The organism is Candidatus Latescibacter sp. IFSED24 (assembly GCF_058273205.1).
Genome location: NZ_CM177850.1, coordinates 3,913,795 through 4,029,137, shown reverse-complemented (window position 1 = coordinate 4,029,137; position 115,343 = coordinate 3,913,795). Strand labels below are relative to the sequence as shown.

Annotated in this window: 86 protein-coding genes and 1 pseudogene (1 of these 87 running past the window's edge); 54 read left to right on the top strand and 33 right to left on the bottom strand. The window is 69.0% G+C overall.

Going from position 1 to position 115,343, the window contains the following annotated elements; translation table 11 throughout:
* From IFSED24_RS16230 to IFSED24_RS16205, 6 genes are all read left to right on the top strand, one after another.
* Positions 1-1,050: the 3' portion of a FlgD immunoglobulin-like domain containing protein gene (locus tag IFSED24_RS16230; protein ID WP_491332527.1), read on the top strand. Its footprint begins 615 nt before the window's first position; only the last 1,050 of its 1,665 coding nucleotides appear in the window; its start codon lies off the left edge, out of view; the stop codon is at positions 1,048-1,050.
* A gap of 218 nt (positions 1,051-1,268) precedes the next feature.
* Complete coding sequence (locus IFSED24_RS16225) at positions 1,269-2,945, top strand: cohesin domain-containing protein (protein WP_491332526.1); 1,677 nt, start codon at positions 1,269-1,271, stop codon at positions 2,943-2,945.
* Between the two features lie 15 nt (positions 2,946-2,960).
* Entirely contained in the window at positions 2,961-3,632 is a 672-nt protein-coding gene (locus tag IFSED24_RS16220; RefSeq protein ID WP_491332525.1) for a tetratricopeptide repeat protein, read from the top strand.
* Positions 3,629-4,291, top strand: coding sequence for a hypothetical protein (locus IFSED24_RS16215; protein WP_491332524.1), 663 nt, complete (start codon positions 3,629-3,631; stop codon positions 4,289-4,291). The genes IFSED24_RS16220 and IFSED24_RS16215 overlap by 4 nt, the downstream gene beginning before the upstream one ends.
* A 2-nt stretch (positions 4,292-4,293) precedes the next feature.
* A complete protein-coding gene (locus IFSED24_RS16210) occupies positions 4,294-7,044 on the top strand; it encodes a S8 family serine peptidase (RefSeq protein ID WP_491332523.1) in 2,751 nt (916 codons plus the stop codon).
* 104 nt (positions 7,045-7,148) lie between these two features.
* On the top strand, positions 7,149-8,144 hold the full coding sequence (locus IFSED24_RS16205; protein ID WP_491332522.1) for a hypothetical protein: 996 nt from the start codon (positions 7,149-7,151) through the stop codon (positions 8,142-8,144).
* Positions 8,145-8,154: 10 nt separating this feature from the next.
* Here the strand turns inward: IFSED24_RS16205 and IFSED24_RS16200 are convergent, their stop codons facing one another.
* Together IFSED24_RS16200 and IFSED24_RS16195 are read right to left on the bottom strand one after the other, a co-directional pair.
* On the bottom strand, positions 8,155-8,808 hold the full coding sequence (locus IFSED24_RS16200) for an adenylate kinase family protein (RefSeq protein WP_491332521.1): 654 nt from the start codon (positions 8,806-8,808) through the stop codon (positions 8,155-8,157).
* A gap of 99 nt (positions 8,809-8,907) precedes the next feature.
* Positions 8,908-9,318, bottom strand: a complete 411-nt coding sequence (locus IFSED24_RS16195; protein ID WP_491332520.1) for a type IV pilin protein — start codon at positions 9,316-9,318, stop codon at positions 8,908-8,910.
* Between the two features lie 358 nt (positions 9,319-9,676).
* Between IFSED24_RS16195 and IFSED24_RS16190 the strand changes: the two genes are divergently transcribed.
* Together IFSED24_RS16190 and accC are read left to right on the top strand one after the other, a co-directional pair.
* A complete protein-coding gene (locus tag IFSED24_RS16190) occupies positions 9,677-11,209 on the top strand; it encodes an acyl-CoA carboxylase subunit beta (RefSeq protein WP_491332519.1) in 1,533 nt (510 codons plus the stop codon).
* A 34-nt stretch (positions 11,210-11,243) separates the two neighbouring features.
* The gene (gene accC / locus IFSED24_RS16185; RefSeq protein ID WP_491332518.1) at positions 11,244-13,226 is read left to right on the top strand and encodes an acetyl-CoA carboxylase biotin carboxylase subunit; all 1,983 of its coding nucleotides are present in this window, start codon (positions 11,244-11,246) and stop codon (positions 13,224-13,226) included.
* A gap of 62 nt (positions 13,227-13,288) precedes the next feature.
* On the opposite strand, the gene IFSED24_RS16180 is transcribed toward accC, so the two are convergent.
* The 4 genes from IFSED24_RS16180 to IFSED24_RS16165 form a co-directional block, all read right to left on the bottom strand.
* Positions 13,289-14,422 (bottom strand): hypothetical protein, encoded by a 1,134-nt coding sequence (locus IFSED24_RS16180; protein ID WP_491332517.1) that lies wholly within the window; start codon positions 14,420-14,422, stop codon positions 13,289-13,291.
* A 4-nt stretch (positions 14,423-14,426) separates the two neighbouring features.
* Positions 14,427-15,149: an SIMPL domain-containing protein gene (locus IFSED24_RS16175; protein WP_491332516.1), complete on the bottom strand. Its 723-nt coding sequence runs from the start codon at positions 15,147-15,149 to the stop codon at positions 14,427-14,429.
* 106 nt (positions 15,150-15,255) lie between these two features.
* Positions 15,256-15,807: a tetratricopeptide repeat protein gene (locus tag IFSED24_RS16170; protein WP_491332515.1), complete on the bottom strand. Its 552-nt coding sequence runs from the start codon at positions 15,805-15,807 to the stop codon at positions 15,256-15,258.
* 210 nt (positions 15,808-16,017) lie between these two features.
* A complete protein-coding gene (locus IFSED24_RS16165) occupies positions 16,018-18,537 on the bottom strand; it encodes a prolyl oligopeptidase family serine peptidase (protein WP_491332514.1) in 2,520 nt (839 codons plus the stop codon).
* Positions 18,538-18,719: 182 nt separating this feature from the next.
* On the opposite strand from IFSED24_RS16165, the gene IFSED24_RS16160 reads away from it, so the two are divergent.
* On the top strand, positions 18,720-19,547 hold the full coding sequence (locus tag IFSED24_RS16160; protein ID WP_491332513.1) for a patatin-like phospholipase family protein: 828 nt from the start codon (positions 18,720-18,722) through the stop codon (positions 19,545-19,547).
* 255 nt (positions 19,548-19,802) lie between these two features.
* Here IFSED24_RS16160 and IFSED24_RS16155 read toward each other — a convergent pair whose 3' ends face one another.
* Positions 19,803-21,173 carry an MBL fold metallo-hydrolase RNA specificity domain-containing protein gene (locus tag IFSED24_RS16155; protein WP_491332512.1) on the bottom strand — a complete coding sequence of 457 codons (1,371 nt, stop codon included), beginning with the start codon at positions 21,171-21,173 and terminating at the stop codon, positions 19,803-19,805.
* An 8-nt stretch (positions 21,174-21,181) separates the two neighbouring features.
* Positions 21,182-21,790: a hypothetical protein gene (locus IFSED24_RS16150; RefSeq protein ID WP_491332511.1), complete on the bottom strand. Its 609-nt coding sequence runs from the start codon at positions 21,788-21,790 to the stop codon at positions 21,182-21,184.
* A gap of 140 nt (positions 21,791-21,930) precedes the next feature.
* Between IFSED24_RS16150 and IFSED24_RS16145 the strand changes: the two genes are divergently transcribed.
* Together IFSED24_RS16145 and IFSED24_RS16140 are read left to right on the top strand one after the other, a co-directional pair.
* Positions 21,931-22,344 (top strand): hypothetical protein, encoded by a 414-nt coding sequence (locus tag IFSED24_RS16145; RefSeq protein ID WP_491332510.1) that lies wholly within the window; start codon positions 21,931-21,933, stop codon positions 22,342-22,344.
* A 28-nt stretch (positions 22,345-22,372) separates the two neighbouring features.
* Positions 22,373-25,009, top strand: a complete 2,637-nt coding sequence (locus IFSED24_RS16140; protein WP_491332509.1) for a CotH kinase family protein — start codon at positions 22,373-22,375, stop codon at positions 25,007-25,009.
* A gap of 9 nt (positions 25,010-25,018) precedes the next feature.
* Here IFSED24_RS16140 and IFSED24_RS16135 read toward each other — a convergent pair whose 3' ends face one another.
* The gene (locus IFSED24_RS16135; RefSeq protein ID WP_491332508.1) at positions 25,019-25,963 is read right to left on the bottom strand and encodes a hypothetical protein; all 945 of its coding nucleotides are present in this window, start codon (positions 25,961-25,963) and stop codon (positions 25,019-25,021) included.
* 66 nt (positions 25,964-26,029) lie between these two features.
* On the bottom strand, positions 26,030-26,191 hold the full coding sequence (locus tag IFSED24_RS16130; RefSeq protein WP_491332507.1) for a hypothetical protein: 162 nt from the start codon (positions 26,189-26,191) through the stop codon (positions 26,030-26,032).
* Between the two features lie 317 nt (positions 26,192-26,508).
* Between IFSED24_RS16130 and IFSED24_RS16125 the strand changes: the two genes are divergently transcribed.
* From IFSED24_RS16125 to IFSED24_RS16105, 5 genes are all read left to right on the top strand, one after another.
* Entirely contained in the window at positions 26,509-27,894 is a 1,386-nt protein-coding gene (locus IFSED24_RS16125) for a c-type cytochrome (RefSeq protein WP_491332506.1), read from the top strand.
* Between the two features lie 18 nt (positions 27,895-27,912).
* A complete protein-coding gene (locus IFSED24_RS16120; RefSeq protein WP_491332505.1) occupies positions 27,913-29,247 on the top strand; it encodes a c-type cytochrome in 1,335 nt (444 codons plus the stop codon).
* Between the two features lie 132 nt (positions 29,248-29,379).
* Positions 29,380-29,688: an isoamylase early set domain-containing protein gene (locus tag IFSED24_RS16115; protein ID WP_491332504.1), complete on the top strand. Its 309-nt coding sequence runs from the start codon at positions 29,380-29,382 to the stop codon at positions 29,686-29,688.
* Between the two features lie 172 nt (positions 29,689-29,860).
* Complete coding sequence (locus tag IFSED24_RS16110) at positions 29,861-30,514, top strand: GntR family transcriptional regulator (RefSeq protein ID WP_491332503.1); 654 nt, start codon at positions 29,861-29,863, stop codon at positions 30,512-30,514.
* A gap of 34 nt (positions 30,515-30,548) precedes the next feature.
* Positions 30,549-31,034, top strand: a complete 486-nt coding sequence (locus tag IFSED24_RS16105) for a hypothetical protein (RefSeq protein ID WP_491332502.1) — start codon at positions 30,549-30,551, stop codon at positions 31,032-31,034.
* Positions 31,035-31,044: 10 nt separating this feature from the next.
* Here IFSED24_RS16105 and IFSED24_RS16100 read toward each other — a convergent pair whose 3' ends face one another.
* On the bottom strand, positions 31,045-32,433 hold the full coding sequence (locus IFSED24_RS16100) for a CCA tRNA nucleotidyltransferase (protein WP_491332501.1): 1,389 nt from the start codon (positions 32,431-32,433) through the stop codon (positions 31,045-31,047).
* An 81-nt stretch (positions 32,434-32,514) separates the two neighbouring features.
* On the opposite strand from IFSED24_RS16100, the gene IFSED24_RS16095 reads away from it, so the two are divergent.
* The 6 genes from IFSED24_RS16095 to IFSED24_RS16070 all read left to right on the top strand — a co-directional run bounded on the left by IFSED24_RS16095 (position 32,515) and on the right by IFSED24_RS16070 (position 38,202).
* Complete coding sequence (locus IFSED24_RS16095) at positions 32,515-33,414, top strand: DMT family transporter (RefSeq protein ID WP_491332500.1); 900 nt, start codon at positions 32,515-32,517, stop codon at positions 33,412-33,414.
* Positions 33,415-33,417: 3 nt separating this feature from the next.
* The gene (locus IFSED24_RS16090) at positions 33,418-34,230 is read left to right on the top strand and encodes a sulfite exporter TauE/SafE family protein (RefSeq protein ID WP_491332499.1); all 813 of its coding nucleotides are present in this window, start codon (positions 33,418-33,420) and stop codon (positions 34,228-34,230) included.
* Positions 34,231-34,428: 198 nt separating this feature from the next.
* Entirely contained in the window at positions 34,429-34,974 is a 546-nt protein-coding gene (locus IFSED24_RS16085; RefSeq protein WP_491332498.1) for a C-type lectin-like domain-containing protein, read from the top strand.
* 13 nt (positions 34,975-34,987) lie between these two features.
* Positions 34,988-35,626: a hypothetical protein gene (locus tag IFSED24_RS16080; RefSeq protein ID WP_491332497.1), complete on the top strand. Its 639-nt coding sequence runs from the start codon at positions 34,988-34,990 to the stop codon at positions 35,624-35,626.
* Positions 35,627-35,770: 144 nt separating this feature from the next.
* A complete protein-coding gene (locus tag IFSED24_RS16075; RefSeq protein ID WP_491332496.1) occupies positions 35,771-36,544 on the top strand; it encodes a protein-L-isoaspartate(D-aspartate) O-methyltransferase in 774 nt (257 codons plus the stop codon).
* Positions 36,545-36,732: 188 nt separating this feature from the next.
* A complete protein-coding gene (locus IFSED24_RS16070) occupies positions 36,733-38,202 on the top strand; it encodes an HDOD domain-containing protein (RefSeq protein ID WP_491332495.1) in 1,470 nt (489 codons plus the stop codon).
* 27 nt (positions 38,203-38,229) lie between these two features.
* Here IFSED24_RS16070 and IFSED24_RS16065 read toward each other — a convergent pair whose 3' ends face one another.
* Positions 38,230-39,201 (bottom strand): radical SAM/SPASM domain-containing protein, encoded by a 972-nt coding sequence (locus IFSED24_RS16065; protein ID WP_491332494.1) that lies wholly within the window; start codon positions 39,199-39,201, stop codon positions 38,230-38,232.
* 169 nt (positions 39,202-39,370) lie between these two features.
* On the opposite strand from IFSED24_RS16065, the gene IFSED24_RS16060 reads away from it, so the two are divergent.
* Positions 39,371-40,309: a right-handed parallel beta-helix repeat-containing protein gene (locus IFSED24_RS16060; RefSeq protein ID WP_491332493.1), complete on the top strand. Its 939-nt coding sequence runs from the start codon at positions 39,371-39,373 to the stop codon at positions 40,307-40,309.
* Between the two features lie 169 nt (positions 40,310-40,478).
* Entirely contained in the window at positions 40,479-46,574 is a 6,096-nt protein-coding gene (locus IFSED24_RS16055; protein ID WP_491332492.1) for a PEP/pyruvate-binding domain-containing protein, read from the top strand.
* A 172-nt stretch (positions 46,575-46,746) separates the two neighbouring features.
* Here the strand turns inward: IFSED24_RS16055 and IFSED24_RS16050 are convergent, their stop codons facing one another.
* Positions 46,747-46,893, bottom strand: a complete 147-nt coding sequence (locus IFSED24_RS16050; protein ID WP_491332491.1) for a hypothetical protein — start codon at positions 46,891-46,893, stop codon at positions 46,747-46,749.
* A gap of 410 nt (positions 46,894-47,303) precedes the next feature.
* Between IFSED24_RS16050 and IFSED24_RS16045 the strand changes: the two genes are divergently transcribed.
* The 5 genes and pseudogenes from IFSED24_RS16045 (at position 47,304) to IFSED24_RS16025 (ending at position 54,876) form a co-directional block, all read left to right on the top strand.
* A complete protein-coding gene (locus IFSED24_RS16045) occupies positions 47,304-51,101 on the top strand; it encodes a carboxypeptidase regulatory-like domain-containing protein (protein ID WP_491332490.1) in 3,798 nt (1,265 codons plus the stop codon).
* Between the two features lie 271 nt (positions 51,102-51,372).
* Positions 51,373-52,314 carry a FlgD immunoglobulin-like domain containing protein gene (locus tag IFSED24_RS16040; protein ID WP_491332489.1) on the top strand — a complete coding sequence of 314 codons (942 nt, stop codon included), beginning with the start codon at positions 51,373-51,375 and terminating at the stop codon, positions 52,312-52,314.
* Between the two features lie 323 nt (positions 52,315-52,637).
* Positions 52,638-53,735, top strand: a pseudogene (locus IFSED24_RS16035) (serine hydrolase domain-containing protein); the annotation flags it as partial.
* A complete protein-coding gene (locus IFSED24_RS16030; RefSeq protein WP_491335069.1) occupies positions 53,721-54,107 on the top strand; it encodes a FlgD immunoglobulin-like domain containing protein in 387 nt (128 codons plus the stop codon). The pseudogene IFSED24_RS16035 and the gene IFSED24_RS16030, both read left to right, overlap by 15 nt.
* Before the next feature lie 58 nt (positions 54,108-54,165).
* A complete protein-coding gene (locus IFSED24_RS16025; protein ID WP_491332488.1) occupies positions 54,166-54,876 on the top strand; it encodes a hypothetical protein in 711 nt (236 codons plus the stop codon).
* 181 nt (positions 54,877-55,057) lie between these two features.
* Here IFSED24_RS16025 and IFSED24_RS16020 read toward each other — a convergent pair whose 3' ends face one another.
* On the bottom strand, positions 55,058-56,830 hold the full coding sequence (locus IFSED24_RS16020) for a M1 family metallopeptidase (protein WP_491332487.1): 1,773 nt from the start codon (positions 56,828-56,830) through the stop codon (positions 55,058-55,060).
* A 145-nt stretch (positions 56,831-56,975) separates the two neighbouring features.
* On the opposite strand from IFSED24_RS16020, the gene IFSED24_RS16015 reads away from it, so the two are divergent.
* Positions 56,976-57,995 (top strand): ATP-grasp domain-containing protein, encoded by a 1,020-nt coding sequence (locus IFSED24_RS16015; RefSeq protein WP_491332486.1) that lies wholly within the window; start codon positions 56,976-56,978, stop codon positions 57,993-57,995.
* Between the two features lie 156 nt (positions 57,996-58,151).
* Positions 58,152-61,514, top strand: a complete 3,363-nt coding sequence (locus tag IFSED24_RS16010) for a S8 family serine peptidase (protein ID WP_491332485.1) — start codon at positions 58,152-58,154, stop codon at positions 61,512-61,514.
* Between the two features lie 66 nt (positions 61,515-61,580).
* On the opposite strand, the gene IFSED24_RS16005 is transcribed toward IFSED24_RS16010, so the two are convergent.
* Both IFSED24_RS16005 and IFSED24_RS16000 read right to left on the bottom strand, forming a co-directional pair.
* Entirely contained in the window at positions 61,581-62,216 is a 636-nt protein-coding gene (locus IFSED24_RS16005) for a hypothetical protein (protein WP_491332484.1), read from the bottom strand.
* Between the two features lie 130 nt (positions 62,217-62,346).
* On the bottom strand, positions 62,347-63,774 hold the full coding sequence (locus IFSED24_RS16000) for a sulfatase family protein (protein ID WP_491332483.1): 1,428 nt from the start codon (positions 63,772-63,774) through the stop codon (positions 62,347-62,349).
* 207 nt (positions 63,775-63,981) lie between these two features.
* Here IFSED24_RS16000 and IFSED24_RS15995 point away from each other — a divergent pair, with 207 nt between their 5' ends.
* Positions 63,982-66,183, top strand: a complete 2,202-nt coding sequence (locus tag IFSED24_RS15995; RefSeq protein WP_491332482.1) for a methyl-accepting chemotaxis protein — start codon at positions 63,982-63,984, stop codon at positions 66,181-66,183.
* A 221-nt stretch (positions 66,184-66,404) separates the two neighbouring features.
* Here the strand turns inward: IFSED24_RS15995 and ccsA are convergent, their stop codons facing one another.
* Positions 66,405-69,884 (bottom strand): cytochrome c biogenesis protein CcsA, encoded by a 3,480-nt coding sequence (ccsA, locus tag IFSED24_RS15990; protein WP_491332481.1) that lies wholly within the window; start codon positions 69,882-69,884, stop codon positions 66,405-66,407.
* A gap of 114 nt (positions 69,885-69,998) precedes the next feature.
* Positions 69,999-70,601 carry a nitroreductase family protein gene (locus IFSED24_RS15985; protein WP_491332480.1) on the bottom strand — a complete coding sequence of 201 codons (603 nt, stop codon included), beginning with the start codon at positions 70,599-70,601 and terminating at the stop codon, positions 69,999-70,001.
* A gap of 184 nt (positions 70,602-70,785) precedes the next feature.
* Here IFSED24_RS15985 and IFSED24_RS15980 point away from each other — a divergent pair, with 184 nt between their 5' ends.
* Positions 70,786-71,376, top strand: a complete 591-nt coding sequence (locus IFSED24_RS15980) for a hypothetical protein (RefSeq protein WP_491332479.1) — start codon at positions 70,786-70,788, stop codon at positions 71,374-71,376.
* Positions 71,377-71,468: 92 nt separating this feature from the next.
* Here IFSED24_RS15980 and IFSED24_RS15975 read toward each other — a convergent pair whose 3' ends face one another.
* Positions 71,469-71,984, bottom strand: coding sequence for a hypothetical protein (locus IFSED24_RS15975; RefSeq protein ID WP_491332478.1), 516 nt, complete (start codon positions 71,982-71,984; stop codon positions 71,469-71,471).
* A gap of 161 nt (positions 71,985-72,145) precedes the next feature.
* On the opposite strand from IFSED24_RS15975, the gene IFSED24_RS15970 reads away from it, so the two are divergent.
* Positions 72,146-72,544 (top strand): hypothetical protein, encoded by a 399-nt coding sequence (locus IFSED24_RS15970; protein ID WP_491332477.1) that lies wholly within the window; start codon positions 72,146-72,148, stop codon positions 72,542-72,544.
* Between the two features lie 158 nt (positions 72,545-72,702).
* Here IFSED24_RS15970 and IFSED24_RS15965 read toward each other — a convergent pair whose 3' ends face one another.
* The gene (locus IFSED24_RS15965; protein ID WP_491332476.1) at positions 72,703-74,262 is read right to left on the bottom strand and encodes a right-handed parallel beta-helix repeat-containing protein; all 1,560 of its coding nucleotides are present in this window, start codon (positions 74,260-74,262) and stop codon (positions 72,703-72,705) included.
* A gap of 313 nt (positions 74,263-74,575) precedes the next feature.
* Between IFSED24_RS15965 and IFSED24_RS15960 the strand changes: the two genes are divergently transcribed.
* Positions 74,576-76,105 (top strand): T6SS phospholipase effector Tle1-like catalytic domain-containing protein, encoded by a 1,530-nt coding sequence (locus IFSED24_RS15960; RefSeq protein ID WP_491332475.1) that lies wholly within the window; start codon positions 74,576-74,578, stop codon positions 76,103-76,105.
* On the opposite strand, the gene IFSED24_RS15955 is transcribed toward IFSED24_RS15960, so the two are convergent.
* On the bottom strand, positions 76,102-78,792 hold the full coding sequence (locus IFSED24_RS15955; protein ID WP_491332474.1) for a hypothetical protein: 2,691 nt from the start codon (positions 78,790-78,792) through the stop codon (positions 76,102-76,104). The two genes, IFSED24_RS15960 and IFSED24_RS15955, sit on opposite strands and share 4 nt — an antisense overlap.
* Before the next feature lie 125 nt (positions 78,793-78,917).
* Positions 78,918-79,793: an NAD(P)H-binding protein gene (locus IFSED24_RS15950; RefSeq protein WP_491332473.1), complete on the bottom strand. Its 876-nt coding sequence runs from the start codon at positions 79,791-79,793 to the stop codon at positions 78,918-78,920.
* A gap of 70 nt (positions 79,794-79,863) precedes the next feature.
* Here IFSED24_RS15950 and IFSED24_RS15945 point away from each other — a divergent pair, with 70 nt between their 5' ends.
* Positions 79,864-80,652: a phosphodiester glycosidase family protein gene (locus IFSED24_RS15945; RefSeq protein ID WP_491332472.1), complete on the top strand. Its 789-nt coding sequence runs from the start codon at positions 79,864-79,866 to the stop codon at positions 80,650-80,652.
* Here IFSED24_RS15945 and IFSED24_RS15940 read toward each other — a convergent pair.
* Both IFSED24_RS15940 and IFSED24_RS15935 read right to left on the bottom strand, forming a co-directional pair.
* Positions 80,649-81,269, bottom strand: a complete 621-nt coding sequence (locus tag IFSED24_RS15940; protein WP_491332471.1) for a hypothetical protein — start codon at positions 81,267-81,269, stop codon at positions 80,649-80,651. The two genes, IFSED24_RS15945 and IFSED24_RS15940, sit on opposite strands and share 4 nt — an antisense overlap.
* A 70-nt stretch (positions 81,270-81,339) precedes the next feature.
* On the bottom strand, positions 81,340-81,741 hold the full coding sequence (locus IFSED24_RS15935; RefSeq protein WP_491332470.1) for a hypothetical protein: 402 nt from the start codon (positions 81,739-81,741) through the stop codon (positions 81,340-81,342).
* A gap of 55 nt (positions 81,742-81,796) precedes the next feature.
* On the opposite strand from IFSED24_RS15935, the gene IFSED24_RS15930 reads away from it, so the two are divergent.
* Positions 81,797-82,567, top strand: a complete 771-nt coding sequence (locus tag IFSED24_RS15930; RefSeq protein ID WP_491332469.1) for a TSUP family transporter — start codon at positions 81,797-81,799, stop codon at positions 82,565-82,567.
* Between the two features lie 168 nt (positions 82,568-82,735).
* Here the strand turns inward: IFSED24_RS15930 and IFSED24_RS15925 are convergent, their stop codons facing one another.
* Together IFSED24_RS15925 and IFSED24_RS15920 are read right to left on the bottom strand one after the other, a co-directional pair.
* A complete protein-coding gene (locus tag IFSED24_RS15925) occupies positions 82,736-83,629 on the bottom strand; it encodes a DMT family transporter (RefSeq protein ID WP_491332468.1) in 894 nt (297 codons plus the stop codon).
* Between the two features lie 90 nt (positions 83,630-83,719).
* Positions 83,720-83,941, bottom strand: coding sequence for a helix-turn-helix transcriptional regulator (locus tag IFSED24_RS15920; protein ID WP_491332467.1), 222 nt, complete (start codon positions 83,939-83,941; stop codon positions 83,720-83,722).
* 146 nt (positions 83,942-84,087) lie between these two features.
* On the opposite strand from IFSED24_RS15920, the gene IFSED24_RS15915 reads away from it, so the two are divergent.
* From IFSED24_RS15915 to IFSED24_RS15890, 6 genes are all read left to right on the top strand, one after another.
* Positions 84,088-84,657, top strand: coding sequence for a MarR family winged helix-turn-helix transcriptional regulator (locus IFSED24_RS15915; protein WP_491332466.1), 570 nt, complete (start codon positions 84,088-84,090; stop codon positions 84,655-84,657).
* 25 nt (positions 84,658-84,682) lie between these two features.
* Positions 84,683-85,597 (top strand): 4Fe-4S dicluster domain-containing protein, encoded by a 915-nt coding sequence (locus tag IFSED24_RS15910; RefSeq protein ID WP_491332465.1) that lies wholly within the window; start codon positions 84,683-84,685, stop codon positions 85,595-85,597.
* Entirely contained in the window at positions 85,590-86,792 is a 1,203-nt protein-coding gene (nrfD, locus tag IFSED24_RS15905; protein WP_491332464.1) for an NrfD/PsrC family molybdoenzyme membrane anchor subunit, read from the top strand. Before IFSED24_RS15910 ends, nrfD begins: the two co-directional genes overlap by 8 nt.
* On the top strand, positions 86,785-87,930 hold the full coding sequence (locus IFSED24_RS15900) for a cytochrome c3 family protein (RefSeq protein WP_491332463.1): 1,146 nt from the start codon (positions 86,785-86,787) through the stop codon (positions 87,928-87,930). The genes nrfD and IFSED24_RS15900 overlap by 8 nt, the downstream gene beginning before the upstream one ends.
* A gap of 20 nt (positions 87,931-87,950) precedes the next feature.
* Positions 87,951-88,412, top strand: a complete 462-nt coding sequence (locus IFSED24_RS15895) for a YaiI/YqxD family protein (RefSeq protein ID WP_491332462.1) — start codon at positions 87,951-87,953, stop codon at positions 88,410-88,412.
* Between the two features lie 80 nt (positions 88,413-88,492).
* Positions 88,493-89,545, top strand: a complete 1,053-nt coding sequence (locus tag IFSED24_RS15890; protein WP_491332461.1) for a hypothetical protein — start codon at positions 88,493-88,495, stop codon at positions 89,543-89,545.
* Between the two features lie 130 nt (positions 89,546-89,675).
* Here IFSED24_RS15890 and IFSED24_RS15885 read toward each other — a convergent pair whose 3' ends face one another.
* Entirely contained in the window at positions 89,676-90,908 is a 1,233-nt protein-coding gene (locus IFSED24_RS15885) for an NHL repeat-containing protein (protein ID WP_491332460.1), read from the bottom strand.
* A gap of 160 nt (positions 90,909-91,068) precedes the next feature.
* Here IFSED24_RS15885 and IFSED24_RS15880 point away from each other — a divergent pair, with 160 nt between their 5' ends.
* From IFSED24_RS15880 to IFSED24_RS15865, 4 genes are all read left to right on the top strand, one after another.
* A complete protein-coding gene (locus IFSED24_RS15880; RefSeq protein WP_491332459.1) occupies positions 91,069-92,547 on the top strand; it encodes a sensor histidine kinase in 1,479 nt (492 codons plus the stop codon).
* Complete coding sequence (locus IFSED24_RS15875) at positions 92,544-93,233, top strand: response regulator transcription factor (RefSeq protein WP_491332458.1); 690 nt, start codon at positions 92,544-92,546, stop codon at positions 93,231-93,233. The genes IFSED24_RS15880 and IFSED24_RS15875 overlap by 4 nt, the downstream gene beginning before the upstream one ends.
* Before the next feature lie 92 nt (positions 93,234-93,325).
* Positions 93,326-95,263, top strand: a complete 1,938-nt coding sequence (locus IFSED24_RS15870) for a hypothetical protein (protein ID WP_491332457.1) — start codon at positions 93,326-93,328, stop codon at positions 95,261-95,263.
* 61 nt (positions 95,264-95,324) lie between these two features.
* Positions 95,325-98,006 carry a FlgD immunoglobulin-like domain containing protein gene (locus IFSED24_RS15865; RefSeq protein WP_491332456.1) on the top strand — a complete coding sequence of 894 codons (2,682 nt, stop codon included), beginning with the start codon at positions 95,325-95,327 and terminating at the stop codon, positions 98,004-98,006.
* Positions 98,007-98,051: 45 nt separating this feature from the next.
* Here IFSED24_RS15865 and IFSED24_RS15860 read toward each other — a convergent pair whose 3' ends face one another.
* Together IFSED24_RS15860 and IFSED24_RS15855 are read right to left on the bottom strand one after the other, a co-directional pair.
* Positions 98,052-98,795, bottom strand: coding sequence for a hypothetical protein (locus IFSED24_RS15860; RefSeq protein WP_491332455.1), 744 nt, complete (start codon positions 98,793-98,795; stop codon positions 98,052-98,054).
* Positions 98,788-99,429 carry an RNA polymerase sigma factor gene (locus tag IFSED24_RS15855; RefSeq protein ID WP_491332454.1) on the bottom strand — a complete coding sequence of 214 codons (642 nt, stop codon included), beginning with the start codon at positions 99,427-99,429 and terminating at the stop codon, positions 98,788-98,790. The genes IFSED24_RS15860 and IFSED24_RS15855 overlap by 8 nt, the downstream gene beginning before the upstream one ends.
* Positions 99,430-99,512: 83 nt before the next feature.
* On the opposite strand from IFSED24_RS15855, the gene IFSED24_RS15850 reads away from it, so the two are divergent.
* On the top strand, positions 99,513-102,665 hold the full coding sequence (locus tag IFSED24_RS15850) for a CHAT domain-containing protein (protein ID WP_491332453.1): 3,153 nt from the start codon (positions 99,513-99,515) through the stop codon (positions 102,663-102,665).
* Here the strand turns inward: IFSED24_RS15850 and IFSED24_RS15845 are convergent.
* Entirely contained in the window at positions 102,662-103,312 is a 651-nt protein-coding gene (locus IFSED24_RS15845) for a hypothetical protein (RefSeq protein WP_491332452.1), read from the bottom strand. The two genes, IFSED24_RS15850 and IFSED24_RS15845, sit on opposite strands and share 4 nt — an antisense overlap.
* A 183-nt stretch (positions 103,313-103,495) precedes the next feature.
* Complete coding sequence (locus IFSED24_RS15840; protein ID WP_491332451.1) at positions 103,496-106,813, bottom strand: S41 family peptidase; 3,318 nt, start codon at positions 106,811-106,813, stop codon at positions 103,496-103,498.
* A 168-nt stretch (positions 106,814-106,981) separates the two neighbouring features.
* Between IFSED24_RS15840 and IFSED24_RS15835 the strand changes: the two genes are divergently transcribed.
* The 6 genes from IFSED24_RS15835 (at position 106,982) to IFSED24_RS15810 (ending at position 113,607) form a co-directional block, all read left to right on the top strand.
* Positions 106,982-107,464: a DinB family protein gene (locus tag IFSED24_RS15835; RefSeq protein ID WP_491332450.1), complete on the top strand. Its 483-nt coding sequence runs from the start codon at positions 106,982-106,984 to the stop codon at positions 107,462-107,464.
* Positions 107,465-107,484: 20 nt separating this feature from the next.
* Entirely contained in the window at positions 107,485-108,933 is a 1,449-nt protein-coding gene (locus IFSED24_RS15830; RefSeq protein WP_491332449.1) for a YfcC family protein, read from the top strand.
* Between the two features lie 93 nt (positions 108,934-109,026).
* Positions 109,027-110,241: a hypothetical protein gene (locus IFSED24_RS15825; RefSeq protein ID WP_491332448.1), complete on the top strand. Its 1,215-nt coding sequence runs from the start codon at positions 109,027-109,029 to the stop codon at positions 110,239-110,241.
* A gap of 77 nt (positions 110,242-110,318) precedes the next feature.
* Positions 110,319-111,512, top strand: a complete 1,194-nt coding sequence (locus IFSED24_RS15820; protein WP_491332447.1) for a TonB-dependent receptor — start codon at positions 110,319-110,321, stop codon at positions 111,510-111,512.
* Positions 111,509-112,285: a class I SAM-dependent methyltransferase gene (locus tag IFSED24_RS15815; protein WP_491332446.1), complete on the top strand. Its 777-nt coding sequence runs from the start codon at positions 111,509-111,511 to the stop codon at positions 112,283-112,285. Before IFSED24_RS15820 ends, IFSED24_RS15815 begins: the two co-directional genes overlap by 4 nt.
* 452 nt (positions 112,286-112,737) lie before the next feature.
* A complete protein-coding gene (locus IFSED24_RS15810) occupies positions 112,738-113,607 on the top strand; it encodes a hypothetical protein (RefSeq protein WP_491332445.1) in 870 nt (289 codons plus the stop codon).
* Positions 113,608-113,732: 125 nt separating this feature from the next.
* On the opposite strand, the gene IFSED24_RS15805 is transcribed toward IFSED24_RS15810, so the two are convergent.
* Entirely contained in the window at positions 113,733-114,830 is a 1,098-nt protein-coding gene (locus IFSED24_RS15805; protein ID WP_491332444.1) for a DUF4097 family beta strand repeat-containing protein, read from the bottom strand.
* 144 nt (positions 114,831-114,974) lie between these two features.
* Positions 114,975-115,169: a hypothetical protein gene (locus tag IFSED24_RS15800; protein WP_491332443.1), complete on the bottom strand. Its 195-nt coding sequence runs from the start codon at positions 115,167-115,169 to the stop codon at positions 114,975-114,977.
* Positions 115,170-115,343 lie beyond the last annotated feature (174 nt).

The following is a 115,343-nucleotide window of genomic DNA, read 5'->3' as shown; positions in this document are numbered from 1 at the left end:
CTCGCCGTTGCGGCCCACGAGTTCGAGCACCTCATCCACTACGCTCGCGACAACAACGAGAGCTCCTGGGTGGACGAGGGCCTGGGCGAGCTGGCCATGTGGCTCTTCGGCCGCCCCGACACCATCTCGTCGTTCAACAGCAACCCCGACAACAGCCTGGTCAACTGGGGCAGCCAGTGGGCCGACTACATCCAGTGCTACCTGTGGACGCTCTACTGCTACGAGCAGTTCGGCGGCCAGCCCATGATCTGGAACCTGGTCCACAACCCCAGCAACAGCATGACCGGCTACCAGCAGACCCTCGACGGCCTCGGCTACACCATCGCCACCCAGGACGTCTTCAACAACTGGTCGGCGGCCAACTACCTCGACGATCCCACCGTGCCCGACGGCCAGTACGGCTACCAGACCGAGACGCTGCCGCCGTTCAGCGCCTGGCGCTCCCACGACACCTACCCGGTCAACAGCGCGGGCACCGCCCAGCCCCACGGCACCGATTACGTCCGGCTCACCGACCTCGGCGGCGCTCCGCGAGTGATCTTCGACGGCTCCGACGGCGCCGACTGGCGCGTCACCCTGCTGGCCACCGACCCCGCGCTGCCCTCCCTGGCGGTCGACCTGCCGCTGGATGCCGCCCACGAGGGCACGCTCGACTTCACCGCCGCCACGGGCTACCAGGAGGTGATCCTCTCGGTGGCCAACGTCAGCCTGGGCAGCACGGGGGCGTACTACTACACCGTCGAACTCGCCACCACGGCGGCGCCCGACCTGGCGCAGCCTGTCAGCGTGTCGGGACACCCCAATCCGTTCAATCCCCAGACCCAGCTGACCTTCGCGCTGCCCGCCGCCGGGCGGGCGCGCGTGGGCATCTACACCGCCTCGGGCCGCCTCGTGCGGACGCTGGTCGATGCCGACCTCGCCGCCGGCACCCACACCCGGACCTGGCTCGGTCGGGACGAGGCCGGGCGGGAAGTGGCGTCGGGAACCTACCTGGTGCGCCTGGAGACCGCGGCGGGGGCCGCTGCCTCGAAGCTCATGCTCGTGCGGTGATCCGATCCGGCGAGCCGGTGTCCGCACCGGCTCGCCACAACATTTCCCTAGACCCCTCTACAGTTTCCCTGTCTTGCACGCCAGGCCGATTCGAGGTATGCACATCCCGACAGTGTCAGCGTCCGCTTGTCAACGGCATCGCCCTTCCCCTGGACGTGATCATGAACAGAGAATCGAGAACCACAGGATCACCCCGCCACCGGCGCCCGGTCGCCGCCTTGGCCCTGGGGTTGATCGGCCTCGTCATGCTCGTCGGTGCCGGCCAGGTCGGCGCGGCAGCCAAGCCGCCCGCGACCACCACCGGCCTGCGGGTCGAGCCCGTGACCATGCAGGCCCCGGCCATGCTCACGCGCCAGATCACCCGCGCGGCGCCGACACCTCCCGTGGACAAGGATCTGTCCGTCGTCTTCGCCGACGATTTCGAGTCCGGCTTCCCAGGCAGCGACTGGACGCTCTACCACGTCGACCCGAATCCGCACTGGGCCGCCTGGGATTGCTGGTCCGTCTCGGGCAGCACCAGCGTGGGCTGCGCGGCGGGCGGCACCAACGGGATCGACTGTGGACAGCCGTACACCAACGGCATGGCGACCTGGATGGCCCACGGGCCGCTCTCGCTGGCCACGCCCGGAATCACCGCCGCCGCTTTCCAGTGCGAACTCAACCTCAACGCCGAGGAGGGTTACGACTACTTCTACATGATGGCCTCCATCGACGGCGAGGAATTCAGCGGCAGCGCCTACACCGGCATCTCCAGCGGCACCGTCGGCCTGGACCTGTCCGAAGTCCCGATCCTGGGCAACCTCATCGGCCAGTCCCAGGTCTGGGTAGCCTGTGTGTTCGTGTCCGACGAGTCGGAGACCCTCGCCAACGGGGCGCAGGTCGACGACGTGGCGGTGATCGTGGACCTGCCCGTCACCAACCAGCCGCCCACCGTGACGGTGACCTCGCCCAACGGCGGCGAGAGCCTCGGTGCCGGCACCCAGCACACCATCACCTACACCGCCAGCGACCCCGACAGCGGCCCCTCGGCGCTGACGGTGGCCCTGGACTACTCCACCGACAGCGGCGCCACCTGGACCGCCATCGCCACCGGCCAGACCAACACCGGCTCCTACGCGTGGACCGTGCCCGACATGGCCACCACCACTGCGCGGGTCCGGGTCCGCGCCAGCGACGGCGCCGACGAGACCCCCGACACTTCCGACGGGGACTTCGCCATCGTCCAGGGCAGCAACACCCTCGCGCTGGGATCGGTGACCGGAACCAGCGGCACCACGGTGACCGTGCCGCTGAGCCTGACCAACGAGAACGCGGTGAAGGGCATCCAGTTCGATGTGACCTACGACGCCGGCGTGGCCTCGTTCGCCGGCGTCACCGGCAGCGGGCGCGGCGCCGGCCTGCGGGCCGAGGGCGAGATCATCACGGCGGGTCAGGCCCGGGTGCTCCTGTTCTTCGAGGCCGCCGGCGAGATCGCCGCGGGCGACGGCGAGGTGGGGCAGCTCAGCTTCGCGCTCTCGGGCGCCGGCGCTGGCCAGACCGCCCTCGCCATGACCGACGCCATCCTCTCGGGTCCCGAGGGCCAGTCGCTGGCGGTGAGCACCGAGGCGGGCCAGCTGACCGTCGAGGCCGCGGCCGAGGCGCCCAGGCTCCAGATCGCCGCGCTGCAGAATCCCGGCCGGGTGCAGACCTTCCAGATCATGGTGGTGGTGACCAACGGCTCGGGGACCGCCCCCACGGTGGCCGCCGCGGGCAGCGCGGTGACGCTGACCCCGCTGGGCGGCGGCATCTACCTCGGCCAGTTCGCGGCGGCGCAGGGCGCCACCGAGGCGCTGGTGACGGCATCCGACACCAACGTGTACGGCACCGGGACCGCCCAGGTCACGGTGAGCTTCTAGCGGGAGAGGTCGACCATGAGGACAGGCTGGCAACGACTCCTGGCGGTGATGCTGCTCACGGTGGTCATGGGCTGCGGCGGTGACGATGACGGCGACGGCGGCATCACCATTCCCGACAACCCCACCACCGCCCCCCAGTACACCGAACGCGGCTGGGATCGCTTCGAATCCGGCAACTTCACCGGCGCGCAGTCCGATTTCACCGAGGCCATCGGTCTCGACGCCGACCACGGCCCGGCCCACGCCGGACTGGGCTGGACGCGCCTGGTCCAAGCGGCCAGCGCCACGGCCATGCAGACCGCCACCAGCAGCTTCGACGCCGCGGTGGCCGCCGGCACCAGCAGCCCCGACGTGTTCGCGGGCCGCGCCGCGGCCAAGCTCGGCACCGGTGGCGCCAGCCTCGGCGGCGCCGTCACCGATGCCGAGTCGGCCCTGGCCGCGGCCAACGACTTCGTCTTCGCCCACCGGACGAGCTTCGACGCCAAGGATCTGCGGCTGATCGTGGCCTTCGCCCGCGCCGCTCAGGGCAACTACAGCGCGGCCCTCGTGGCCGCCGACGCCATCGAGGCCAGCGGCATCACCGCTGGCAATCCGGCCACCTGGACCGTGGACGGCGTGACTTACGGCGGCTTCAACGCCGCGGTCCTGGCACGCCTGCACCAGCTCTCGGAGGAGCACGCGGGATGACGACAGCCCCTGGCAAGACGCTCTTGATCGCGCTGGGCACGCTGCTGCTGGTCTCGTGCGGCGGCGGTTCGGCCGACGTGCGGACCGACGCGGTACCGGGCCTGGACGAGGTGACCGACACCGGCTCGCTGAGCCGGCTGGCCCAGGTCCCGGACGACCGCCCCATCCTGCTCTCGCTGCGCACCGACATCGCCGACGCGCCACCCCCGAAGCTCAGCGCCGGCAGCCGCGATCTCGGCCACCACGAGACCGTTCGCCTGCTCGAGGTCGTGCCCGGCGACCTGTCCGCTGCCGTGGCGCAGCCCGACCTGGCCGAACTGGTGGTCTGGGGCGGCGGCGAGGCCTCGCTGCGCCTCGAACCCCGACTGCGCGATTTCGTCCTGCGCACCCTGGCCAGCGCCGAGTGGCGCGAGGCCACGCTGAGCGTCATCGCCGACTTCGACCCCGAGCGCGCGCCGGCGTCGGCCAAGCTTGAAGCCGAGTTGCAGGCGCTGGGAGCGCAGCCACGGAGCGTCGTGGGCGGGGTCGTCACCCTGGACACGAACCTCGAGTCGCTCTTCGCCATCCTCGCCCGCAGCGACCTGACCAATCTCTCGCTGCCCAGCATGCAGCAGCCCATGCAGCAGCCCTCGCCGGGCACGCTGACACCGGGGAGTTAGCCATGGCCAACCCGATCCGTATCCGCCTGTCCCTCGTCGCCATCCTGGTGGTCGCGCTGATCGCGGGGACCGCCTGGGCCGCCACCGTCGACCCCTTGCTGCGCGGGTTGCAGGCGCAGCGCACCGGCAAGGCCGACCAGCCGCTCAGCGGCCTCGACTATGCGCGGCTGATCGCGCTGGAAGAAGGCGACGGTCCCCTGCGGATCGGCGCCATCCTCGAACTGGCCGACGAGCAGGTCGATCTGGGCGGCGTGCCCGGCCTGGTGGTGGGTTCGCGGCAGGGGACCATCGCCACCGCCCGCCTGCCCCTGAGCAGCCTCGACGCCCTGGCGGCGCTGGACGGCGTGGCCCACGTGGCCGCCTCGCACCTGCTGCAGCCCATGCTCGACATCGCCGTCCCGCTGGCCAACGTCGACGACGTCTGGGCCGGCACTCCGGCCTACACCGGCGCCGGCGTGCTGGTGGGCGTGATCGACTCGGGGATCGACTGGCGGCACCAGGACTTCGACCTGGCCAGCGGACAGACCCGGATCAAGGCGATCTGGGACCTCTTCGCCACCGGCGGCACGCCCCCGGCGGGCTTCGCCTACGGCGTGGAATACACCGAGGCGCAGATCAATGCCGGCACCGTGGCGGAGAACGACATCAGCGGCCACGGCACCCACGTCAGCGGCATCGCCGCGGGCAACGGTCGCGCCAGCAGCGGCCAGTACCGCGGGGTGGCCTACGAGGCCGACATCCTCTTCGCCAAGCCCTGGGACGATCAGAACGGCGGTTTCCCCGAGGACAAGACCATCGACGCCATGCGCTACATGGCCCAGAAGGCCGCGAGCCTTGGCCAGCCCATCGCCATCAACATGTCGCTGGGCGGCCACTACGGCGCGCACGACGGCACCAGTGCCCAGGAGCGCGTGGTCGACGAGCTGGCCGGCGAGGGCGTGGTCTTCTGCATCGCGGCGGGCAACGAGGGCGAGTCGTTCATCCACGACCAGGCCTCGGCCGGCGGCGGCTCCATCACCTACCGGATCGTCGAGTACGAGGCCAACCCCGGCAGCAACAACGATTTCGCGCTGATGATCATCTGGGTCGACGGCGCCGCCAGCCCCGGCGTCAGCCTCCAGGGCCCAGGCATCGACGAGGGCCCCATCGCCAGCGGCCAGGTCGTCGGTGGACAGACCGCCGCCGGCTACATCGTCATCGACAACGCCAGCCAGGGCGCCGATCCCCAGAACGGCGACAAGCTCATCGTGATCCAGTTCGACGACCGCGAGGGCACCCCGCCCGCCGCGTACGACTGGACCATCACCCTTTCCGGCGGCGTTAACCAAGCCCATGCCTGGCACATCAACGGGACCATGACCGCGGGCTTCCCCGACAGCGACCACAGCCACTCGGTGGCCATGCCCGCCGGCGCCGCCAAGGCCATCACCGTGGCCGCCTACAAGTCGCGCAACACCTGGCCCGCCCAGGCGGGCACCGTGGGCTACAGCGGCCCGTGGGGAGAGACGCTCGTGGGCGACCGCGCCCCGTTCTCGTCCATGGGCCCCACCCGCGACGGTCGTCAGAAGCCCGACATCGCGGCCCCCGGCATGGCCATCGTCTCGTGCTACTCGCAGAACACCGACCCGCCGCAGAGCAACCAGCTCCTCACGCCCGACGGCCAGTACTACGCCACCCAGGGCACGAGCATGGCCAGCCCCTTCACCTGCGGCGTGGTGGCGCTCATGCTCGAGAAGAACGGCGCGCTCACCGCCGACCAGGTCAAGGCCCTCCTCCAGCAGACAGCCGTCACCGACGACTTCACCGGCCCGGTCTGGAACGCCCGCTTCGGCGCCGGCAAGATCGACGCCCTCGCCGCGGTGGCCGCGGTCTCCGGCGGCCCCGACGGCGCCGACGGCGACATCGACGGCGACGGCCGCGCCACCGTGCTCGACCTGATCCTGCTGGTGAACCACATCCTCGACCCCGTGGGCAGCCCGCTCACCGGCGATGCCCGCACCGCCGCCGACGTCTACCCCGCCCCCAACGGCGACGGCAACCTCGACGCCCAGGACCTCGCCCGCATCGTGGCCTTCATCCTGGGCACCGACACGCCGGGCCTCGCCCGTCCCGCCACGCCGGCGGTCTTCACCCTCGGCGAACCCGAACGCGACGGCCCGCGCTGGCTGGTCCCGGTCCACATCGGCGGCGAGGCCATCGCCGCCGGCCAGTTCGCCCTGACCATCGACGGCGCCGTCTGGAACGCCGACGAGCTGGGCGGTGACTGGCCCGCCTCCCTGGGCGCCACCGCCCACGCCGCCGGCGACCAGCTCCGGGTCCTGTTCTACGATCTCGGCGGCGAACTGCCCGCCGGCGGCATCAGCTTCCAGATCCCCGTGTCGGTGGCCGGCACCGCCACCTGCGAACCCCGGCTCAGCGGCCTGCTGCTCGCCGCGGCCGGCGGCGAGGCCCGCGAGGTCCAGATCCAGCACGATCTGCCGGGCACCTCGTCCTTCCTCGCCATCGCTCCCAACCCGGCGCCCGGCGCCACCACCATCAGCTTCCGGACCGGCCGCGCCGCCACCGGCACCCTCGAGGTCTACGACCTGCGCGGCCGGCGCGTGCGCCTGCTGCAACAGGACGCCGGCAGCGGCGGCGCCATCGGCTGGGATGGCCGCGACGACGGGGGCCGCGAGCTGCCGGCCGGGGTCTACATGGTGCGGCTGGTGACGCCGCGCGAGTCGGTGTCTCAGAAGGTGGTGCTGCGGCGGTGATCGCTGATCCCGCCCGGCCTTGACAGGTCCGCTCCGGCGTGTGCTAGACTCGTGGCAAGGGATGATCGACCTGCCCAGCCTGCACTCACCCGGAGGACCACCTCATGCCTACTCGCCTGCTAGCCGGCGCCCTGGCGCTCTGCCTCATCGTGTTCATGATCGGCTGCGACGACGACGAGGACGGCTGCACCAACTGCCCGTCCACGGGTGGCCAGGAACCGACCTTCCAGACCATGTGGCCCAGCGCCGACGGCAACGCCTGGATCCACGACTTGACCCTCCATGCCTTTGAAGGCGATCCCGACGACCTGGTCGAACCCGAAGACCCCGATCCCGAGCTTCCCGACCTGGCGACCCTGCACACGCGCCTCGGCCAACCGGTGACCTGGCCGCCGCTCGGCCAGAGCGAGGGCCTCTACCGCCTGCGTATCGACGGCGACGTGACGACCCAGTCCGGCGTCACGGCCCAGCGTCTGCGCGAGGAACTCTTCACCCCCGGGTCCGGCAAGCAGCAGATCCAACCCCAGCCACGGCGGCTCCTGGCTCACCTCCTCTCCCAACGTCCCGAACTCGGCGCCGGCCTGACCGGACTCCCACCGGCCGGCACCGTCAAGGCGTTCGGCGACGAATTGCAGGCACCACTCTTCCTGGGCGGTTACGCCTTCGCCGCCACCGACACCGGCCTCTTCGGCTATGGCGACCTGAACAGCGATTACAGCTGGGTCTATCTCGAGGGCGACCTCACCGTCGGTCATCAGTTCAGCCTGCAACTCGTTTCCGACCTCGCCAACGACGTCTGGCTCCACGGCCGCATCTGGAGCCAGACCGACCTGACCCTCGACGACCGCACCTACACCAACTGCCTGGAATGCTTCTACGTCGTCGATCTGGGCGTGACCGTCCTCACCGACGAGCAAGGCGAGCCCCTGGGCAAGACCCGCGGCTATATCTATGGCTCGGTGTTCTACGCGCCCGATCTGGGCCCGGTACTCTGCCACGAGCGCAGCCAGGCCGCATACAGCACGGCCTACGATCCGGCTGCCCAGATGGTCATCCTGGAGATCGAGGCCTCGATCTCGGGTATGGAGGTTTCGCCCTAGTGGCTGGCGCCTAGTCCAGCTCGCCCAGCGGCGGCAGACCCAGCCGCGTGCGGATCTCGCCCTGGACCTCCTCGATGGTCCGGGTGCCGTCGACGTTCACGATGAGCTCCTTGCGCGCGAAGAGGTCGAGCACCGGCTTGGTCTGGGTGTGGAAGTCGGTGAGCCGCTTGCGGACCGCCTCGGCGTTGTCGTCGGCGCGGGTGACGAGCTCGCCGCCGCAGACGTCGCAGCGGTCGGCCACCGCGGGACGGTGGTGGATCAGGTTGTAGTCGAGGCCGCATCCCGAGCAGAGCCGGCGCGAGAGGACGCGCTTGAGGACCACCTCGTCGGGGACATCGATGTCGATGACCGCGTCGATGTCGTAGCTCTCGAGGAAGAACTCGGCCTGGGGCCGGTTGCGCGGGAAGCCGTCGAGGATGAAGCCGAAGTTCCAGTCGTGCTCGGCGAGACGCGCGTGGATGATGTCGGCCACGATGTCGTCGGGGACGAGGTGGCCGTCGTCGACGATGCGGCGGATGCGCGCCGCCAGCTTGGTGTGGTGCTGGATGTTCCAGCGGAAGATGTCGCCCACCGAGATATGGACCAGGTCGAAGTCGTCGGCCAGGAGCTTGGCCTGCGTGCCCTTGCCACAACCCTGCACACCCATGATCACGTACTTGTGCATGTCAACGGTCCTCGCTGGGTCCGGGAATGTCCTCGCCACTCGTGCCGATCTTCGGACGATCGGCGGTGGGATTGAAAGCCTTTTCTGACACCTGTCCGCTCAATACCCGCCGGTGTATCTGATGAGCAACTCGGTCTTGCCGAAGCCCGTGATGGTGTACCCGGCCTGGACGCCCTCGTGCAGGTAGACCACGATGCCCACCTGGCCGGGGATGGCCGCCGGCATGCCGAACTTCGGCTCGGTGTCCTGGCCCGTGAAGGGATTCCTCTGGAGCACCCCGCCGGGCAGGCACGGCAGGAGGTCCGCGCCCTGGTCCGAGTAGATCCCGTCGTTGCGCGCGGCGTGGTCCTCGGCCGAGATCTGGACGACGTGGGCCAGCGCCATGACATCGGCCTCCTTGGCGCGGGCCTGCATGGCGATGTAGTTGGGCATGGCCACGCTGAACAGGACCCCGATGATGACCACTACCAGGGTCAATTCGATGAGTGTGAAGCCTTCGCGCGCGATCATCAAGGACTCCTCCGGCCGGGGCGAACGAGGGATCAGTATCCGCTATCGACATCCGGAAGTGTCGATTTAGCAATATTCGATGAGCCGCCGCGGCGGCAGCGGCAGATCCGGGAGAGCCCGGCCCGGGATTCCGGCGTCTCCGGGAACCGCGGCAGCCTCGTGGTGCGATCGCCGACGGCCGCGTCGGAGGCTGTCGCCAGACGCTCCGCAGATGAGAGATCTAAAAGGGACAGTTTCGCCTCCAACCAGTCCGGTGTATCCTGCCCAGGACGTTCCGGGTGCCTGTCGGCGTCCATCGCCCACGTCTGACCCAACGGACCGACCTGCCGCGCAACAGCCGGCGATCGAGGAGCAGTCCATGCAGGATATCATCCGCGAACTGGAAAAGAAGCGCGATGCCGCGCGCATCGGCGGTGGACAGGACCGCGTCGACAAGCAGCACGCCAAGGGCAAGCTCACCGCCCGCGAGCGTATCGAGCTGTTCCTCGACCCCGGCACGTTCGAGGAATGGGACATGTTCGTGGAGCACCGTTGCACCGACTTCGGCATGGAGAAGCAGAAGATCCCCGGCGACGGCGTGGTCATCGGCTACGGCACGGTGAACGGCCGCCTCGTCTTCGTGTTCAGCCAGGACTTCACGGTGTTCGGCGGTTCGCTGTCGGCGGCCCACGCGCGCAAGATCTGCAAGATCATGGAGCATGCCATGAAGGCGGGCGCGCCGGTGATCGGCCTCAACGATTCCGGCGGTGCGCGCATCCAGGAAGGCGTGGAGTCGCTGGGTGGCTACGCCGACGTGTTCCAGCTCAACGTGCTGGCCTCGGGCGTGGTGCCGCAGATCTCCATGATCATGGGCCCCTGCGCCGGCGGTGCGGTGTATTCGCCGGCCATGACCGACTTCATCTTCATGGTCAAGGACAGCTCCTACATGTTCGTCACCGGGCCGGACGTGGTGAAGACGGTGACCCACGAGACGGTGACCGCGGAGGAACTGGGCGGCGCCATCACCCACACCAGCAAGTCGGGCGTGGCCGACCTGGCCTTCGAGAACGACGTGGAAGCGCTGCTGATGCTGCGCCGCTTTGTCAACTACCTGCCGGCCAACAACCGCGAGAAGCCCCCGATCTGGCCCACCGACGACCCCGCCGACCGGTCCATCCCGTCGCTGGACACCCTGGTGCCCGCCGACCCCAACAAGCCCTACGACATGAAGGAACTGGTGGCCAAGATCGTCGACGACGACCAGTTCTTCGAGTTGCAGCCCACGCACGCCGCCAACATCATCACCGGATTCGGGCGCATGCAGGGGTCGACCGTGGGCATCGTGGCCAACCAGCCCCTGGTGCTGGCCGGCTGCCTGGACATCGACTCCGCCAAGAAGGCCGCGCGATTCGTCCGCTTCTGCGACGCCTTCAACATCCCCATCATCACCCTGGTGGACGTGCCCGGCTTCCTGCCGGGCACCGCGCAGGAGTTCGGCGGCATCATCAAGCACGGCGCCAAGCTCCTGTACGCCTACGCCGAGGCCACCGTGCCCAAGGTCACGCTGATCACCCGCAAGGCCTACGGCGGCGCCTACGACGTCATGGCCAGCAAGCACCTGCGCGGCGACGTGAATTTCGCCTGGCCGTCGGCGGAGATCGCCGTCATGGGCCCGAAGGGCGCCGTGGAGATCATCTTCCGCGCCGACAGCGGCGACCAGGAGAAGATCGCCCGGCGCACCGAGGAGTACCGCACCAAGTTCGCCAACCCCTTCGTGGCCGGCGCCATGGGCTTCATCGACGACGTGATCATGCCCCACAGCACGCGCAAGCGCATCTGCCGCTCGCTGGCCATGCTCAAGGACAAGGACCTCAAGAACCCCTGGCGCAAGCACGGCAACATCCCGCTGTAGCGAGCCCGACAGCCAACCACTGGGAGCGACCCGGATGTTCGACAAGATCCTCATCGCCAATCGAGGCGAGATCGCCTGCCGCGTGATCAGGACCGCCCAACGCCTGGGCATCGCCACGGTGGCGGTGTACTCGGACGCCGACCGCGACGCCCTGCATGTGCGGATGGCTGACGAGGCCGTGCACATCGGCGGCGCCCCGTCGACCGAGAGCTACCTGGTGATCGACCGCATCGTCCAGGCCTGCCGGGACACCGGCGCCCAGGCGGTGCATCCCGGCTACGGCTTCCTCGCGGAGAACGCCGGATTCTGCGAAGCGCTGGAGAAGGAAGGCATCGTCTTCATCGGCCCCGCCCCCTACGCCATCACCAGCATGGGCGACAAGATCACCTCCAAGAAGCTGGCGGCCGAGGCCGGGGTCAACACCATCCCCGGCCACAACGACGTGGTTCGCGACGCCGACCACGCCGTCCGGATCGCTGAGGAGATCGGCTATCCGGTGATGCTCAAGGCGTCGGCCGGCGGCGGCGGCAAGGGCATGCGCGTGGCCTGGAACCGCGAGGAATGCCGCGACGGCTTCGAGCGCGCCACCAACGAGGCCCGTTCCAGCTTCGGCGACGAGCGCGTGTTCATCGAGAAGTTCATCGAGGAGCCGCGCCACATCGAGATCCAGGTGCTTGCCGACACCCACGGCAACACCATCTACCTGGGCGAGCGCGAGTGCTCCATCCAGCGACGGCACCAGAAGGTCATCGAGGAGGCGCCGTCGCCCTTCCTGGACGCGACCACCCGCCGGGCCATGGGCGAGCAGGCCGTGGCCCTGGCCAGGGCCGTCCAGTACCGCAGCGCCGGCACCGTGGAGTTCATCGTCGATTCGCAGCGAAACTTCTATTTCCTGGAGATGAACACCCGCCTGCAGGTGGAGCACCCGGTGACCGAGCTGGTCACCGGCCTGGACCTGGTGGAATTGATGATCCGCGTGGCCGACGGCCAGGAGCTGCCGCTGGGCCAGGACGATGTCGCGCTGGACGGCTGGGCGCTGGAGGCCCGGATCTATGCTGAGGATCCGTTCCGCAACTTCCTGCCGTCCATCGGTCGCCTGGTGGACTACCGGCCGCCCGCGGGCGAGCACGTACGGGTGGACACCGGCGTGTTCGAGGGCGGCGAGGTGTCCATGTACTACGACCCCATGATCGCCAAGCTGATCACCTGGGGCGAGGACCGCGAGCAGGCCATCGGGCGCATGCAGCGAGCACTCGACCAGTACTACATCCGCGGCGTGCGGCACAACATCAGCTTCCTCAACGCGATCATGGCGCACCCGCGCTTCGTGGCAGGACACCTGACCACCAACTTCATCGCCGAGGAGTACGCCGACGGCTTCAACGCCGAGATGGTGCCCCAGGAGGACCCGGCCCGGGCGGTGGCGGTGGCGACCATGGTGCACCGTCGCCACCTGGACCGCGCCGCCCTCCTGTCGGGCCAGCTTCCCGGCCACGAACGGCGCGTCCACGACGACTGGGCGGTGATCACCGGCCAGGTCACCCATCAGGTGACCATGGCTCCTGGCGACGGCGGCTTCGTCCTGACCATCGGCGACGGCGAGTACCGCGTGGCCTCGGCGTGGCGGATCGGGCAACCGCTGTTCGAGGGGACCATCAACGGCGAACAGGTCTGCTACCAGGTGGAGCGGCGCGGCCCCTGGTACAGCCTCTTCCACTGCGGTGCCCGCACCGACGCCATGGTCCTGACTCCGGCGGCTGCGGCCCTGCACGCTCACATGCCCGAGAAGGAGGCGCCCGACCTCTCGCGCTTCCTCCTGTCGCCCATGCCCGGCCTGCTGCTCAGGGTCTCGGTGAGCGAGGGCCAGGAGGTGAAGGCCGGCGAGGAACTGGCCGTGGTGGAGGCCATGAAGATGGAGAACGTGCTGCGCGCGGAGCAGGACGCCGTGGTGGCGAAGCTGTGCGCGGAACCGGGCGACAGCTTGACGGTGGATCAGACGATCATCGAGTTCGAGTGAGGGCGTTGGTCGAGAGGTGAGACGGGCGGCCTGGCGAGTTGGGCCAGGCCGCCAACCACGTCCTAGAAGAGCTCGCCGATCCCCACCGTCACCCGCCAGGTCCGATTCCCGACCCCCACATCCCCCCGGATCGGCACCAGCTTCCCATCCCGCTCCACGAAGAACCGCGCCCCGATCCCCACGTATGGCCGCAGGTATTTCGACTGGAGCCTGCCAGGCGACGAGGCCACCGTGGCCATCCCCGACGACACCGAGAAGCCCCAGCGCAGGAACGGTCGCCAGCGCCACTGGGCCTGGCCGGCCAGCAGCAGCTTGTCGAGGTATCGGTCTCGGTCGTAGACCCAGCTATGCTCGCGGTATCCTAGCGAGGGCAGCCGCCAGAACGGCGCGTCCCCCGCGATGGCGTTGCAGTAGAACTGGCCAGCCAGCACATGATCCTTGCTCAGGCTTCGGTAGTGCCGGACATCGAGTTCCAGCCACCCGAAACGGAACGCATCGCCGTCGAGGTGATCGAATTCCATGATCCCGAGTTGCGAGAAGATCCCGCTTTTCGAGTAGTAACGATTCTCCCGCGTGTCGCGGACCAGGACCATGCCCAGACCGATCAGAAGGTCGGATTCCGTTCCCCTGAACTCTCCCGACTGGAGCAGACCGCCATCCTGGGTGTGCTGGATCGCCTGGTGGTGCAGCTCGAACACCGGCCCCAACGCCAGAATCCTGCCTAGCATGTAGGAAGCTTCCAAGTGGGTCACCGTGGCGTAAGGCTCGTAGTACTCCTTATCCCGCTCGTTGCTCGCCGGGCCCAGGCCGTAGAACGGCCTGGCCAGGCTGTCGTGATCGAAGACGCCCTGGGCATAGCTGCGGCCCTGGTTCCAGTAGAGGTCGGTGTTCAGGTTGAAGCGCCACTGGCCCCGAGTGGTCGCGATGAACTTGAGTCCCGCCGATGAGGTGAGCGATCGGTCGTCGGGGTCGAGGCGGAACAGCTTCACCGTCTCGGCGCCCAGCCCCGTCCCCTGCTGCGTGGTGTAATGGGCATTGGGCACCCAGACCATGCCGTACGTGCGGATCGCCGGCGGCCAGACCTTGATCGACACCTCCTCGGTGAACGTGACCGAGTCGGGGAGGCTGAACTGGGCGAACGCCGAGCCGGCTGTGGCCACCAGGAGCACGATCAGGATCGGGCGGATCGGCACCATGGTCCTACTCGATGGCGAACTTGGCGTGGACCACCGCGGTGATCTGCTTCTCGATGGACGAGTTGTCGTTCACGCCGTAGTCGCTGACCACGGTGCTGTGGCGCGGCGTGACCTGCAGCACGCCCATGCGCGCGTCGCGGATGGGCCCGAGGCTGGCGCCCGCCGCGGCGGCCACCTTCCGGGCGCGGCGCATGGCGTCCTCGGCGGCCAGCGCCTGCACCGCCTCCTTCACCGTGGCGAGGTCGACATAGAGATACTCGGGCATGCTGGTGCGCACGTTCACCCCCTGGGTGACCAGGCCGGCCAGCTCGAGCGAGAGCGTCTTGACGAGCTGCACGTCGGCCAGCTCCACCAGGTAGCCCTGCTCGCTCTGGTACGAGAGGATGCGGCCGGTGCGGTTGCCGTGCTGGTCGAACTCGTCGTTGGACCAGGCGTTGATCGGGAAGAACTCCACGGCGTCCTCGGGAACGCCTTGACTGGTGAGGAACGTCGTCACCAGGGGGCGCTGTCGCTGCAGGTCCTGCCAGGCGGCCTCGGCGGTGGCGCCGCGGCCCTGGAGCCAGAACCGCAGGCGGCCCAGGTCCGAGACCAGGTCCATCTTGGCCGAGCCGGTCACCTTGAGGGTCTGGGCGGTCTTGACGTTGCCGCGCCAGGTGCCGGCCAGGATCGCCAGGCCGGCGACGAAGCAGATGCCGAGGATCAGGGCGGCCAGGGTATTGTTGCGCATGATCGACTTCCTGGGCTGGTGGTACCACGGATCGGGATACCCCAGACATTCGGACAGGATGCACGCGCTGGCAAGGGCCCAGTGTCCACCGGGAGGCCGGCCGCGGTCAGCCGAGGCAGAAGTACAGGCAGACCGCCCGGTAGCAGGCGTAGACCGCCCCGGCCATCATCACCCGGCGGTCGGTGACCACGCGCTGGCTCGCGAGCAGGAATCTGTTCAGCGGGTTGCGGCGGTCCAGGTCGCAGATCAGCGCCGGGCGGCGCTGATCGTAGGCGTCGAGACCCCAGCGCAGGCGGGGGTCGCGCGGGTCGCGGCGACGGCCCTCCTCGAGGTAGCGGTAGCCCTTCTCGATGCGCGAGCCCAGGAGGTTCACGTAGCCCAGCGCGAACCAGCCGCAGCCGCGCTTGGGAGCGAGCTTGCGGGCCCGGTCGGCGAGCTTCTCGGCGGTGGCGTACTGGCCGCGGCCGGCGGCCACGCAGATGGCGAGGCTGGCCAGGGCCTCCGGATCGCGGGGATCCTCCTTCACCAGGCGGGTGAGGATGACCTCGGCGCGGTCGAATTCATCCTGCTCCAGGAGCCGGTTGGCCTCCTGGAGCGCGCCGTTGATGGCGGCGGGGTTGTCCGGCCCCACCTGCAGGAGCGCGCCCGGTGCGCGCATCCGACCTTGGCGGTCTGCAACGCGGGCTGGCATGGTGCAACTCCTTTCCTCGACCCCCGAGTGTCTGGGTTATCCTTATCGTTCCCTGCCATTCCTCGCCGGTCATGCCGGGAAGCCTCGCTGATCACGACCTTGCAACCGGCAGGCCCATGAAGCGCCGGCCGACCCCGGAGACGAGGTCGGCCGGCGCTCCTCGGTGCAGGAAGGCCCTCAATCCGCCCAGCGGTGCTCCCAGGCCTGCGGCTGGCCCTTGAGCCAGCGGTCGAACCACTCGAGCATCATGGTGCGGTGACCGACATAGTTCGCCCACGTGCCGGCGATGCCGTGGTCCTCGCCCTGGAAGGTGACCATCTCCACTGGCTTGCCCTGGACCTGGAGCGCGGTGAACATGCCGGCGGACTCGCCCGGGGTCACGTTGCTGTCGCTGGCGCCGTGGAGCAGGAGCAGCGGCGTGTTGACGTCGGCGGCGGCGAAGAGCGGCGAATGGTCGGTGAAGTACCGGGGGTCCTGCCAGGGGCGGCGGCCGCCGGCGGCCATGTCGCCGTAGGTCCAGCCCCAGGTGCCCTGGCCCCAGTAGGTGGCCAGGTCGGCGATGCCGTACATGGAGACCGCGGCGGCGAAGAGGTCGCTGTGGGTGACCAGATACATGGTCATGAAGCCGCCGTAGCTGCCGCCGTAACAGCCCACGCGGGTGCGGTCGAGCTGGGGATAGCGGGCCAGGAGGGCCTCGGCGCCGGCCAGGATGTCGCTGCCCGCGGCCGGGCCCCAGTCGCCGGCGTGCCAGTCGGCGAAGCGGTCGCCGTAGCCGGTGGCGCCGCGGGGATTGATCACCAGGACCGCGTAGCCGTTGGCCGCCCAGAACTGGTGGGTGGTGTTGAACGAGCGCTCGGTGGGCGAGCTGCCGGCGTAGTAGTAGACGATCAGGGGCACCGTGGCCGGGTGGCGGTCGGCGGGCTGGTCGAAGACCGAGCCGGCGGGGCCGGCCGGGCGGTACCACCACGCCTCGATGGTCTCGCCGCCGGGGCCGGTGAAGCTGGCGTCCTCCACGTCGGCGACGGCGAAGCGCCCGGGCAGCTCGCGATCGGGAGTCTCGACCTCGCGGGCCTGGCCGCCCAGCGGCTGCAGCCAGAGCGCGCGCGGCGAGGCCGGGCCGCCGGCGGTGTAGGCCACCGCCTCGCCGTCAGGGCCGAGCGCCCAGTCGCCGCGGGTCTCCCCGGCGGTGGGCAGCTCCTCGGCGCGCCACTGGTCGCGGTCGGCCTGAAGCGCCACCAGCACGCTGTGGCTGCCGGCGCTCGCGGGCAGCACCAGGCGATCGCCGCCGTCGGTCCAGGCGGGCAGGCCGCGGCCTGACTCGAAGGCGTAGCGCAGGTCGGTGGTGATGCGGGCGAGGTCGCCGCTCTCGAGGTCGAGGAGCCAGACCTGCTTGTTGTAGACGTTGTGCGCGGGGAGGTCGTCGCCCACGGCCTCGGGCGGGCCGAGGAAGGCGACGCGGCGGCCGTCGGGGTGCGGGGCCAGCGCCTGGGGCCGGACTTCCCAGCCGGCGGCGAGGGTGGCCGCCAGGCGATCCTCGCCGCTGGTGAGGTCCAGCACGCGGAGCTCGGTCCGGAACCAGGGCGGCGGCGCCATGGGCACGGTGCGGGCGTAGACCACGCGGCGGCCGTCGGGCAACCACGCCGCGTCGTCGAGGGTCCAGTCGCCGGGGCGGGTGAGCACGCGGCGCAGGCCGCTCTCGAGGTCGACCACCTGCAGGTGGGGCCGCGGATCCCAGTCGGCGACCCGTTCGCGCAGGGCGTCCCAGCGGCGCTGGGCCGGGTCGGGTTCCTGGGCCTCGAGGCCGCGGGTGCTCGCGAGCAGGAGGCGCCGGCCGGTGGGGTCGAGCGCCATGAGGACCAGGTCCGGCTCGTCGGTGACCACCGTACGCACCGGGCCGCGGGGAGCGCTCCACAGGACGAGGTCGGTGCCGTCGACGCCGGGACGGCGCAGGAGCAGGGCGCGGCCGTCGGGCGTGAAGGACACGGGGCGGGCGTCGGGGCCGCCAAGATCGGCGGCCACGAGCTGGCCGCGACCGTCGAAGACGGTGGTCTCGCCACGCCGCTTGTCGCCGGTGGGGTTGCGGCGCGAGAGGTGGCGCGCCAGGAGCTGGCCGCGGGGCGCCACGGCCAGGCTCGAGAGGGTCGCCACGCTGCGGGCGCGGTCGAAGCGGCTGAAATCGAGCTGCGGCTCGAGATCCCAGGCGAGGTCGGCCGTGCCCTCGGCGGCGAGGCGGACCGCGCTGCTGGGCTCGTCCACAACCACGCGCACCCATACGAAGCAGGCGCCGGCGGGCAACGGCACCGCGCCGTCCGCCGGTTCGCCGTCCAGCCAGACCTCGGCCGATTCGCCGGCGGTCACGGTGACCTCGCACCAGCGGTCGCACCGCAGACGCGCCGCCAGCCACCAGACACCGGCCTCGCCCAGGCTGACCGTGCCCTGGTCGGTGTTGACGCGGCGCCAGGCCAGGTCCTCGCCGTCGATCATGCGGAGCTGCTGGCCGGCCTCCGGGAGCCAGCCGCGGGGATCAAGCTCGGGCACGGTCTCGGCGGTGGCGTGGACGCGCGGGTCGAGATCGCCGGCAGGCATCGCGGGCAGCGGTCCCAGGCGCAGGACCTGATCGGCGGGAACGGAGTCGGCGGCGGCCAGGGAGGCGGCGAGCACGACAGAGAGGAGGATGGCGGCGGCGGTGGGGCGCATGGCGGGCTCCGGGGCAGGAGGAGCCGGCGGGACGCCCGGCCAGGCAATCCCGTCGGCGCGGCGGACAATCAACGCCAATCTAGCCGCTGCCGTGCCGGGATTCCAGCAGCCATCAGTCTTGTCCTGCGACGCAGGATGGGGCATCCTGTCCGGAAAGACCCCCTGAGTTCGAGGAGACGACCATGCCTGACGTGGGATTGGTACTCGGCGGCGGCGGCGCCCGAGGTTACGCACACATCGGCGCGCTGAAGGCCCTGGAAGAACGCGGCGTCACGCCCGTGGCCATCGCCGCCTGCTCCATGGGCGGCATCGTGGGCGCCATGGCCGGCAGCGGCCAGAACGCCGACCAGATGCTGCAGCACGCCCAGGACTTCAAGTTCACCGAACTGCTGGACATCGGCGACAGCGAGGCCTTGAACCGCGGGCACAAGCTCGAGCGGGCCCTCGAGCGCTACCTGCCGGCCTCGTTCGCGGACCTGCGGATCCCGCTCAAGATCACCGCCTGCGACATCCAGGACGGCGTGCAGGTGGTCTTCGACAGTGGCGACCTGCGCCAGGCCATCCGCGCCACCATCTCGCTGCCCGGCGTGTTCCCGCCGGCGCGGGTGGACGACCGCATCCTGCTGGACGGCGGCCTGGTCAACAACCTGCCCGTGGACATCATCCGCGCCATGACTCACGAGCCGGTCATCGCCGTCGATGTATCGGCGCCCCCCGATCGTAAGCTCGACTTCGAGAACCACGGCTCTTGGTGGGAGACCTTCACCACCCGCGCCTTCCGGCGGCCCCTGATCCTGGAGATCGCCATGAAGGCCTACGACATCCCCCAGCGCATGCTCACCGACGCCCGCATCGCGCTGAATCCGCCCGACATCTTCGTGCGCCCGGCCATCAATCCCGACATCAAGGTGGAGGATTTCGACGAGTGGCAGCAGCCCTACGAGGCGGGCTACGAGGCCATGGGCGTGGCGCTGGAGGAGTACGGCGAGGAGATCGGGCTGCGCGACTGAAGGACGTCGCTCAGCGTGGCGACCAGGAACATGAAGGCCAGGACCAGGACGAGGGTCCGGCAGACTCGCACCAGGTGGCGCAAGGGATACCTCCTGTAAAAGCCGGGCCGCTGGATCCTTCCAGCGGCGGGGGGCCGGCGGGGAGCCGACCGGGGCATCCTAGGCGCGGATGAGAACTGCTGTCAACAGCGAATGGATCCCCGGCGGGACCTGGCCGACCATCGGCAGCATCACGAGCAAGGACGTCCGCCGCGTCTACAGCTCGAACCCCTTCCCCAGCCCCGGCACGTGCACCTCCACCTGCAGCCGCTGCCGCAGGTTCGCCGCGAAGGCGTCCGCCGACTCCGGCTCCCCGTGCACCACGAACACCTTCTTGGGCGGCTGCTCCGCCGAGTCGATCCAGCGCAGCAGCTCCTCGCGGTCCGCGTGGCTCGACAGCCCGTGGATCGTCTCGTGCCGGCACTCCACCGGCCAGTTCTCGCCGTGGATCTTCAGCGTCTTGGCGCCGTCCTGCAGCGCGCGGCCGCGGGTGCCGCGGGCCTGGTACCCGGCCAGCAGAATCAGGTTCTCGGGCCGGCCGAGGCGGCGGGTCAGGTGATGCAGGATGCGCCCGCCGGTCATCATGCCGCTGCTCGAGATGATCACCATGGGGCCCTCGCGCGTGTTGAGCTGCTTGGACTCGTGGACCGTGCGGCAGAGGTGCACCTCGCGGGGGAAGAGGCGGCTGCGGCCGTCCTCGATGAGGTCGTCCTCCAGGTTCATGTCGTAGAGGTGGCGGCCGTAGATGAGCGTGGCGTCCACGGCCATGGGGCTGTCCACGTAGATGGGGACCTCGGGCAGCTCGCCGTTCTTCATCAGGTCGCGCAGGATCAGGGTCACCAGCTGCACGCGGCCCACCGCGAACGCCGGGATCAGCACCACGCCCTTGCGACGGATGGTCTCGACGAAGACGCGCCTGATCTGGTCGGCCACCGGTTCGTGGTCGTGGCTGCGGTCGCCGTAGGTCGACTCGATCACCAGGATGTCGCACGGCGGCAAGGGGTCGGGGTCGCGGTGCAGGGGGACGTCGTAACGGCCCACGTCGCCCGAGAAGACGATGGTCTTGCCGCCGACCTCGAACTGGATGGAACCGGCGCCCAGGATGTGGCCGCCGTTGACGAAGCGCGCGCGGGCGCCACCGGGCAGGTCGACCCAGTGGCCGAATTCATGGGCGCGGAAGAGATCGAGCGCGCGCAGGGCGTCGAGGCTGGTGTAGAGCGGTTCGGCCGGCTTGTGCTTGGAGTAGCCGCGCTTGTTGGCCCACGCCGCGTCCTCCTCCTGGAGGTGGGCCGCGTCCATGAGCAGCAGTTCGCACAGCTCGGCGGTGCCGGCCGAGGCGTGGATGTGGGCGTCGAGGCCCAGGCGCGCGGCGCGGGGCAGCCAGCCGGAGTGGTCGATGTGGGCGTGGGTCAGCAGCACCGCGTCGAGGGTGCGCATCTCGAAGGGGAGCGGATCCCAGTTGCGCTGGCGCAGCTCCTTGAGGCCCTGGAACAGGCCGCAGTCGATGAGGAAGCTGTGCTCGCCGGTCTCCAGCAGATGCTTGGAGCCGGTCACGCAGCCGGCGGCGCCGTGGAAGGAAAGTCTCATGGTCACTCCTAGAGGGCCACGCCCAGGACGGCCTGGACCTGGAGGCCGGACATGTAGACCGACCAGTAATCGCGATAGAAGTCGGTGTACGAGTAGCGCACGTGCAGACCCAGGCGGAAACGGTCGCTCAGGGCCACCGAGCCGCCGGCGCCCAGCCGCAGGCCGATGGTGTTGGTGATGGGGAAGTTCGCCACCGACTCTCCTTCCCACTCGGCGTCCGCGGCGTCCAGATGGTACCAGCCGAGGCCGCCGGCGAACCAGAGCTGGCGTGGGCCGTCCAGGCCCCAGCCGACGCGGGCGTCCACGCTCAGGTTGAAGAGGTCCCAGCTGCCGGGCACCCCGTATTTCGGCGGACGGTAGGGTGTGCCCTCGCGCACCAGGATCTCCCCTTCGGTCTTGAGGTGCGCATAGCCGCCGGAAAGGCCGACCTGCAGCCAGGGTTCGGCCGGCGCGAACAGCCCCACGCCCACCTCGTAACCGTCGAGCAGGACATCGTTCTTGTCGACCATGGGCAGGCACCAGCCGCCGGCCAGTTCCACGGTGGGACCGGCGCCGGCGAGCGCCGGCGTCATGATCGGCAGCGCCAGCACGAGCCAGTGCCAGCGAATCTTGAGCATGTTGCATCCCCCGGATTTGATGAGCCGTACAACATGTCCATTCTAGCACCGCGCCCCGGCGCCACCAAGCATGGTCATTGCCGGGCGCCGGCGGATGAGGCAGAATGAGGGGCACCGACCATGATCGAAGGGAGCCACTCATGGACCGCCGCCACGAACACCTCCGCCTGCTGGCCATCTTCCACTTCGTCTACGCCGGCTTGATCGTCCTGGGGTCCCTGGTCCCTATCTTCTGGCTAACGGTGGCCTCGATCTGGTGGCCCGAGCTGGCCACCGAGGCCCGCGTCGACCGCGACCTGGCCCCCACCGTGGCCTCGGGCGCGCTGGTCGCCGGCCTCGTGGGCTTCGCCGTGGTCCTGGCCTGGATCTGGGCCGCCTTCGTGTTCTTCGCCGGCCGCAGCCTCCTCTCCCTCCAGCGCCACACCTACTGCCTGGTCATCGCCGGCCTGCTGTGCCTCGCCTTCCCCCTGGGCACCGTGCTGGGAGTGTCGTCCCTGGTGATCCTCAACCGCGAGGAGACGCGGCAGCTCTTCCCCGAGCCGGACGCCACCTGATCGCATCCAGAGGCCGATCCGTGGTAGAATGATGATTCGCACCGAACGGACCATCGCCAGGGGATCGACCATGCCGCCGCGCCTCGCCACCATCGCCCTCGCCCTGCTGCTGCCCGCCGCTGCCGCCGCCCTCGAGGTGACGGTGACCTGGAGTCCGCCACGGCTCTACTCCTATCCGCCCCCGCCCGACCTCACCTACGAGGCCAGCGTCCAGGCCACCTTCCACGGCGACGTGGCCATGACGCCCGTGGACGCCGCCTGGCTCACTCGCCTCAACGACCAGACCTGGCGCGGCACCTGGCTCTGGGACGACACTGCCCCGCGCGCGGTCGCCTTCGCCGGCGCCGACCAGGACACGGTCGACCTGATCGCCGCACGCCAACCGGCCTACCCCCTCGACCTCGCCGCTCACTCCGTCCCCGTGGTCACCCTCGACACCGCGCCGGCGAACCTCTGGTCGCCCGAGACCGGCATCTACGTCTGGGGCCTGTACGAGAACTGCCTGCAGCGCGGGTCGGAGTGGGAACGCCCTGCCGACATGACCTGGTACGACCCCGCCGGCGCCGCGCTCTGGAGCGAGCCGGTGGGCCTGCGCATCAATGGCCAGAGCACGCGCTACCACACGCGCAAGGGCCTGCGCCAGTACTTCGACGACTACGGCGCCCAGGACTGGCTTCTGGCCGACCCCTTCGCCGACGGCCCCGGCCGCTTCGGCCGCCTCGTGACCAAGTCCAACCTGACCGCGGGCCACCTCCTCAGCTCCAGCCTCTTCGAGCCGCTCCACCAGGAACTGGGCCACCTCGGCAGCCGCCACCGCCTGGTCGCGCTCCACCTGGGCGGCGAGTACTGGGGCGCCTACTCGCTACGCGAGCGCCTGGACGACCACTTCGTCGAGGTCACCCACGAGCTGGCCACCAGCGGCGGCTACACCCTCATCAAGGACGACGAGGCCGAGGAGGGCGACGTCCAGGACTGGTACGACTTCCTCGCCGCCTACGCCGTGCCGCCCCAGCCCTACGGCGCCCACGCCTGGTACCAGGACGTGGCCCAGCGCCTCGACCTGGGCGCCTACATCGACTGGATGTTCCTGAACATCTTCGGCGCCTCCGCCGACAACGGCTGGGTCAACAACATGGCGCTCCTGCGCGTGGGCCAGGGCCCGTGGCAGTACATCATGTGGGACGAGGAGGGCCTGCTCGCCGCGGAAAACCTCCAGAGCGACCACTTCCGCTTCTACGCCGCCGCCGACGCCGCCGAGTTCAACGAATTCCGCCCGCCGGTCTGGTCCATGGGCGACTGGTGGGAGCCGCACCAGCCGTGGCGCGACCTCTTCCGCGGACTCATGCAGAACAGCGAGTTCAAGGCCAGGTTCTCCGCGCGCATCGATGCGCTGCTCGCCGGCGCGCTCGCGGTCGGTGCGCTCGAGGCCCGCCTCGATTCGCTCGCCGCCGACCACGGTCCCGAGCTGCTCGCGCACGCCGCGCGCTGGAACCTCTCCTCGGCCAGCTACGCCCAGGCTGTGGCCGCCGCCCGTGGCTGGGTCGCCGCCCGCCACCCCATCGTCGCCGCGCAGAAGACCGCGTTCCTCGAACACTTCGCCGTGCCCGTGGAGCTGAGCGCCTTCACCGCCCAGGCCACCGACGCCGGCGCCCGGCTCGACTGGCGCACCGAGCGCGAGCGCGACAACCTGGGCTTCCAGGTCTGGCGCTCGCTCACGGGCCACGACCAGCTCGCCCTGCTGGCCGACTGGCGCGACCACCCCGAGCTGGCCGGCGCCCCCGACAGCGACACGCCCCGCGCCTACGCCTTCACCGACGCGAGCCTCCCCGCCGGTGCCAGCGCTTGGTACCAGCTCCGCCACGAGGCCACCGACGGCACCGTCACGGTGCACGACTGGGTCGAACGGGCGGGTCCGCCGCCCCTGCCCGCGATCCGCCTCAACGAGCTGATGGCCGACAACGACAACGTGATCGCCGACGAGGCCGGCGAGTTCGACGACTGGCTCGAGCTGTACAACCCCGGCCCCGACCAGCTCTCCCTCGCCGGTCTGGCGCTCAGCGACGACACCCAGGACCCCGCGCCCTGGCCGCTGCCCGACGTGGTCCTGCCCGCCGGCGGATTCCTGCTGGTCTGGTGCGACGAGGATCCCGAACAGGGCCCGCTCCACGCCGACTTCAAGCTCGCGGCCGACGGCGAGGCGCTGGCGCTCTTCCTCCTGGACGCGGACGACGTCTGGCTGGTGGATGCCGTGACCTTCGGTCCCCAGGCCACCGACACGGCCTACGGCCGGCTGCCCGACGGCGACGGCCCCTGGCAGACCCTGCCCGCCCCGTCCCCCGGCGTGAGCAACATGAGCGTCCTCGCCGCCCCCCTCACGGCCACCGGCCTCGGCGCCCTCGACGCCTGGCCCAATCCCGCCGGCGAGCGCACCACCGTGCGGTTCGCCCTGGGCGCCCAGGCCGCCGGCCCGGTCACCGTGGGCGTGTACGACCTGCGCGGCCGGCTCGTGCGCCGCCTCACCCGGGCCGACCTCGCCGCCGGGACCCACACCCTCGTCTGGGACCGTCGCGACGCCGGGGGCAAACGCGCCGCCGCCGGCGTCTACCTCGTGCGGGTCGACGCCGGCGGCGTGTGCAGGAGCCGGAAGCTCTCTCTGGTCCGCTAGTGCCTGGTCCTAGCCCTGGGCGGCGCCCTGGAACCTCTCCAGGGTCTGCTTGAAGCCGTCGCGGTCGGGCGCCAGCTTCACGGCCTCGGTCTCCAGCTCGATGGCCTTGTCCACCTTGCCCAGCTTGAAGGCGATCTCGGCGGCGGTGTCCAGGATGTTGGCGCGGGTGCCGTCGTCACCGGCGAGGTCGGCGCCCTTCATGGCGAGCTGGAAGGCCTCGTCCAGGTTCACGTCGTTCTCGAAGCACCACCAGGCGAACTGGTTCAGCGCGGCGGGGTCGTCCTGCCAGCCGTCGGGCATGGACGCCTTGCGCAGCTCCAGCGCCTTGTCCTTGTCCTTCTCCACGAGTAGCGCCTTGTCCACCAGCAGCTCCTGGCGGAACTCCTGCATCTCCTCGCTCTCGGCGTGCTCGGTGATGGCGAGCGCCTGGTCGAGGAACGGCAGGTAGTCCTCGGTGGGCGCCACGCGCCGGGCCACGCTGGCCACCATGAGGACATCGTCGTCCGAGGCGTCCTTGCTGTCCAGGATGGCCTCGCCCTCGGCGAGCAGCTGGTCGACGGTGAAGGCCTGCTGACGCAGTCCGTAGAACATGGACATGAAGATCTTGCCGCGCGTGGCGGTGGTGCTCGCCGGGTCGAGGACCATGATCTTGCGGTAGTAGTCCACCGCCTCCACGTTGGCGAACACCGCCTCGCTGTACTGGGCCAGCGAGCGGGCCAGCGCGAGGGTGGGCTCGCTCTGGAAGCGCTCCTTCTTCTCGGCGATGGTCGACATGTCGGCCTTGGCGGCGTCCACCAGCGTCATGAATTCCTCGGGACCGGGATAGCCGGCCCAGCGGTCGGTGACCTCGCCCTGTTCGTTGACCATGGCGAACGTGGGGTACACGCGGACCTCGTACGTCTTGGCGAGGTCGACGCCGGCTCCCTTCTCGCAGTCGTTCTTGAGCAGGATCACGGACTCGAGGTACGACTTGAGCTGCGCGTTCTCCTCCGCCTCACGGGCGAAGACCTTGCAGCCGCCTCACCATTCGGTGAAGAAGTCGATGAGGATGGGTTTATCGTGCTGACGGGAGAGGGCCAGGGCCTCCTCCCAGGTAGTGGCGCTGGTGGTGCCGGCGAGGGCGGCGGCGGCCGTGCCGATCACCGTCAGGGCCAGCACGGCGGCGAGGATGCGCTTGGTCATGGACAACCTCCAGTTGGGGAAACGACGCCGCCCATCATCGTCAACCTCCCGGCCGGCGGCAACATCCGATTGGAACGCTGGGCATACGTCCCGGATTCCCGCCGGGATGCACCGCGGACGGGATTCAGCGAGTTGTTGGCGGATCGCCGCCCTTGCGAGTACTCTTTCAAGCCGTGTAACCTGTTCTCGGCATTAAGCCTAGAGAATTCATAGGAGATTCTTGAACTCCTGTTTTCCGTGCCTCGGCACGGAACCCGCGCGGACCGTCGCGCTTCCGCAGCGCGCTCGGCCCCCAGCCCAGACGAGGTCGCCGGCTCATGGATTTCCCCATCTTCCACCTCGACTTCTTCGGCAATCGCCTGCTCATCGCGGTGATCGCCACGGTGCACGTGCTGATCAACCACATGCTCGCCGTGGGCGCCATCCCGCTGGTGGCATTCCTCGAGTGGCGCGGTATCCAGACCGGCGACCAGCGCTGGGACCGGCTGGCCTACCGGCTGCTCTTCGTGTGCTTCATCGTCACCACCAGCCTGGGCGCCCTGACCGGCGTGGGCATCTGGCTCTCGACGAGCCTGGTCAACCCCCACGCCATCGGCTCGCTGATCCGGGTCTTCTTCTGGGCCTGGTTCTTCGAGTGGATCGTGTTCGTCACCGAGGTGGTGCTGATCCTGATCTACACCCTGAGCTGGCACACCGCCTGGGCGCAGCGCAACAAGCGCGCGCATCTGGGTGTGGGCGTGGTGCTGGCGATCGCCTCCTGGTTGACCATGGCGGTGATCGTGGCGGTGCTCGGCTTCCAGATGGACACCGGCGTCTGGACCGTCCAGCCGGGTTTCTGGACCGCGGTGCTCAACCCCATCTACTTGCCGCAGCTGTTCTTCCGCACGCCGTTCGCCCTGGTCACCGCCGCGCTCTTCGCGCTCATGCTCACCGGCTTCTTCACCCGCCGCGACCCCGAGTTCCGCGGCCAGGCGGTGCGCCTTGTCAGCGGCTGGGCGCTGGTGTTCTGCCTGCCCTGGATCCTGGGTGCCTACGCCTACTGGCAGGCCATCCCCGAGCGCATGCTCGCCAACGTGCCCACGGCGCTGACCACCCTGGCGTTCCAGAACTTCCTCGACCCCTTGCAGATCTTGATCGCCGGTTCGGTGGTGGTGGTCGCGCTGGTCTGCCTCTGGGGCGTGGCCCGACCGCGACAGCTCCCGGCGTTGGTCCTGGTGCTCCCGGTGCTGCTGGCGGTCTGGCAGCTCAGCTACTTCGAGCGCGTGCGCGAGTTCATCCGCAAGCCCGACATCATCGAGGCCTACATGTATTCCAATGCGCTGCGCCCGGCCGACTACCCGCTCTACGCCGAGGACGGCCTGCTGCCCCACGCGACCTACTCCTCCATCGGCGAGGTCACCGACCTGAACCGGCTCGAGGCCGGACGCGAGATGTTCCGCCTGGCCTGCAGCCGCTGCCACACCACCCATGGGGTCAACAGCGTGGTCGAGAAGCTGGGCACCATGTACGGCTGGCAGGACTGGGACCCCGAGGTCCTGCGCACCTACCTCGCCGGCATGCACAACGCCCGACCGTTCATGCCGCCCATGCCCGGCACCCGGGCCGAGCACGAGGCCCTGGCCGCCTACCTGATCGAGCTGCGCCAGGACCCCGCCGGCCTCCACGGGGCCCAGACCCACGGCGCCGCCAACCGCATCCGCTGACCGGAGGAACGAGGACTCATGGATAGCATCGCCAACTGGCCCCTGCCCCTGGACATCCCCCTGCCCCTGCCCGCCGACTCGGTGCTGCTGCAGGCCCTGCTGGTCTTCCTCTTCCTGTGGCACATCCTGTTCGTGAACCTCATGGTGGGCGGGTCGCTGCTGACCGTGGCGTTCGAGCTGATCGGCCGCCGCCGCCCCGACTTCGACGTCCTGGCCAAGGCCGTCGCCGGCACCGTCACGGTGAACAAGAGCCTGGCCGTGGTCATGGGCGTGGGCCCGCTGCTCGGCATCAACGTCCTCTACACCATGTACTGGTACACCGCCAACAGCCTGACCGGCGCGCCCTGGCTGGGCCTGATCCCGCTGGTCACCCTGGCGTTCCTGATCACCTACGCCCACAAGTACACCTGGGACAGTCTGGCCCACGCCAAGGGCCTGCACATCGCGCTGGGCATGGCGGGCGCAGGCCTGTTCCTGGTGATCCCGCTGATCTTCCTGACCAACGTGAACCTCATGCTCTTCCCCGGCCGCTGGCTCGAGGTCGACGGCTTCCTCTCGGCGCTCCAGCTGCCCAACGTCTGGCCCCGCTACTTCCATTTCCTGGCCGCCAGCGTCGCCATCAGCGGCCTCTTCCTGCTCTTCTTCTTCCTGCGCGCCGGCTGCCCCATCGAGAGCAAGTTCCAGGATCTCGACCGCGCCGCGCTGCGCCGCCTCTTCTACGGCATCGCCCTGGGCGCCACGGCGCTGCAGCTCCTCTTCGGCCCGCTGGTGCTGCTGACCCTGCCCGGCCAGGGCATGAGCTGGTACCTGATCGGAGTGATCAGCCTCGGGGTGACCCTGGCCATCGTGGCCATGGTGCTGATGTGGCGCGAGATCGTGGGCCCCCAGGTGCGGCCCATGCCGCGGGCCACGCTGGTCTTCACCCTCATCACCCTGACCGCCTTCGCCATGGGCTACGGCCGCCACGTCTACCGCGAGAACGCCGTCGCCGAGCACCGCGCGCTCATGGCCACACACACCAAGGACGTGGGCTGGCTCGCCGCCGCGGCCCAGTGGCGCGAGGCCACCGGCCAGCAGAAGGTGCAGATGCCGCTGGGCCAGCGCATCTTCGAGGGCACCTGCGCCGCATGCCACGCCGTGGACCGCGTGCTGGTGGGCCCGCCGCTCACCGAGATCGTCCAGCTCTACGGCGACAACCCCGCCGGCATCGTCACCTGGACCGAGAACCCCGGACGCAAGCGCGAGGGCTTCACCCAGATGCCGGCGTTCAAGCTGGGCGAGGAGAAGCTGCAGGCGGTGGCTGGCTATATGCTTCAACTGGGCCGAGGGGAGACTCAGCCGGAAGAGGGTTGACCTCGGCCGGCGAAGAATTACCATGGCGGAGAACAACTGGGGTTTCTCACGCCAAAGCGTGGAGTCGGCGGCGGCCTCTATCCGACCGTGCCGCTGCTGGGCTCCCTGATTCGCGATATGGGGGTTAGAACCATGAGCACGAGCAAGAAGTACCTGAAGACCAGGCCGGTGAGCAAGGTCACTTTCAAGGTTCCTCGCGAGATCGCCGCCGGAGCGAGCAAGGTCTCGCTGGTGGGCGAGTTCAACGACTGGGATCCCAAGGCGACCCGGATGCAGAAGCTCAAGACGGGTGAATTCAAGGTCACAGTGGACCTGGAGGTGGGTCGAGAGTATCAGTTCCGCTACCTGCTGGATGACCGGACCTGGCGGAACGACGATAGCGCCGATCGCTATGTCCCGGCCGGCATTCCCGACGCCGAGAACAGCGTGATCGTCGTCTAGGCCTCGCTGACCGTGGCCCTCGCGGGCCCGAGCCCCCTCCCGGAAACGGACGAGGGGGCTTTTTTCAGCAATCATCGCCCGGGGCCACCATCCTGCTTGGCACCGGCCTGCCGATGCCCTAAGCTAGCCAGGGGCCGCCAACCAGTTACCGCAACCGGAGGACGAGACAGGGATGTTCGAACGCAAGCCCTTGAGGGCCGACGTCGGCGCCGAGATCCTGAGCCGGATCATCGACGGCCGGCTGGCCTCTGGCACGCGCATCAACGAGTCGCATCTGGCCGTGGAGCTGGGCATCAGCCGCACGCCGCTGCGCGAGGCCATGCTCTGCCTTACCACCGAGGGCGCGCTGATCTCGGACATGGGCCGCGGCTTCCAGGTGCCACACCTCGCCGGGCACGAGGCCGCCGATCTGCTCGGTGCCCTGGCCGTCATCATGGCCGCCACGGTGCGCCAGACCACGGAGAACGACCTCAAGAGCCACCTCGAGGCCGGCAACGTCCTCGGCCGCGCCCGGATGCAGGCCGACCAGCCCGCCATGCTCTGCGAGCATTTCTACCGCTTCCTGACGATCCTCGGCCGCGATTGCCCCAACCGGGTCCTGCGCGCCGAGGCCGACCGCCTGACCCGGCTGTCGCTGCGCTATCTCTACGAGGCTCTCGGGCGCGGCTGGAGCCCCGCGACGACCCTCTCCGCGGCCGACATCACCCTGCAGGAGATCCAGCGCGGCGACCGTCTCGCCGCGGCCGACACCCTGGCCCGCGCGCTCCGCAGCCTCGGATCCGACCTGGCCGCCCGCTTCCCGACCGAGGTGGCCGGCCAGGCTTGATATAGGTTATCTTGGGGGGCAGGAGGGTCATACGGTGGACCTGCAGCTGGACATCAACGGCGTCCGCCTCCGTCCCGGCGAAGCGCCAACCCGTGACACGCTCCGCCAGGCCGGTCTGGGCAAGCTACCACCATGGCGGCGCTGGATGCGGCGGCTTCCCGGCGGCAGCCGCTACTGGACCGCCGACGACCCCCTCGTCACCTGCTTCGACGGCTCGCTCGAGATCTACCCCTGCCGCGACAGCTACCTCGACCCCGACCGGCGCTGGGGCACGCGCTGCCTCGTGCGCATGGACGGCGAGACGATCCAGGAGGTGGCCATCGAGGTGGTCGAGGGGGTCTACGCCGCCGGCAACCTCTTCGAACGCTTCCTCGAGAACGCCCGCAAGGTCCTGGGCGAGCCGGCCGCCAGCCGCCGCCGCGCCACCTGGCAGGCCTGCGATCATCGCGTCGCCGCCAGCCTGGACCGCGAGGGCGTGAACGCCATCTTCCGCTGGGAATACCTGAACGGCGACCACTGACCGCGCCGCCTCAGGGCTCATCCTCCCGCGCCAGCCACGCGTCCAGATACGCCTGGGCCCCCTCCTCGTCACCGAACGCTCCCTCGAGCTGAGCCTCGAAGCAGGCATCCAGCACCTGGCGGTACCGCGGCCCCGGGCGCAGCCCGCGGGCCTGCAGATGCCGGCCGAGGATCAGCGGTTCCGGGCGCGCATCCGCCAGCCCGAGGGCGGCCGCACGCGCGGCGAGCCAGCGAACGGCGGGCGGGTCGGCGACGCTGGCCGTGCCCCGGCCCTGCCAGTCGGCCCGCACCACGCGCAGCAGGCGATCCAGCCGCCCCACGTCGCGCGCGAGGCGCCGCACCGCGGCATCCCCGGACTGCTGCTCGAAGAGCTGCACCGGCCGCACGTGCGCGCGCACCAGCGGCAGCACTTGCCGCACCAGCGCCGGCTGCCCCGTCAATTGCTCCAGGAACGGCTCCACCTCCTCCGCGGCCCGCTCGGCGTGCCCCGGCGTCCGGATGCGGCCCTGATCGTCCACGGTCTGGACCAGCGGCTTGCCCAGATCGTGGCAGAGCACCGCCAGCCCCACCACCACGTCCTCCACCTCGTCGCCGAGCCGCGTGGCCGCGAACGCATCGAGGCAGAGCCCGGTGTGGGTGTAGACGTCGCCCTCGGGGTGGTGGTCCGGATTCTGCGCGGCCCCGTCGGCCGCGGCCAGCGCCGGGAAATGACGCAGCCAGCCCGTGTCGCGCAGGAAGGCCAGCCCGCGTGAGGGCGAACGCCCCAGCAGCAGCAGCTTGCGCCACTCGTGCCAGATGCGCTCCCAGGCCAGCCCCTCGGGGTCGATGGAGCGGCAGAGCGCCACCGTGGCCGGGTCGGGCGTCAGATCGAAGCGCGCCACGAACTGCATGCCCCGCAAGACGCGCAACGGGTCCTCGACGAAGGCGTCCGAGCAGTGACGCAGCCGGCGCGCCTGGAGGTCGGCCTGGCCGCCGAGCGGGTCGGCCAGGTCGCCGGTCAAAGGATCGAAGGCCATGGCGTTGATGGTGAAATCGCGGCGGCGCGCGGCCTCGGGCAGGCCGAGCGCGGGGTCGCTCCGCACCAGAAAACCCTTGTGGCCCAGACCCGACTTGGATTCGGTGCGCGGCAGTGAAACGTCCAGCGCCACGCCGCGCAGCTTGAGCACGCCGAAGGCACGGCCCACGGCGTCGAGGTCGAAGCGCGTGGCGAGGAGATCCTCGAGTGCGCTCGCCTCGATGCCGTGCACCTCCACGTCGAGGTCGGCCAGCGGCAGCGCCAGCAGCGCGTCTCGCACGCCGCCGCCCACCACCCAGGCACGGCCGCCGGCGTCGCGCACGAGGCGGCAGACCGCGTCGAGCGTGGCGGCGAGGCGCGGGTCGATGATGGGCAACTGGACCATGGCGGCCTCCTTCCTGGCCTCGCTGTCGCCGGCGGCTTACCTTGGCGCGGACGCATTCCCCCAGCCGACCAGGCGGCCAGCATGCCCGACCCCACCGCGCAGCATCCCTCGCTCCTGCCCGAAGGCTACGGCCTGGGGGCCCAGGACAGCATGCCCCGCGCCGTCCTCTACATGCTGCTGTCCGGAGCCAGTTTCGCCGTGATGACCGCCATGGTCAAGGCCGCTGGCGACCTGCCCGTCCACGAGAAGGTCTTCTTCCGCAACCTGGTGACCCTGCTGGTGACCCTGACCATGTTCCTGCGCCAGGGCGAGAATCCCTTCGGACCCACCCGCCACCTGACGCTGCTGTTGACCCGGTCGTGCGCCGGCCTCTGCGGCGTCCTGCTCTACTTCTACGCCATCGACCACCTCACCCTGGCAGACGCCTCGCTCCTGAACAAGGTCTCCCCTTTCTTCGTCACCGTGTTCGCCGCCATCTGGCTGGGTGAGCGGCTCACCCGCTCGGTGGCCGGCGGCCTGGCCCTGGCGTTCCTGGGCGCCGCCCTGGTGATCAAGCCCGGCTTCGACTGGCAACCGCTGCCCGCCCTGGCCGGCCTGGGCTCGGCCTTCTTCGCGGGGTTGGCCTACACCGTGGTCCGCCGCCTCAAGGGTCGCGAGGGGCCGCAGCGCATCGTGTTCTACTTCTCCCTCGTCTCCACGGCGGCCATGCTGCCGCTGCTGGTCTGGCACCACGTCATGCCCGTGGGTTGGCAATGGCTGTGGCTCGTGGGCACCGGCCTGGGCGCCGCCGGCGGCCAGGTCTTCCTGACCCTGGCCTACCACCACGCCCCCGCGGGCAAGATCAGCATCTGGGGCTATTCCCACGTGCTCTTCGCGCTTATCATCGGCCTCGCCTTCTGGGGCGAGCGTCCCGACCTGGCGAGCATCCTGGGCGGCGCGCTCATCGTCGGCGCCGCCCTGCTGAACCGACGCACGAGGTAGATCTTGGAGTTCACCCTCACCAACGCCCTCATCCTCCTCGGCGCCGGCCTCGGCGCCGGCCTGGCCGCCGGATTCGCCGGCGTGGGCGGCGGCATCATCATGGTGCCGGTGATGCTCGAGCTGCTGCGCGCCTGGGGCGTCCCCCGCGAGGCCGTGGTGCAGTCGGCCATGGCCACCAGCCTGACGGTGGCGGTGTTCAACACCGGGTCCTCCGCCTGGCGCCATCATCGGCAACGCCGCGTGCTCTGGCGGCTGGTGGTGCCGGTGGTGCCCTCCAGCATGCTGGGTGCCTATCTCGGCTCGGCCATCGCGGCCGGGCTCGACGGCCGCATCCTGCAGGTCTGGCTCGCGGTGGTGCTGCTCTACGGCTCGTGGCGGCTGGCGTCCCAGCGCGAACCCGGCGACGGGGTCGGCCTGCCCCAGCGGTCGTTCTGGATCTGGGGCGCCATCGGCCTGGGCGTGGGACTCTTCTCGGGCCTCAGCGGACTCGCCGGCGGCGTGGTGCTGATCCCCGCCCTGGCGCTGGTGGGTCGCCTGCCCTCGCGCTACCTCGCGGCCACCTCGGCCGGGGTGATCATGTTCACCGCCACGGCCGGCGCGCTGGGCTACATGCGCCACGGCCCGGCGGCCGGGGTGCTCGGCGACGGGTTCGTGGGCTATGCGTGCCTGCCGGCGGCGGCGTGCCTGGCGGTGACGGCGGTGCCCATGGCGCAGGTGGGGGCGTGGTTGAACAAGCGGGTGAGCGGGGTTTGGTTTCGGCGGGTGTTTGCGGGTTTGATGGTCTTCGTCGTCCTCCGCCTCCTGACCACCCTCTAGGTTGTGCCACGGAGAGTGTGTCCAGGCTATTTTGGGCTGGAACAACAGGACCATACATGCTATAATTATAATAAATCATCAATAAAAGGCGTCTCCAAGATCCCGAATCCTGGCAGACACACTTTCCGTGGCACAAGGTAGGGATTAAAGTTGGGGGCGATCCTCGCCCGTGGATCACCACCCCCCGGAGGACGAACCATGACCCGTTGCCAATGCCTGGTCGCCGCCCTGCTCCTGCTCCTCGCGGTCACCGCCACCGCCGACCCCGTCCAGTGGGACGGCAACGGCCATTACTACGAGCTGGTCACCGACATCGCCACCTGGCAGGATGCCGAACGGCTCGCCGAGAATCGTTCCTGGCTGGGCCACGAGGGCTACCTCGCCACCATGACGTCGATCGAGGAGAACGAATGGGTCTTCTGGAACGTCGTGGGTGGCAACCAGGACACGCCGCTGGGCGACCCCTGGCTGGGCGGCTACCAGAATCCCGACCACAGCGAACCCGCCGAGAACTGGCACTGGGTCACCACCGAGCCCTGGGAGTGGACCCACTGGGCCGAGGGCGAGCCCAACGACTACGACGAGAACTACGCCGAGATGTACCTGAACTTCGCGCTCTGGGGCGACGGCTTCTGGAACGACCACCACAGCCTCCTGCAGAAGGCCTTCGTGGTGGAGTATTCCAGCGATGCGGTCCAGACCGAGGGCCGGTCGTGGAGCGAGGTCAAGTCGATGTTCCGCTAGCGAGGAGCGACTCATGACGGTTCCGAGGACGTTGCTCTTGTGCGCTCTCCTGCTGGCCGGCGCGGTCGGGGCCCAGACCACGGGGGTCCCCGCGCCGCCCACGGACCAGGGCGAGATCAACGCCCTCGAGCGCGAGATCGCCGCCAAGGAGCGGCGTTTCGACCGGTTCCAGTCGGCATTGCGCAAGCTCGAGGCCGCGGGCCGCAAGTCGAGCAACGCCGACCGCCGCGGGGCCATCGAGCGGATCGAGGACGCCATGGGCGAGGTGGTGCGCTTCGAGGAGGAGAAGCTGGGCGAGGAGCACCTCATCACCGTCCATGGCCAGGATGTCGAGGCGGTCCACACCTCGGAGCTGGGTTCCACCAGCGGCAGCGGCGTGCGGACCGGGATCAAGAACCGCAAGCGTCCACCCGACGGCATGTCGCCGGTCTACTTGCGGCTGCTCGAGATGCAGCAGATCGTGGTGGGCTGCCGGACCATTCGCGAGATGGCCATCGCCGACGACGGTGGACAATTCGCTCAGTATTTGGGCCGGAGCCGGGATTTCGCCGGGATCATGGCCGACGATCTGGTCGAGCTGAAGGGGCTGCTGCCCGACGAAGACGCGGACCCGGAAGCGGGCGCTGCGCTACCTGATAGCACCGAGTATTGAGCACAGCCCGTGGGTCTGCCCCCCACGGTGCGCCGACCACGCCCTCCATGCGCCCTCGATTCCGGGAGTATCCCGCCAGTCCGTAAGATGGTGCCAAGGACCACGACCCGCGCTAGAATGAGCAGTAGAGGAGGTCCCGAGCCCATGCGACGCCGCCTGCTCCTGCTCGTCATCCCGGTCGCCGTGATCGTCGCCGTGTTCGCCCTCCAGGACCAGCTCGATCGGGGCGCCGCCATGGACCGTCCAGCACCACCCGCCGACGACCAGCAGTACGTCCGTCTCCGCGAGGCCATGGTCCGCGAGCAGATCGAGGCGCGCGGCGTGCGCAGCCCGTCGGTCCTGGCCGCCATGCGCAAGGTCCCGCGCCACCACTTCGTGCCGCCGGCGCTGGTGCGCCAGGCCTACGAGGACCACCCGCTGCCCATCGGCGAGGGCCAGACCATCAGCCAGCCCTACATCGTGGCCCTGATGACCGAGCTGCTGCGGCTCGAACCCACCGACCGCGTCCTCGAGGTGGGCACCGGCTCGGGCTACCAGGCGGCGGTGCTCGCCGAGCTGTGCGCCGAGGTCTACTCCATCGAGATCATCCCCGAGCTGACCCGGCACACGCGCTCGCTGCTGGCCGAGCTGGGCTACGCCAACGTCCACGTCAAGCTGGGCGACGGCTACCGCGGCTGGCCCGGCAAGACGCCGTTCGACGGGATCATCGTGACCGCCGCTCCGGACCACGTCCCGCAGCCGCTGCTCGACCAGCTCGCTCCGGGCGGGCGGCTGGTGATCCCCGTCGGGGGCTGGTCGCAGTCGCTGGAGGTCTACACGCGGCGCCCGCAGGACGGGCCCGACGGGCCGGTCTACGACCGCGAGACGGTTCTCGCCGTGCGGTTCGTGCCCATGACCGGCGAGGCCGAGCACCGCTGAGCGCGGTCAGCCATCCCCCTCGACCGCGGTTGCGGACGACGACGATCCGGGCGGATGGTCGCGATCGTTTGCCTCGATGGGCGCACCCCGCTCCGGTTCCTCGGAGGAGTCGACCGCCGTCAAGCCGCTCAAGCCGCCGGCGCCGGCGGTCGAAACGAGGGAGGACACGCCCCGACCAGGAGTCCGCCATGACCTCTGCCGACGTCTTCGCCCAGATCGAGAAGATGGGCGAGCTGCCCAGCCTGCCGCGCACGCTACTGCGCATCCAGAACGTGGCCAGCGACGAGCGCTCGAGCGCCGACGACCTGGCGCGCTGCATCCTCAAGGACCAGGCGCTGACCATGCGGGTCCTCAAGGTGGTCAACAGCGCGCTCTACCAGCGCCGCGGCCAGGAGAAGATCCGCACCGTGCACCGCGCGGTCATCGTCATGGGCTTCGAGACCGTGCGCAAGCTGGCGCTGGGGCTATCGGTCTTCGACATGATGAGCAAGCTGTCGCGGTCGCCCCTGCTGGTGGAGATCGCCCGCCACTCGCTGATCACCGCGGGGCTGGCCCAGATCCTCGCCGAGGCGTCGGGCCGCGTGCCGCCCGAGGAGGCGTTCGTCACCGCGCTGGTCCACGACATCGGCAAGGTCGTGCTCATCGAGTGCTCGCCCGTCGCCATGGACGCCGTGGCCCGCGACATGCAGCGCGGGGTCCCCACCCTCGAGGCCGAGCGCCGGCATTTCGGCATCAGCCACGACCGCGCCGGCCGCCGCCTCGCCGACCGCTGGCAACTGCCCCACGAGCTGCGCGAGATCATCGGCGACCACCACGACATCGACCCCGTGAACCCCCCGCGCCACCTCGACCCCGCCCTCGGTATCATCGTCTACGCCAACGCCATGAGCCGGCTCGGTCGCGAGGGGAACGAAGGCCTGGACGAGCAACGACTCGTCTACCAGGCCACCCGCGCGCTGAGGATCCGGGCCTCCGATCTCGACTCGATCCACCGCCGCGCGCGCGAGGAGGTCCTCGACCTCGCCGTGCGCGTCGGCGTGGAGATCGACGACTTCGCCGATTACGGCAGCCTCGTCAACGCCGAGGGCAGCGCCACCGTGGCGCCGCGCCGCCTCACCCCCCGGGAGATCTCCCAGCGCACCGCGCGCCAGCTCGAGATCTATCAGCAGATCGGCCAGGGGATCGCGGCCGGCATGGATCCCTCGCTGCTGACCCAGCAGATCCTCGACGCTGCCGTGGAGGTGTTGGGCTTCGAGCGCGTGGTCCTGCTGCGCGCCGATCGCGAGCAGCGCCTGCTACGACCCTGGGCCTGGTCGGGCCTGGGCGGGGCCGACCTCGCGGCATGCCTCGAACTGCCCCTGAGCCGGACCAGCGGCGCGGTGGCCATGGCCATCCTCGAACGCCGCCTCTTCCACGTCCCCATGGCCAAGAGCCCGGCCTACTGCGGCCTGGTGGGCGACGAGGTCCTGGCGGCGGCCCGCTGCACCGGCTTCGCCGCCACCCCGGTGATCACGCCGGCCGGCGTGGTGGGCGTGGTCTACGCCGATTGCGGACCCGACGGTCCGGACGTGGTGGCGGAACAGGCGCAGGAGCTGAACGGGCTGACCGTGCAGCTGGGGCTGGTCTGCAGCATGGGGACGCCCCTGGCGCTGGGCTGAGGCGCCTCATTGGCGGCGATGGGGAATTCAGGCACGGCCATCGAACCAGCGGCACCGTTGGCAGAAGACCGGATCCTTGGCCGGACCGGACTCATGAACCGCCCGGAGCTTCCGGAACCGGGCCGAGTTCCAGGCCTCGTGGATCGACTCCTGGTTGAGATCACCGACATAGAGCGAGTCGTGGTCGTTGATGAGGCAAGCACTGACCATCCCATCGCATTCCACCGCCAACGTCGACCAAAGCAACAGGCACCTTTTGCATCGCTGGTGCTGCGTCATGTCGTTCCACGACCGCCCATCCGGCTTCAGGATGAACCGGTCGACACCGAGGTCCCTGGCCATGACCGCGGCCGGAGCCTGCTCGTGCCTGTTGAACTCGAAATCGATCATCTGCCACTCGACATAGGGCGTCGATGACCTCAACTGCTGCTTCAGCTGGATCAACCGGGTGAGGTTCGCCAGAGCCAGGTCCAGCTGCCCACCGACCCGATACTGCTCATAGGTCGCCTGGGTCACGCCATCGATGGCGACCTGGAGATAGTCCAGCCCCGACCGGATCAGTTCCACCAGCATCTCGTCCGCCAGCTTCAACGAGAAATGGGTGGAGATGACCGTGCCGATGTTCCTCTCGTTCGCATACCGCACGTATTGGATGATGGCGGGGTCCAGGAGCGGTTCGCCCTGGTCGAAGAGCGAGACCTCGAGCAGCGAATCCTTCAGGCTGTCGATCACGTCGGTATAGATCCCGAAGTCCAGGAAGCGGTTCTTCCGCTCGACCGAGCCGTCATGGCAACTCGGGCAGCGAAGATTGCAGCAATCGGTGGTCTCGACCTTGATGTAGATCGGTTGCGATCCGACCACCTCGTGTTTCCCGGCATAGTGGTGGAGGCATCGGCCGATGTTCAGGAGCTTCTGGAAGGTGACATGCCGCTTGATGATGTGACGGTGCCGGTTCGTCAGCAGGGAATTCAGATTCTCATGGTAATCCAGCTTCAGCATGGCGACCGCTCCCCCGGCTGACCATCAGTCTTTGGTATCCTCATCGATATATCGATCGGGCGCTTTCTTCGACAGCCTACCACGGCCGGGCGCCGAGAACAATCCAGCGCCCCACGATCTGCCGGCGTGTTATCATCATCCGAGCGCGGAATGGTCCGGCGACACCATCATGCTGCTGCCGGGCACCTTCACCGGCTTCGGCAACATCGATGTGGTGAGCCTGGGCAAGAGCTTCACCATCCGCTCCCAGGACGGCGACTCCGCCTCGGTGACCATCGACTGCCAGGGCTCGGCCGGCGAGCCGCACCGCTTCCTGCACATCCAGGGCAACTATGGGTTGGTGCTGCTGGAGGGCCTGACCGTCACCGGCGGCTACGCCGACGCCACCCGCATCCCCGCCGGCGGCGGCGGAGTCTACATCGACAACGGCAGCGACCCCTCCTTCACGGACTGCGCGTTCCGCGCGAACAGCGGCTACTTCGGCGGCGCCGTGGGCGTGAACCACTTCTCCCACGCCACCTTCACGCGTTGCTCGTTCCTGGACAACACGGGCGGCCGCGGCGGCGCCGTGTGGGGCAACTCCACCACCAAGATCGCGTGCCTGATCGTGGGGAACACGGCCGAGCAGGGCGGCGCCATCTGGGGCAACGGCTCGCTGCCGGAGGTGTCGATCTCCTGCACCTACGTGGGCAACGGGGCGCCCCTGGTCGGCGCCATCTACGCCGAGGCCAACTACGGCGCGCCGGTGCAGGTGGAGAACACCATCGTGGCCTTCGGCAGCGAGGGCGTCGGCATCTTCGTGGGCGACGAGGTGCCGTTCCAGATCACCTGCACCGACCTCTACGGCAATCCCGGCGGCGACTGGGTGGGCAACCTGGCCGGCCACGAGAACCTGGACGGCAATTTCGGCGCCGACCCCTGCTTCTGCGACCTCGCGACCCTGGACCTCCACCTCTGCGCCGACAGCTTCTGCCTGCCGGGCCAGCACCCCTGGGGCTGCGACGGTCTGGTGGGCGCGCTGGGTCCGGGCTGCGACGCCTGCGGGTGCAGCGACGTGGTGGCGGTGCGCGGCAGGAGCTGGACCTCGGTCAAGGGCCTGTTCCGCTGATCCGCAGCGCGGGGACGAGCCGCCGCCACCCGACCGCCCGTCCCCGCGTTGACGCTGCCACCGGTCGCTGATACCATCGCGCGACCCGCTCGCCCGGGATCTTGCGCGCACCTCCGATCTCATCCTCCCGGCGCGAATCGCTCGACATCCCAGCCGACAGGTGTCGACCATGAAGCGTCCGGCGTTCCTCCCCTCCCCCTCCGACACCACCCGCCCGGCGCGCCTGCAGGAAGGCTGGGTGATCGCCAACCACATCCTGGTCTCGTTCCACGTCGCGTTCATCTCGTCGGTGCTCGCGCTGCCCGCCGAGGCCATCCTCAAGACCGAGGTCCTGCGCTTCATCTTCACCAGCGGCGAGACCCTGGTCTCGGCGTTCTTCCTCTACGCTTGCTTCCACACCGGCATTGCGGTCCACGAGCTGGGCCACTACCGGGCCGCCGCGCGCCTGAACGCGCTCAACGACCGCAGCCAGCAGGAGGCCGACCGCGCCCGCACGCTCGCGCCGCGGGACCACGCGCGCTGGCTCGTGCGGCAGTTCCTGCTCGCCCCCTTCGGCAAGGCGTCGGGCATCAAGCGCGAGGGTCTCAACTATTACCCCGACGCGCCCTACAACCTCGCGGTGGCCGCCGCCGGCCCGCGGGCCAGCCGCAACCTGGCGCTGATCACCCTGCCGCCGGCGGTGCTCCTGCTCGCGCTGGGCCTGTCCGCGAATCAGCTCTGGGCCGTCTACCTCGGCCGGCTGGGGCTCGGCCTCGGCATCGTCGGCCTGCTCGACTTCCTCCTCGCAGACCCCGGCAAGTACGCCGAGTTCCGGCAGCGTGAGCGCCGCGCCCGCGAGCGCGCCGAAACGGTCGAGAAGAGCGGCCAGTGGTGGGACGCGGTGAGCGCGGCCAAGGCGCGGCTCCTCGAGGGCCGGATCCAGGAGCTGCCCCACCCGCGGCTGGGCACCGTCACTGCGCCCTGGCAGTTCCGCAACTGCGGCATGGGCGGCCGGCACACCGAGAAGGAATACCCCGAGTCCAACATCAGCATGCAGGAGGCCATGTTCCTGATCCTGGGCGCCCGCGACTACCAGGAAGCCCAGGAGATGACCGTCCGCCTGCAGAACCGGCTCAAGGAGATCATCGAGAAGGCCGAGGGCTGCCGCGTCATGGGCATCGGCCTGGAGGGCGGTCTGGCGCCGTACATCGAGCGCGGACCGTACCCCATGCCCGAGGTGCGGCTGTGGGCCATGATGAAGCAGACCATCGAGGAGTGCGGCTACCGCCCCGGCCAGGACGTGGCCATCGCGCTGGATCCCGCCATGACCGAGCTGGAGATCGCCTACCGCGAGCAGTTCAAGGTGCCCGACTCGGTGGGCATGTACCTCTTCTGGCGCGACCGCGCCCAGGCGGTGATGGACCGCGACCAGGTCCTCGCGCTCTACGTCCAGGCCATCCGCGAGCACGACATCCCGCTGCTGTCCATCGAGGACGGCTTCTCGGAGGACGACCACCTCGGCTGGCAGCAGCTCCTGGCCGCGCTCGGCGACCGCGTGCTCGTGATCGGCGACGACCTGGTCACGACCTGCGACAAGACCATCGAGCAGGCCGCCGACCAGGGCCTCATCAACACCGTGCTGATCAAGGCCAACCAGATCGGCACGCTCTACGAGACGATCCTGGCCATGCTGGTGGCGCTGGGCAAGGGCCAGCAGCTCGTGGTGTCGCACCGCTCCAAGAGCCCCAACGACGACATGGAGGCGCAGATCGCGCTGGCCGTGAACGCGCTCGGCCTCAAGTGCGGCGGCGGCGCCAACACCGAGCGGCTGGTGAAGTACCACGCGGTGACCGAGCTGATGCAGGAAGGCGTCGCCCACGACCAGGAGGCCGTGGCCAGCGCGCTGGTGAGCCGCGTCTTCGCCTACGAGGAACCCACCAACGCCGGCATCCCCTCGGTGGGCGCCACGGTGGAGCTGACCGTGCCGCCGTCGGGCCTGCGGCTCAAGTTCAAGGGCGCCACGCCGCTGGGCACCTCGGCCGGCTCGGGCGAGGCCATCCACCTGGTGGACGCCATGATCGAGAGCGCCGAGCATCGCGAGGTGGTGGCCCGCCATCCCGACCTCTTCCGCGAGCTCGAGCCCGGCGTCCAGGCCTTCGCCAAGAGCGTGCGTGCGGCGCGGATCAAGAGCCTGGGCGACGAGAACCTCACCGCGCTGTTCGAGCGCGCGCAACGCTACGACGGCAAGGGCTGCCTGAACGCGGTGGAGAACGTGGCCGCCGTCATCGCCCCGGTGCTCGTGGGCCAGGACATCGCCACCCTGACGCTCAAGGACATCGACCGCACCCTGCTCTCGCTCGAGCTGGAGCTGGCGCGCCGCCGCGGTAAGCTCGACCCCGCGGCGACGGCCGACCGCGCCATCGAGGTGATGCAGCGCAAGCAGAACCTGGGCATGAACGCGGTGCTGTCGGTGTCGCTGGCCATGGCGCGCGGGCTGGCCCACCTGCGGGGCCAGGACCTGTACGAGCTGCTCCGCGAGGAGACCACCGGCATCATCGACCCGCTGGCCGCGGCCCACGGGGTCGAGGTGGCCGGCGGCCAGTTCGCCGACTACGTCGCGGCGCTGCGCGCGGTGGCCGCGCGTCTCGCCGAGCGCGGCACGCCGCTCCATGCGGCGCTGCGCGAGTTCACCGGCATCTACGACCACACCCGCGCCGAGGTGGGCGGCCGGCCCATCATCGCCGAACCGGCCGCGCCCGCCCGGGCCGCCGCACCGACCGAACCCGTCGGCCCGCCGGTGGCGGTCGGCGAGCTCCTCGACGAGCACGCCCTCGCCGGCATCGCCGACCTCAACCGCCGCCTCTTCGCCGCCTACGCCGACGGCAGCGACGGCGCCGCCCAGCGCCGCGCCCTCGCCCACTACCTCACGCTCAAGCAGGCCCTGGAGTCGCCCACCCAGCGGTTCGGCATCGTCAACAACCGGATCTATGTCGAGGCGGGAACCATGCTCGTGCCCTACCTCGTGGGCCGCACGCTGCTCATGTTCCGCGTCCCCGACGCCACCGACGAGCCGGTCTACGCGCGCCCCTGCGCCCTGGGCCAGATCCTCACCGACCTTTACCTGCAGCGCCTGGTGGACTTCGCCGGCACCGCCGTCGACCTCGAGAGCGCGCTGGTGGCCTTCGACGCGAGCCAGGCGGCCGCCATCCGCATCGGCCGTCTGCGCGACGTCGCCGAGCAGATCAAGACCATCAGCCAGACCACCAACCGCCACGAGGCGGTCTACATCCTGCGCTTCCTGGTGGCCAAGCTGAGCCTCTTCTCGTTCCGCCAGTTCCTCGGCGCCAAGAACATCCAGTCCGAGGTGCGCCGCCTGCTGGCCGAGCTGCAGGGCCTGCTCGACACCCCGCTCTCGCACCACTTGCCGCTGCTGGTCCGCATCCTCGTGCGCAACATCGCCGGCGGCGTGACCAAGCCCCGGCTCATCGACCACCTCTGGCACGACTCCATCGACCTGGCCGAGGTCCACGTGCGCGGCAGCAAGATCGTCAACGAGATCCGCCGCAGCACCCACCACGCCATCGGCCGCCGCACCCAGGAGCTGGCCGCGGCCTACCTCGCCTACCTCGAGACCGGCGACAACACCGACCTCGCCCGCCTCGGCTACCCCGACCTGAGCCCCGCCGACGAGGAGGCGCGCCAGCAGGGCGTGCCCCGCGAGATCGTGGCACGGCTGGTGGAGAACCTGGCGCGGCTGTTCGGCAGCTCGGAGATCGTCGGCCGCCTCCACGAGTGGCAGGAGACCTACGCCACCGCGCTCATCCGCTGCGAGCTGGGCCAGGATCTCCTCGACGAGGCCGAGAAGGTGGTCACCACCGGGATCCAGCCGCGGAACCGCTGGCAGTACCTGCACCACCTGCGGATCATCCGCGTCCGCGTGGGCGAGTTCCGCCAGCTCCACCGCGCCGACGACCAGCTCCAGGCGCTGCTCGAGCTGAAGCCCGACGAGCCGGGCTTCGACGCCGAGGCCGCCGAGAGCGAGGTCCGCCGGACGGTGGAGTCGTTCGTGGCCACCGTGCGCGCCGAGTACCAGGACGGCCTGTTCGCCGGCCTCGCCGGCTGCGTCGCCGCGTACGAGGCCGCCGACCACCTGGCCACCTACGAGCAGCTCTTCACGCTGCGCCGCTCGCTGCGCGCCGGCCTCGAGGGCCGCGGCTTCCCCGAGCAGCGCCTGCTCCTGCTGGAACTGGACTGCCTGCTCGAGGAGATGGGCTACCTCGCGCTGCGCCACGTCTCCACGCGCTACGACGACGAGGGGGTCGACCTGCGCGAGTGCCTGCGCATCATCCGCATGTGCGCCATGAACCTCACCCACGACGGCCTGCACTCGCGACAGCTCCGCGACCTGGTGGACATGCTCACCGACGAGCGGCAGACCTACCGCGAGCTGGGCAACGTGCTGACCCAGGTCCAGCGCAACTACCACCACATCCTGCGCCGGCTGATCTCGCCGTTCGAGAAGATGCGCGAGAAGTTCGAGCTCGGCGAGGAGGACCTGCGCATCGGCCTGGCCAACATGCAGCGCTTCCTGCACGACCTCAACAGCATGGTGGCTTTCACCGACGCGGCGCTGGCGTACATCGACCACCGGGTGACCGACAAGGACACGCCCCTGGCCGGCGTGGAGGCCGGCGAACGGGCGCCCGTCGCCCCCGCGGCCATCGTCCACCTCTCGCACATCGACGACGTCCGCGCCCTCGTCGCGGCCACCGACCCGGCCCACAACGTGCGCCGCCGCTACGGCGGCAAGGGCTCGGGCCTGATCTACATCAGCTACCTCGGCATCCCCACCCGCGACGGCTTCGTGCTGCCCACGCTGGACCATGCCGCCGGCGGTGAGCGCCCGACCTGGCCCGGCGAGACCATCGACGCCCACCTGGCCACGCTGGAGAACGACGTCTCGGCCCGCGACGGCTGCCGGCGCAGCTTCGGCGGCGGCGAGCACCCGCTGCTGCTGGCGGTGCGCGGCGGCTCGGTCTTCTCCATGCCGGGCATCCTGTCCACCGTGCTGTTCGTCGGCATGAGCGACCGCGTGGTGGAGACGCTCGCGGCCAGCGACCCCTGGCACGCCTACGACTCGCTCCGCCGCTTCCTCGCCTCGTACGCCGCCGGCGTCTGGAACGTCGACGTGGAGAAGCACGACATCGTCGAGCGCATCAAGCGGCGCCACGACGTGCGCTACAAGCAGGACCTGCCGTGGGAGGGCATGCGCGAGATCGCCGACGCCACCGTGGAGGCGCTCCGCGGCGAGGGCCTGGGCGACGCGGTGGCCGAGATCCTCGCCGACCCGCGCCGGCAGCTCCTGGCCGCCATCCAGGGCGTGCAGGCGTCGTGGGACAGCGACCGCGCCCGGCGCTATCGCGAGATCAAGGGCATCTGCGACTCGTGGCAGACCGCGGTCATCGTCCAGGAGATGGCCTCGGGCAACCGCCACAACGAGGAGGTCACGGCGGGCATGGACGAGACCCGCGCCTCGCTCACCGGCGTCGTCCCACGCACCGTGGTCACCGACCAGGGCCTGCGCCGGTGCATCGGCGAGTTCAAGTTCTCGGCCGCCGGCGAGGACCTGGTGGGCGGCCTCTCCACCGCCATCTCGCTCATGCCGCTGGACGACCTCGGCACGTACATGCCCATGCTCGACCGCCGCGTCCGCCACACCGTGACCAAGCTGCGCCGCTTCATGGGCACCGACCAGGAGATCGAGTTCACCGTGGACCGGGGCAAGCTCAGCGTGCTGCAGTCGCGGGCCGCGGAGATCGGCGCCAACCGCGACAAGTTCGCCTTCCGCGACCCCGGCGAACCCGCCGCCCACGGCACCGGCGTCCGCGGCAGCGCGTTCCGCGGCCTGGCCGCCTTCGACGAGGACGACCTCGAGGCCCAGCGCGCGCGCCTGGCCGCCCGGGAGGTCGAGGCCGACGGGGTCGTCCTCGTGCTCGAGAACCCCACCCCCGACGACATCGCGCTCATCCTCTGCGCCGACGCGCTCCTGGCGGCCAAGGGCGGTTCCACGTCCCACGCCGCGGTGGCGATCAACGGCATCGGCGAGAAGGACTACCACGCGGTGGTGGGAGCCGGCGCGCTGCGGGTGCACGGGGATGAGCGACGGGCGGAGGTGCTGGACGGCGAGGGTGGCGAGGCCGGGAGGATCGGGAGTGGGGACGTGGTGTCGATCGACGGGGTGACGGGGGCGGTGTATCTGGGGGGGCGGGAGGTGGAGAGGTTGTAGGGGGTGGGTGATTTGCTGTGGGAGAAGGGGGGCATGTTAACCCCCGGGGGACGATGATCTAGGAAGTAAAATAATTGCAAGGCATTAGGGAAATCGATGTTCCGGCCATGATTTCGTCCACAGTATACTGAACCATCCAGGCCATGCTCCGGCAATCCCCCGTCTCGTTATATCATACCAGTTCCCGCACGCCGTGGATGAGAAGGAAAACCGCGAAGACGATCACCGCAACTTGGTGCGCTACCACCCCCAGGATCATCACCCGGGCCAGCCGTCGGTTCGCGAGAGCCTTGCGCCCGGTGGTGTAGAACTGCTTCAAATCGGCGAATACGGGTGCTCGGGATGGCAGCCTCGGCGCAACCAGACCTACCCCGATTCCTCCAATTTGATGACATCTGTATTTCATTTCCTGCTAGGATTCCCTCGCAGCCCACACCCTGCTCTTCTCCGTGGGCCCACACCTGCCTGACATCCCTCCGGCTGCGCCAAAATCCCGCTATAGTCAGCACTAGATGGATGAACACCATCATTAGCCTTCGATGTATTTGAAATGTCGACAAGGCCTGATACGTGGGCATCTCTCATCGGAGGAAGCCATCCTAGATCGAACCTTGTCACCATTGCAAACGGAAGTTGAGAGGTTAGATACAAACAAGAAGAAATGTGTATTCCACGGAAAGAGTATCGGCTCCAGGTTTCGGATTTTACATCAAAGCCGGGAGGTACGACGTGCGTAGAATATGGGGTTCAACACAATCGAAGCGATTCCTTCATTCAAGGTTTGTGCCCATTGCGCAAACCATACTTGAGACAAAGGTTTTCAAGGTTCAGCCCATAGTGCTGGCAATTATTACTCTGATTCTCGTGGGCACACAGGTTATACAGGCCCAGGATGTTCAGGAATTGGTCAAGAACCGAACGGCGATATCGCTCACCACAAACTATACCCCCGACATGGAACCCGGCGATCAACTCGTCATCCACGGGACCACGATTCCCGGCGGGAGCATACTGGACTTCCCTCAAGGTATGCCGGTCTATCTGGAGGTTTCACACCCTGATGGTTCGTATGCATTCCAGGATTTTATTCTCGACCAGCCGGACCTTTTCGAGATTACCGTCCCTGTCATAGAGACCGGCTATATGAGGATAGCGGCCTCGTTTGCCGGCAACGACAAATACCGGGCTGCGAGTTCTGAGGTCGTTTTGCCCATACGTAGCGAGACAGGATTGGTCATTGTGGTTGCGGGCGAGACGCAATACTTCAATGAAGAAATAATCGGAACGCTGTCAGACCAGGTAGTGAGGACACTTCGCCGACGCGGAGTACCAGACGATTCTGCACACACGGAGAACAACCGCATCCTGTATCTCAACGCAGACACTGCGAGAGACGTGGATGGCGACGGCTTTACAGACGTGGATGACACACCCACAACCGAGAGCCTGAACCAGGCCATCACATCCTGGGCGGCCGTACAAGTCCAGATCGCCGACGATCATGGAAATCTATCTCCTGCATGCGTCATGAATACGCCGCTCACCATCTACCTATTAGGGGAGATAGTCGACGGATCCTTCAGGATCAATGGCACCGAAGCCATGCATCCTACCACGCTGAATGACTGGCTTGACGCCTTCGAAACTGCCGTGAAGCACCGTTTTATCGACATGGGTGGAACGCCCCCGGATTACGTGCCAGTCAACCTGATCGTCGAGGCCAATTCTTCCGGCGAATTCATCCCTTCCACATCAGGGCCTGGCCGCTTTGTGTTGACAAGCACAACAGCGGGCGCTCCAAGCTACTTGGACACCGGCGGTTCCGTATCATTCACCTCGTACTTCCTGTCCAGAATCGCGGCAGGACACTACATCTCTCCAAGTTTTGCTTATTCCCAACTCTTGATCCTGAACAATGCAGCCCTGGAGGGTCAGGCTCCCCAAATAGAAACTTCTGGTAACGGCATACCCAACGAATTTGGTGATGAAGTTTTTGGTAGCGGGCAAGTCTTGGAGTACCGCGTTTCGGGGGACGCTCCACCACGACTGCAGAATGCACTGGGACAGATATCGCTCACTAATTTTCCAGAGGCGATGCTCTGGTGTTATGTCCATGATCTGGAATATCAGGTTAGCTCAGTCCAGGCCGTGATCACGCCCCCCGAATTATCATTCGAAGAATCTCATACGATCGATCTCATCGAGAACTGGCAGGTACCCGGTCGTTATGAAGGCATCTATTCGGGCTTCCATGGTGAGGGAGACTACACGGTAACGTATCTGGCCACGGATGAGAGCGGAAATTTCGCCTGGCCGATCGTCAAGACCGTAGTGGTACACGACACGATCCCCCCCCATGCAGTGACCAACCTGCGTGCGCATTATGATGATTCCATTGGAATGGCGCTGGAATGGGGGCTTTCCGAGTCATGGAGTGCCCAGGGATATCTTGTATATACGACCAGGCCGGGTGAGCCTGAAACAGCCACAGGCTGGGACGTGGGGAACAGCAATCTGCTGCTCAGATACGATCTGCAATTCACGCCTGGGGTACTCAGTCCCCATTCCTTCCGCGTCGTGAGCTACGACCGCACTGGCCTGGTGTCCACCAGCACCGTGGTTGATCACTTCACAACAGTTCCAGGCGCAGCGCCCTATGTCAGTCAGCATGGCATCATGCTGGGTGTTTCCGCAGCGCCTCAAGGTGGACAATTGACGGTGACCACGGACCTCCTGCCAGTACCAGCCCCACCCGACTATATGCCTGGTTCGCCAGGGCTCCTGTACCGAGTCGTGGACACGGGCAACATTTCTTTTGTGATATGCCTCGATTACCAGGACATCGACTGGAGCTCATCGAACCCCGACCTCAGGGTGGTCCCCTGGAATGTGGATTCTGACGGTAACGGTATTCCCGATGGCTGGGGAGATCCCCAGGTTCCTCTGGTGAATGATCCGGAGAACCAGATCCTGTACTTCACTCCATTGGGATTCACTGCCTTCTCCATCCTGGAATATTCTCCCCAGCCCAACACACCGGTGGGAACGGATATATGGGTGCAGCCGGTCGAGCCGGAACTGGGCGTAGCCCCGGTCACCCTGGTCTTCGACGAGGTTCTTGCTGAGGGACTGACGACCGTCGACGCCAGGGACCTCGTGGAAGGTCCGCCGCCCGATTACCAGGCCGGAGACCCGCCTCTTGTTTACGACATCGAAACCAGCGCCGAATACCAGGGGACCGTCGAGATGACGTTCACCTATTTGGATGAGTCCTTCGACGGTGACGAGGATCAGATCAGCGTATTTCATTACGACGTCGATTCGGATGACGACGGGACCGCCGATAGCTGGGGAGATCCCATTGCCCCCCTGTCGCACGATATGGAGAACAATACCATCACTATTGCCGTTTCCAGCCTGTCCCCCTTCGCCCTGTTCGAGCCTGAATCAGGGCTGGCGACAGGCTCCATCGCCGGTTCCGTCCAGGCCGATTGCCCCGAGTCCGGCACTCCTCTTCTCGGGGTAGTCGTCGACGCCTACGATATGGCAACAGGCAGCCTGGTAAGTGGATCGACAACCGGTGAAGCAGGGGACTATGTCATCCCTGATCTGCCAGCGGGCGACTACGTGGTTTCCGTGATGGAGCCGCTCGGTTATGCCCCCGAAGTCCAGGATATCGAGGTATCAGTGGTCGGAGATGAGATCGCGATCGCGAGCTTCGAGCTGGCTTGCATCGAACCCGCTGGAATACCCCGGGGCGTCGGCTTCTGGAAGCATCAGGTCGGAATCGCGACTGGCGGCAATGGGAATGCACAGATCACGGCGGATATGCTCTGCGAGCATCTCGATACGATCGCCGACCACTTCAACAGCAACGCGGTCAACCAGGTGGTCGTGTACCAACCGCCCGACTCCGACTTGTGTGCCGAAAAGCTGGAAGTCGCCAGGAATCTCCTGAATCTGCGCGGCCAACAAGAACCGATTGCCCGGGCAAGACAACATTTCATGGCGTTGATATTGAATGTGGCCGCTGGTTATTTGTCGCTGTCGGCAGAGGTGAGTGAGGATGGTGCAACGCTGTCGCAGGCGGTCACGTATTGCGACATGATCATCGATGCCACTGATGGAGACTATGAGCTGGCCAAGGACATCGCAGAGACGATCAACTGCGGAGAGTCGGTTGCGGCGGATGTGATCCCACTGGATATCGAGCAGATCGCTTATCGTCGGTCTGGAGGGAGCGTGCCGAATACATACTCGCTCGAGCAGAATGCGCCGAACCCCTTCAATCCCGTGACCCGCATTGCTTACGCTTTACCACAGGACATTCGGGTGCAGATCTATGTCTATGGTGTCTCCGGCAAACGCGTCGCAGTCCTTGTCGATGAGTTGAAGCCAGCAGGCAGGCATGAGGTTGTCTGGGGCGGCATGGATGATTCGGGCAGGAGAGTGGCTTCTGGCACCTACTTCTGCCGGATGCGAGCCGGACAATTTATCGAGACGACACGGATGACATTGGTGAAGTGAGAAGCTCAGCGTCACCAGCCCGCCGGCTTCTTCGCCGGCGGGCTTATTTATTCGGGGCGGGGCTCTGGCCGCCAGCGAGTTCTCTGGATCTGGTCCTACTCCTGACCGCCATCACGAAATGCGTGATGCTTTGAGATCATCAGGACAACCCTTCTCCACCCAGACCAACCTCGATTCCTCCTGTTTGATGACATCTGTATTTCAGTTCCTGGTATATTGGCGCCGACTCCGCAACCTGGAGGTGAGGCCCATGATGAATAAAGTTACGATCTTGCTCATCGGCGTGATGCTGGCTTCGACCGGCACGGCCCTGGCCTCCGTGCTGCCGATATCGGCAGAGCGCTACATCGAGTGCTTCGCAGGGGCCGAGGAAGACGAATCCGGATCGGATGAAGACGGGCACGCGAACGGGACGGTCGAGTTCGACCATTTCGACGAGAGCGTCACCGCCGAGGCCAGCAGCGGGAGCGCCCATGCCAGCGCCGGCACGGATCAGGATTCGGAATTCATGACCAACGGATTTCATGCGGCCGGCGGCACGGTCTGCCAGGCGGTGGGCGGCGGCAACTACGGCCGCGCAGCGGCATACGGTTCATCGGTGTTCAACTATGTCTTCGAGGTGTCCGAACCCGTCGGGTTCTCCATCGACGGCTTCCTGCAGTACGACAATCCGGCAGGCTATGGACACGCGAGCCTCATTCTGGACGGACCCGACGGCACGGTCCTCGAATATTACCTGAGCGACGTTTCCGACGCGGTCGAAGCCGTGGTCGAAGAGGGGTCCCTCGATCCCGGACTCTACGAGATCGCCATCGTCGCCAGCTGCAACGTGACGTCCGGCTTCAGGGACCGCACCAGCGGATCGTGCGGATTCGACATCGAGCTGCTGTTCGAGACCGGGATCTCGGCCACCGGCGACGCGACCGTACCCGCAGCGGACGCCCTCCTGCTCGGCGTCGCGCCGAATCCCTTCAACCCCCGGACAACCATCACGTTCTCGCTGGAGCGAGCTGGATGGGCCAGCATCGCGGTTTACGAATTGACCGGGAAACGGGTGGCCGTCCTGGCCGAGCGGACCTTCGCCGCCGGCGAGCACGCGTTCGTCTGGGACGGACGCGACGCGGCCGGTCGCTCGATGCCGTCCGGCACGTACCTCGTGCGCCTGCAGACGGCGTCGGCCGTGAGGTCGCAGAAACTGGTGCTGGTCCGGTGATTTGAGCCGGGTTGGGCGGCCTCGCGGCCTGGCCGTCTCCCCCGTTTGCGGGCAGTACGTCGGGGAAGGGAATGGGAAGAGCCGAGCTTTGCCCTGATCCGACATCGGGACAATCATATTCGCCGTAATAATCGTGTAGGATTGATCCCGACTACCAGGTCCACCCTCTTTGCAGACACCTGTACTCCTCTTTCCGCTATCCTCCCCCCGCAGCCCACACCTGCTCCTCTCCGTGGGCGAACTCCTTCCGGACACCGTTCTGGCTGCATTCGCGCCGATATCCCGGCCCGGGCCGGGATGAGCGGATAACCAGGAGGTCGCCCATGAAGAACACGATCATCACCGGCCTGCTCTGCGTGCTCCTGTCGTCGTCGCTCGGATCCAGTCCGGCTCCAGGTGCCGAACGCACCCGCGACACGGCCCTCGACGAGGCCATCGTGACCCTGATGGAGGAGTACCACATCCCCGGCCTGGCCATGGCCAGCTTCTATCGCGATCCCAACGACCCCGACGTGCCCGTCCTCCATCGCATGGAGACCTACGGCTACGCGCAGCTCGAGGGCAGCATTCCCGTGGAGGTGTGGACGACCTTCGAGATCGCGTCGGCCTCGAAGGTCGTGAGCTCCACGAGCATGCTCCAGGTGTGGGAGGACCATGATTTCAGCCTGGACGCCGACGTGAACGGATTCGTCGACTTCCCGGTAATCCATCCCACCTGCCCCGATTCCGCAGTGACGTTCCGGAAGATCTTCACCCATACGGCGTCGCTCATGCGCAACCAGAATGCCACGGGCGCCCCGGCGGGCATGCCGATCTGCGAGGGGCTGTCGGAGTATTTCACTCCCGGCGGCCAGTTCTACGATCCGGACTCATGGGAACTGTAGTGTCCGGGGCGTACCTACGTATACAGCAACCTCGGTCCCACGCTCCTGGCCTGCCTCGCGGGCACGATCGGCGGTCTGCCGTTCCCGGAATACTCCCGGACATACTTGTTCGACCCCCTCGGCATGGACGACACGGTCTGGTTCGGCGACGAGGTCGATCACGAATCGGCCGCCTACTCGTACAGCTGGAATGCTGGCGACTTCTACCTCGTGTCTTCCGGCGGGCACGACGTGTTCGTGTACCCGGCCTGGTCGCTGCGGACGAGCGTCCGGGACCTGGCCAGTTTCGCCATGGCCTTCATGATGGGCGGCGAGCTCGACGGGGTCCGCATCCTCGAGGAGGCGACCATCGACGAGGCCTGGACGGTGCACCATGCCGACGCCGATCACGAGGTAGGCCTGATGTGGAACCGCCAACTCGGCACCTATACGGGGGATTGGGTCTGGTGCCACCACGGAAGCGCTGACCATTACGGCGCGGGTATCATCATTCAGGAAGACCGCAGGTACGGCTGGGTGTTCATGGTCAATGGCGGGGGATCGAACTGGACCACTGGCGCACTTGAGATCTCCGGCCTGGTGGGCGTGGAGGTGCGAGATGTCGTCACGGCGGCGCCGGCGCTGGATCTTCCGCACCTCGCCGTGGTGTCGAACTTCCCCAACCCCTGCAACCCGGCCACCACCATCCGCTACCGGGTGCCGGTCGCCGGCCCGGCCCGTCTGGAGGTGTTCGACCTGCGCGGGCGCCGCGTCGCGGTCCTGCTGGAGGGAACGGTCACCGCCGGGCCGCACGATGTCGCGTGGGATGGTCGCTCGTCCGATGGCCGGGTCGCCCCGACCGGGATCTATCTCTCCCGGCTCGAGGCCGGCGGCCAGGTGGCGCATGGGAGGATGACGTTGATCCGGTGACCGACGCGGGTGCGTCCGATCCGGCACTCGCAGCCCTTAAACGAGCAGGAGGAATGCCATGAAAATGGGTCGTCTGAATTGCCTCGCCATCCTCCTCGTTGCGATGGCTATGGGCACGCCGTCCCTCGCCGGATTCACGCCGGTTGATGAGGGAGGAGAACCCAGCCACCTGGACATCCTGAACGGTTTGTACGGCGCGGGATTCGTGCCCGCGGGCGATCACAGCTTCGAGAACTCCGCCCTGGGCATCGTCGCCCTGAGGATCCCCGACCACGTGGGCGAGGACCCGGTCGCGGTCGGTGACAATCTGCTCATCGGTTCGCCGTCGCTGTCGATGACCGATCAGATCTGGGAGGACGGCACGGTCGACGCCATGGCGAGAGCCCGCTTCGGCTCCTGGACCCAGACCCTCGGCTATTACGAGGGTGCTAGCGGCGCGGAATACCATCACGTCCTCGACGTCGAGGGAACCGGATTCGAGGTGTCCGGCGAGGCGGAGCTCGACTTCGCCGATTGCCCCGTCTGGCGCTGGGTCCGCAGCGGCAACTACGGGCCGACCGTGAGTTCCTTCGCCCAGGACAACGGCGGCATCGACTACCTGGTGACGTACTGGCTGATCGGCGTCCACGACGACGCGACCGCGCTGCTGATCTTCTGGGAAGACGGCGTCGGGACCGACTTCAACGACATGGTCGTGGAGATCGTCACTGACGAGGCCGTGTCGATCCGGCAGCGGACCTGGAGCGGGGTGAAGGGCTTGTTTCGCTGAGCGAGGTGCCCGCTGGTCGGAGGGCTGGCGGGCTCTCCCTTGGCGACCGGCCCAACCCCCGGGGGACGACAACCCCGCAACTGCCACAACCACAACAACTAACGCCGCCCAATGTTCCAGCCCCCACTCCGCATACCGCATACCGCATCCCATACACGAAATACCGGGACCAGCAGCACCCCTACCCGGCCAGCAACCCCGCCACCGACCCCTTGCTCAGCGGATGATAGCTATCGGCCACCTCGGCGAAGACCTCGCGCGCCAGGGCCGCGGTCTCCTCGTTCTTCATGAGCGCCGTGTAGAGCGGCTTGAGGTACTTCATCCGGCCGACGTTGGTCAGCACCTCGCGCACCCGGGGCAGGGCCGGGGCGTAGGCCGAGGCGGCGGCGATGGTCAGCCACTCCACCAGCACCTCGTAGTTGCCGCGGGCGGTGAGGTCGAAGGTCTCGTCGAGCCAGCGGCAATCGGCCTCGGGTAGCTGGCGCGGCAGGTCCTGGAGGTAGAGCTGCCACTCGGTGGGCGTCCAGTCGGCGACCGAGGCCGGGTCCGGGCGCTCCCCGTCCGTCCAGCCCGCGGCGAGCCGGCGCACGCGCTCGATGCGTTCGGAGACGATGGGCAGCTCGTTCTCCGGCATGCCCGGCTCCTCCACCCAGCGCGGGCCCTGGATCTTTGCGTAGACCCCGGGCAGCTCCTGCTCCAGGAAGGCCAGGAACTCGTCGGTGGTGATGGACTGGAAGCGGAAGGTGTCGATGTACTTGAGGAGGAAGCGGTCGAAGCGCTCGCGGCCCACGGCGTCCTCGAGCAGCAGCACGAACTGGGCGCCCTTCTCGTAGGGGACCAGCGAGTAGACCTCGTCGGGGTCGATGCCCGCCAGGTCGTTGCGCAGCTTGGTGTAGGGCGAGCCCTCGCCGAACTGGTCGAGGTTCACCTGGAGCGCGTTGCGGCGGATCACGCCCTGCAGGTCGGCGTACTCCTGGCCGTAGATCTCCTCGAGGATGCGGCGCTCGGCGTACACGGTGAAGCCCTCGTTGAGCCAGAAGTCGTCCATGGTGGCGTTGGTCACCAGGTTGCCGGTCCACGAGTGGGCCAGCTCGTGGGCCACCACGTTGACCTGGGTGCGGTCGCCGGCGATGAGCGTCGGCGTCAGGAAGGTCAGGCGGGGGTTCTCCATGCCGCCGTAGGGGAACGCGGGTGGCATGACCAAGAGGTCGAAGCGGTCCCAGACGTAGGGGCCGAAGAGCTTCTCGGCCGAGGCGATCATGCCGTCGACCTCGGCGAACTCCCACGCCGCCTGCGCGATGGTCTCGGGCTCGGCATAGACGCACGAGCGCGGGCCCAGGTCGCGGCTCTCCAGGTTGCCCACCGCCAGCGCCAGCAGGTAGGTGGGAATGGCCTGGGGCATGGCGAAACGCCAGGTGATCAAGTCGCCGGCGGTGGCCGGCTCGCCCGCCGGGCCGGCCGACATCACCGCGCGCAGCGGGGCGGGCACCGTGATGGCGGCGTCGTAGGTCACGCGGTGGCGCGGCGTGTCCTGGCAGGGGATCATGGTGCGCGCGTGGATGGGCTGGCACTGGCTGAACAGGAACGGGTGTTCGCCGCCGGCGGTCTGCTGCGGCTCGAGCCAGCCCAGGGCCAGGGCGCCGGGGGCGGTGCGGTAGGCGATCTCCACGATCTCGGTGCCGGCGGGCAGGTCCACGCGCAGGCGGTCGCCGCGCACCTTCTCGGTCTCGGCCACCGACCACGCGAGGGGCCGGCCGGCCTGGTCGGCCACCGACGCGATGATCAGGTCGCGGCCGTCGAGGTCGAGGGGACCGGCGGCGGCGGGCTCGGCGAGGTGGATGCGGACGCGGCCGGCGAGGGTGCGGGCGGCGAAGTCCACGGCGAGGTCGAGGTCGAGGTGGCGCTGGCGCGGCTGGTCCTGGTCGCACCAGGAATGCGGGTCGAAGCGGGGCATGGGTTCCTCCCTGGCTGGGTCGTGGCTGCGGGAACGGTAGTGTAGCGGAAAGAGGCGGCGGCGTCACGGAGGCGATGACCCTTGACCTGCGCGCGACCCCGCCGCCACAATGGCCGCCGGACCCCAACCAGCACGGAGGCCGGCGTTGCAGATCACGCTCATGACCGACTACCGCGGCGCGCTCAGGCAGCGCGAGTACGACTGGGAATCGTTCCGCGTCGACGAGCTGGAGGCCGCGCTGGCGGGCCACGGCATCACCGTGGTTCACCGCCGCTTCGAGGACCTGGCCGCCCCCGACGCGGCCTGGCCCCGCGGCGAGATCATCGTCTACACCAGCAGCCAGGTCCCCGGCTACAAGCGCTACCTCGACGACCTGCTGTACGAGCTGCAGCGCGAGAACACCCTGATCCCCAGCTACGACCTCTTCCGCGCCCACGAGAACAAGGTCCAGCAGGAGCTGCTGCGCCGCCGCCTCGACCTGCCGCTCTTGCCCGCCCACGTCTTCGGCAACCTCCGCGGGCTGCAGGCCCACCTCGACGAGATCACCTTCCCCGTGGTCTTCAAGACCGCCTCGGGGTTCATGAGCTCGGGCGTCTCGCTGATCCACGACGCCCGCGAGCTGGTGACGCGCGTCCGCGAGGTCAACCGCCCCCGGGGTCTGTTCGTCTACGAGGTCAAGTACCTGCTCAAGCAGCACGTCTTCAAGAACCGCTACCACGCCGAGATGTACCGCGACTGCGTGTACGGCGGCCCGTTCGTGCTCCAGCGCTTCCTGCCCGACGCCCCCTGCGACTGGCGCGTCCTCGCCACCGCCGGTGACCGCCTCTTCGTGGTCCGGCGCGGCGTGCGCGACAACGACTTCCGCGCCAGCGGCAGCGGCCGCACCACCTTCCCCGATCCGCCCGACCGCGTGCTCGACCTCGCCGTCGAGGCCCGGCGCAAGCTCGACGTCCCCGTGGTGTCGCTCGACGTCCTCGACGTGGGCGGCGTCACCGCCCTCGGCGAGTTCCAGGCCACGCACTTCAGCAACATCGCCCACCGCGGCGCACCCCACTGCTGGGACCGCCGCGAGGGCGCGTGGCGGAAGAGCACCGACCTGGGCAGCGAGGAGGAGGAGCTGGCGGGCGCGCTGGCGCGTTACCTCGCGGAGCGGTTCGGCTGCTAACAGGAATCGTTGAAGAAAAGGCTGTCCGTTCTCAGGACGCCATGTGCTAGCATGGTGTCCTGACACCGGTCCACGCCTACGGGAGGAGGTCGACCCACCGCTGTCGTCACCACCAACCACCCAATCGCACCCCACCCTGACTCGATTGGAGTGATCATGAATCGTAGTGTCAAGACCGTCCTGACGGTCGCCGTCCTGCTATCGCTCATCCTCGCGGCCAGCTCGTTCGCCGCCGATACCGATCCCCGCGAATTCGTTCCCGTCCAGGCCGGATTCTCCCCGAGCGCCGAGAAGGTGCTGCCCTACGCGCCCGACCGCCTCCTGGTGCAGTTCACCGAGGACGCCATGGAGCGCGCGAAGCTCGACATCGGCCTCGACATGGGCACCCAGGCTCCCGACGCGCGCACCGGCCTGGTGTCGGTGGACCGCGTGCTCACCGCCGCTGGCGTGCGCAGCATCGAGCGGCCTTACCTGAAGCCGCGCTTCCCCGAGCGCGCCCGGCAGGCCGGGGTCGACCGCTGGTACGTGCTCCGCTTCGGCGACCGCGCCGACCTGCCGCGGCTGGTCGACCAGCTGCGCCGCGACCTGAACGTGGCCGCCGTCAGCTACGACTGGCGCGCCTTCCCGGCGACCTCGCCAGGCGACCCCCTGTATCCCGACCACTGGGGCCACAACAACACCGCCCAGCTGCCGGGTTACGACTGGGGCGGTACCTGGAGCCACACCGGCGCGCCGGTGGGCACCGTGGGCTTCGACGCCAACGCGGAGGCGGGCTGGGACGAGAGCCAGGGCTACGGCTCGGCCAGCGTGGTCATCGCCATCCTCGACAGCGGCGTGGACATCGACCACCCGGACCTACGCCTGGTGGCCGGCTACGATTTCGGCGACAACGACAGCAATCCCGACGACAACTCGTCGCAGGCCGGCCACGGCACCGCCTGCGCCGGCGTCGCCGCCTCGGTACGCAACAGCCTGGGCTCTGCGGGCATCGCCGCCGACTGCTCGATCATGCCGTGCAAGGTGGCCAACAGCGCCGGCTCCATGTACTTCAGCGCGATCCAGAACGCGCTCTACTGGGCCGCCGACAACGGCGCCGACGTGATCAGCATGAGCCTCGGTGCCGCCATCTCGAGCGACTCGGCCACCAACGCCGCGTTGCTTTACGCTCACAACGCGGGCTGCCTCATCCTCGCCGCCACCGGCAACGAGAACGCCAGCACCATCAGCTACCCCGCCATCAACGCCTACGTCGTCGGTGTGGGCGCGGCCTCGCCGTGCGGCGAGCGCAAGCGTTCGTCGTCGTCGAGCGGCGAGGTCAACCCCGGCGTCAACACCGACCCCAACGGCTACACCTGCGACGGCGAACGCTGGTGGGGCTCCAACTACGGAGTCAGCATCCAGGACGCCGCGGGCGCCGTGGACCTCCTGGCCCCCACCATCCTGCCCACCACCGACATCGGCGGCAGCGGCGGCTACGAAACGGGCGACTACTCGGGCTTCTTCAACGGCACCAGCTGCGCCACGCCCTATGCGGCGGGCGTGGCGGCGCTGATCATCGCCCAGAATCCCACCTGGTCAGCCACCCAGGTCCGCGACCAGCTCGTGACCACCGCCCAGGACGTGACCTCGGTGGAGTCGGGCGCCGGCTGGGACCGCTACAGCGGCCACGGCATGGTGGACGCTGCGGCCGCCCTCGGCGGCGGCGGCGGCCCGGTGGCGCCGGTGGCGGCCTTCGCCGGCACGCCGACCACGGGCGACTTCCCGCTCACCGTCAACTTCACCGACCAGTCCTCGGGCAGCCCCACGAGCTGGAGCTGGACCTTCGGCGACGGCGGCAGCTCGTCGGCCCAGAACCCGGGCCACACCTACACCGCCGCCGGCAGCTACACCGTCACCCTCACCGCCACCAACGCCGCCGGCAGTGACGGTGAGACCAAGACCGGCTACATCACCGTCACCGACCCCGGCACCGGGCTGGTCTACACCACCCTGCCCTACAGCACCGGCTTCGAGGGCGGCTCGCTGGACGCGGCCTGGCTCACGGCCTCCAACAACGAGGGCCGCATCCAGGTCTCCACATCCTACGCACCGCACTCGGGCAGCTGGCAGCTACTCATGGACGACACCGTCAACGGCAGCGCCTACAGCACCAACCAGGCCGACCTGCACCTCGACCTCGCCGGCCAGGGGCAGGTGGATCTGGAGTTCTGGTGGAAGGAGTTCGGCGACGAGACCCACAGCCAGGACGGTGTCTACTTCTCCGACGACGCCGGCGCCAGCTTCGTCAAGGTCCAGGACCTCAACGGCGGCAGCTACGCCAACCAGACCTGGCAGAACTTCCAGCTCGACGTGGACCAGCTCTGCGCCGCCAACGGCCTGAGCCTGTCCGCAACGTTCGTGGTGCGCTTCCAGCAGTACGACAACTACGCCCTGAGCACCGACGGCTTCGCCTTCGACGACGTCGCGGTCACCGCCCAGTCCGGCGTGGCACCCACCGCAGCCTTCAGCGGCGACCCCACCGCGGGCACCGCGCCGCTGGCCGTGTCGTTCACCGACGCGTCCACCGACGCGCCCACGAGCTGGAACTGGAATTTCGGCGACGGCGGCACCGCCACCACGCAGAACCCGTCGCACACCTACACCACCGCCGGCACCTACACCGTCACCCTCACCGTGAGCAACGCCTTCGGCAGCGACGACGAGGTCAAGACCGACTACATCACCGTCACCGATCCCGGCGGCGGCGGCGAGTGGCAGACCATCACCTATGACGATTTCGAGGGCGGCTGGGGCAGCTACACCGACGGCGGCGGCGACTGCGCACGCTACACCGGCGGCACCTACGCCTACCAGGGCAACGCCGCCATCGACATCCAGGACAACAGCGGCGTGGCATCGTCGTTCTACCATACCGGCAGCTACGACGTGACCGGCTACAGCGAGCTGTCGGTGGACTTCTACTTCATCGCCGTGAGCATGGACAACACCCGCGAGGACTTCTGGCTCCAGTTCTACAATGGCTCGAGCTGGCAGACCGTGGGCACCTGGGCGCGCGGCACCGACTTCGACAACAACGTGTTTTATCACGTGACCGTGACCCTCACCCCGGGCCAGGTCAATTTCCCTGCCAACGCCAAGCTGCGCTTCCTGTGCGACGCCAGCGGCAACCAGGACGACGTCTACATCGACCAGATCACCTTCAGCGGCCTGACCGCCGCCAAGGCCCTGGCCGACGACCGGTCGCCCTCCGTGCCCAGCGAGTTCTCGCTGGCCCAGAACTGGCCCAACCCGTTCAACCCATCCACCACCATCGCCTTCGGCCTGCCCCGGCAGACCCAGGTGCGGCTGAAGGTCTACAACCTGCGCGGCCAGGTGGTGGCCACCCTCGCCGAGGGCGTGCTGCCGGCCGGCCGCCACGAGGTGCAGTGGGATGCGCGGAACGTGGCCAGCGGCGTGTACTTCTACCGGCTCGAGACGCCGGATTTCGTGGAGACACGCAAGCTGAGCCTGCTGAAGTAGATTCCACACGAAGGCCCCCGGTGACCACTGGGTCGCCGGGGGCCGCTTCTTTGCTCCACAGAAGGATCACTCGAACAGGCTCTTGACCTCGCTCCAGCTCTTCGGCTCCACCGACACCCCGCCACCGGAGATGGTCAGGCTGATGAACTCGAAGAACATGGCCTCGAAAGGCCCGTCGTTGAGCGAGAAGTAGTAGCTCGAGATGCTGTCGTAGGCGTAGGTGCCCACGGCGTCGCCGATCTCCAGCGACGGCAGCGGGTCGTTGGTGTAGGCCACCTCGAAGGTGCTGGCGAAGAAGTCGCCGACGTTGGCCGGCTCGTTCACGAACACGCCGGTGGGCCAGTCGGTGCCGTTGGACAGGAAGAAGCCGTCCACGGCGGGGTCGTTGTCCCGGATCACGAAGTAGGGGGTCATGCCCTCGGCGTAGGGATCCTGGAGACCGACGCTGACGCCGCCGATGGTGAGCCAGTAGGTGGGATGGTCGATGACGTAGCCGCGGGTGGGATAGGTGGTGCTGTCGAGGTAGTTGTCCGAATCGACGTCAAACTGGACGAGGACGGGGTCGCCGGCCACCACGTCGGCGAAGATGCCGAAGGTGACCTGGCTGAACTCCACGGTGCCCACCATCTCGACGTGGTAGGTCTCGGCCTGGACGGCGCCGGCCGCCACGACCAGCAGACTGAACAGGATGGCTTTCTTCATTAGCAATCTCCTCGCGATAGGCTCCTCCAGGGATGGTGCCGGCCGGGCGGGGCCGGGCGTGAGGATGTTTTTCGTGGTGTATCACTGAAACTCAAGCTAGACGCGACCCGGCACGGTCGCCAGATCGCGCTCAGTAGCCCAGCGACCGCAAGCGCCGCCGCGCCGCCTCGCTCAGCGTGCGCCCCTCGGGCGCCTTCTCCTCGGTCACGACCTCGTCGAGCGGACCGAGCGCCTCCAGACGCCGGCGCAGGCGCGCCACCTGCTCGGGATGCTCGGCGGCGAGGTCGTGCACCTCGGCGGGATCGGCCGTGAGGTCGTAGAGCTCGTCGCGCGCCGCCCCCTCCTCGCGGAAATGGAGCAGCTTCCAGCGGCCCTCCTGGAGCGCGCGGCAGCTGTTCTGCGGATCGCTGCCCTGCTCGGCCACCAGGAGCGAGTGGCCTTCCGGACGCCCGGCCATCAGCGGGCCCAGGTCGCGGCCCGGCAGGTCGCGCGCCGGCGCGAGGCCCGCGGCGGCGAGCACCGTGGGCAGGATATCGAGCAGCGAGACGGGGTCGGCCACCACCGTGCCGGCGTTCCGGTTGCGAGGCAGCTTGACGATCAGCGGCACCCGCAGGGTCTCCTCGTAGGGCAGCAGGTGGGTGAACCAGATGTCGTGCTCGCCCAAATGCTCGCCGTGGTCGCTGAGCGCGACGATGAGCATGTCGTCGTAGAGTCCGAGCGCGCGCAGCCGCGCCACCACCTGGCCCACGTGGTCGTCGACGTAACTCACGCCGGCGGCGTACTGGCGCACCGGATAGTCGAGGTCGGTGACGCCCTCGAGGAAATCGTAGATGCCGCTCTGGCGGTTGGTGGCGCAGTTGGCGGCGGACTCGAGCATGGTCAGGATCGGCTCGCCGTCGCGGTAGGGATCGCCGTCGTAGTACATGCCGTTGAACGGCGGCGGTGGGGTGTACGGGGTGTGGACATCGAAGTAGTGGAGGAACAGGAAGAACGGACGCTGGCGCTGCTGCTCGCACCAGGCGCCGGCAAGCCAGGTCTCGGCGCTCGCCCGGTCCAGGCCCGACGGCGGCTGCAGGCCCTGCATGGCGCGGAAGCCCTGGTCCATGTTGCAGGCGCCGGTGAGCCAGTCCACCGCCGCCAGGCCGGTGACGGCGTAGCCCGCAGCGGCGAAGGACTCGGCCATGGTGGTGTGCCCGGCGGCGAGCCAGGTGTGGTCACCGCCCACGGCGCCATGGTCGCGGGGCAACAGGCCAGTGAACACGCTGGCGAACGAGGGCAGGGTCCAGGGCGCGGTGGCCCGGGCGCCGGTGAAGAGGACGCCGTCGCGGGCCAGGGCGTCGAGGTGCGGGGTCCGGATCGAGTCGTTGCCCGCGGCGCCGAGGTGGTCGCCGCGCATGGTGTCGATACCGATGATCAGGACCGACGGAGGCGGAACCTCCTCGCGAGCAGCCTCGCCGCCGCAACCACCGAGACTCATCAGCAGGAGCATGAGGGCGCAAAGCAGCCACACCGGCCGCCGTTCGCGCCCACCCGATTCGTCCGGAACGTATCGCGACACGGATCCTCCATCGCCAGGGCCCACGGCATAACCAACGGGTCGGTCGACCCTACGGCAAGATGCCGTACGATGCCAGGCTCCGCTGCGCCGCGACCGGCTCCCTTCCCACCTGCAAGAATTTCTCAATACCTCACGGAATCGGGCGAAGAAACCAGGGAGAAGATGACGGCCCGATCCCTGCCCCGCGCAGGCTTCACGGAGGAAACCATGTCGTCCCGGCGCATCCTCATCACGCTGACCACCCTGAGCGCAGGCCTCCTCGTGGCCACCCTGGCGTTCCTGTTGCACACCCAGGGCGACCTCGAGACGCGGCCCGGCCAGCAGGCCCTGGCGAGCGGCCTCGTGACCTCGCTGGAGTCCATGTCCAGGCAAGCCGACGCCCTGGCGGCGGCACCGGACCTGGCCGCCACCCGCCAGAACCGGCAGGACCTGGCCCGTTCCATCCTCGCCTTCGACCAGGACCTCCTGGCGCTGGCCGAGACCGAGCCCCAGGGCGAGGCCCTGACCGCCCTGACCGAGGTGCGCGACGTCTGGCGCTGGCTCGGCCTGGACCTGGCCGACCTGGCCGCGGGCGAATTCGCCCCCAGCAGCGCCGCCGGCCGCGAGGCCCTGGCCTCGCTGCAGAGCGAGCGGCGCACCATGGGTTCCGATCTGGAAACCGTGGCCTCCTGCCTGGCCACCACCACCCGCGACGAAGGCCGCCTTGGCGACCTGGCCCGCACCGGCGCCATGGTCCTGGGCGGCCTGACCGTGCTGCTGGGACTGGTATCCTTCTGGCCGCACCGGTCGCCGCAGGTCGCCGCTCCGGTGGCGTCCGCGGCACCGGCGCCGGCTGCTCCCGCCTATCCGGCCGACCCGGCCGTGGCGGCGGTGGCCCAGGCCCCGAGCGCCTCCATCTTCCGCCAGCCCGCCGCAGCGCCGGTCGCCGCGGCGCGCCCGGCCCCGCCCTACGCCGAACACGGCGACCTGGGCCTGGCCAGCGCCTCGGTCGACCGCGTGTCGGTGGACATGCTGACCGTGGCCCGCAGCGCCGAACGCATGCAGTCGGCCGTGGACTCGGTGGCCTCCGCGCTGCAGGGCATGCTCTTCAGCCTGAACGAGATGGCCCAGGACACGGGCGAGGGCGCGCGGCTGACCCGCACCGCCAACAACGCCGCGGTCTACGCCGCCGACACCGCCCGCGAGCTGCTCGACACCGCCCGCGAGATGGGCGACGTGGTGGCGCGCGTGCGCGCCCTGGCCGCGCGCAGCCAGGAGATCAGCGGCCGCATCGAGAACGAGGCCGCCGCCAACGGCGCCACCGGCGAGGCCTTCACCAGCGTCGTGGCCCAGGAGATCAAGCAGCTCGCCGCCGTGACCGGCCAGTCCACCGCGAGCATCGAGGAGACGGTCAATCAGATCCTGGCCAGCCAGCGCCAGTACGAAGAATCCATCGGGCAGATCATCAAGAACGTGGGCGCGGTCCGCAAGGTGGCCGCGGGCCTGGGCGAGCTCATGCTCGAACCCCCGCGCACGGTGCAGCCCGGCCCGGCGACCGTCGCCGCGACCGCAGCCGCGGCCGCTCCACCGCCTGCCCCGGCGCCCGAACCGGCCCCGACCCCGGCTCCGGCACCAGAACCCCTGGCCGCGGCGCCCGCGCCCGAGCCCGAACCCGCCCCGGCTCCCACACCCGATGCGGTGGCACCCGCGTCCGAGCCCGAACCGGCGCCCGAACCGGCGCCCCCGGCACCCGAGGCCCTCGATGAGCTGGCCGCGGCCACCGACAACCTCCTCGACGAGCTGGCCGACGTGGCCGCCGGCGCCGCCAGCCCGCAGCCCGCACCCGAGGCCGCCGCCGAACCGGCCGCCGCCGAGGAAAAGGCCAAGCCGGCCGCGCCCAAGCCCCGCGCCTCCGGCAGCAATGGCAACGTCTTCATGCTCAACAAACCCAAGCAAGACGAGGGCGCCCCGACCGCTGCGGCACCGGAACCGACTCCGGAACCAGCACCGGAACCAGCACCGGAACCAACGTCTGAGCCCGAGGCGACCGTCGAACCCGCGACCATCGAACCCGCGGCCGCCGAACCGTCCTCAGAGGAGCCCGAGGTCGAGGCCGAGGCCGAGAAGGCCAAGTCGGCCGTAGCAAAACCCCGTGCTTCCGGCAGCAACGGCAATGTCTTCATGCTCAACAAGCCCAAGAAGGACGAGGACGCACCGGCCGCTGCGGCTCCCGAACCGGAGCCCGAACCGGAACCGGCGCTCCCCGACCATGATCTGGATGACGACGACGTGGTCGAACTCACCGACGAGGATGTGGAGGCGGCCCTGGATTCCGGCGAGGAAGAGCCTGTGGGTGCGGGTGCCGGTGGAAAGCCCCGGCCAGTCGGTCAGGGCACAAGCGGCAACATCTTCATCCTGCAGAAGAAATAGGCGACTCGATACCAGTGGCAAAGCACCGGCCCCCTGACGTCCTGTTCCGGGGGCCGGCTTTTACCTGGAGTTTGCAAGGAGGTCCCGGGGCCTTGGAGGCCCAGCACGTCACCAACGGACCGGGAAGAGGGGATGGCCGGGCTCCCAGAAGGAGTTGACACCTCCGGCCATCAGGTCGTCATGGTGACGGTGGTTCCAGTCTCTAGTTACAAACGCCGACGTCACGGCGCAAGACCCTCACCCCGTTTCCGTCCGACCTGGCCGTCTCGCCAGCCGAAATAGGTGATCACCGAGAGCGCCACCATGCCCAGGAACGTGGCCACGATCCAGGTGGGTACCGTCACCGCGTCGCCGGCGGCGTAGCTGTGCAGGCCCACCAGCAGGTAGTTCACGCCGAAGTAGGTGTGGATGATCGCCCAGATCGCCAGGAACGACCCCGTCGCCTGGACGTAGGGATTGGCCAGCCCCGGGATCCAGCGGAAGTGCAGGATCACCGCGTAGACCAGCACCGACACCAGCGCCCAGGTCTCCTTGGGATCCCAGCCCCAGTAGCGGCCCCAGCTCTCGTTGGCCCACACACCGCCGAGCAGCGTGCCGATGGTCAGCAGGCCCAGGCCGGCGATCATGACGTCCACGTTGAGCCGGTCGAGCTTGCCGATGGCCGACGCCACCGTGCTCCTCCCGTTGCCCTTCTCGAAACGGTCGAGCAGGATCAGCACCAGGGTGAGGAAGCCGAGCAGGCAGCACAGCCCCAGGAAGCCGTAGCTCGCGGTGATGATGGTGACGTGGATGTTGAGCCAGTAGCTCGCCAGCACCGGCACCAGGGGGCCGATGGCCGGGTCGAAGGCCGCCATCATGGAGACGCCCAGCACCACGGCGGTCAGCAGCGAGCCCAGCGCGCCCACGGCGCCGGTGCGGCTGATGACCTCGAAGATCAGACCCGCCAGCGCCACCGCCAGCGCCACCCAGAGCAGCGACTCGTGGCCGTTGCTCAGCGGCGCGCGGCCCGAGGCGATCCAGCGCAGCACGAACCCGTAGACGTGCATGGCGAAGCCGGCCACGAAGAGCAGCATGCCCAGGGCATAGAACGGGTTGCGCCAGCGCCAGGGCCGGCCGTCGCGGCGGAAGAGGCTCCAGAAGTAGGCGATGATCAGGACCACGAAACCGCCCATGTAGGGCAGGGTCGACCGCGCGAAGGGGTGCTGAGTGTTCAGACGCAGCTCCGAGTTCACCCGGAAATCCGAGGGCACGACCCCGGCGCCGAACTGGTGCTGGAGGTTGCCGGTCTTCAGCAGGCCGTCGCGGATCATGGCGTCGTCGTTCTGGGAGAGGCCGCCGAGCAGCGCGTCGGCCGCCTGCTGGTAGCCGAGCCGGCGCGGATCGTTGTCGCCGAGCCCCTGCAGCACGACCTCGATGCTCTGCCACGTGTGCTTCGGGTCGTCGGGGATGGGGTAGATCCGCAGCGACGTGCCCTGGAGCGCGCTGTAGAGGATGTGTACGCGCTCGTCGAAGAGGATGAGCTTCTGCTGGGTCTTGTCGCGCTGGTTGGCCGGAGTGCGGTGCGCCGCCTCCACCTGGTCCTGCAGCTTGTAGCGGCCGCCCTCGAGCACCGACGCCAGCGAGACGTGGTGCGTCTCGCGGCTCACACCCAGCAGATCCTTGACGCCGTTGTTCTTCACCGCGATGCACGGATAGTGGTACCACTGCGACGGATGCACCACGAAACCGAAGAACACCTCGATGGGGTCGCGCCCCTCGAACTTGGTCTTCTTGGTGATCTTGACCGCGGTCTCGCGCGCCAGGGTGTCCAGCGGCTTCATGCGGCCGCGGAAGTCCTGGACGATCAGGCGCGCGGCCTGGTCGTGGGCGGCGGGCGAGAGGTCGATGATCGGGGGCGGCGCGGCGCCGCCGTGCTGAGCCCGGGCGTCGGTCGGCACGAGCACGGCGAGCGCGGCGAGCGCCGCCACGAGCACGGTGGCGGTCGCGGTGGTGCGGTAGGCGCGGACGCGGTCGCGGATCACGTTGAAGATCACCAGGAAGAAGCCGAGCGAGATGATGGTGTAGCCGATGTAGGTGGGTACCTTGCCCGGATCGCGGTTCACCGACAGCACCGTGCCCAGACGGTCCTGGTCGTAGCTCGACTGGAAATGCTTGGTCCCGCGGTGGTTCAGCGGGTGGTTCATCCAGATCCGCACGCGGCGGCCCTCGACCCCCTTGTCGGGATCGCTGAGCACCACGTGGCTCTCGTAGCTGGCGGGATTGTCGCTGCCGGGATAGGTCTCCAGCAGGAAGTCCTCGAGGTAGAGGCTGTACGGCAGCCGGCTCATGACCGCGCCGTACGACAGCTTCAGCGTGCGACCGCCCAGCTCCACGCGCTGCGGCGCGCCGCCCTTGATGCACACCGCCTCGGCGCGCTCGCCGTCCTGCTCCACCCAGACCCGCGCCGCGGCGGGGGTGTTGGGATTGTCGCTCAGCCGGGGCACCGACACTAGCGACGCCGCCACCTCCGACGGCACCACCTTGAACGTGTCGCCCCCCTGGTAGAGCATCTGCTTCTCCACCGGCACCACGGTGCCGGGCTCGTACGTGCGCTCCTCGCCCTCGCTCATCATGGGATTGACCGTGAGCGGGAACGCCGCCCGCATCACCACCACACCGTCCTGGACCGCCAGGTCCACGCCGGCGGGCAGCTCGTAGAGCATGTCGACCTTAGCGAGCAGCGGCGCATCCTCGACGTCCAGCGCGAACTCGGGATGCAGCGCGAACAGGGTGCGCTCGGCCGACTCGCCGTCGGGGCTCGCCACCAGCACCTTGATCATGGGATTGGCGAGCGGCCCGTCGGGGTCGCCGTGGCCCTCGGTGTGGTAGTCGGCGGCGAACTCGGTGAGTTCGAAGCGCCAGTCGCCGCAGTTGCCCAGCAGGCCCGGCTCGGGGGTCACCGGCAGCGTGCAGATGGCGCCACCGGCGCGCACGCGGAGGGTGCCATACTGCGCCTCGCCCTCGGCCAGGGCCGGCAGCCCGTCGCGATGGAAGCGCACGACCACGCCGCCCATGGTCTCCTGGTCGCCCGCGCGCATGGTGTGCATCTGAAAACCGTCCTCGCCCATGGCGCCCAGCGAGACCTGGGCGAACCCGCCCTCACCGGGCTCGATCGAGCGCTCGAAGCGCGGCCAGTACTCGGCCACGCCCAGCGTGAGGTGGCTGTCGCCGAGGGTGACGCGCTGCTGCTTGCCCTGTGGGCCGGGCCGGTAGAGGCGCACCGGATACTGGGCCATGTCACCATCGCCCTGCACGACGATGTGCGCGTCGGCCGACGCCACCACGTTGTTGGCCTCGCCCTCGCGGATGCGCAGGTAGCCCTCGTAGCCCATCCAGCGGGTCATGCCCGCGCCCACGAGGATCACCAGGATCCCGACGTGCACCAGCAGGTAGCCCACCGGCTGTGGGCCCTTGGCCAGCCGCCGCACCAGGTTCAGCGCCATGTTCACGCAGAACAGGACGAGCAACGCGTTGAACCACAGCGCGTCATAGACCAGGTCGTAGGCCGCAGCCCGGCCGGTGTCGGTGGACCCGACCCCGGCGTAGTACGATTCGATATAAGTGGCCGTCCCGGTGGCGATGGCGAAGATGATCAACAGGATCGACGCCAGGCGCAGGCCCGACAGGGCCTGGAAGATGGGGTTCTGCTGCAGCTTGTTCACGGCACCTCGCTGGGTTCGAGTGGCGGGCAATCACCACCAAATAAGCAGGATTTATCCCCACGATTCAAGCGAAGGAAGATTATCGGTGTTTTTACACCGGATACGCCGCCCTGGCTAGAAGCGGTTCTGGATCACGACCTCGTCCGCGGGCAGCTTCCCCCCACGCGGAATGGCCTCGGTCAGCGGCTTGCCCACGGCCACGAACATGCTGATCACGTGGTCGTCGGGCAGGTTGATGAGCCGGGCCACGGCGTCGAAGTCGAATCCGTCCATGGGGCAGGTCTCGTAGCCCAGCCCCTGGGCCGCCAGCATCATGGTCTGGGCCGCGATGCCGCACGAGCGCATGCACTCGTCGCGCTGCACCTGCTCGCGTCCCTGGTAGTACTGCTGGATCATGCCGGTCAGGACATCGCGGGTGGCGTCGGGCACGTGGCTCCAGTAGCGCTCGGGCTCCTTCTGCCAGGCGTTCCGGTCGGCGCAGACGATCACCAGGAGCGAGCTGTCGGTGACCTGCGCCTGGTCGAAACTCACCGCGCGGATCTGCCGGCGCAACTCGGGGTCGGTGACCGTGACCAGGCGGCAGTGCTGGATGTTGAACGCCGTGGGCGCCAGGAGCGTGTGCTGCAGCAGCGTGGCGACCTCGGTCTCCGCCATGCGGTGGTTGGGGTCGAAACTCTTCACGGCACGGCGGTTTTCGATGGCCTTGAGAACGTCCACGGCGTTGTCCCTTCGCAATTTGGACCACGGGGTGTCATATTTCCGGGCCATGATAATGAAAGCCCGGAGATGCGCCACGGCTGGGCTTGTCCGGACCCCGGCGATGCGCTAGCTTCCGGCTCACCAGATCACCGACCGGCGACGGCTTCGCGCCGCCACGAACCTGAAACCAGGAGATCCGCCCATGCGTTCCCTTCGCTTCCTCGCTGTCGCCCTCGTCGCCATCGCCCTGGTGGTCCCCGCCACGGCCGACGAGATCCTCGACCAGATCCAGCAGGCCATCGACCTCTACAAGGCCGGCGACTACGCCGGCGCCGCCGGCGAGCTCGAGTTCGCCGCCGCCCAGATCCGCCAGCTCCGCGCCGGCGAGATCTCCGGCGCCCTGCCCGACGCGCTGCCCGGCTGGACCGCCCAGGACGCCGAGACCGCGGCCATGGGCGCCGCCTTCATGGGCGGCGGCACCAGCGCCAGCCGCAGCTACGAGAAGGACGACGCCAGCGTCGACATCCAGATCCTCACCGACTCCCCCATGCTCTCCTCCATGTCCATGCTCCTGAACAACCCCATGATGCTCAGCGGCAGCGGCCAGAAGCTGATCCGCGTGGGCGGCAACAAGGCCGCGCTCGAGTGGAACGAGGACCGCGGGACCATCAACGTGGTGGTCCAGGGGAGCGTGCTGGTCTCGGTGGAAGGCTCCGGCTGCACCCAGGACGATCTGACCAAATACGCCGAGGCCGTGGATTACGATCTGATCAAGAAGCTGATGTCGCAGTAGGCGCGGCATCGCTGGGAGATGGCGGACCGGGGGCGCGCTCGTGGCGCCCCGGTCCTGTTTAGGGATATGGCGTGACTGTTGGCGGCGGGACGTTACTTCAGACCCTTCATCCTGATCCATTGGATGGCATACTCCGGCTGGCCCGCCATGTCCCACCCGCCCGCCAGCGTCTTGACGACGGTTATCCAGCGCGAGCCGTCACGGCAGCGGATCACACCCGGGTGGATGAAGAAATCGTCGGTGCCCTCGATGGGGAAGTGGAGCGGGGTCCAGTCGACGACGGTGTCGAAGGCGACGGGCCAGGAGAGTTCGAGTTCGTAGGGATAGTCGTACTTGATCATGTCGCCATCTTGATCGTCCATCAGATACAGTTGCCCGTCGGTTCCCAGCACCACCGCCGCGATGTAGCCCGCGGCGCGGGTGGCGGTGATGTGGGTGGTGATCGCGGCGATGCCGTCCGGGGCGTCGTGGTCGACAAGGACGGCCCACACGAAGGACGGCGAGACGAGACTCGCGATCAGAAGGACGGCGAGATATCTGGCCAATGATCGCTCCTCGGGGAATCGAACCTCCGCCCGGTCACCGCGGTCGTTCGGGTCGATCTTCACATCCAGAGAGGGCTCTGGCAACAGCGGATTGAATCCGGGAACGAATCTCCAGGGTGAATCGTCACTGGCATTGGCCAAAGGCCGTCATCTGTCTACATTCCAGGATAGGAGATGGAGCGCTGGCGATGGATCGCGCCTGGATTCAGTTGAGGATGGTCGTCATGCCGATCGAACATATGGTCGACGCCGAGGGGACCCTGCGAGTACGCCGCTGGGGCAGCATCTCGACCCAGGACGAGGATCGGGCGTTCGAGGAACGCAAGCGCGACCCGAAGGTCGTCGCCGGAATTCCGGTCCTGGTGGATTGCACGGAGGTGTCACCCCCGGACACGACCGAGACCGTGCAATACCTTGCCGACAGGAGCACGTACATCGCGAAGAAACTGCGCTGTGGACCGATGGCGATCCTCGTGTCCACCGACGTGGAATACGGCATGGCGCGCATGTACATGGCTTATACGGATCTGGAGCATCCGGATACAGAAGTGTTCCGCTCGCGGTCGGCGGCTGAGGACTGGTTGAAGGATCGTCGCGCTCGGCTCGGCATTCCGACCCGTTAGCCTGTTTACTCGCCAGCTCCTCGTCACGCTGACCACTGATTCATGCCCCCTACCTGCCTGCAACGACGCTCGGATCTGCTCGTACTTCGACGACGCCCGGGTCCCATGGGTCTCAGAGCCCCGGCCGGGATGACCGGGGCTCACGGTCACAGCGAACACTACTTCACCACGCACATCTTCCGCGTCGTCACCCCGCGATCGGTCCGCAGCACGTAGAAGTACGCGCCGGCGGCCACCGCGCGGCCCGCGTCGTCGCGCGCCCGCCAGACGACCTGCTGGCGGCCGGCGGGCAGCTCGCCGTCGGCCAGCGTCGCCACCAGCCGCCCGCGGACGTCGTGCACGGTGAGGCGCACCGACATCGAAGCCGGCAGGCTGAATTGGATGCGGGTCAGGGGATTGAACGGGTTGGGGACATTCTGGGCGAGCTCGATCCCGGCCGGCGGCAGCTTGGGCCCGGCGCCCAGAATGATCGCGAACATCTCGGTCGCCCAGGGTTCGTACAGCACGTACTCGTTGACCGGGTCTCCCGTACCGGGGCCCGAACCGCCCGGACCGCTGGCGTCGCCCCACCAGTTCTCGCGCGCGTCGATCATGAGGCGATCGTCCGAGTTGCAGACGCCGTGCTGCGGGTGGCCGGAGATGTTGTTGTGGATGATCAGCGGGTTGCCGCCCGGAGTGCCGACATCGTCCGACGCTCGACAGAAGACCCCGCAGCCGTCGTTGTCGGCGATGGTGCAGTTGCGGATGACGGGTGCCGTGGTCTCCAGGCACTGGAGGCCCCCGCCCTCGGCGAAGCTGATCGTGTTGTGGGTGATGATGCAGTTGTCGACGACGGAGGAATCGGCCAGGAAGAAGGAGATCCCGCCGCCGCAATCAGGGCCGTCCGCCGAGTTGAAGGTGATCTCGTTGTGCAGGATCTCGGCCTTGCTGCTCCAGCAGTTGATCCCGCCGCCGTCGCTGTTGGCGATGTTGTAGCGAATGGTGTTGTACGCGATGTAGCCGGTGCAGTAGTAGGCGATGATCCCGCCGCCGATGTACGACGTGTTGTGCTCCACCGTGTTGTTGACCACCCGGGCGCTCGAATCCACGCCGATGTTGATACCGCCACCACCGCCGCCACCCACGTTGTAGGTGATCAGGTTGTTGTAGATCGCGGGAGAGGAACCGCTGGCGGCCCCGATCCCCGCACCTCCGGTCAGGGCGGGCGGGGGCGTGACCGTGTTCTGCGTGATGACATTGCCCATGATCAGGGCATCCGACCCGTCCCGACAGGCGATGCCGCCGCCGATGCGGCTCGCCTCGTTTCCGGTCACGGTGTTGCCGGTGATCGTGGGCGACGACCCGTCCCCGCAATAGATCCCGCCGCCGTCCTCGGCCAGGCCGTTGCGGATGGTGAAGCCCTCGATGCGGGTGGTACGGCCCACCCCCGTGGCGACCGTGATCACCGATCCGAGCTGGCCTCCATCGATGGCGGTGGTCTCGGCGCCGTGCTCGCTCATCAGCGCGATCCCGTCGACGTCGGGCCAGACGAGGTTCTCGAGGTAGGTCCCTTCCGCCACCAGGACCAGGTCGCCGGTCACGCAGAGGTCGAGACCAGCCTGGATCGTGGGCGCGTCGCCCGTGCCGTCGGGAAGGATGTAGTAGGTGGCCGCCGGGGCGAGGGAAGCGCCGGCCAGCGACAGGGCGAGCAGCGCGACCGGAAGTGCGAACGTGCGCATGAGAAGCTCCTTTCGAATGGGACCACGTTCCGGGTTCACCGGGGGCGGGAACCACAGCCAGAGGTTGGCAGGCAAGGAGAGGGGCGATCATGCAGGGGCGAGGTGTGGGCTGCCGCCGTATGATAACACATTGCAGAGTAAATATATCCTCAAACAAAAATGCATTTGATGCGCATTTTCGATCGTATCGCCCAATCGCCGTCGGTCAGGGAGCATCGGCGCACACCCGGCGCCCGGCTTTCGCCATTGCGGACCGTCCCCCGCCCGGATATGCATGTGCCATCGTCCTGCTTCCCCCGACGAGGAGCATGCCATGCGCAACCTGATCGTCTGCTGCGACGGCACCTGGAACACGCCCGACCAGCGCCACGACGGTGTCCCCATCCCCACCAACGTCGTCCGCCTCTACCACGCCCTCGCCGACCACGACCCGGCCGGCAACCCCCAGGTGACCTACTACCACCCCGGGGTCGGCTCCGAGGGGAGCTGGTGGGACAAGGTGGCCGGCGGCGGCATCGGCCTCGGCCTCACCAAGAACATCATGAGCGCCTACCGCTGGCTCGGCGCCCACTATCGCCCCGACGACCACATCTGCCTGTTCGGCTTCAGCCGCGGCGCCTACACCGTGCGCAGCCTGGCGGGACTCATCACCTCCTGCGGACTCCTCGACCTCGCCCGGCTGTCCGACGACGAAGTCTGGAAGCGCGTGGAGAAGGCCGAGGACGCTTACCGCGACAAGACCCGCCGCGACCGCTGGGCTAAGAACTGGAAGTTCCACGGCACCGCCCCACGCTTCGAGGTCCCCATCCACTTCATCGGCGTCTGGGACACCGTGGGCGCACTCGGCATCCCCAACGACCTGGCGATCCTCAACCTGCTCGACCGCTTCGGCCGCTACGAGTTCCACGACACCGCCATCAGCGACCGCATCCTCCACGCGCGCCACGCCGTGGCCGTGGACGAGAAGCGGGCGCCGTTCACGCCCACGCTCTGGACCGCCGGCGCCCGCCGCGCCACCGTGAAGCAGGTCTGGTTCCCCGGCGTCCACTGCGACGTGGGCGGCGGCTACCGCGAGACCGGCCTGTCCGACGGCGCGCTGCGCTGGATGATCGACGAGGCCAGCGACCCCGCCATCGGCATCGCCTTCAAGCCGAAGACGGTGGCGCAGGTGCAGCCCGACTTCCAGGACGTGCTCCACGACTCGTTCCAGGGCCCCATGAAGGCGCTCAAGTCGCGGCCGCGGAGCCTGCCGCTGTTGACCCGCCGCAGCAGCAGCGTCGTGCACGAGTCGGTGTTCCAGCGGCAGGAGGATCCGCCCATCGTCGAGGGCCGCTACCGCGAGACCACGCTGCTGAACCCCGGCGACGCCAAGCACGTCACCGTCTACGCCGGCGACCCCTGGAACGACACCACCCTCTACCTCGTCAAGGGCAAGCGGTACCGCTTCACCGCCAAGGGCCAGTGGCTCGACCGCAACATCGCCTGCGGCCCGGGCGGCGCCGACGACGGCAAGTTCCACGTCGGCGAGCTGGCGCACCTGGCGGGTTCGATCCTGGGCACGGCCGAGGGCCTGTGGCGCAAGGTGACGGGCAACTTCGAGGCCGACCTCAAGTTCACCCGCCGCCGGGAGGAGTACGACTGGTTCCAGCTCGTGGGAGCCGTCGGCAACGGCACCCTCGACAACCGCGGCCGCATGCAGGCGCACGAGACCATCGGCATCGGCGACGGCTGCACCCACACTCCGAAGCAGTCGGGCTACCTCTACTGCTACGCCAACGACGCCTGGGGCTTCTACGACAACAACAAGGGGAGCGTGGACCTGCTGGTGGAGTGTCTGGGCTAGCGCACCACCACGAACTTCCCCACGAAGTCGTCGAAGCCGCCGTCGTGGGGCCGCACCGAGAACAGGTAGATCCCGCTGACGACCTCCTGGCCGTTGCGGCTCATGAGGTTCCAGTACGCCTGGCCGTTGCCCCACGACCCGTCGTGCTCGATGGTCTGCACCAGGTCCCCCGACAGGGTGAAGATCTCGATGGTGCTGCGGCAGCGCGGCAGGTTGGCGAACGAGACGCGCACGCCGGTGGGGTCGTCGGCGTTGGTGTCCATCTGCTGGAACTCGGCCAGGGCCTGGCGGGTGGCGGGGTTGGGATAGACGTAGATCTCGCGGGCGTTGCGCTCGGCCTCCGCGCGGGTCTGGGCCTCGTCCCGGGGGAGCGCGGTGTCGAAGCCGCCGCTGGGCAAGTTGCCGTCGCCCTCGGCGATGATGCCGCTGCCGTCGGCGGCCGCGATGTGGTCGGTGGTGGTCACCGAGTAGAAGTAGAGGAAGCCGTTGGTGGTGTCCTCGTCTCGGTACCGGTAGTAGGTGGTCGGTCGCTTGTAGACACCCACCTCTTCGGGGCGTTCGGTCACCGCGAAGAACGTGTCGAGGACATCGCGGTTCATCTCCCAGGACAGCAGGCCGACCAGTTCGGGCACGGGCACACCGTTGCGGTCTCGCAGCGAGGGCAGTTCGCGCATGAGGCCGGCGGTGTCGGCGTGGACCACGGCGGTCATGGCCTCGGCCAGGCCGGCGAAGCGCGGGTCGTCGAGACAGACGGGACGGTAGTCGATCTCGGAGAACCCGGTGTTGCGACCGAAGGCGCGGGGGAATTCGCCCTCCTCGGCCACGAAGAAATTGATGAGGTCGAACTCGGCGCGCATGGCCCAGGTTCCCACCGGCGGCCCGGTGGCCTCGCTGGTCCCGGCTGGTCGGTGCCACTCGTCGGCACGCCAGATGCGGTAGGCCTCCAGATCCAGGGCGCCGGATATGGGGTCGGGCGTGTATTCGGGCTCATCGTCCCAGTAGACGTCGCAGTACCCGTCGCCAGGCACGACGCGCAGCTCCGGAGACGGCGGCACCATGGTGTCGGTGACGAAAGGGATCCGCGACTCGCGACCGACCAGGCCGGTGCACACGCCGCGCGCCAGGGGCGAGTTGCTGTAGCACACTCCTGCGGAATGGTATCCGTTGTACTTGGTGCATTGACGACCGTAGCGGCGTTCGCACTCCAGGCAGTTGTCGGCATTGACCCAGAGGCAGTGCTTGCCGGTCTCCGGGACGTAGAACATGTCGCCGCGTTTGATGGGCCAGATCATGAACTGAGGTGAGGGCGGCGGCATGCACGACTCGTCCCAGAATTGCTGATAGCGCTTGTAGATGGGGTTACGGTTGTCATGGAAATCGCCGAAATCCTCGGCGCAGACCAAGGTCTCGAGACCGCCCCAACCCGACGCCGGGGATGAATCGTTGTTGTACCAGCGGCCCTTCGCCACGTCGCGGGCCCGGCGCAGCGACTCCTGCAGCATCACCTCTCCCTGCGCCACCACGAACGTGGCATCGACCACCACGTACTCGCCCACATCGAGCTTGGCGTAGGGCCCCACGCTCAGGAGGAGGATATAGTCGTCGGGGAAGTCATCCTCCACGCTGAAGTCGCGGCCCGGTCGCGCCAGCAACGTGTGGCGCTCGGAATCGAAGGCCGGCACGCCGCCGTAGCCCTGGCTGTAGTCGGCGTTGAGGATGCGGATGGCGTTGAGGCCGAGAGTCTCGGGCCGCTTGGCCTTGGTGTCGCCGAAGCCGTTGCCGTCGAGGGTCACGGCGAACCAGCCCGTCAGCGCGTTCTGGGCGTCGCCGTCGCGCATCCAGGCGTAGGCCAGATCCTCGAAGTAGCCCTCGGGCTGGCGCACGAAACCCTCGAAGATGCCGGCCAGATCGTCCTTGCCCGCGTCGGGGTCGTCGTGGAAGCCGATGTCCGAGTCCACCAGCAGCCCCACGTAGAGGTCCTCGATGGGCTGCAGGCTCTTGTTGGTGATCACCCAGCGCAGGCCGACCATGTTCTCCTGGTCGGGCGTGTCCCAGGCGCAGGCTTCCTGGCGGATCTCCAGGCCGAGGGGGCGATGGTCGGGGAACATCTGGGTGGAGATGGGCTCGTCGTCGCGCATGACGCAGCTCAGCATCTGGGCGCCGCGCTGGGCGAAGTCCTCGTCCACCAGGCCGTCGCCATCCTGGTCGATGCCGTCGGGCGGGTCCTCGTCCACCAGCTCGTCGCCGTCGTCGTTGCCCCCGGCGAGATCGCCAGGGATCCCCCCGATGCTCGCCGCGCGCTGCGGAGCCGTCACGCGACCATTGCGGGACTCGTAGAGCACGGACTTGTAGTGGGCGTCGGCGCGGATCTCGGCCTCGGGCACGCCGCAGGAGACGCTGGTCACGCCGTACTGCCGGCCGCTGATCCACAGGCCCGCCGCGAACACGTACTCCTTGCCGCTGCCGCCCGGCCACTGGCACGAGGGCGCGTTGAAGTAGGTACTCGGTTCGGAGTAGCGCGAGCCGATGAGGCCCCAGTTGGTCACATTGACGTGGACCGCCCCCACCGTCAGCACCGCCGAGCCGTCCACCACCAGGGCCTTGTCGGCCTGGCCCCGGCCCTCGTCGATGGGGATGCGCGCCCGGACGGCCGGAGCCGCCGTGAGCAGGGCGAGCAGAAGGAGCATCCACACGGATGCGACGAGGCGTTGACCGGTCATGCAGGCGGCCCGGGAGCGGGACCGTCACAGGTGGCGATCGAAACCGGGCACCCTGAATAAAGGGATCCGATAAGCGCCGGTCAAACTCCGACTCAAGCCTCGGCCTGGTCGGAGACCACCCGCCAGCAGCCGGCGTTCTCCCGCGCGAACTCCTCGAAGCCCAGGGGCTTGCGGCCCAGCAGGTCTTCGACCGTCGAGGAGGTCCGCCCGGCATGGCCCGCGCGCACCACGGCGTAGAGCATGAGCATGTACTCGAGCGCCCCGCCGGGCATGCCCAGCCGCCGCCCCTGCTCGCGCATCTCGTCCTCGCTGAGCGCATGGTAGTTCACCGGCCTACCGCTGGCGCGGGTCAGCGCCGCCGCCACCGCGGTGTGGCTCATGGGGTCGTCGCCCGTGAGGTTGTATTCCTGCAGGCGGCACTCTTCGTGGCCGAAGACGTGCACCGCCACCGCGGCCACGTCGCGCACGCTGATGAAGCTGGTGCGGCCGGTGCCGGCGGCCAGGGCGATGCGTCCCACGGCGTGGATGTCGGGGGCCAGCCAGCCCACCGAGAAGTTCTCCATGAAGAAGTTGGGACGCAGGATGGTCCAGGCGAGCCCGCTGTGCCGCAAATAGCTCTCCACCAGCGCCAGCGGTCCGGCCTTGAAGACGTCGGCGCCCAGGGCCGACGAGAACACCACGTGCTCCACCGCCGCCGCTCGGCAGTCGTCGATGAAACCGGGCAGGACGGCCGCGGCGGCGATGTCCAGCGGCCGTGCCGTCAGGAACACGCGGCTGACGCCGTCCAGCGCGGGCTCGAAGGTCAGCGGACTGTTCCAGTCGAAGCGGACCTGGTGGTCGCCGAGGGCGGGATGGCGGTCGGGATTGCGTGTGGCGCAGCGGGTGGTGTATCCTGCGGCTTGCAGTTGCCGGACGACCTCGCGCCCGAGCTTGCCGCTGGCACCGATGACGAGGACGGGTCCGGTCATGATGGTGTCCTCCTGGGAGTCGGAATGTCCATACAGCTTTCTCTCACATCATACGACAAGAACGACGGCAATGAATAGGCCTATCCTCCACGGCATCACCCTTGCCTGCTGGCTCGCCCTGGCTGCCTGCGTCGGTCCCGCCGGGGCCCAGGACTCCGCGTGGGCCACCCTCGCCGAGGGGCTGGAGCTGGCGCGGTTCGTCACCGCGGCACCCGACGACCACACCGTCGAGATCACCGTGCTGCGCATCGACCCCGCCCGCTGGCAGACCGTCGCCCTGGCCGTCTCCCAGGTCGGCGGCGCTCCGCGCTCGGCCCAGCAGTGGGCCAAAGAGTTCGACCTCACCGCCGTCATCAACGCCGGCATGTACGGCACCGACCACCGCACCCACACCGGCTACTTCCGCACCGGCGAACACGTCGACAGCGCCATCTGGAATCAACGCGACTACCGTCAGGCCGCCTGCTGGGGCCCGCGCGAACCCGACCTGCCCCCGTTCGCGCTCATGGATCTGGACGCGGCTCCCGAGAGCACCTTCGCCCACCGCTGGGACATCGTGATCCAGAACCTGCGCCTGATCCGCAAGCCGGGCGAGAACCGCTGGCCCCAGGCCGACCGCCGCTGGCCCGAGGCCTGTCTCGGCGAGGATGCCCACGGTCGCATGCTCTGGATCTCCTGCCCCGTGCCGCTGACCATGCACGACCTCAACGAGATCCTGCTCGCCCTGCCGCTGGAGCTGGTGGCGGCCCAGCATCTCGAGGGCGGCCCCGAGGCCCAGCTCTGGGTGGACGGGCACGAGGTCGACACCGCCGGCGGCGGTTGGCCCGTGCCCAACGTGCTGGGGATCCGACCGCGCTAGTTGTCGGGTTGCCAGGTGTAGTCGGCATGGACCTTGAGCGGCTGGTCCTCGTCGAGTAGCTGGACCTGCCAGCCCCGGATCTCGGGTCCCCCCTGCCAGTACTCGCGGATCACCGCGAAACGGGTCCGGCCCACGCGCACGCAGTAGTCGTGGACGCCCCAGGCGATATCCTGGAAGCGGACGTCCGGCGCCAACACTTCCACCGGCTTGTCGGTGAAGATGTAGAGGTCGTAATGGCTGTCGGCCAGCGCCGCGGGGCCCCGCGGAACCTCCGGCACCACCACGTCCGCGGGCAATCCCACCGGGCGGAAGAAGAGCGCGCGTCCGTCGTGGGCGTCGTCCCGCAATTCTCCCACCACGTCGCCCACCGTGCACTCGGCCACCACCTCGCCGTCACGGATCATCACCAGCGGGTCGCCGGAGCGGATATCCATGGCGCGGTTGACGAACTTGGCGTCGATGACGTTGCCGCCCTCCTTGTATTGCACCAGCGGCACGTTCCGGTGCATCTGGAACATGGGCGGCAGTAGACCCTCGAACGACCAGAGTGGCTGGGTGGCCGGGGCCGACGAGGTCAGGATGAGCAGAAACAGGCCGACGGTGACGAAGCGGTGCATGTCGATCCTCCGGGAGCTGGTTAATCCGACCAACGATTGTACCGCCTGGTGAGTTCCGCTGCAAGTCGACCTAGACCGACGGTCCCGCCGTACCCTTCTCCTTGGCCCGCACGATGACGTAGGCGATGAGCAGCACCAGGAACACCACAAGCAGCATCCAGGCCACTCCCTGCAGGCTCGAGATCACCGTGCGCAGGATCTCGAGGAACCAGCGCTCGCTGGTCAGCGCCGGGGGCGGCGTCTGGTCGGGTCCCTGCGGCGTGATGTACTGCTCGAGCTGCCAGATGCGCACCCCGCTGGAAATGCCCACCACGTAGGTGGCGAAGGTCACGTAGCGCTGCCACGCCCGCCCGATATCCTCGCCGATGAGACGGTCGAAGATCCGCGCCAGCGGCTGCCGAAACAGTCTGGCCACCAGATGGGTCACCAGGATGGCCACGCCGAGGGTGGCCAAGAGCAGGATATAGAACATGACCGGCACCTCCCGAGAGTTTGGCCCGCCGCCACTTGCGAGCTAGCTTAGCACGATGGACTGGACCGGCGACATCTCTCTTGCGGGCCACGCGGCCGTGCTCCTGGCGGGCGCGGTGGCCGGCTTCGTCGACAGCATCGCCGGCGGCGGCGGCCTGATCACGGTGCCGGCGCTGCTCGCGGTGGGCCTGCCCCCGCACCTGGCCCTGGGGACCAACAAGCTGGCCTCGACCATGGGCGTGACCACCGCGCTGCGCCAGTACCGCGGCGGCGGTCTGGTCCGCATGCGCGACTGGCTGCCGGCGATGGCCTGCACCTTCGTCGGCGCGGCCACCGGCACCATCCTGATCCAGCGGATCTCCACCGACTTCCTCGCCTGGCTCATCCCCGCGCTCCTGGTGGCCATCCTGATCTACACCCTGGCCTCCCCCGACCTCGGCTCGCGCCCCGCCCGGGCGCGCGTGGGCCGGCGGGCGTTCATGGTGGTGGCCGGGCTTGTCCTCGGCTTCCACGACGGCTTCTTCGGCCCCGGCACCGGAGCGTTCTGGGCGCTGGCGCTGGTGACGCTCCTGGGCCTGGACCTGCGCCGCGCCACGGCGGCCACCAAGGTGATGAACGCCACCAGCAACGTGACGGCCCTCGCCTTCTTCCTGCTCGGCGGCAAGGTCATCGCCACGGTGGGCCTGGCCATGGGGGCGGGTCAGATCCTGGGCGCGACCCTGGGCTCGCGGCTGGTCCTGCAGCGGTCGCCGGGGTTCGTGCGGTGGTTCCTGATCGGGTCGGTGGCCTTGACGGCGGTGAAGATGGTTTGGGAGCGGGTGGGCTGAGCTCGGAGCCCGCCGGCACACAGTATACAAAATAACCTTAATTCTCAGAATATAGGAATCATTCTTGTGGCATTTAAGTGCTTCATTGACAATAGAATACCACTTTGTTCCGGCACAACAGGAACCGTTCTCGGCTTTAGTGTATACGGTATATCGCATACGATTTTCTCAGTCCCGGTGCCGGAACACCCCCATCACCCCTGCGATCACCAGCGCCGCCCCCCCGAGCGTCCACCCCGTGACCTCCTCGCGCAGGATCAGCCAGCCCAGGAACACCGCGATCACCGGATTGACGTAGGGGTAGGTCATCACCACCCGCGTGGGCAGCACCCGCAGCGCCGTCATGTACGACGTGAAGCTGATCACCGACCCGAACACCGCCAGGTAAGCCCAGGCCACCCACGCCTCCCCGGTGGGAGTGGGCAGCGGCTCCCCACGCCCCACCGCGCACGCGAGCAGTCCCAGACCGCCGAGCAGCTGCTGCCAGCCGGCCACCGCGAGGCCGCTCAGGTTGGACTGCCGCCGGCGGTACCAGATCGACCCCAACGCCCAGAACAGCGGTGCCAGCAGCAGCGCCAGCACCGCCAGCGCGTCGCCGGTGGTCCCCTCGCGCAGCACTGGCCAGGTGAGCACGCCCACGCCCGCGAAACCCACGAGCACCGACCCCACCGCCCGCCAGTGCGGCACGCGTCGGTCGATCACCATGGCGATCAGCTCGGCCCAGATGGGCATGGCCGCCACGAGCAGCGCCGCCAGTCCCGACGAGGCCCGCATCTCCGCCCAGCTCACCAGACCGTTGCCACCCACCCAGAGCAGCAGCCCGCTGCCAGCCATCAGCATCAGCTCGTCGCGGGTCAAGCGCAGTCGCTGGCCGCGCCAGCGGGCCAGCAGGAAGAGGATGGCCGCGGCGGCGAAGACCCGCGAGGCGGCCATGTAGAACGGCGGGAAGCCCGACCCCTCGCGCACGGCCACGCGGATGCCGAGGTAGGTGCTGCCCCAGACGACGTAGACCACGAGGAGGTGGAGCAGGCCGGCGCGGCTGAGCTGGGGACGGTCGGACATGAGTGGCGGTGTCCCGGGGAGAAGCGCCGGCGACAGGCCGGCGCATGGCGCAATGATAGGTCGGGACGGCCGGGTGGCAAGCGGTCCGGGCTAACCCTCCCTCGCCCCCAGTTGAAAAAGCTCCTCCACCGAACACCCCAGCACCTGCGCCAACCGCAACGCCAGCTCCACGCTCGGCCGGTACCGGCCGCGCTCGATGGAAATGATGGATTGCCGCGACACCCCGGCCCGCTGGGCCAGTTCTTGCTGAGTCAGGCCGCCGGCCTGCTTGCGGTGTTCACGGAGTCGGTTGTGAAGTTTTATGGTCGCCATGTGGCCCAATGTTGCGCAGACTTTACTTTCAAGTAAAGTACAATTTACTTTATCCGTTAAATAATTGACCGACAGGAGCCATTCCTGCTTGACCCGCAAAAACCAGGGACGATAATTAACTCAGTTAACTTTTAACGGGGTTAAAGATGAGAGAGCTCGATCAACTCGTTGGCCAGAATCTGCGCATCCTCTCGCAGGTCCTCTGTGAGATCTGCCAGCGCAGCACCCTGCGCGAGGCCAGCGAGGACACCATCAGCCGCAACCAGTTCACCGTCCTCAAGATCCTCGACACCACCGGGTCGCTGCCCTTCGGCGAGTTCGCCCGCATCCTCGGCATCAGCAGCGCCGCGGTGAGCAAGATCATCGACCGCCTCGAGCAGCTCGACCTCGTCGAGCGCCAGGCCTTCCCCGGCGACCGCCGCAGCCAGACCGCCGTGCTGCTCCCGGCGGCCCGCCAGGTCCTCGCCCGCCACGAAGAGATCGCCAGCAGAAAGCAGGAGAAGTTGATGGACCACTTCTCCGATCCCGAGAAGGAACATCTGCTCGATTACATGCGCCGCATCATCAAGTACACCATCGCCGAGGAGCAGGACACCGACATGGTCTGCTTCCAGTGCGGCGGCAAGTGCGGCGACGAGTGCGTGATCAACGAGTGCGAGGGGGCCTGCACGCTGCAGAAGTACCCCAGCGCCAATGCTCGCTCCCCCCGGGAGTGACGACCGCAACGGGAGGTTCCAGGCCATGGCCAGTCGTCGCGATTTCCTCAAGCTCACCGGGACCGCCGCAGGCGGTGCGGTGGCGGCCCTCGCCGGGGTCGAGACAGCCCGGGCCTCGACCGGGCCCGAACTCGATCCCGAACGCTTCGGGGTGCTCTGCGATAACACGCTCTGCATCGGCTGCCGGCGCTGCGAGTACGCCTGTGCCGAGAACAACGACCTGCCGCGCGGCGAACTGGCGTCCTACGACGACACCTCGGTCTTCGCCGAGATGCGTCGGCCCGACGCCACCCGGTACACGGTCATCAACCAGTACCCCGCGGCTCCGGGCCAGCCCAAACCCTTCCACACCAAGGTCAACTGCCTGCACTGCGAGCACCCGGCCTGCGTGTCGGCGTGCATCGTGGGCGCGCTGGAGAAGGATCCGCGCGGTCCGGTGACCTACAATTCGTGGGAGTGCATCGGCTGCCGATACTGCATGGTGGCCTGCCCGTTCCAGATCCCGGCCTACGAGTACGACAACGCGCTCACGCCGCGGGTCATGAAGTGCTCGTTCTGCAGCGAGAAGACGCTCGAATCGGGCGAGCCCCCGGCCTGCGTGAAGATCTGCCCGCAGGAGGCCATGGTCTTCGGGCCGCGCCACGAACTGCTCGACGTGGCCCGCGCGCGTATCGCCTCGCATCCGGGCCGCTACGTCGACCACATCTACGGCGAGCACGAAGTGGGCGGCACCTCGTGGCTCTACCTGGCCGACCGCCAGTTCACCGAGCTGGACCTGCCGGCGCTCTCGGACGTGAGCCCGGCGGTGGCCACCGAGACCATCCAGCACGGCATCTTCCGCGGCTTCTCCGGCCCCATCATGCTCTTCGGCCTGATCAGCGTGATCATGAAATCCGCCGGCAAGCACCCCGAAGACCGGCAGGAGGACGACCATGAATGAGCGGCAGGAGGTTCCCTTCTTCACCAATGGCGTGAAGGTGATCGTGGCGCTGGCCGTGGCCGGTCTCGCCGTGCTGGCGGCGCGCTTCGCCTTCGGCATCGGCACGGTCACCAACCTCGACGACCAGTACCCGTGGGGCCTCTGGATCGGCATCGACGTGGCCACCGGCGTGGCGCTGGCGGCGGGCGGCTTCACCACCGCCTTCATCGCCCACGTCCTGCACCGCGAGCGCTTCCACGCCGTGGTGCGGCCCGCGCTGTTGACCGCCATGCTCGGCTACACCTTCGTGGCGCTGGGCGTGGTGGTGGACCTGGGCCGGTACTACAACATCTGGCACGTCCTGATGCCCTCGATGTGGCAGGGCAACTCGGCGCTCTTCGAGGTCGGCATGTGCGTCTGCATGTACCTGACCGTGCTGTACATCGAGTTTCTGCCCATCGTGGTCGAACGGTTCAAGGGCCGCGTGAACTGGCCCGGCGCCATGGCCCGCTTCAACGGCGCCACCGAGAAGGTGCTCGGGGTGCTGGACGTGACGCTCAACAAGGTCATGACCTTCTTCATCATCGCCGGCGTGGTGCTCAGCTGCGCGCACCAGTCGTCGCTGGGCACGCTCATGGTGATCGCGCCCACCAAGCTGCACCCCTTGTGGCACACCCATATCCTGCCGCTGCAGTTCCTGCTGTCGGCCTTCGCGGTGGGTCTGGCCATGGTGGTCTTCGAATCGATCCTGGCCTCGCGGTCGCTGCGGCGGCCCTACGAGATGGACGTGCTCTCGCCGCTGGCGCGGATGATCCCGTTCCTGTTGACCGTCTACCTCGGCGCCAAGCTCATCGACATGGTCAGCCGCGGTACGTACAGCTACCTCGCCGACGGGAGCCTGCAGTCGTTCACCTGGCTGGCCGAGGTCGTGCTGGGCGTGCTGGTGCCGGGCTTCATCCTCATGACACACCGGCTGCGCCGGCAGGTTGGCTGGCTGTTCACCGCCGCCGCGCTGATCGTCTTCGGCGTGGCGTTGAACCGGGTCAACGTCTTCATCATCGGCTACAACCCGGTCTACGCCGACGGACCCTACGTGCCGGCCTGGCCCGAGATCATGGTCACCGTGGGCCTGATCGCGCTGCTGGTCCTGCTCTACCGCTTCTTCGTCTTCCATTTCCCGGTCCTGCATGAGGAAGGAGACGCGCACCATGCGTAGCCCGTCGCTGCTGGCCCTGCTGCTCGTGCTGACGGTCCTTTCGGCCGCCGCCTCCGACCAGGCCGCTCATCAAGACCAGGACGCCTCGCCGCATCCCATGCCCCCCGCGGTCACCGACTGCGCGGTCTGCCACACCTGCGAGAAGCCCACCGTCGAGGATCCCTGCCTGGTGGCCTGCCCCCGTCACGGCTCCCACTTCTACGGCGACCACGAGGTGGGCGAGGGTCCCGATATCGTGATCATCGACCAGCTCGCTGACCTCTACCGCCCCGTGGTCTTCGCGCACAAGCTCCACGCCGGCATGGCCGACATGAACGGCGGCTGCACCAACTGCCACCACTACAGCGAGCAGTCGGGCACCATCCCGGCGTGCCGGGAGTGCCACGACGCCGACAAGTCGGAGGTGGGCCTGCACATGCCCGCGCTGAAGGGCGCCTACCACCGCCAGTGCATCAACTGCCACCTCGACTGGAGCCACGAGAACGCCTGCGGCTTCTGCCACGAGGAGGCTGGATCGGTGGACGCCACCGCGCCCATCGACACCACCGACATCATCGGCATCCCCCACCCCAAGATCGCCGCCACCGAGACCTACAACTACGAGACCACCTACGAGGACGGTCCCATCGTCTCGTTCCATCACGCCGACCACGTCGACCTCTTCGGCCAGCAGTGCGTGGACTGCCACCGCGGCAACTCGTGCGCCCGCTGCCACGACACCGCCGCCGGCGCCGCGCCCAAGCGTCTCGACCACGTGGTCGACTGCCTCTCCTGCCACGGCGAGCGCGACTGCGCGTTCTGCCACACCACCGAACCCAAACCGCGCTTCGACCACACCCTGACCGCGGGCTTCGACCTGAGCAAACACCACGCCTCGGTGGAGTGCACCACCTGTCACGGCGAGCCCAAGACGTTCCGCTACCCCACCGGCCGTTGCACCGAGTGCCACATCCACTGGGAGCTGGGGAGCTTCGACCACCGCACCGCCGGCCTCGAACTGAGCGAGTCGCACGCCGAGATCGATTGCGAGGATTGCCACCTCGATCGCGACTTCCAGGCCACGCCCTCGTGCGAGGCCTGCCACGACGAGCCCATGTATCCGGACTTCCTGCCTGGAGAGGAGGTGGGGCGGCCCTAGGCCGTCCTCCGGCTGCGGTCATGCTGCACATCTACGTCGACGCCGACGCCTGTCCGGTCAAGGACGAGGTCTACAAGGTGGCCCAGCGCTACGATCTGAAGGTCACCCTGGTGGCCAACAGCTTCATGCGCTTTCCCGGCGGCGGCTGGTGTGAACTGAAGGTGGTGGACAAGGGGCTCGACGAGGCCGACCGCTGGATCAGCGAGCGCGTCGAGCCCGACGACATCGTGATCACCGGCGACATCCCCCTGGCCGCCCACTGCCTCGACCGCGGCGCCCGCGTGCTCGGCCACAAGGGCCGCCCGTTCACCAGCGAGAACGTGGGCGAATCGCTGGCCACGCGGCAGCTCCTGAGCCAGCTCCGCGACCAGGGCGTCATGATGGGCGGTCCTCCTCCGTTCGCGAAGAAGGACCGCTCGCTCTTCCTGCAGAAGCTGGACGAGATGGTCAACACGATCCGGCGGGACGCCGGGGAAGGTTGATTCCGGATATCCGGTTCGCTTGACGGATTCTCCCTCCGGAAGTAAGAAGACCCTACCCACCACCAACGAGAGGACACGCCATGCAGCCCGCCCGCCTGCTATCCGCCGTCGTCCCCTTCGCGATCCTGATCGCCCTTCCCGCCCTTGGCCAGCCCTACGTAAGCGCCACCGAGGGTGCCATCGTCCCGGGCGAGACCCTGCGTATCCATGGCGCCGGCTTCGGCGCCAAGTCGCCGGCCGCGCCGCTCCTGGCCCGACAGCCCGGCACCCTCGACCTCGCCGAGGGCGACCCCATCCCGACCCGGCTCACGGATTGCGCCGACTGTGCCTGGCTCCGCGCGGGACCGCACGACGGCGCGGTCACCTACAGCACCGCCACCGGACTGCCGTCGTATCACGTCCAGGGCGCGGGCTATCTCATGCACGCGGACCTGGACGAGCCCGGTGCGGAGCGGCTCTACGTGAGCTGGCGGGTCCGCCCGTCGCGGATCCCCGACCGCGAGGTCTACTGCCGGCTGCTGCGCATCCGTACCCGGTACGACGACCAGTCGAGTTCGATCACGCTGACCCCGGACCTCCTAATCGTGACCGGCGACGAGGACCACGACGGCCAGCCCGAGTCCCCGCGCTACCTGCCGGCCGACCTGCACCTCACGCCATACGAATGGACCAGCCTCGAGCTGGCCGTCGACAGCGGCCCCGACATCACCACCGGCGGCGGCACGGTGACCGTCTGGGCCGACGGCGCGCTGGTCGCCCGGGCCAAGGACTGCTGGGCGAGCGAGCCGCTCGATCAGCTGACGATCCTCGGCTTCCACCCGGGCCGCACCGAGCTCACCGAGGACGTGGTCGTCGATATCGCGGGCGTCTACCTCGACACCTCGTTCGCGCGGGTGGTGCTCGCGGATGCGCCCCAGCGCGAGAACGCCACGCAGGCCGTGCTCCAGACACCCGTCTCCTGGAGCGATGGAGCGATCACGGTGACGGTGGACACGGGCAGCTTCACCACGGGTGAGATCGTGTGGCTATTCGTGGCCGACGCGCACGGCGATTGGTCCCACCAGGGGTGGGAACTCTACGTCGGCGAGGGCGAGGATCTCGGTCCGCCCGGAGTACCGGGCATGGTCGAATGAGCTTGGCACCACGAGGGCACGGAATCGGGGACGACGGCCTTGCTGCCGTCGTCCCCCGGGGGGCGGTCATCCCTTTATAGCAATATTGACAATGACTTAGAGCGCTCTCGGTTCCCGCGCCAGAATCAGCTCAGATCCCCGAGAGATCATAGCAGACCACCGCATAGGGTTGCGGCTCGCGATCCTCGTCCATCGGCGCCCGGCGCTGGCCGAGCCGCACCACCATGGCGCCCTCGCCGCCCACGCTGGGCGAGCTGGCCGGCGCGCCCAGCACCTCCTCGAGGACGTAGAGCCGGTCGCCGACGATGACGTAGTCGTCGTACGCGGGGTCGAAGTCCGCGCCCAGGGCGACGCGCTTGACCAGGCGACCGTCGCCGTCGAACACGTCGAACGCGCCCACCGCGCCGGCGGGCCGATCGCGGTCGCCGCGGCTGCTGGCCACCCACAGGGTGCCGTCGGGGCGCGGGTGGAGCCGGTCGATGTCGCGACGATTGGGCTCGATCTCGCCGAACGCGGCGGCATCCACGTGGGCCATGACGCCCGCCCGGTCCGCCTCGATCCGGGCGATCTCCTCGGCGGTGCGCCGGACGTGCTCGTAGGCCACGGCGAGCACGCGCTCCAGCGTGCCGTCGGGCGCGTAGACCTCGATCTCGTAGGCGTCGGCGCGCGGCGCCACGTAGACGCGACCGTCGGCGCTCACGGCCCAGAACCGGGTGAAGTCCTCGGCGGCGTTGGCGGCCACCGCGGCCCGGCCGCCCGACACCTGCATCTGCTCGCCCTGCTCCTTGAACACCACCCGCGGCGTACCGTCGAGGCCCAGACTCTGCAGCCGGGTCACCGAGGACATGCCCTCGTCGCTCATGGTCATGGCCGACGAGCAGACGTAGACCCACTCGGCCGCCGCGTCGGCCTGCAGCAGGATCTGCATACCGCCGTCGCCCGGCAGGACCACCGGCTCACCGGGCTCGCCCGACGGGAGCAAGGTGATGATCCGGCCCGGCATGACCTGCGAGACGCCCACCCGGCCGTCGCCGAGCACCAGGCAGTCCTCGGGGTTGCGGAACTCGCCCGGACCGTCGCCCTCGCGGCCCAGGGTGCCCAGCGGCTCGCCCGCGGGGCCGACCACGCGCACGGTATGGAAGCTGAGGTCCAGCAGGTAGCTGCGGCCGTCGCGATCGCAGGCCACATCGCCGATCTCGCCCAGGATGTCGCCGTCGTCCTCGTCGTCGGTGATGCGCCACAGCGGCGCGACGTCCACCGTCTCCACCGGCGAGTCCGGGTCGTAAACGCTATCGATCCGGGGTGGTTCGGCAGCGGCGGCCAGCGAGGCGGCGAGCAGGACGGTCAGGATCAGGGGGCGCATGGGAAGTCCTCCGGGGTTGAGAGCGGACAGGTCTCGTTCACCTGACAACCTACGCGCCGCCCGGCCCCGGGTTGGGTCAAGGGATGTGAAGCGGTGTTAAGAGATGTGAACGCGGCGATGGGCGCTGAACATCCCCCGCGCCATGTCGTATCATGCCCCCATGGAACTCACCCGCCGCACCGTCGCCGTCCTGACCACGCTGCTGGCCGTCTCGCTGATCGGCCTGGTGGTGCTGCAGGCCGTCCTCCTCGACGGCGCCCGCCGTCAGAAGGACCAGGCCTTCGCCGCCGCCGCCCACGCCGCGCTGGCGCGCGTCGCCGACCAGCTCGACCAGGGCGAGGTCCGCCGGCATGTCGCCGCACGCTTCGGCGGCCCCGGCGACGCCCTCGAGCGTTTCTTCCGCTTCCCCGGCGACACCACCGGCGCCACGCCGCTGCACGTCATCCAGATCGCGGACACCAGCCGCCTCTGGGTCTCCCCCGACACCATCACCGCCACCGTGCTGCGCGACTCGAGCGCCGCCGGCAAGTCCCGGCTCGTCCGCCAGATCCTCCTCGACCTCTCGGGCCAGGCGCACCGCCCGGTGACCGAACGTCTCGCCGCCGCCACCCTCGACTCGCTCCTACACGAGGCTCTCGCCGACGCCGGCCTGCCCACCGCCGCCGACTACGGCATCGCCCCCGCGGGCGGCGGCGAGCTCCTGCTCCGTTCACCCGGCGCCGACGCCGCCGTCCTCGCCGCCTCCCCCTTCCGCACCCGCCTCTTCCCCACCGACTTCTTCGCCCCGGCCAACGACCTGGTGGTCCACTTCCCCGGCCGCGCCGCCTGGACCTGGCGCCAGCTCGCGCCGCTCCTGGCGGGGTCGGTGATCCTGACCGCGCTGGTCATCGCCTGCGCCGTGGTCGCCCTGCGCACCATCGTGGCCCAGCGCCGGTTCGCCCGCGAGCTGGTGACCTTCGTCGACAACCTCACCCACGAGTTCAAGACCCCGCTGGCCACCATGGCCCTGGCCAGCGAGGCCCTCGCGCGCGACGACGTCCGCCGCGAGCCCGGCACTCTCGAACGCTACACCGGCATGATCGGCGACGAGGTGGGCCGCCTGCGCGAGCACATCGACCGCATCCTACAGCTCGCCCACCTCGAACGGGCCCCCGTGGCCCTCGACCGCGTGCCCATGGACACCCACGAGGTGCTGGCCCCCGTGCTCGACGGCTTCGAGCTCCAGGCCGCCGCCCGCGGCGGCCGCCTCCAGCGACACCTCGCCGCCCCGCGCGCGGTGGTCCTGGCCGACCCGGTCCATCTGGCCGGCATGGTGAGCAACCTGCTCGACAACGCGGTCAAGTACTCGCCCGCCGCGCCCGAGGTGGCGCTCGACACAACCAGCACGGACGGCCACCTCGCCATCACCGTGGCCGACCGCGGCTGCGGCATCGCGCCCCGCGACCGCCAGCGCGTCTTCGAGCGCTACTTCCGCTGCCAGCGCGGCGACCGCCACGACGTCAAGGGCTTCGGGCTGGGCCTCAGCTACGTCCGCCTGATGGCCGCCGCCCACGGCGGCACCGTGACGCTGGACGCGCGGCCCGGCGGCGGCACCGTGGCCACCCTCGTCCTGCCGCTGGCCGGGGAGGTCGACTCGTGACCGCGCGCCCACCCATCCTGCTGCTCGAGGACGACCCCAACCTGGGCCTGATCATCCGCGAGTCGCTCGAGCGCGAGGGCTTCCCGGTGACCCTGTGCGCCGACGGCGAGGCCGGCCTCGCGGCGCTCGACGAACAGGCGTTCGGCCTCTGCCTGGTCGACGTCATGATGCCCCGGCTCGACGGCTTCGACTTCGCTCGCCGCCTCGCCGAGCGCCCCGACCGGCCGCCCTTCGTCTTCATCACCGCCAAGTCGCTGAGCGAGCACAAGGTGGCGGGCTTCCGCCTCGGCTGCGACGACTACCTCACCAAGCCGTTCTCCATGGAGGAGCTGCTGGTGCGCCTGGAGGCGGTGCTGGCGCGGCACGGCGCGGCGCCGGACACAGCCGGCAACGCCTACCGCCTCGGCCGCTACCGCTTCGACCCGCAGCGCGACGTCCTCGTCCTCGACGATCAGGAGCACGCGCTCACCACCCGCGAGAGCGAGCTGCTGGCGCTGCTCTGCCAGTACCGCGGGCGCGTCCTCGAGCGCTCCACCGCGCTGCGCCGGATCTGGGGCGCCGACACCTACCACTCGGGCCGCAGCATGGACGTGTTCGTGTCGCGGCTGCGCAAGCACCTGGCCGCCGATCCCGAGGTGGAGATCCGGACGGTGCACGGCCGGGGGTTCCGGCTGCTGGCGCCTTGATCGCACACGCGGGACCGGTATAGTCTGCGGACGACCGACCACCTCCGGAGGGAGCGCCCGTGCCGCCAGTCCCACCCGCGATCGCCCGCCTCGTGTCCAGGCTTCCCGCCTGGAGCGGCCTCGCCGCCCTGCTCGCCGTCCTCGTCCTGCCGCTGCTCGTGGTCGGCGTCCGCGAGCTCGCCCACCCCGCGGCCCGCGCCATGCCCGCCGCCGACGCCGCCATCATCGAGCTCGAGCTGGCGCAGGTCCCCGCGCACTGGCCCACCACCGGCGCCTACAGCCGCTTCGAGTTCCACCACCCCGGCCCCGCCGGCACCTACCTCCTGCTGCCCTGGTATCTCCTCGGCCTGCGGCACTCGGTGGCGGTGAACGTGGGCGCCCTCGTGCTCAACCTGCTGGCCCTGGCGGTCCTGCTCCTCCTCCTGCGCCCGACCACCACGCGCGCTGCGCTGGCCGCGGTCGTGATCGGCCTTTTGACCCTGCGCTACCTGGGTTCCCCGCTCGTGACCAGCCCCTGGGGACCCTACCAGTGCCTCCTCCCACTGTTCGCCATGTTCGCCCTCACGGCCCGCTTCGACCGCCGGGATCCCGGTTCCTGGCTCGCAGCCGCGTTGCTGGGCGGGATCCTGATCCAGCTCCACGTCCTCTTCGTGCCGGTGTGTTCGCTGCTGCTCCTGGTGGGTGTGCTCGTGCCGGGCGGGCGCGGCCTGGCGCTCGGTCACCGCTGGCTCTGGACCCTGGGCGGTCTGGCGCTCCTCTGCTGGCTGCCGGTGCTCGCTGACCTCGCCCGCGGCAGCGAATCCAACGCCATGGACCTCGTCCGCTTCTTCCGCAAGCCGTACGTCCTCGAGGAGCCGTCGCTACGATTCCTGCTGGGGGCGCAGGCGGTGGCGGCGCTGCCGCTGGCCCTGGCTGGCGCCATGGCGTCGCCGTTCCCCGGCCGCGCCCACGCCGCCTGGGCGCCGGCCGACTCGGCCGCGGTGTGGCTCGCCCTGCTCGCCCAGATCGTCCTGGGCGGCTGGCTCGTGGTCGGCCTGTGCCGGCGCCGGGACGAGTCGCCGGGCTGCCGGCTGGTCCTCGCCGCGCTGGTCGTCCTGGTCTGGGGCCTCTTCTCGGTGCTGCGCATCCGCGGCCCGGTGTTCCCCTACATCCTGGCCTGGCTCACTCCGGCCACGGCGCTCCTCTGGGCCGTGGGGCTGTGGCGCGGTCTCGAATCGGTGTGGCGGTGGCGCCCTGCCCGGTCGCTCGCGTTGGTGGCGGGCCTGGTGGTGGCGGGCTGGGCTCTGACCGGCTTCCTGGCCGACGACCGGGAGAGCCGCGCCGAGTTGCCGCTCGCCAAGGGCCGCACCGCGGCGGCGCTGGCCGATCGGATCCTCGCGGCCGAGCCCGGCCTGCGCGACACCGGGGTCCACATCGCCCGCGCCGACCGCGAGCTCTGGTCCATTCTCTCGGGCCTCCTGCTGCAACTGCGCAAGGCCGGGGTGGAGGCCACCGTCTGCCACGATTTCGGACTCATGATCCCGCCGGCCTACCTGGACGTGCTGCCCGACCGTCCCGCGCTCCTGCTCACCCGCGAGGGCGCGGCCGCCGCGGACCTGCCACTCGTGGACGAGGTCGACGGAGTGCAGGTGCGGCAGGTGAGCGTGGACTCCGAATACGCGAGCCTGGCGTTCGGCTCGGGCTGGGATCCGCCAGCGAGCTGGGGACGCATGTTGCGCGCGCGCGAGGGGCAACTGGTGGCGCTGGTCCCGGGGGACGCCACCTTGCGGCTGGAGGTGTCCAACTCGAAGGAGATGATCGACGGACAGGTGCTGACGGTGGTGGAGAACGGGCGCGCGGTGTGGTCGGGAGAGATCGAGATCCAGCCGTGGCACTGGACCGCGCTGGAGATCCCGCTGGCCGCGGTCCCGGGAGACGGGCGGCGGGATATCCGGTTCGTATGCGAACGCGTCTATCCCATCGGCGACGCACGGGTGCGGCCCGTGGCACTGCCGGTACGGGAAGTGAGGATTAGACGTTCCCTTCCGTGACGCACCGCCGCGCTGAACGTCCAATATCACAACCCCATAGCCCTCCCCAAGGAGCCCCGCCATGAAACTCCTCCTCGCCCTCATGGCCCTGCTCGTCGCATTGAGCCCGCCCGCGTCCGCCGACGATTCGCTCTGGTCCCGCAGCTTCGCCGCCTTCGGCCTCGGCTACCAGAACACATCCGGCACGGTCTACGCCCTCGGCTACCGCGACGGCAACCTCTACGTGGCCGGCCTCTTCGACCGCGTCGGCACGGTCCCCGCCAGCAACATCGCGCGTTACGACGGTTACCAGTGGCACGCCCTGGACGAGGGGGTCGACGGCGAGGTCTACGACATGGTGGTCCTCGACCAGGCCGTCTACGTCTGCGGCAACTTCAGCTCGGCCGGCGGCCAGCCAGCGGCCGGCATCGCCCGCTGGCACGATGGGAACTGGTACAGCCTGGGCGACGGCGGACCCAACGGCATGGTCTACTGCCTCGAGTACGATCTGGGGATCCTGTACGCCGGCGGCAACTTCACCATGATGGGCGACGTGTCCACCGGCCGGGTGGCCGGGTGGAACGGCGTCGAATGGGCCCAGGCCGCCAGCAACAACCTCACGTTCCAGGGCTGGGACTACGGGACCGTGTACAGCCTCGAGGTGTTCGGCGGCGAGCTCTGGGCCGGCGGCGACTTCGACTACGCCCACCCCCACACCATGCCCTACCTGGCCTACATGTTCGAGGATCGCTGGACCGCGCCCGGCACCGGGGTCGGCTTCGACGACCGGGTCGAACGGCTACGGTCGGGCGGTTCCACGCTCTGGGTGATGGGGCGGTTCCAGACGGTGGAGGGCGAGGACAGCCCCCTCCTGGCCAAGGCCTACCTCAGTCATGAACTGTACCCGTTCACCGACACGCTGCCCGGCGGCTGGGTCCGTGACATCATCCCCTACGACCACAGCTTCGTGCTGGCCACCGACCAGACGGTTCGCTTGCACACCGTCGACGGCTGGAGTTCGCCCTACGACACCCTCGCCAACGTCCGGGTCCTCGACGAGTTCGCCACCTCCATCTACGCCGGCGGCCACTTCACCGAGGGCATCGGCTACGGCGACGGCCTGGCGCGCTGGGACGGCGACGGCTGGCGCCACGTGGGCGGCGGCCTGGCCTCCACCGCCGAGGCTCGCGCCTACGTGAGCGCCTTCACCTCCCATGACGGCGACCTCATCGCCGGCGGCTATTTCAATCTCGAGTCCATGAGCCCCGAGGTCCCGCACTGCTACAACGTGGGCCGCTACGACGGTCGCCACTGGCTGCCGCTCAGCCGCGGCTTCACCGACGAGGTCCTCGACCTCGCGGTCTTCCAGGGCCAGCTCCACGCCGCGGGCGGGTTCGAGACCTCGGGCGGCGTGCCCATCGGCCACCTCGCGCGCTGGGACGGCGAGGCCTGGCAACCGGTGGGCGGCGGCAACGGTATCGACGGCACGGTCAACGCCCTGGTGATCCACGACGGCCTGCTCATCGCCGGCGGCTCGTTCAACAGCGCCGGCGGCGTGCCCTGCGACGACCTCGTCTCCTGGGATGGCGCCACCTTCGCCGTCCTCGGCCTGGGCCAGATGGAGGGCGGCACGGTGACCGCCATGGCCTCCCATGACGGCGACCTCTACATCGCCGGCTACTTCTCGGCCCTCGACGGCGTTCCGGCCAACCGCGTGGCGCGCTGGGACGGGTCCAGCTGGCACGCGCTGGGCGACGGACTGGACGGACAGATCCGTGCCCTCGCCTCGTACGGCGGTCAGCTCTGGGCCGGCCGCCGCTTCTACGTCACGGGCGAGGAGGTGGTGGCGCTCTCGCGCTGGGACGGCGACCAGTGGCACGACGCCGGCACCTTCGTGGGTTCCGACGACCTCACCGAGGTGGCCACGCTGCTCGCCGGGTCGGCGGGCCTGGTGGTGGGCGGCGCCTTCGACACCGTCGATGGTCTGACCGTCAACAACGCGGCGCTGTGGACCGGCGCCGCCTGGGAGTCCTTCGGCAGCGGCGTCTCGGGCGGCTTCTGGTACACCGGGGTCCGCGCGCTGCACGTCCACGACGAGCGCCTTTTTCTAGGCGGCGACTTCACCCGGGCCGGCGGCTACGCCTCGGTGAGCCTCGCCCGCTGGAACGAGACCATGACTCCGGTCTTCCTGCAGCGGTTCTCGGCCCGGAGCCTGGACGGCGGGCTCGGGCCCGCGGTGCGACTGGACTGGAACGCCGCCACCGGCGGCGGCCCGGCCGAGTTCCGGCTCACCGCCGCACGCGCCGGCGGCGAATCCTGGGACGTGCCTTGCCTGCCAGCGGGCGAGGGCGCCTGGTGCGCGATGGATCGCGCGGCCCCTCTCGCTGGCGGCGGCGAGGTCACCTATCTCCTCGCCGGCCGCGAGGCGGACGAGGCGTGGGCCGAGGTGGGGCGGCGCACGGTCACGGTCGAGCGCGCGAGCGCCTGGCAGCGACCGCAGCTCGCCGTGGCGCCGAACCCGGCCAACCCGCGCACGAGCATCGAGCTCTGGCTGCCGCGGACCGGTGACGTGGAACTGAGCGTGTACGACCTGCGCGGACGGCTGGTCGCCCGACTGCTCGACGGCGCGCTGGCGGCAGGCCGGCGGACCGTGACCTGGGATGGTCGCGACGACGGCGGCCGCGAGGCGGCGTCGGGCGTCTACCTGGTGCAGGTGCGCCACGCCGCGGGCGTGGTGACCCAGCGGGTGGCGCTGGTCAGATGAGATCAGGCGGCCACCTCACCAACGAGGTGGCCGCCTCCCGACGGTTCACTGGAACGATCGTCGCGGACGCCGTCCGAGGAGCAGCCCCCCGATGATCGCCATCCCCCCCGCCAGGACGATCGCGCGCGCCAGCAGCGAACCGGAGCGGACCCGGTAGCGCACGAACTGATCGAACCGTCCGGTGCGGAACGTGCTGCGGATCCTCCCCGCGGGCGCCACGTGCGCCGGGATCGGCGCCACGGACACCCGGAAACGTTCCCCCACCGGCAGCGGTCGATCCTCGGGGATGCGCACCACGGGACCCTCCGACCTCGTGGTCCACTCGTAGTCGCCGCCGACCGACCGGACGGTCACCTCGTAGGCCGTGGCGCCGTCCAGCGCGGTCCAGTTGATGTGCGGGCGCCCACCGGAGACGATCTCTTCCGCCAGTGGCCGCTCGATAGCGGGCTGGTCGACACCGCTGCGTGTCACTCCCACCCCGCCCCCAGAATGGGGCGGCAGGACGAGCAGCAGCGCCAGGCCGGCCGCCAGGGCCGCCACCCCGGACCGCGTGAGGATCCGGGGCCAGCGGACGCCCGCTCCTCGCGCAGGAGGGAGCGTCAACTCCCCCCTGCGTAACCCGTCCACCAGCTCGGTGTCCACCGCGCGCTGCAGACGGCAAGCCGCGCAGAACGTGCAATGGATCCGGAGTCGCTCCCTCACCGACGGCTCAGTGTCCGGATCGTCGAGGCGCCATAGCTCCCCACCGAGCTCGGGATCGATGCATTCGAGATCCCATCGATCAGTCATGCTCGGTTCCTCCCCCTGTCGATCTCTCCCGCCAATCCCTGACACCGGAACGTCCCGCCCAGGTTTCCTGTAAGAACTTTTTAAGGCGTCGCAGACATTTCTCGCGACGGTAGTAGACGCCCTGCACCGTGCCCAGGCCCAGGCGCGCGCGGACCATCTCTGTGGGCAGCTCCTCGAGGTAGAGCGCCGCGAGCAAGTCGCGGCAATCGGCGGAGACGCGCGACAGCGCGCGCTGCAGCGCATCACGGCGCTCGGCGGCCTCCAGCTCGTCCAGCGCCGACCTTGCGGGGTCGGCCAGCCAGCCGGCCAGCGATTCGACCCCGGCCCGGGGCCGCCGCCGTCGCCAGCGTAGCAGGTCGCGGCACCGGTTGCGGGCGATGGTCACCGCCAGCCGCACCAGGTCGCCCTCGAACTCGACATCGCGCGCCAGGTATTGCATGGTGGCCACCAGCGATTCCTGAACCACGTCGTCGGCCTCGTGGTCGGCCGCGCCCAGGAGCCGCGCCACATCGCGCGCCACGGGGGGCCGCAGACCGTCCAGCAGACGATCGGCGGCGCCCGGTTCTCCGCGCCGGTAGGCCCGGAGATCGGGTTCGCGGTCGCCGGGGGACGTGGAGCCTGAGGTCTGGTGCATGGGCGGACCAATGGAAGGGACTGCAGCCGGCAGCTTGCGGACGCGGGCGACACTGCCGGTGCCGAGCATCGAGGTGAACCTAGATGGTACAGAGCATCAAAACCCCTGTCCACCGGCTAGCTCTGTTCGCCTTCCTGCTGGCGCTGACCGGCGTGCTGGCGGGCTGCGGCCCGGACGAGCCGGCCCTCGAGACGCTCCCCCGCCACCTGCTCTCGCCCGCCGTGCGCGACGCGGTCGAACTCCAGGAACGCCTGCTGGCCACCGATTCGCCGCCCGCCCCTGCCGCCGCCGACGTCCGCGCCTACTTCGACCTCCGCGAGGCGCTCCAGAACGCCCGCACCCGCGCCGTCGCCGCCGACACCTTCTTCGCGCTCTGGGCCGCCGAACCCGAGCACTTCCTCTGGATCGAGGTCGCTTGCCTGCGCCAGGACCAGCTCCAGGATCCCGACCGCTTCGACCGTCTCTACGACCGCGCCGCCGGCCAGGACACCACCCGCGCGGTGGCTCACTATCTCCACGCCCGCTACTGGTGGGGCTGGGAACCCGGCGCCGAGCAGCGTTTCTACGCCGCCGCAGCCGCCGACAGCGCCGCGAACCAGCTCGACTCCCTGCAGCGGCTCTGGCTCGAGTCGCGGCTGGCGCTGACCGAGAGCCTGGCCGGCGACCACCTGGCCGCCCTGGTGCGCCTCGAGAGCAGCCTCGCAACGGCCTGGCAGGTGGGCGGGCTGCCGCTGGCCGCCGCCTGGTGGCGCGACATCAGCGTCTACAGCCGCAACCTCGGCCGCCTCGACGACGCGCTCCAGGCCGCGCTGGTGGCCACCGAGCTGGCCCGTCGCGACGGCCACACCATCCTGGAGATCCGCAGCCGGCTCGCCGCCGGGCGCGTGCACGAAGTGCGCTGCGAATTCGCCTCGGCACAGTCGGTCTACCAGGCGGTGGAGGAACTGGCCCGGACCCACGACCACGTCCGCTGGCAGCGCGAAGCCCTCGAGCAGCAGGCCGAGGTCGCCGGCGCCCTGGGCCGCTGGCACGACGCCCTCGGCCTGCACCGTCGCGCCCTCGACTTCGCCCTCGCCCACGCCGACACCGGCGCCGCCATCACCGATTGCTTCCTGCTGAGCAACGACCACCGCCACCTCGGACGGCTCGACTCGACCCGGGTCTGGCTCGACCGCGCCGCCCACCTCGACACGGTCGGCACGCCCCGGGGCCGCCAGGACCAGGTCGCCATGTTCTGGGTCGGCTACTTCAGCCAGCTCGGCCAGTTCGCCCGCGCCGATTCGATCCGCACCGCGCTGGGCGACGACCTCGATCCCGAGCTGGAGCGGGTGATCGTGCTCGAGCAGATCGAGGAGAGCCTGGATTCCGGCCGGCCCGACCGTGTCTACCGCCTCCTCGATCGGGCCCGCCGGAACCCTGCGTTCCTCGTGCGCCAGGGCACCTACGACCCGCGCCTGGACCTGGCCCACCTCGCCGCCCGCTTCCACGCCAGCCAGGGCGAGTTCGCCGAGGCCGACCGGGAACTCACGCTGGCCGCCGGGTGCATCGAGGCCGGCAGCACACTCTTCGCCCGCTTCGATCACGAACTCACGTGCGGCCGGGTGGCCGAGCTGGCAGGCGACCCGCAAGCCGCCGCCACGCGCTACCGCCAGGCCCTCGCCCTGGCCCGTGAGCTGGGCGACCCCAACCTCCTGAACCGTGGCCGCGTCCGCCTGGGCCAGGTCCTCGTCCGCCTCGGCGAACTCGATGAGGCCCGCGCGCTCTTCGCCGGGACCCGCGATGTCCCCGAGTACTGGACCCGCCTGGCGTCGACCTTGCTGCTGGGCATGACCGAGGCGGCCGCAGGCGATTTCGGACAGGCGCTCGCGCAGCTGGACGCCGCTCAGGACATCCTCCGCCCCGACGCGCCGCGCGACCTGCGCGCCCGCCTCCAGCTCGAGCGTGGCCGCGCGCTGGCCGCACTCGACCGTCCCGAGGCGGCCCTGACCGCGCTGCGGTCGGTGGCGCTGGATCCGGGTCGCACCCGACGCGAGTCCAACCACGAGATCCTCCGGGCCTTCAACCGCCCGCTCCACCGCGAGGTGGCCGAGGCCACCATCGCCATCCTGCACGACCATCCGCGTCTCGCCGGCCGCCCGGGCGCCGCCCTGGAGACTCTCGCCGCCGCCGAGGCCGCCCGCTGGCGCCTGGATCCCGACGGCCCCGAACCCACCGCGGCGCAACTCGCCGACCTCGATCTCGCCACGGGCACGGCCGCCGCCTGCTTCTTCCTGGGCGAGTCGCGTTCGTTCGCCTGGTACGGCACGGCCTCGGGCTGGTCGCTCCACGAGATCGCCGACCCCACCGCGCTCCAGCACCTCGCCGAGGGCGTCCTGACCGATACCGAGGCGCCCGACCGTCCGGTCCAGCGCGCCGACACCGCCCGCCTCGCCCAGCTCCTGCTCTCTCCGATCCTCGACGTCTGGCAACCCGGACACGCGCTGCTCGTCGCGGCCCCAGGCGCCCTCGCCGCCATCCCCTGGCCCGCCCTGTCCCTGGGTCCCGACGAGCTGGTGGTGGACCGCGGCCCGGTCATCCACCTCGCCAGCCTGACCACCCTGGCCCGCCACGCCCGCACGCCCGACGGCTCCCTACTCGCCGTGGGCGTGAACGCCAGCGGCGAAGACCCCGCCCTCGCCCACGCCGAGGCCGAGGCCCGGGCGGTGGCCGCGCTCTGGCCCGGCGGCGAGTCCACGGTGCTCACGGGCGACCACGCCAGCTGGCCGGCGCTCCAGCAGCTCGACCTCGCGGCCTACCGCGTGCTGCATATCGCCAGCCACACGCGTGTGAGCGAGGGTCTGCCTGGCCAAGCCACCTTGCGGCTGGCCGCAGCCGGCTCGTCCCAGCCCCTGACCATCCCCGAGGTGAGCGAACTGCACCTGGATGCCGCGCTGGTCTTCTTGTCGTGTTGCGAGGGATCCGGCGTGGGCCACGCCACCGGTTCGGGTCTGGACAGTTTCGCCCGTGCGTTCCTGCGCGCCGGCGCCGGGTCGGTGATCGCCAGCACCCACCGCATCGACGACCGTGCCGCCCGCGAACTCGCGCTCCTCTTCTACCAGCACTGGCTGGCAGGCAAGGACAGGGCGGCCTCGCTCCAGGCCGCCCAGTCCGATCTCCGTCACCTGCACCCCGAGTGGCAGCACCCCTTCTACTGGGGGCATTACCAGCTACACGCCGTGCTGGCGGCCGGCCCCTAGTCGTCCCCCGGGATCTGCCGGTCGGCCACGTACTTCTGGCGCCGTTCCGGCCGTTCGTCCGCGGTGAGGTAGAGGACGCAGGGCGGCGTGCTCCAGGGCGGCATGGGCGTCGGTCCGAAGTGGAAGCGGTCGAACTCCACCTCGCTGCTCATGCCGTCGTTCAGGAGGCGGTAGGTGCTATGGTGCGGCAGATAGTCGTTCTCGTCGTACCAGGAATGCGGATAGACCGCCACAGTGATCGCCGTGCTCCGCGGCTGGTTGTCGATCATGAAGAGCGAGGCGTCGTCGATGACGTTGGTCTCGTTGGCGGGGATCAGGATCGTCATGGAGACCGGGGGCTCCCCGACGAACCGGGCGTCGCCCGGCACCGTGACCACCACGTCCCAGCCCTCGGGCCAGTCGTCGGGATGGAAGGTGACGCAGTCGCCCGAGCGGTTGAAGGTGATGGGGTATTCCTTCCAGGTCTGATCGTCGAAATCGGCCCAGAGGGCATCGAGGAAATCCTGGTCGATGGGCAGGGTCTGTCCGCCCGCCTTGGCGACATCGACGGCCGCCGGCTCGGTGGGCGCGGTGGAATCGTCACTGCAGCCGGCCAGCAGCAGGCCGGCCAGGATCGAGAGGACGAGGAACGGACGCAGGGTGCGCATGTCGGTCTCTCCTTGGGATGGGCGTCAGGAGATGGGTTGCGGACGGCGGGAACGCGAGTCGCCTCCGGTAGAGACGGAACGTCGCCGGATGGGGAATTGTAAGAGATTTCGGGTTCAGGTTCAGTCAAGAAACGCGGGCCGCCCCATCGAGGCGACCCGCTTTTCTCTACCAGGAGATTCGTCCTAGCGATTCACCCCGCTCATCCGCGGCCGGCTCTTGTCCGGATAGTCGGGCGTCGGCGGGATCGTCCACTCGCCGCCCTTGCGCTGCAGCTCGCCCAGCAGGTGCGTGACCGCGGCCTCGAGCTGCGCATCCTTCCCGGCCACCACGTCGGCGGGCATGTTCTGCACCACCTCGTGCGGCTCCACGCCCCAGCCCTCGATGAGCCAGTCGCCCGACGCCAGGCCGTAGAGGCCGAACTGCGGCGGTGTGGTCACGCCGCCGTCCACCAGGTCCTGGTGCGGCTCGATGCCGATGGCGCCGCCCCAGGTACGCATGCCGATGATGTGGGCCAGGTCCTTCTCCTTGATGGCCTGGGCGAAGAACTCGCCGTTGGAACCGGTGTCCTCGTTGATCAGCACCGCGAGCGGGCCGTGCATGGCGCGCTCGGGATTGCGGCCCGCCTTGCCCTCGCGGGGAATGGTCAGCGACCACAGCTCGCGCTCGAGCCGGTCGATGATCATGTCGCCCACGAAGCCGCCGCCGTTGTAGCGCTCGTCGATGATCATGGCGTCCAGGCCGGTCTGCGGATACCAGTAGGCCGCGAACTCGATGAGGCCTGGCTCCATCATGTTGGGCAGGTGCAGGTAGCCGATATGGCCGCCCGACAGCTCGGCCACCTTGGCGCGGTTGCCCTCCACCCACTCGCGGTAGCGCAGCCCGAACTCGCCGCGCAGCGTCTCGACCTTCACCACGCGGTCGGCCTCGCGGCCCTTCTCGCTCAGCGTCAAGGCGACCACCCGGCCGGCCTTGTCCACCAGCGCGGCGTAGGGGTTCATCGCGGCGGTGATGTCGACCCCGTCGACGGCCAGCACGTACTCGCCCGCGCGGACGCCCACGCCGGGGGCGGCCAGCGGCGAGATCCAGCGCTCGTTCCAGTCCCAGCCGGGCAGGATGCGCGCGATGCGGTAGCGGCCCACCTCGGGATCGAGCACCAGGTCGCAGCCGAGCAGGCCGGTGCCGATGCGGGTGGGGCCGCCCTGGTAGTCGCCGCCGTAGACGTAGGTGTGGCCGATGTTCAGCTCCGAGATCATCTCGCCGATGAGGTAGCGCAGGTCATCGCGGTGGCCGCACCAGGGCAGGAACCGCGCGTACTTGGCGTGGACCGCGTCCCAGTCCTCGCCGTGCATGCCGGCGTCGTAGAACCAGTCGCGCTGGACGCGCCAGGCCTCGTCGAAGATCTGGCGGTATTCCTCCTCGCGCACCACGCGCAGGCGGATGTCCGCGAGGTCGACCTTCTCGCCCGTCTTGCCGAACTCCTCGCCCACGGCGGCCACGGTGTAGCCGGCGCCCTGGCGGACCACGCACTGCTTGCCGTCGGCCGAGAGGTGGTAGTTGGTCACCCCGTCGCCCAGGTCGGCGGTCTCCTCGTCGGCCAGGGTGTACTTGACCAGCGTCAGATCGCGGTCGGTGGTGCGGTCGTCGACGTTCTGGTACTTGAGGAACACCGGCTCGTCGCGACGCAGCAGCAGGCAGCCCTCGGCGGTGGCCTCGAGGCGGAACCAGTTGCCGGCGTCGCAGCCCTTGGCGGCCACGATGCGGCCCTGGAGCCCGTCCAGGTCGACCGTGATCGCCTTCTCGGCGTCGTCCTTCTCGTCGGCGGCCGCCACCTCGTCCGCGGCGGGGTCGAAGGGCGAGCGCACGCCGTCCTGCAGGAGCGCTAGGTAGGGGCGCGCGCAGTCCAGGAAGATGTGGTTCTGGTCGATGCGGCCCATGGTGGGCGCGTAGGTGCGGTTGCTGAGGAACCAGAGGTAGCGGCCCTCGGGGTCGAAGCTCGGCGACCAGGAGGTGAACATGGCGTCGGTGACCTGGACGCCCGTGCCCTTCTGGCGGTCGTAGAGCGTGATCACCTCGTGCATGTTGGCGGTGTTCTTGGTGTAGGCGACCCAGCGCGAATCGGGCGACCAGACGTAGTCGAGGATGCCCCAGCGTTCCCAGGCGTCGTCGTACTCGCCCTGGTCGATCACCGCGAGCTTGCCCGACTTCACTTCCACCAGGTTCAGCCGCATGAACTTGTCGCCGAAGAGGAGCCACTTGCCGTCGGGGGACCAGCGCGGGGGCAGGATCATGCCGAACTCGCCGTCGGTGAGCTGGCGCCAGTCGCCGCCCTGGGCCGGCACGAGGTAGAGCTGCTCGGCGCCGGTGCGGTCGCTGACGAAGGCGATCTGCTCGCCGTCGGGGGACCAGGCGGCGTCCTTCTCGCGGCTGCCGCTGGTCGCGGTGAGGTTCTGCCACGGACCGTCCTTGACCGGGACGGTGAGGATCTCGCCGCGGGCCTCGAGCAGCAGGGCCTTGCCGGCGGGACACAGCCCGAAGCTGCCGGCCTGCGGGTCGACCGCCACCAGCTCGGGGCGCATGGGCACGCGGTCGCTGCGCAGGTCCACCACCACCGGGCGCACGCGGCCGGTGGCGATGTCGAGCACGTGGAGCTGCTCGCCGTACTGGAAGACGATGCGGCCGGGGCCGGCGGAGGGATACTTGACGTCGTAGTCGGTGTAGTCGGTCAGGCGCGTGGGCGCGGCGGTGGGGTCGGCGGGGTCGAGCGACCAGAGGTTCAGGGTGCCGTCCTCGCGGTCGCTGTTGAAGTAGACGCGGTCGCCGATCCACATGGGGTAGTTGTCGGTGCCGGTCCAGCGCGTGGCCTGGACGATCTCGCCCGTCGTGAAGTCGGCGAGCCAGAGGTCCTGGGCCATGCCGCCCTGGTAGCGCTTCCAGGTGCGGTTCTCGCGGGGGATGCGGTTGTAGGCGAGCTGGCCGCCGTCAGGCGAGTAGCAGCCCAGGGCGCCGCGATCTGTGGCCACCGGCACGGGCAGGCCGCCGTCGCGGTCGACCAGGAAGAACTGGGGCTCGCCGGTGGGATGCGCGCGCCCGGAGCGCAGGAGGATGCGCTGGCCGTCGGGGTGCCAGTCGATGACCTGGTCGCGGCCGGGATGGAAGGTGAGCCGACGCGGCTCGCCGCCGAGGACGGGCATGACGTAGACGTCGCGGCCGCCGTCGTACTCGCCGGTGAAGGCGAGCCACTGGCCGTCGGGAGAGAACTTGGCGTCCTGCTCGGTGCCGTGGCCCGTGGTCAGGCGGCGCGGAATGCCACCCTCGTCGCCCACGAGCCAGAGGTCGCCCTCGTAGGTGAAGACGATGTGGTCGGCCGAGATATCGGCCAGGCGCAGCAGATGCGCCGGGGCGCCGGCGAAGGGCGCGGGCGGCGGCGGGGTCTGGGCGCCGGCGGCGAGGGCGGTGCCGAGCAGGCATGCCGCCACGAACAACAATCGCGACTTGGTCATCACGCGAGGCCTCCTGGAATGTCCGATGGCTCCGGAACAGGGAATCAATACGCCGACCAGTGAACACGGGTTGCCTCCGCAAGTCAACCGCACCCGTCTTGCCGCGGCCCGCGGCGGGCCTTACCATCGGTCAGGACACCTGCCGCCGACCCCAGCCAGGAGACCGCCATGGACCCGCGCCTCGCCGCCGTTGCCGCCATCGTCGCCAGGAACACCGAGCTGGTGGGCGCCACCCTCGCCGGCATCGACGACGCCCACTACCGCACGATCCTGCTGCCCGACACCAGCCCCATGGCCTGGATCCTGGGCCACATCACCGGCAGCCGCCACCTCGCCAGCCGCCTGCTGGGCGGCCAGGAGACCTACGCCCACGCCGACCGCTTCGCCCGCGGCGCCGAGGTCGGCGATCCCGCCACCCTGCCCGCGGCCGCCGAGCTGCTGCCGCTGTGGGAGCGCATGGGCGCCGTCCTGGCCGACCGTTTCGACGCCGCCGAGACCGCCATCCTCGACCTGGACGCCCCCGGGCCGGTCCCCTCCACCGACGGCACGCTCCTGGGCACGATCAACTTCCTCACCCTGCACGAGACCTATCACCTGGGCCAGCTGGGGCTCCTGCGCAAGGCGCTGGGCTACCCCGGCCTGGCCGGCTGACCCGTCCCGAAAGGACGCCCATGCGCAAGCCCCGCCTGCGGGTTCCCCACGTCTTCGTCCTGCTCACGCTGGTGATCCTGATCTGCTCGCTGGCCACCTGGGTGGTGCCGTCGGGCGAGTTCGAGCGCGAGACGCGGATGGTGGAGGGCCAGTCGCGCACGCTGGTGGTGCCCGGCACGTTCACGCCGGTGCCCAAGCATTTCTCGGTGCAGGGAGCGCTGCTGGGCGACGCGGTCGCGGGCAAGGCCACGCCCGTCGGGCTCATGGGCTTCCTCTCGGCGGTCCCCCGCGGCATGGAGGCCGCGGCCGACATCATCTTCTTCGTCTTCATGATCGGCGGCGTGTTCGGCATCCTCCAGCGCACCGGCGTGATCACCGCCACGGTGGGCCGCCTGCTCCACGGCCTGCAGCACCGCGGCGCGCTGCTCACGGTGGTGCTGATGGTGGTCTTCGCCGTGGGCGGCTCGACCCTGGGCATGGGCGAGGAATTCATCCCCCTGGTGCCCATCTTCGTGCTGGTGGCCCGCCGCCTCGGCTACGACGCGCTCTACGGCATGGCCATGGTGGAGATCGCCAGCCAGGTGGGCTTCGCCGCCTCCACCACCAACCCCTTCACCGTGTGCGTGGCCCAGGGCATCGCCGAGCTGCCGCTGCACTCGGGCATGCCGCTGCGTCTGGTGTTCCTGGCCTGCGCGCTGACCGTGGCCGTGATCCACCTGCTGCGCTACGGCGCCCGCGTGCGCGCCGACCGCGCCAGCAGCCTGGTCGCCGACGTCCCCGAGGCCTGGGAAGACCACGCTGCCGACGCGGGCGCCGCCCCCGCGTTCACCCGCGCCCACGGCGTGATCATCGCGGCCTGCACCGTCATCTTCGCGTTCATCGTCTACGCCGTGCAGCACTACCACTGGTGGATGGCCGAGATGGGCGGCGGCTTCCTGCTCATGGGCCTGGTGGCGGCGGCGGCGGCGCGGCTCTCGGTGGCCGACACCGCCCGTGCGTTCGTCAAGGGCCTCGAGGAGATGGTCGTGGCCGCGCTGGTGGTGGGCTTCGCCCGCGGGATCGCCGTGGTGCTCACCGACGGCCTGATCATCGACACCATCGTCCACGCGGCCGCCACCGTGCTCGCGGTGGTGCCGCGGTACCTGGCGGTGCTGGGCATGCTGGGCTTCGAGTCCACCCTGAACCTCTTCATCCCCAGCGGGTCGGGCCAGGCTGCGGTGTCCATGCCGCTCATGGCGCCCCTGTCCGACATCATCGGCGTCTCGCGCCAGACCGCGGTCTTCGCCTTCACCTGCGGCGACGGCTTCAGCAACATGGTGATCCCCACCAGCGGCATCCTCATGGCCATGCTGGGACTGGCGCGCGTGCCTTACGGGCGGTGGCTGCGGTTCATGCTGCCGCTGTTCGGCCAGCTGATGCTGCTGTCGGCGGTGTTCCTGATCGTGGCGGTGGTGACGGGCTATCGTTGATCGGCAGCGGCGCGGGCCTTACACTTTCCCCGGGGGATCGACCTCCTCGACGGACCGTGCACCCGAACGACCGCCCGTTCACCCGAGGTGATCATGACCGGAATCCGCCCAGCCCTGATCCTCGTCGCCCTCGCCCTCGCCCTCGCCCTGGCCACCCCCGCCACGGCCACCCTCACCCGCGTGCGCGCCCTGGGCGGCGGCGCCAGCTACCTCGAGGACGATTCGGGCGCCATGGTCTGGTTCGCCCCCCTGATCGACTATCCCGACCAGGTGGTCCTCGACCTCGGCGACTGGGACCACGACGCCCCCGGCGGCATGAACCAGAGCGTGGTCAACACCGCCGGCAGCGCCCATTTCCGCCTCGACCAGGCCGGCCGCTGGCCCACCATCGGCGTCTACGTCCAGGAGGACCTGCCCGCCGGGGCCCCCGGCGGCGCCGTCACCCTGCTCGCCGCCCAGTCGCTGGGCAAGCTGACCCTGGGCCTCAAGGCCTCGTTCAGTTCGTACTTCGAGGGCGCCGACAGCAGCGATGCCGAGGGCTGGGGCGAGAGCCTCTACTTCCACGCCTACGGTCTGGGCGCGCGCTGGGACGTGTCCGACCGCCTCTACGGCGATCTCGCCGGCGAGATCGTCAACGTCCAGGGCGACGCGCGCGCCCAGGACCTCTGGTACCTGCCCCCGCAGCAGACCTGGACCACCTGGGGCCTACGCACCCGCTGGTTCTACGGCCTCAACGAGACCACCGCCCTGGTCCCCGTCTTCGACCACCGCCAGGACGACCGCCAGGTGTTCAGCGAGGCCGTGGGCGCGCCCGCCGACCAGCACGCCCGCGAGACAGCCGCCGGCCTCGGCGTCAACATCCTGCCCGACCCCGACAACCTGGTCGTCCTCTCGGCCGAGATGCGCTGGGGTCGCCAGCTCCACGATCGCCTACCGGGCAACTCCACCACCTGGAACTACGACCAGTCCGACTTCACCTGGCACGAGATCCACGCCCGTGTCGGCCTCGAGTCGCGGGTCCTGCCCTGGCTCACCGTGCGCGGTGCGCTGCGCTACCTGCGCCTGCAGGACGAGCGCAGCAGCTCCGGCGGCGAGACCCTGCCCACCGAGCCCGAACGCTGGGCCGAGGACCAGTCGATCCGCGTGCGCACGCCCATCACCCTGGGCGTGGGCCTGCACGCCGGCGCGTTCCAGGCCGACCTGCTGCTCAACGCGCGCTGGACCGAGACCTACGGCACCATCCCGTTCGCGCCCGTGCCCACGGTCGAGGGCACCTTCACCGGCATCACCCTGGGCTACCGCTTCTGACGGCGGCCCTGGACGCCGACGGCACCGCGCCGCATTATGGGACGATCATCCCGCCCCCGGAGCCGAAAGGATCGTCCATGCCCCGCCGCCTCCTCGTGCTGGCCCTCCTGTGCGGCCTGCTGGCCCTGCCCGCTGTCGCCACCACCAGCCGCGTCCGCGCCCTGGGCGGCCAGCCCGACTTCCTCGAGGACGAGTCCGGGATCCTGAAATGGTACGGCAGCCTGGTGGACTATCCCCAGCTCGCACTCCTGGAGGCCGGCGACCTCGACCATCAGGCCGGGGGCAGCTTCTTCGACAAGATCGCCTACACCGGCGGCGCACTCCATTACCGCTTCGACCAGGCGGGGACGTGGGGCACCGCCGCCATCCACTTCGGCAGCGACCTGCCCGCCCCCGACTCCGGCGGCTGGGTCCAGCTCGTCTACGCTCGCCAGTTCGGCCCGCTGGCGCTGGGAGCCACCTTCCGCGGCACCTCCCAGAGCGAGGCCGCCGCCGACCCGGGCGCCGAGCTCGACGGCACCAGCCGCTTCGTCCACAACCTGGGCCTGGGCGCGCGCTGGGACCTGCGCGACAACCTCTACTGCGACCTGGCCGTGGAGACCCTCGACACCGAGGTCGACTACTACCACGACGAGCGCGGCCTCACCGTGGAGGACCAGGGCGGCTGGAACAGCGCCGGCGTGCGCGCCCGCGTCTTCCACGGCCTCGGCCCCACCGTGGCCGCGGTCTACCGCCTCGACTGGTTCCGCGACGTCCGCCCCATCGTCGACCCCTACTTCGACGACCTGGTGGACATGGACGCGGCCAGCTTCCGGGGCGGCCTGGGCTTCGACATCCTGCCCGACCCCGAGAACCTGATCCTCGCCTCGGTGGACTACCACCGCCACCAGGAGGACCGCGACGCCCGCCACCCGTTCTACGCGCGCTGGGAGCAGGGCTGGCGCCTGTGGTGGCGCCTCGAGGTGCGCGCCGGCGTGGAATCGCGCGTGCTGCCCTGGCTCACCCTGCGCGGGTCGGCGCGCTACCAGCGGACCGTGGACGAGTCGCTGGCCTACTTCGAATGGAGCGACGGCTACCAGGAGCAGGACTACGGCTACGCCGTCCGCGTCCGCACCCCGGTGACCCTGGGCCTGGGCCTGCACCTCGGCCGTTTCGACGCCGACCTCGTGTTCAACGACTCGGCGCCCTGGAACGTCACGCCCAACCTGCCGGCCGACGCCGGCGCGGACCAGGGCCACCACTCGGCCCTCACCGTGAAGTACCGCTGGTGAGCAGCGAGACCGGCGGCGGCCTCTACGTCGAACCCCTGTACTACGACGTGGTCAACACGCCCGGGACCGCGCGCGAGGTGGACGTCCTCGAGCGCCTGGCGCACCGGTACGCGGCGCGCAGCGGTCCCGGCCGGGTATGGTGCGAACCCGCCTGCGGCACCGGTCGCTACCTGCGGGTCCTGCTTCGCCGCGGCCGCCGGGTCCGGGGCTACGATCCGCTGCCCGCGATGCGCGACTACGCCGTGCGTCGCCTCGCCACCCTCGGCGGCGACTGGCGGCTCAGCCGCGCCTCGTTCACCGACGATTCCCCACGGCTCGGCCGCTGCAACGTCGCCTTCTGCCCCGTCAACTCGCTCCGCCACCTGCCGGACGACGCGGCAGTCCTCGCCCATCTCGGGCAGATCGACCGGCTCCTCGCCCCCGGCGGCGTCTACCTCGTGGGCCTCGACCTCCATCACGCGGACAAGGTCGTCGAGGAGGATGTCTGGGAGGCCGCGCGTGGGACGCTCCACGTCCAGCAGGTGATCCAGTACCTGCCCCCCGAGGGCCACCGGCGCCGCGAGCGCGTGATCGTCGACCTCTTGGCCACCCGGCCAAGCGGCCAGGAGCACCATAGCTACACCTACGACCTGCGCACCTACACCGAACGCCAGTGGCTCCGGCTGCTCGACCGCTCACCCCTGCGGCGCCTGGCGGTCCACGACGCGCAGGGGCGGCTCCCCGTGGGAACCGCCCCGCTGCCGTATCAGATCGAGGTGCTCGGCCGGCGTTAAATTTTCGTAACCCGCGATCGAGAGGCGCGGCGCGGGCGGGAGACCGCACAGTCAGGTTTACACTCTCATGGATTTGTGATACACTACCAAAATAATCCTCACTAATAGTCTTACCCGGGCAACTTACGACCTCGTGTTCCATCGGTTGTTCAGCGCCTCGCTTTCAAGCCACATCGCGATAGATACAGGACGCAACAGACTCCAGACCTACCTGCTCGCTAGGCCCTTCTGCTCGACACACAACGCAGGCGGGTGCAAACGCATGCCTGTCGTTGGCGATGACGCGATGAGATGTCAATCAATTGTTCTCATGACTTGTCCTGCTGCTGCCAGCGATCGCTGTGGCTCAGGGCGAGATGATCGGCTGCGGAAGTAAAGTCATTGGGGGCCATGGCTGCACTGGCTAGCACGGTGCAAGGCTGCGTTGAATCCTATCTCCTGGAGGTAAGATCATGAAGAAATCCCTGGTTGTTTTCATGGCCGTTGCTCTGATGGCCAGTGTCGCCCACGCCGAGAAGCCCACCTGGCAAAAGGGCGACCCGATCCTCAGCCGCGGCGACCTGGATTGCACCGGTGCGATTACCCTGGTGAACGGGGAAACCGTCAGCGGCGATAACAGCACCGGCACAGATGTCGTCGATCAGTATACACCCTACGGATTCGACCACGCCTACGGCCCGGAGGTCGTGTACCTAGTAGAGCTCCCGGCGGGCTGCCAGGAAATCACAGCCGAGATCAGCAACATGACCGCGGACCTTGACATCTATCTCCTGAGCTCCTGTGATGAGGCAACATCGATTATTTACGGTGACAACTCGTTCACGCATCTGGTTCCGGCTGGTGATACTGGCGCTACACTCTATCTCGTCGTGGACGGCTACGGCGATGATGACATCAGTACGTTCGATCTGGTTGTTTCCTGGGTGCCCGGCGTCAACGAGCCCTGTGAGACGGCCGTGACGGCCGTCGAGGGTCTAAACAGCTGCCCGGGCGCGCCGTTCTGGTACACGTTCACCACCCCAATCGACGGTTGCATCTGGATTGATTCCTGCATCGCCGGGCAGACCACCGATACTCTGGTCATGGTCTACAGTGATTGCTGCGGCACTCTGACCTATTACAACGACGATAGCTATAGCTGCCCCGATGGCACCGATTTCGCAAGTTTCGTGTCGGTGCCGGTATCGGCTGGCGAAGTGATTTACATCTTTTGGGATCCGTACTGGTCGACGGATCCCTTCGACTTCAACCTGTATGTCACCGACTGCACGATTGCGACCAGTGAAACGTCCTGGAGTAGGCTGAAGAACCTGTTCCGGTAAGTGGACTTGCCTGTAGTATTCCGACATCTTGAGAAGGCTACAGATTATTGGGCTGACGACGCACAGGGGCGGCTCCCCGTGGGAACCGCCCCGCTGCCGTATCAGATCGAGGTGCTCGGCCGGCGCTAGCGGCCGGCGATGGTCACGCCGCCGCTGCCGGTGTCGACGATGACCCGGGCCTCGCCGGCGCCCACGCGCAGCTTCATCTCGCCGCTCTCCTTGTGGAGGATCTCGGCGCCCGAGTAGTCGGCGGTGATGTCGCCGCTGCCGGTGTCCACCGAGATGGTGGCCGAGGCGTCGCGGGGCAGGTTGAGGCGCACGCCGCCGCTGCCGGTGTCGATGACGAAGCGGCCGGTGCCCATGCGCGCCAGGTCCAGCTCCACCGAGCCGCTGCCGGTGTCGATGCGCGCCTTGTCGGCGCGGACGTCGCGGGCGATGACGCTGCCGCTGCCGGTGTCGACGTAGAGGTCGTCGGTGTCGGCGCCGTCGATGCGCACCGAGCCGCTGCCCGTGTCCACCTTGAGCGCGCCACCGCGCTGGTTCTCCACCTTCACCGAGCCGCTGCCGGTGTCGGCGAGCATGGGGCCGTCGATGTCGCGGATCTTGACCGCGCCGCTGCCGGTGTCGCAGACCAGGCGGCCGCGGTGGCCGTCCACGGTGACGGGACCGCTGTGGGTGTCGAGGACCAGCTTGCCGTCGATGCCGCCGGCCTTCAGGTCGCCCGCGCCCAGGTAGATGCTGGTCTCCTTGCCCGCAGGCACCTTCACCGTGATGTCGGCCCAGACCTCGAGGCCGCGCCCCGAGCCCTTGACGGTGACCTTCTCGCCGCCCATGCCGCGCCAGATCTTCCGGAACCAGTTCTCCTCGCCGGTGCTCTCGCCCTGCCAGATGGTGGTCTTGCTGCTGCGGCCGAGGGCGGGGTACACGTAGTCGCGGTGCTCGTCCACCGGGAAGCGGACCTCCAGGCGGGCGTGGCGGCCCTCGTCCAGGTGGATCTCGATGAGCTCGGGATCGGCGTCGTCGCCGCGGACGGCCACGTGGACCAGGTAGCGGTCGCCGCTCGCGGGCTCGACCCGGATCTCGCCGACCAGGTCGGTGATCACCAGCTCCTGGGCGTCGATGTCGAAGTCGCGCTCGAAGTCGCTGGCCAGGGCCGCGCCGGCCACCACGAGCAGGGGCAGGAGGGCGAGGAGGCGCCTGGTGTGGGTGTTCGCTGTGATCATGAGGTGTTCTCCCTCGTCGGGGTCGGTCTGTTCTCATCGAGGGAGTGTACGCAGGCCGTCGCTGGCGGTTGCACCATGGGGGCACGAGAACGGCGCCGCCCATGGCCCGGCGGCGCCGTTGGCTGTGCAGGATCGGTGGCGGATCTAGCTGCCAGCGAAGGCGGTCTCGAATTCGTCGTTCAATTCCTCGAGGCGGCGCCGGGCGTGGATGCGCGCCTGCTCGGCTTCCTCGGGCGAACGGGCGGCGTTGATCGCGCGCAGTCCATCCTCGAGAGCGTGCTGCAGACGGTCGAAGTGCGTGGCGCGGTCCCTGGTGCTGTTCAGGTTGTCGATGGTCATTCTCCCTGCCTCCTCCGGGGCCGACGCCGCCGGGGGGAATGAGCGGCGCCGGTTGATGGATTCCTGTCCTGCACCCTCGTCAATGCAGGCAGTGTGCCCAGCGCTCGTTCTGCCGGCGAACAACCTAATTCCATGGCTGTTCTGGCGTTGTAAGAAATCGATCCGGATCGTGCA

Excerpts from the sequence above, each read along its gene's own strand:
- IFSED24_RS16205 (WP_491332522.1), top strand. The coding sequence starts at position 7,149 with ATGCCTACTCGCCTGCTAGCCGGCGCCCTGGCGCTCTGCCTCATCGTG.
- IFSED24_RS15995 (WP_491332482.1), top strand. The coding sequence starts at position 63,982 with ATGTCGTCCCGGCGCATCCTCATCACGCTGACCACCCTGAGCGCAGGC.
- IFSED24_RS15855 (WP_491332454.1), bottom strand. The coding sequence starts at position 99,429 with ATGCACCAGACCTCAGGCTCCACGTCCCCCGGCGACCGCGAACCCGAT.
- IFSED24_RS16025 (WP_491332488.1), top strand. The coding sequence starts at position 54,166 with ATGAAAATGGGTCGTCTGAATTGCCTCGCCATCCTCCTCGTTGCGATG.
- IFSED24_RS15840 (WP_491332451.1), bottom strand. The coding sequence starts at position 106,813 with ATGACCAAGTCGCGATTGTTGTTCGTGGCGGCATGCCTGCTCGGCACC.
- IFSED24_RS16005 (WP_491332484.1), bottom strand. The coding sequence starts at position 62,216 with ATGAAGAAAGCCATCCTGTTCAGTCTGCTGGTCGTGGCGGCCGGCGCC.
- IFSED24_RS15810 (WP_491332445.1), top strand. The coding sequence starts at position 112,738 with ATGAAGAAATCCCTGGTTGTTTTCATGGCCGTTGCTCTGATGGCCAGT.
- IFSED24_RS15880 (WP_491332459.1), top strand. The coding sequence starts at position 91,069 with ATGGAACTCACCCGCCGCACCGTCGCCGTCCTGACCACGCTGCTGGCC.
- IFSED24_RS16030 (WP_491335069.1), top strand. The coding sequence starts at position 53,721 with ATGGTCAATGGCGGGGGATCGAACTGGACCACTGGCGCACTTGAGATC.
- IFSED24_RS16180 (WP_491332517.1), bottom strand. The coding sequence starts at position 14,422 with ATGGTGCCGATCCGCCCGATCCTGATCGTGCTCCTGGTGGCCACAGCC.
- IFSED24_RS15950 (WP_491332473.1), bottom strand. The coding sequence starts at position 79,793 with ATGACCGGACCCGTCCTCGTCATCGGTGCCAGCGGCAAGCTCGGGCGC.
- IFSED24_RS16160 (WP_491332513.1), top strand. The coding sequence starts at position 18,720 with ATGCCTGACGTGGGATTGGTACTCGGCGGCGGCGGCGCCCGAGGTTAC.
- IFSED24_RS16215 (WP_491332524.1), top strand. The coding sequence starts at position 3,629 with ATGACGACAGCCCCTGGCAAGACGCTCTTGATCGCGCTGGGCACGCTG.
- IFSED24_RS15805 (WP_491332444.1), bottom strand. The coding sequence starts at position 114,830 with ATGATCACAGCGAACACCCACACCAGGCGCCTCCTCGCCCTCCTGCCC.
- IFSED24_RS16140 (WP_491332509.1), top strand. The coding sequence starts at position 22,373 with ATGATGATTCGCACCGAACGGACCATCGCCAGGGGATCGACCATGCCG.
- IFSED24_RS15830 (WP_491332449.1), top strand. The coding sequence starts at position 107,485 with ATGCGCAAGCCCCGCCTGCGGGTTCCCCACGTCTTCGTCCTGCTCACG.
- IFSED24_RS15885 (WP_491332460.1), bottom strand. The coding sequence starts at position 90,908 with ATGCGCCCCCTGATCCTGACCGTCCTGCTCGCCGCCTCGCTGGCCGCC.
- IFSED24_RS16110 (WP_491332503.1), top strand. The coding sequence starts at position 29,861 with ATGTTCGAACGCAAGCCCTTGAGGGCCGACGTCGGCGCCGAGATCCTG.
- IFSED24_RS15820 (WP_491332447.1), top strand. The coding sequence starts at position 110,319 with ATGCCCCGCCGCCTCCTCGTGCTGGCCCTCCTGTGCGGCCTGCTGGCC.
- IFSED24_RS16195 (WP_491332520.1), bottom strand. The coding sequence starts at position 9,318 with ATGATCGCGCGCGAAGGCTTCACACTCATCGAATTGACCCTGGTAGTG.
- IFSED24_RS15910 (WP_491332465.1), top strand. The coding sequence starts at position 84,683 with ATGGCCAGTCGTCGCGATTTCCTCAAGCTCACCGGGACCGCCGCAGGC.
- IFSED24_RS16175 (WP_491332516.1), bottom strand. The coding sequence starts at position 15,149 with ATGCGCAACAATACCCTGGCCGCCCTGATCCTCGGCATCTGCTTCGTC.
- IFSED24_RS15935 (WP_491332470.1), bottom strand. The coding sequence starts at position 81,741 with ATGTTCTATATCCTGCTCTTGGCCACCCTCGGCGTGGCCATCCTGGTG.
- IFSED24_RS16200 (WP_491332521.1), bottom strand. The coding sequence starts at position 8,808 with ATGCACAAGTACGTGATCATGGGTGTGCAGGGTTGTGGCAAGGGCACG.
- IFSED24_RS15940 (WP_491332471.1), bottom strand. The coding sequence starts at position 81,269 with ATGCACCGCTTCGTCACCGTCGGCCTGTTTCTGCTCATCCTGACCTCG.
- IFSED24_RS16080 (WP_491332497.1), top strand. The coding sequence starts at position 34,988 with ATGACGGTTCCGAGGACGTTGCTCTTGTGCGCTCTCCTGCTGGCCGGC.
- IFSED24_RS16095 (WP_491332500.1), top strand. The coding sequence starts at position 32,515 with ATGCCCGACCCCACCGCGCAGCATCCCTCGCTCCTGCCCGAAGGCTAC.
- IFSED24_RS16165 (WP_491332514.1), bottom strand. The coding sequence starts at position 18,537 with ATGCGCCCCACCGCCGCCGCCATCCTCCTCTCTGTCGTGCTCGCCGCC.
- IFSED24_RS15960 (WP_491332475.1), top strand. The coding sequence starts at position 74,576 with ATGCGCAACCTGATCGTCTGCTGCGACGGCACCTGGAACACGCCCGAC.
- IFSED24_RS16010 (WP_491332485.1), top strand. The coding sequence starts at position 58,152 with ATGAATCGTAGTGTCAAGACCGTCCTGACGGTCGCCGTCCTGCTATCG.
- IFSED24_RS16210 (WP_491332523.1), top strand. The coding sequence starts at position 4,294 with ATGGCCAACCCGATCCGTATCCGCCTGTCCCTCGTCGCCATCCTGGTG.
- IFSED24_RS15865 (WP_491332456.1), top strand. The coding sequence starts at position 95,325 with ATGAAACTCCTCCTCGCCCTCATGGCCCTGCTCGTCGCATTGAGCCCG.
- IFSED24_RS15970 (WP_491332477.1), top strand. The coding sequence starts at position 72,146 with ATGCCGATCGAACATATGGTCGACGCCGAGGGGACCCTGCGAGTACGC.
- IFSED24_RS15925 (WP_491332468.1), bottom strand. The coding sequence starts at position 83,629 with ATGTCCGACCGTCCCCAGCTCAGCCGCGCCGGCCTGCTCCACCTCCTC.
- IFSED24_RS15900 (WP_491332463.1), top strand. The coding sequence starts at position 86,785 with ATGCGTAGCCCGTCGCTGCTGGCCCTGCTGCTCGTGCTGACGGTCCTT.
- IFSED24_RS16100 (WP_491332501.1), bottom strand. The coding sequence starts at position 32,433 with ATGGTCCAGTTGCCCATCATCGACCCGCGCCTCGCCGCCACGCTCGAC.
- IFSED24_RS15895 (WP_491332462.1), top strand. The coding sequence starts at position 87,951 with ATGCTGCACATCTACGTCGACGCCGACGCCTGTCCGGTCAAGGACGAG.
- IFSED24_RS16190 (WP_491332519.1), top strand. The coding sequence starts at position 9,677 with ATGCAGGATATCATCCGCGAACTGGAAAAGAAGCGCGATGCCGCGCGC.
- accC (WP_491332518.1), top strand. The coding sequence starts at position 11,244 with ATGTTCGACAAGATCCTCATCGCCAATCGAGGCGAGATCGCCTGCCGC.
- IFSED24_RS16115 (WP_491332504.1), top strand. The coding sequence starts at position 29,380 with ATGAGCACGAGCAAGAAGTACCTGAAGACCAGGCCGGTGAGCAAGGTC.
- IFSED24_RS16075 (WP_491332496.1), top strand. The coding sequence starts at position 35,771 with ATGCGACGCCGCCTGCTCCTGCTCGTCATCCCGGTCGCCGTGATCGTC.
- IFSED24_RS16085 (WP_491332498.1), top strand. The coding sequence starts at position 34,429 with ATGACCCGTTGCCAATGCCTGGTCGCCGCCCTGCTCCTGCTCCTCGCG.
- IFSED24_RS15955 (WP_491332474.1), bottom strand. The coding sequence starts at position 78,792 with ATGCTCCTTCTGCTCGCCCTGCTCACGGCGGCTCCGGCCGTCCGGGCG.
- IFSED24_RS15850 (WP_491332453.1), top strand. The coding sequence starts at position 99,513 with ATGGTACAGAGCATCAAAACCCCTGTCCACCGGCTAGCTCTGTTCGCC.
- IFSED24_RS16130 (WP_491332507.1), bottom strand. The coding sequence starts at position 26,191 with ATGACCAAGCGCATCCTCGCCGCCGTGCTGGCCCTGACGGTGATCGGC.
- IFSED24_RS15915 (WP_491332466.1), top strand. The coding sequence starts at position 84,088 with ATGAGAGAGCTCGATCAACTCGTTGGCCAGAATCTGCGCATCCTCTCG.
- IFSED24_RS15845 (WP_491332452.1), bottom strand. The coding sequence starts at position 103,312 with ATGCGCACCCTGCGTCCGTTCCTCGTCCTCTCGATCCTGGCCGGCCTG.
- IFSED24_RS15825 (WP_491332448.1), top strand. The coding sequence starts at position 109,027 with ATGACCGGAATCCGCCCAGCCCTGATCCTCGTCGCCCTCGCCCTCGCC.
- IFSED24_RS15835 (WP_491332450.1), top strand. The coding sequence starts at position 106,982 with ATGGACCCGCGCCTCGCCGCCGTTGCCGCCATCGTCGCCAGGAACACC.
- IFSED24_RS15980 (WP_491332479.1), top strand. The coding sequence starts at position 70,786 with ATGCGTTCCCTTCGCTTCCTCGCTGTCGCCCTCGTCGCCATCGCCCTG.
- IFSED24_RS16020 (WP_491332487.1), bottom strand. The coding sequence starts at position 56,830 with ATGCCCCGCTTCGACCCGCATTCCTGGTGCGACCAGGACCAGCCGCGC.
- nrfD (WP_491332464.1), top strand. The coding sequence starts at position 85,590 with ATGAATGAGCGGCAGGAGGTTCCCTTCTTCACCAATGGCGTGAAGGTG.
- IFSED24_RS15945 (WP_491332472.1), top strand. The coding sequence starts at position 79,864 with ATGAATAGGCCTATCCTCCACGGCATCACCCTTGCCTGCTGGCTCGCC.
- IFSED24_RS16060 (WP_491332493.1), top strand. The coding sequence starts at position 39,371 with ATGCTGCTGCCGGGCACCTTCACCGGCTTCGGCAACATCGATGTGGTG.
- IFSED24_RS15930 (WP_491332469.1), top strand. The coding sequence starts at position 81,797 with ATGGACTGGACCGGCGACATCTCTCTTGCGGGCCACGCGGCCGTGCTC.
- IFSED24_RS16150 (WP_491332511.1), bottom strand. The coding sequence starts at position 21,790 with ATGCTCAAGATTCGCTGGCACTGGCTCGTGCTGGCGCTGCCGATCATG.
- IFSED24_RS16170 (WP_491332515.1), bottom strand. The coding sequence starts at position 15,807 with ATGCGCGCACCGGGCGCGCTCCTGCAGGTGGGGCCGGACAACCCCGCC.
- IFSED24_RS16220 (WP_491332525.1), top strand. The coding sequence starts at position 2,961 with ATGAGGACAGGCTGGCAACGACTCCTGGCGGTGATGCTGCTCACGGTG.
- IFSED24_RS16145 (WP_491332510.1), top strand. The coding sequence starts at position 21,931 with ATGGACCGCCGCCACGAACACCTCCGCCTGCTGGCCATCTTCCACTTC.
- IFSED24_RS16120 (WP_491332505.1), top strand. The coding sequence starts at position 27,913 with ATGGATAGCATCGCCAACTGGCCCCTGCCCCTGGACATCCCCCTGCCC.
- IFSED24_RS15920 (WP_491332467.1), bottom strand. The coding sequence starts at position 83,941 with ATGGCGACCATAAAACTTCACAACCGACTCCGTGAACACCGCAAGCAG.
- IFSED24_RS16070 (WP_491332495.1), top strand. The coding sequence starts at position 36,733 with ATGACCTCTGCCGACGTCTTCGCCCAGATCGAGAAGATGGGCGAGCTG.
- IFSED24_RS15800 (WP_491332443.1), bottom strand. The coding sequence starts at position 115,169 with ATGACCATCGACAACCTGAACAGCACCAGGGACCGCGCCACGCACTTC.
- IFSED24_RS15890 (WP_491332461.1), top strand. The coding sequence starts at position 88,493 with ATGCAGCCCGCCCGCCTGCTATCCGCCGTCGTCCCCTTCGCGATCCTG.
- IFSED24_RS16055 (WP_491332492.1), top strand. The coding sequence starts at position 40,479 with ATGAAGCGTCCGGCGTTCCTCCCCTCCCCCTCCGACACCACCCGCCCG.
- IFSED24_RS15860 (WP_491332455.1), bottom strand. The coding sequence starts at position 98,795 with ATGACTGATCGATGGGATCTCGAATGCATCGATCCCGAGCTCGGTGGG.
- IFSED24_RS16065 (WP_491332494.1), bottom strand. The coding sequence starts at position 39,201 with ATGCTGAAGCTGGATTACCATGAGAATCTGAATTCCCTGCTGACGAAC.
- IFSED24_RS15965 (WP_491332476.1), bottom strand. The coding sequence starts at position 74,262 with ATGCGCACGTTCGCACTTCCGGTCGCGCTGCTCGCCCTGTCGCTGGCC.
- IFSED24_RS16155 (WP_491332512.1), bottom strand. The coding sequence starts at position 21,173 with ATGAGACTTTCCTTCCACGGCGCCGCCGGCTGCGTGACCGGCTCCAAG.
- IFSED24_RS16125 (WP_491332506.1), top strand. The coding sequence starts at position 26,509 with ATGGATTTCCCCATCTTCCACCTCGACTTCTTCGGCAATCGCCTGCTC.